General features: G+C 61.7%; 68 protein-coding genes and 5 pseudogenes (1 of these 73 cut by a window edge). 30 read left to right on the plus strand and 43 right to left on the minus strand.

The window, feature by feature from the left end; all coding sequences use genetic code 11:
- The 4 genes from HGO38_RS22895 to HGO38_RS22910 form a co-directional block, all read right to left on the minus strand.
- A protein-coding gene (locus HGO38_RS22895) for an adenine deaminase (RefSeq protein ID WP_250958144.1) crosses the window boundary here: on the minus strand, window positions 1–1,158 show its 5' portion. 645 nt of this gene lie to the left of the window's left edge; 1,158 of the gene's 1,803 nt are visible here — the first part of the coding sequence; the start codon lies at window positions 1,156–1,158; its stop codon lies beyond the left edge, outside the window.
- Between the two features lie 224 nt (window positions 1,159–1,382).
- A complete protein-coding gene (locus HGO38_RS22900) occupies window positions 1,383–2,015 on the minus strand; it encodes a glutathione S-transferase family protein (RefSeq protein ID WP_250958145.1) in 633 nt (210 codons plus the stop codon).
- Complete coding sequence (locus HGO38_RS22905; protein WP_250958146.1) at window positions 2,015–2,704, minus strand: Rieske 2Fe-2S domain-containing protein; 690 nt, start codon at window positions 2,702–2,704, stop codon at window positions 2,015–2,017. The genes HGO38_RS22900 and HGO38_RS22905 overlap by 1 nt, the downstream gene beginning before the upstream one ends.
- 22 nt (window positions 2,705–2,726) lie before the next feature.
- Window positions 2,727–2,987, minus strand: a complete 261-nt coding sequence (locus HGO38_RS22910) for a hypothetical protein (RefSeq protein WP_250958147.1) — start codon at window positions 2,985–2,987, stop codon at window positions 2,727–2,729.
- A 494-nt stretch (window positions 2,988–3,481) separates the two neighbouring features.
- On the opposite strand from HGO38_RS22910, the gene HGO38_RS22915 reads away from it, so the two are divergent.
- From HGO38_RS22915 to guaD, 6 genes are all read left to right on the plus strand, one after another.
- Window positions 3,482–4,597: a BMP family ABC transporter substrate-binding protein gene (locus HGO38_RS22915; RefSeq protein WP_250958148.1), complete on the plus strand. Its 1,116-nt coding sequence runs from the start codon at window positions 3,482–3,484 to the stop codon at window positions 4,595–4,597.
- A 226-nt stretch (window positions 4,598–4,823) separates the two neighbouring features.
- The gene (locus HGO38_RS22920) at window positions 4,824–6,398 is read left to right on the plus strand and encodes an ABC transporter ATP-binding protein (protein WP_250958149.1); all 1,575 of its coding nucleotides are present in this window, start codon (window positions 4,824–4,826) and stop codon (window positions 6,396–6,398) included.
- Window position 6,399: 1 nt separating this feature from the next.
- Window positions 6,400–7,449, plus strand: a complete 1,050-nt coding sequence (locus tag HGO38_RS22925) for an ABC transporter permease (RefSeq protein ID WP_250958150.1) — start codon at window positions 6,400–6,402, stop codon at window positions 7,447–7,449.
- Between the two features lie 16 nt (window positions 7,450–7,465).
- Window positions 7,466–8,401, plus strand: a complete 936-nt coding sequence (locus HGO38_RS22930) for an ABC transporter permease (RefSeq protein WP_168476179.1) — start codon at window positions 7,466–7,468, stop codon at window positions 8,399–8,401.
- Window positions 8,402–8,443: 42 nt separating this feature from the next.
- The gene (locus HGO38_RS22935) at window positions 8,444–9,298 is read left to right on the plus strand and encodes an aromatic ring-hydroxylating oxygenase subunit alpha (protein WP_250958151.1); all 855 of its coding nucleotides are present in this window, start codon (window positions 8,444–8,446) and stop codon (window positions 9,296–9,298) included.
- A gap of 11 nt (window positions 9,299–9,309) precedes the next feature.
- The gene (gene guaD, locus HGO38_RS22940) at window positions 9,310–10,671 is read left to right on the plus strand and encodes a guanine deaminase (protein WP_250958152.1); all 1,362 of its coding nucleotides are present in this window, start codon (window positions 9,310–9,312) and stop codon (window positions 10,669–10,671) included.
- A gap of 18 nt (window positions 10,672–10,689) precedes the next feature.
- On the opposite strand, the gene HGO38_RS22945 is transcribed toward guaD, so the two are convergent.
- From HGO38_RS22945 to dctP, 4 genes are all read right to left on the minus strand, one after another.
- On the minus strand, window positions 10,690–11,130 hold the full coding sequence (locus tag HGO38_RS22945; protein WP_250958153.1) for a type II 3-dehydroquinate dehydratase: 441 nt from the start codon (window positions 11,128–11,130) through the stop codon (window positions 10,690–10,692).
- Between the two features lie 7 nt (window positions 11,131–11,137).
- Window positions 11,138–12,439 (minus strand): TRAP transporter large permease, encoded by a 1,302-nt coding sequence (locus HGO38_RS22950; RefSeq protein WP_250958154.1) that lies wholly within the window; start codon window positions 12,437–12,439, stop codon window positions 11,138–11,140.
- Entirely contained in the window at window positions 12,436–12,954 is a 519-nt protein-coding gene (locus HGO38_RS22955) for a TRAP transporter small permease (RefSeq protein ID WP_250958155.1), read from the minus strand. The genes HGO38_RS22950 and HGO38_RS22955 overlap by 4 nt, the downstream gene beginning before the upstream one ends.
- Before the next feature lie 124 nt (window positions 12,955–13,078).
- Complete coding sequence (dctP, locus tag HGO38_RS22960) at window positions 13,079–14,062, minus strand: TRAP transporter substrate-binding protein DctP (protein ID WP_250958156.1); 984 nt, start codon at window positions 14,060–14,062, stop codon at window positions 13,079–13,081.
- Between the two features lie 303 nt (window positions 14,063–14,365).
- Here dctP and HGO38_RS22965 point away from each other — a divergent pair, with 303 nt between their 5' ends.
- Window positions 14,366–15,460, plus strand: a complete 1,095-nt coding sequence (locus HGO38_RS22965) for a nucleotidyltransferase family protein (protein WP_250958157.1) — start codon at window positions 14,366–14,368, stop codon at window positions 15,458–15,460.
- A 30-nt stretch (window positions 15,461–15,490) separates the two neighbouring features.
- Here HGO38_RS22965 and HGO38_RS22970 read toward each other — a convergent pair whose 3' ends face one another.
- Together HGO38_RS22970 and HGO38_RS22975 are read right to left on the minus strand one after the other, a co-directional pair.
- Window positions 15,491–17,380: a bifunctional sugar phosphate isomerase/epimerase/4-hydroxyphenylpyruvate dioxygenase family protein gene (locus HGO38_RS22970; protein WP_250958158.1), complete on the minus strand. Its 1,890-nt coding sequence runs from the start codon at window positions 17,378–17,380 to the stop codon at window positions 15,491–15,493.
- A 40-nt stretch (window positions 17,381–17,420) separates the two neighbouring features.
- Complete coding sequence (locus HGO38_RS22975) at window positions 17,421–18,281, minus strand: shikimate dehydrogenase (protein WP_250958159.1); 861 nt, start codon at window positions 18,279–18,281, stop codon at window positions 17,421–17,423.
- Window positions 18,282–18,524: 243 nt separating this feature from the next.
- Between HGO38_RS22975 and HGO38_RS22980 the strand changes: the two genes are divergently transcribed.
- Window positions 18,525–19,163, plus strand: coding sequence for a TetR/AcrR family transcriptional regulator (locus HGO38_RS22980; RefSeq protein WP_250958160.1), 639 nt, complete (start codon window positions 18,525–18,527; stop codon window positions 19,161–19,163).
- Window positions 19,164–19,576: 413 nt separating this feature from the next.
- Here HGO38_RS22980 and HGO38_RS22985 read toward each other — a convergent pair.
- The 7 genes and pseudogenes from HGO38_RS22985 to HGO38_RS23015 all read right to left on the minus strand — a co-directional run.
- Window positions 19,577–20,317 (minus strand): annotated as a pseudogene (locus HGO38_RS22985) (YoaK family protein); the annotation flags it as partial.
- A 97-nt stretch (window positions 20,318–20,414) separates the two neighbouring features.
- Window positions 20,415–21,524 carry an integrase gene (locus tag HGO38_RS22990; RefSeq protein WP_250958162.1) on the minus strand — a complete coding sequence of 370 codons (1,110 nt, stop codon included), beginning with the start codon at window positions 21,522–21,524 and terminating at the stop codon, window positions 20,415–20,417.
- 136 nt (window positions 21,525–21,660) lie between these two features.
- Entirely contained in the window at window positions 21,661–22,590 is a 930-nt protein-coding gene (locus tag HGO38_RS22995) for a dihydrodipicolinate synthase family protein (RefSeq protein ID WP_250958163.1), read from the minus strand.
- Between the two features lie 27 nt (window positions 22,591–22,617).
- Entirely contained in the window at window positions 22,618–23,391 is a 774-nt protein-coding gene (locus HGO38_RS23000) for a LamB/YcsF family protein (RefSeq protein ID WP_250958164.1), read from the minus strand.
- A gap of 298 nt (window positions 23,392–23,689) precedes the next feature.
- Complete coding sequence (locus tag HGO38_RS23005) at window positions 23,690–25,138, minus strand: aldehyde dehydrogenase family protein (RefSeq protein WP_250958165.1); 1,449 nt, start codon at window positions 25,136–25,138, stop codon at window positions 23,690–23,692.
- Window positions 25,139–25,331: 193 nt separating this feature from the next.
- Window positions 25,332–26,252 (minus strand): DMT family transporter, encoded by a 921-nt coding sequence (locus HGO38_RS23010; protein WP_250958166.1) that lies wholly within the window; start codon window positions 26,250–26,252, stop codon window positions 25,332–25,334.
- 217 nt (window positions 26,253–26,469) lie between these two features.
- Window positions 26,470–27,252: an AraC family transcriptional regulator gene (locus HGO38_RS23015; RefSeq protein WP_250958167.1), complete on the minus strand. Its 783-nt coding sequence runs from the start codon at window positions 27,250–27,252 to the stop codon at window positions 26,470–26,472.
- A 346-nt stretch (window positions 27,253–27,598) separates the two neighbouring features.
- Here HGO38_RS23015 and HGO38_RS23020 point away from each other — a divergent pair.
- Window positions 27,599–27,775: pseudogene (locus HGO38_RS23020) on the plus strand (DDE-type integrase/transposase/recombinase); the annotation flags it as partial.
- Window positions 27,776–27,970: 195 nt separating this feature from the next.
- Here HGO38_RS23020 and HGO38_RS23025 read toward each other — a convergent pair.
- The 3 genes from HGO38_RS23025 to HGO38_RS23035 all read right to left on the minus strand — a co-directional run bounded on the left by HGO38_RS23025 (window position 27,971) and on the right by HGO38_RS23035 (window position 37,996).
- Entirely contained in the window at window positions 27,971–30,022 is a 2,052-nt protein-coding gene (locus HGO38_RS23025) for an O-linked N-acetylglucosamine transferase, SPINDLY family protein (protein ID WP_250958168.1), read from the minus strand.
- 119 nt (window positions 30,023–30,141) lie between these two features.
- Entirely contained in the window at window positions 30,142–36,627 is a 6,486-nt protein-coding gene (locus tag HGO38_RS23030; RefSeq protein WP_284739523.1) for a beta strand repeat-containing protein, read from the minus strand.
- 226 nt (window positions 36,628–36,853) lie between these two features.
- Window positions 36,854–37,996 (minus strand): UDP-galactopyranose mutase, encoded by a 1,143-nt coding sequence (locus HGO38_RS23035; protein WP_250958170.1) that lies wholly within the window; start codon window positions 37,994–37,996, stop codon window positions 36,854–36,856.
- A gap of 622 nt (window positions 37,997–38,618) precedes the next feature.
- Here HGO38_RS23035 and proV point away from each other — a divergent pair.
- From proV to HGO38_RS23050, 3 genes are read left to right on the plus strand one after another with little or no spacing between them, the layout of a single operon-like run.
- A complete protein-coding gene (gene proV / locus HGO38_RS23040) occupies window positions 38,619–39,851 on the plus strand; it encodes a glycine betaine/L-proline ABC transporter ATP-binding protein ProV (protein WP_250958171.1) in 1,233 nt (410 codons plus the stop codon).
- A gap of 41 nt (window positions 39,852–39,892) precedes the next feature.
- Window positions 39,893–40,792 (plus strand): ABC transporter permease, encoded by a 900-nt coding sequence (locus tag HGO38_RS23045; protein WP_502941619.1) that lies wholly within the window; start codon window positions 39,893–39,895, stop codon window positions 40,790–40,792.
- Between the two features lie 52 nt (window positions 40,793–40,844).
- Window positions 40,845–41,720 carry a glycine betaine ABC transporter substrate-binding protein gene (locus HGO38_RS23050; RefSeq protein WP_250958173.1) on the plus strand — a complete coding sequence of 292 codons (876 nt, stop codon included), beginning with the start codon at window positions 40,845–40,847 and terminating at the stop codon, window positions 41,718–41,720.
- A gap of 281 nt (window positions 41,721–42,001) precedes the next feature.
- On the opposite strand, the gene HGO38_RS23055 is transcribed toward HGO38_RS23050, so the two are convergent.
- From HGO38_RS23055 to HGO38_RS23100, 10 genes are all read right to left on the minus strand, one after another.
- The gene (locus HGO38_RS23055) at window positions 42,002–42,970 is read right to left on the minus strand and encodes an aminotransferase class IV (protein WP_250958174.1); all 969 of its coding nucleotides are present in this window, start codon (window positions 42,968–42,970) and stop codon (window positions 42,002–42,004) included.
- A 44-nt stretch (window positions 42,971–43,014) separates the two neighbouring features.
- Window positions 43,015–43,899: a DMT family transporter gene (locus HGO38_RS23060; protein WP_250958175.1), complete on the minus strand. Its 885-nt coding sequence runs from the start codon at window positions 43,897–43,899 to the stop codon at window positions 43,015–43,017.
- Window positions 43,899–44,918: an ABC transporter ATP-binding protein gene (locus HGO38_RS23065; protein WP_250958176.1), complete on the minus strand. Its 1,020-nt coding sequence runs from the start codon at window positions 44,916–44,918 to the stop codon at window positions 43,899–43,901. The genes HGO38_RS23060 and HGO38_RS23065 overlap by 1 nt, the downstream gene beginning before the upstream one ends.
- Entirely contained in the window at window positions 44,915–45,910 is a 996-nt protein-coding gene (locus HGO38_RS23070; protein WP_250958177.1) for an ABC transporter ATP-binding protein, read from the minus strand. The genes HGO38_RS23065 and HGO38_RS23070 overlap by 4 nt, the downstream gene beginning before the upstream one ends.
- An 11-nt stretch (window positions 45,911–45,921) precedes the next feature.
- The gene (locus HGO38_RS23075) at window positions 45,922–46,776 is read right to left on the minus strand and encodes an ABC transporter permease (protein WP_250958178.1); all 855 of its coding nucleotides are present in this window, start codon (window positions 46,774–46,776) and stop codon (window positions 45,922–45,924) included.
- Between the two features lie 49 nt (window positions 46,777–46,825).
- Window positions 46,826–47,839, minus strand: a complete 1,014-nt coding sequence (locus tag HGO38_RS23080) for an ABC transporter permease (RefSeq protein WP_250958179.1) — start codon at window positions 47,837–47,839, stop codon at window positions 46,826–46,828.
- A gap of 1 nt (window position 47,840) precedes the next feature.
- Window positions 47,841–49,445, minus strand: coding sequence for an ABC transporter substrate-binding protein (locus tag HGO38_RS23085; protein WP_502941620.1), 1,605 nt, complete (start codon window positions 49,443–49,445; stop codon window positions 47,841–47,843).
- Between the two features lie 47 nt (window positions 49,446–49,492).
- Window positions 49,493–50,779, minus strand: a complete 1,287-nt coding sequence (locus HGO38_RS23090; RefSeq protein ID WP_250958181.1) for an aminotransferase class III-fold pyridoxal phosphate-dependent enzyme — start codon at window positions 50,777–50,779, stop codon at window positions 49,493–49,495.
- A 283-nt stretch (window positions 50,780–51,062) separates the two neighbouring features.
- Window positions 51,063–51,782: a TetR/AcrR family transcriptional regulator gene (locus tag HGO38_RS23095; RefSeq protein WP_250958182.1), complete on the minus strand. Its 720-nt coding sequence runs from the start codon at window positions 51,780–51,782 to the stop codon at window positions 51,063–51,065.
- Between the two features lie 559 nt (window positions 51,783–52,341).
- Window positions 52,342–53,208, minus strand: a complete 867-nt coding sequence (locus HGO38_RS23100) for a LysR family transcriptional regulator (protein WP_250958212.1) — start codon at window positions 53,206–53,208, stop codon at window positions 52,342–52,344.
- Between the two features lie 70 nt (window positions 53,209–53,278).
- Between HGO38_RS23100 and HGO38_RS23105 the strand changes: the two are divergent.
- The 5 genes and pseudogenes from HGO38_RS23105 to queE all read left to right on the plus strand — a co-directional run bounded on the left by HGO38_RS23105 (window position 53,279) and on the right by queE (window position 56,688).
- Window positions 53,279–54,255: pseudogene (locus HGO38_RS23105) on the plus strand (quinone oxidoreductase family protein).
- Between the two features lie 31 nt (window positions 54,256–54,286).
- Window positions 54,287–54,679: a GFA family protein gene (locus tag HGO38_RS31160; protein WP_352230506.1), complete on the plus strand. Its 393-nt coding sequence runs from the start codon at window positions 54,287–54,289 to the stop codon at window positions 54,677–54,679.
- Window positions 54,680–54,890: 211 nt separating this feature from the next.
- Window positions 54,891–55,601 carry a 7-cyano-7-deazaguanine synthase QueC gene (gene queC / locus HGO38_RS23110; RefSeq protein WP_250958183.1) on the plus strand — a complete coding sequence of 237 codons (711 nt, stop codon included), beginning with the start codon at window positions 54,891–54,893 and terminating at the stop codon, window positions 55,599–55,601.
- A complete protein-coding gene (gene queD, locus HGO38_RS23115) occupies window positions 55,601–55,957 on the plus strand; it encodes a 6-carboxytetrahydropterin synthase QueD (RefSeq protein WP_250958184.1) in 357 nt (118 codons plus the stop codon). Before queC ends, queD begins: the two co-directional genes overlap by 1 nt.
- Complete coding sequence (gene queE, locus HGO38_RS23120) at window positions 55,954–56,688, plus strand: 7-carboxy-7-deazaguanine synthase QueE (RefSeq protein WP_250958185.1); 735 nt, start codon at window positions 55,954–55,956, stop codon at window positions 56,686–56,688. Before queD ends, queE begins: the two co-directional genes overlap by 4 nt.
- Before the next feature lie 55 nt (window positions 56,689–56,743).
- Here the strand turns inward: queE and HGO38_RS23125 are convergent, their stop codons facing one another.
- From HGO38_RS23125 to HGO38_RS31165, 7 genes are all read right to left on the minus strand, one after another.
- Window positions 56,744–58,279, minus strand: a complete 1,536-nt coding sequence (locus HGO38_RS23125; RefSeq protein WP_250958186.1) for a L,D-transpeptidase family protein — start codon at window positions 58,277–58,279, stop codon at window positions 56,744–56,746.
- Between the two features lies 1 nt (window position 58,280).
- Window positions 58,281–59,285 carry an ABC transporter ATP-binding protein gene (locus HGO38_RS23130; RefSeq protein WP_250958187.1) on the minus strand — a complete coding sequence of 335 codons (1,005 nt, stop codon included), beginning with the start codon at window positions 59,283–59,285 and terminating at the stop codon, window positions 58,281–58,283.
- Entirely contained in the window at window positions 59,278–60,258 is a 981-nt protein-coding gene (locus HGO38_RS23135) for an ABC transporter ATP-binding protein (RefSeq protein ID WP_250958188.1), read from the minus strand. The genes HGO38_RS23130 and HGO38_RS23135 overlap by 8 nt, the downstream gene beginning before the upstream one ends.
- Window positions 60,255–61,088: an ABC transporter permease gene (locus HGO38_RS23140; RefSeq protein ID WP_250958189.1), complete on the minus strand. Its 834-nt coding sequence runs from the start codon at window positions 61,086–61,088 to the stop codon at window positions 60,255–60,257. The genes HGO38_RS23135 and HGO38_RS23140 overlap by 4 nt, the downstream gene beginning before the upstream one ends.
- A complete protein-coding gene (locus HGO38_RS23145) occupies window positions 61,085–62,017 on the minus strand; it encodes an ABC transporter permease (protein ID WP_250958190.1) in 933 nt (310 codons plus the stop codon). The genes HGO38_RS23140 and HGO38_RS23145 overlap by 4 nt, the downstream gene beginning before the upstream one ends.
- A gap of 92 nt (window positions 62,018–62,109) precedes the next feature.
- Window positions 62,110–63,735, minus strand: coding sequence for an ABC transporter substrate-binding protein (locus HGO38_RS23150; protein WP_250958191.1), 1,626 nt, complete (start codon window positions 63,733–63,735; stop codon window positions 62,110–62,112).
- A gap of 99 nt (window positions 63,736–63,834) precedes the next feature.
- Window positions 63,835–64,752 carry a serine hydrolase gene (locus HGO38_RS31165; RefSeq protein WP_250958192.1) on the minus strand — a complete coding sequence of 306 codons (918 nt, stop codon included), beginning with the start codon at window positions 64,750–64,752 and terminating at the stop codon, window positions 63,835–63,837.
- 187 nt (window positions 64,753–64,939) lie between these two features.
- Here HGO38_RS31165 and HGO38_RS23160 point away from each other — a divergent pair, with 187 nt between their 5' ends.
- Window positions 64,940–65,860, plus strand: a complete 921-nt coding sequence (locus HGO38_RS23160; protein ID WP_250958193.1) for a LysR family transcriptional regulator — start codon at window positions 64,940–64,942, stop codon at window positions 65,858–65,860.
- A 309-nt stretch (window positions 65,861–66,169) separates the two neighbouring features.
- On the opposite strand, the gene HGO38_RS23165 is transcribed toward HGO38_RS23160, so the two are convergent.
- From HGO38_RS23165 to HGO38_RS23180, 4 genes are all read right to left on the minus strand, one after another.
- A complete protein-coding gene (locus HGO38_RS23165) occupies window positions 66,170–67,081 on the minus strand; it encodes an aminotransferase class IV (protein WP_250958194.1) in 912 nt (303 codons plus the stop codon).
- 90 nt (window positions 67,082–67,171) lie between these two features.
- The gene (locus tag HGO38_RS23170; RefSeq protein WP_250958195.1) at window positions 67,172–68,968 is read right to left on the minus strand and encodes a hydantoinase B/oxoprolinase family protein; all 1,797 of its coding nucleotides are present in this window, start codon (window positions 68,966–68,968) and stop codon (window positions 67,172–67,174) included.
- A 12-nt stretch (window positions 68,969–68,980) separates the two neighbouring features.
- The gene (locus HGO38_RS23175; RefSeq protein WP_250958196.1) at window positions 68,981–70,786 is read right to left on the minus strand and encodes a hydantoinase B/oxoprolinase family protein; all 1,806 of its coding nucleotides are present in this window, start codon (window positions 70,784–70,786) and stop codon (window positions 68,981–68,983) included.
- 11 nt (window positions 70,787–70,797) lie between these two features.
- Window positions 70,798–72,855 (minus strand): hydantoinase/oxoprolinase family protein, encoded by a 2,058-nt coding sequence (locus tag HGO38_RS23180; RefSeq protein ID WP_250958197.1) that lies wholly within the window; start codon window positions 72,853–72,855, stop codon window positions 70,798–70,800.
- A 171-nt stretch (window positions 72,856–73,026) separates the two neighbouring features.
- Here HGO38_RS23180 and groEL point away from each other — a divergent pair, with 171 nt between their 5' ends.
- From groEL to HGO38_RS23240, 12 genes are all read left to right on the plus strand, one after another.
- Complete coding sequence (groEL, locus tag HGO38_RS23185) at window positions 73,027–74,580, plus strand: chaperonin GroEL (protein WP_284739527.1); 1,554 nt, start codon at window positions 73,027–73,029, stop codon at window positions 74,578–74,580.
- Window positions 74,581–74,837: 257 nt separating this feature from the next.
- Window positions 74,838–75,959 (plus strand): ABC transporter ATP-binding protein, encoded by a 1,122-nt coding sequence (locus tag HGO38_RS23190; protein ID WP_250958198.1) that lies wholly within the window; start codon window positions 74,838–74,840, stop codon window positions 75,957–75,959.
- A gap of 62 nt (window positions 75,960–76,021) precedes the next feature.
- The gene (locus HGO38_RS23195; protein WP_250958199.1) at window positions 76,022–77,227 is read left to right on the plus strand and encodes a twin-arginine translocation signal domain-containing protein; all 1,206 of its coding nucleotides are present in this window, start codon (window positions 76,022–76,024) and stop codon (window positions 77,225–77,227) included.
- A gap of 91 nt (window positions 77,228–77,318) precedes the next feature.
- Window positions 77,319–78,251 carry an ABC transporter permease gene (locus tag HGO38_RS23200; RefSeq protein ID WP_250958200.1) on the plus strand — a complete coding sequence of 311 codons (933 nt, stop codon included), beginning with the start codon at window positions 77,319–77,321 and terminating at the stop codon, window positions 78,249–78,251.
- A 16-nt stretch (window positions 78,252–78,267) separates the two neighbouring features.
- The gene (locus HGO38_RS23205; RefSeq protein ID WP_250958201.1) at window positions 78,268–79,125 is read left to right on the plus strand and encodes an ABC transporter permease; all 858 of its coding nucleotides are present in this window, start codon (window positions 78,268–78,270) and stop codon (window positions 79,123–79,125) included.
- Between the two features lie 87 nt (window positions 79,126–79,212).
- Entirely contained in the window at window positions 79,213–80,637 is a 1,425-nt protein-coding gene (locus tag HGO38_RS23210) for an aminotransferase (RefSeq protein ID WP_250958202.1), read from the plus strand.
- Between the two features lie 61 nt (window positions 80,638–80,698).
- Complete coding sequence (locus HGO38_RS23215; protein ID WP_250958203.1) at window positions 80,699–81,388, plus strand: GntR family transcriptional regulator; 690 nt, start codon at window positions 80,699–80,701, stop codon at window positions 81,386–81,388.
- Between the two features lie 45 nt (window positions 81,389–81,433).
- Complete coding sequence (locus tag HGO38_RS23220) at window positions 81,434–81,622, plus strand: hypothetical protein (protein WP_250958204.1); 189 nt, start codon at window positions 81,434–81,436, stop codon at window positions 81,620–81,622.
- Between the two features lie 78 nt (window positions 81,623–81,700).
- Window positions 81,701–83,722 (plus strand): hydantoinase/oxoprolinase family protein, encoded by a 2,022-nt coding sequence (locus HGO38_RS23225; RefSeq protein ID WP_250958205.1) that lies wholly within the window; start codon window positions 81,701–81,703, stop codon window positions 83,720–83,722.
- 12 nt (window positions 83,723–83,734) lie between these two features.
- Entirely contained in the window at window positions 83,735–85,447 is a 1,713-nt protein-coding gene (locus tag HGO38_RS23230; RefSeq protein WP_250958206.1) for a hydantoinase B/oxoprolinase family protein, read from the plus strand.
- Window positions 85,448–85,508: 61 nt separating this feature from the next.
- Window positions 85,509–86,393: an NAD(P)-dependent oxidoreductase gene (locus HGO38_RS23235; RefSeq protein WP_250958207.1), complete on the plus strand. Its 885-nt coding sequence runs from the start codon at window positions 85,509–85,511 to the stop codon at window positions 86,391–86,393.
- A 183-nt stretch (window positions 86,394–86,576) separates the two neighbouring features.
- Window positions 86,577–87,461: a DMT family transporter gene (locus HGO38_RS23240; RefSeq protein WP_250958208.1), complete on the plus strand. Its 885-nt coding sequence runs from the start codon at window positions 86,577–86,579 to the stop codon at window positions 87,459–87,461.
- Window positions 87,462–87,628: 167 nt separating this feature from the next.
- Here HGO38_RS23240 and HGO38_RS23245 read toward each other — a convergent pair.
- Window positions 87,629–87,766, minus strand: a pseudogene (locus HGO38_RS23245) (IS5/IS1182 family transposase); the annotation flags it as partial.
- Between the two features lie 303 nt (window positions 87,767–88,069).
- Window positions 88,070–88,416 (minus strand): annotated as a pseudogene (locus HGO38_RS23250) (transposase); the annotation flags it as partial.

Genomic DNA, 88,416 nt, shown 5'->3' on the forward strand with positions numbered 1-88,416 from the left:
TGGCTTGGACAGGGTCTCTTCCAGCAGCGGGGTCACCGTCTTCTGGTCGACCACCAGTTCGCCGCCATACCAGGTGCTGATTGGCGTAAGGTCGTCACTGAGCAGGACCAGGTCGGCGCGCCGGCCACCGCCCAATCCGCCGATCTCGCCCTCCATGCCGAAGCGGGTCGCGCCGTGCAGCGAGCCCATGGCCCAGGCCTGTTCGGGCGTCATGCCGGCAGCGCGCGCCTCGCGCACCACCCAGTCCAGGCCGAAATGCAGCAGATCGTCGGCGTCGCGGTCGTCGGTGCAGACCGCAATGCGTTTGTGGGAGGCGCCGAGTTCGGTCACGGTCTTGATGGCCAGCGGCAGAGAATGCCAGGGGGTCGTCGGCGGGCCGCCGCGCAGGAACAGCCAGATGCCGGCCTCGAGAAGATCGTCGGCAATCTCGCGGTCGATCGCCTCATGGGTGTCGGTGACGCCGGACGCCGCGTAAGCCGCGACGAATTCGCGTCCATAGACATGGCCGGAGACCGGCCGGCCGCGCGACAGCGCCGCGGCGATGATGGCGTGGCTGCGCTCGTCGCCCATGGCGACCGGCACGAAGTCCATCTTCTCGCCCAGCGCCACGGCTTCCGGCCACTTGTCGAACAGGGCGGCGATCTTGTCGGGCGTCAGGTCGCCACCGGCGGTTTCCAGATCAGGGGTGGTGGCGGGCACGGTCGAGGGCACGGTCAGGAAGATCGACAGCGGCGCATGGCGGGCATCCTCCAGCATCGCCTCGACGCCGGCGACATCCATGACATTGCCGATCTCGTGGCTGTCGCAGAAGATCGTCGTGGTGCCGTTCAGAAGGGCTGCTTCCGCATAGGCGCAGGCCGTGACCATCGAGCTTTCGATATGGATATGCGGATCGACCAGCCCCGGCGCGATGATGCCGCCCCTGGCATCATAGAGCTTGGCGGAACCGGTCTTGTAGCTGCCGGCCGGTTTCACGGCGGCGATCCGGCCGCCGGAGATCCACACCTCGCGGTCCGGCAGGATGCGCTCCGAATAGGTCGACAGCACGCGAGCGCCCTGGATCACCAAATCGGGCGAGGCGCGGCCGGACGCCACATCGGCCAGAAGGCGGGTCATGGTGGAGAGCGGAGCGACGGAAAAACGGGTGATGGGTGGCATTGGTTTCTCCTGGTTTTGGTCTGTAGCAAGAATAGATGCGCACTCTACCCTCCCCTTGAGGGGGAGGGTCGGGCCGCAGGCCCGGGGTGGGGAACCCGCCACTCCCGGCGAACGGTGGTCACCCCCACCCGCCACTTCGTGGCGACCTCCCCCCTCAAGGGGGAGGTGGAGACTGCCGTTCCGCCGGAGATCAAGTCGGAGGCGGCGACAGGCCCACTTCAATCCTAGTGATAATCCGGAATCCCCGGCATGGTCTTGAACCCCTTGATGGTGCGAAACCGTCGGACCCAGCGGCGCAGGGCCGGGAATTCGTCGTGGTCGATGCCGAAATCGCGGCTGAGCGCGAAGATCGGGAAGAGCGTCAGGTCGGCCAGCGTCGGACCGTTGCCGACGAACCATTCGGTCCCTTGCATTTGTTGCAGCACCATATGGTCGTCCATGATGCGGAAGGCCTGGCGGCTGGTTGCCCGCAAGGCATCCTCATCGCCCGCCAATCCAAACAGCGACACTTTCCTGGCCATGCTCGCAGCTGGAAGGATCGTGGCTGAAAATGTCAGCCATTGTGAGACCCGGCCAAACGCCAAGGGATCGCCGGGCAACCATGTGCCGGCCGGATCATGGGCCTTGGCGAGATAGGCAAGGATTGCTTCGGTGCCGTAGAGCACCAGGTCGCCGTCTTTGAGGATAGGCAGGCTGCCGAGCGGATTGAGCGCCCGCATGGCCGGGCTTTCCTGCTCGTTGCCGGGCACCATGTCCACGGCATAGGTCTCGTAAGGCTGGCCTAGCATGGAAAGCAGCAGCCGGACGCGGTAGCAGCTGTCGTCGAGGTCGTAATTGTAAAGCGTCAGGGCAGACATCAGGCGACCTCGGCGATTGCGGTTTGCGTCTCCAGCCGCAGCCGCAACCCTTCCGCCCAGCGGGCGATCGTTGGGGCAAGGCCGGGTTTGGCATTAATGAGGACCATGTGCAGAGCTATCCGGCGGGCGGCGATCGACTGGCCGGCGATCAGCACATGCGTGCTGCCGGACGACAGAAGGAAAGCGTTGCGGGCGATCATGTCGAATTGCGCCGGCGTGTCGCTGCCCGGCAGCACGACATCGGCCAGGCCGCCCAAGGCGTCGTCCATCGAACAGTCGACATAGAGGCTGCGCACCGGTGTTGCGGTTCCTGCAACATCCGGCAGGGCGTCGCTGTCGGCGCCTTCGGACAGGCAGGTCCAGATGATGCCGTTGCGCTCCTCGGCCGCATAGGTCGGGATCTTGATGGTCTTGGGCACCTCGAGATCGGGATGGGCCGGGATATACTGGCACTGGCCGGCTGTGTCATATTGCCAGCCGTGATAGAGGCAAGCGATGTGATCGCCGCGCACGAAGCCGAAGCTCATGCGCATGCCGCGATGCGGACAGCGGTCTTCCCAGACATGGGCCGCCCCCTTGTTGTCGCGCCACACGACGATTTCGGCGCCGTCTACCACAGCGCCCGCCGATGTGCCAGGCTCGATGGCGCTGGACAAGGCCACGGGCATCCAGCCCTGTTCGATTGTCATGTCAGGCTCCTTCCATCCAAATTCAAACCGCTGGCGGCCGGGCCGCAATGCCCTCTTTGCGCAGCACATCCAGCACCATGCAGTCATAAGGCCCCAGGCTGCAGGCCATCTCGAACATGTCGACCAGCGCCTCCGCGCCTTCGACCGACACCTCGACAGCGGTCTCGCTGCAGGAACCGATATCGAGTTTCAGATCCAGCCGCCCAGCCCGGTGCCTGGCAAAGCTCAAGAAGCTGTCGCAGGCGATCCGTCCCTTGAAGGTGAAATCGACGGCCAGGCTCATGGCCGACAGTCCGGGTATGGGGTCAATGGCAAGGGTTCGTCCTATCCTCTGCGCATTCTCGCGGCATATGATTAATAATTGGGCATGCACTATCTTTAATCACTTTATCTGCTGCGACGGCCGGAGTTCAAGCGATATTTTCAGACCAGATGTTGCGCTGGGCGCATCGGTTCGATCCGAATTCAGCCTCTATTGCGAACATCGACAATTTGAAACAGTCCCGGTCTGCCAAGGGTTTGCACGGCTAAATGCCGGTGTCCGATGGCGACAGTGGCGACTTTCCATCGTCGGTTTTGCCATCGTCGGTGCCCCATTTTCCGGGGTTTAGCCACCAAGGTCGCTTGGCGGCTTGAGACGCGATGTCGCCGGGCGACGGCGTTAAAGCACCGATGCAGGACTGGCATGGGAGTTGCGTAGCTTATTCGACGGCCTGATCGCGCCGGTGGGCATGCTTGTGCCGCCCGACGCCCGATAGATACACAAAAGGGGACATCATGATTGACTTGCGTAACCTCTCCCGCCGCGGCTTGCTGAACATGGCGGCTGCCGGTTCGGCTGCCGCTCTGCTGCCGGGCGGCCTGATCCGTGCGGCCAGCGCTGCCACGCCGCTTGCCGCCATCAAGGAAGAAGATGCCGTGATCGGCTTTGGCCATGTCGGCCCGATCACCGACGAAGGCTGGACCTGGAGCCATCACCAGGGCCTGCTCGCCGTCAAGGAGGCCTTCCCGAAACTGAAGACCGTTCTGGAAGTCGAGAACGTGCCCTACTCCGCGGACGCGACGCGCACCTATCGCCAGTTCGTCTCCGAAGGCGCCAACATGATCTTCGACACGTCGTCGACCGGCGACTTCCTGCATGAAGTGGTCAAGCGCGCCCCCGAAGTGGCCTTCATGGAGTGCAACGGCCACCAGACCATGGACAATCTCGGCTGGTACTACCTGGCCCACTGGTATCCGACCTATGTTCTCGGCGTTGCCGCCGGCCATCTGTCGAAGACCGGCAAGCTCGGCTATGTCGCCTCGTTCCCGGTCGCCTCGGTCTATACCTCGACCAACGCCTTCCTGATGGGCGCACGCACCGTCAATCCGAATGCGACGCTACAGACCATCGTCATCAACTCCTGGTTCGACCCGCAGGCCGCAACCCAGGCCGGCACGGCGCTGATCGACAATGGCTGCGACTTCCTGTTCGGCATCATGGACGAGGCCGGCTATCTGCAGGTCGCCGAGAAGCGTGGCGTCTGGGCCGCCATGTGGAACACCGACATCCGCCGCTACGGTCCGAATTCCTACGTGTCCTCCGTCATTATCGACTTCAAGGACTACTATGTCGACCAGGTCAAGAAGCGCCTGGCCGGCGAATGGACGCCGTCGGAAACCCTGCTCTCCATGGGCAAGGGTGTCGACCGCGACGTCTGGGGCGAGAAGGTTCCGGCCGAAGTCGGCAAGGCGGCCGACGCCGTGCGCGACAAGATCCTCGGCGGCTGGTCGCCGTTCGTCGGCGAGCTGAAGGACAGCAAGGGCGCGGTTCGCCTGGCTGCCGGCCAGCAGATGACCGAACTTGAGCTCTACAACTGGGATTGGTCCGTCGAGGGCGTGACCGGCCTCTGATGCGGCGATGGGAGGAGCCTGAAGGCTCCTCCTCCACCGTCATCCTCGGGCTTGACCCGAGGATCCATCGGCATTCGATGGGCTTGGCTGTGGATCCTCGGCTCAAGGCCGAGGATGACGTCCAGGGTGAATGACGATCCGGGGGTAGTCGCCCTCCATAATGGAAAGGGACCTTGCGGCCCCTTTCCGCCCCGCAGTCTTCCACCTTCGTTCCCGATAGGGCCTGATGTCAGAACCATTTGCCAAATACGCCGTCCCTTCCGGTTCTGCGCCGCTCGTGCAGCTGAAGGGCATTGCCAAATATTTCCCCGGTGTCATCGCCAACCAGGATGTCGATATCGAGGTCATGCCGGGCGAGATTCATGCGCTGCTGGGGGAGAATGGCGCCGGCAAGTCGACGCTGATGAACATCCTGACCGGGATCTATCAGGCGGATGCCGGCGAGATCATCATCGATGGCTATGCCAAGGAATTCGCCTCGCCGATCCAGGCGATTGCCGCCGGCATCGGCATGGTGCATCAGCATTTCAAGCTGGTGCAGGCCTTCACGGTGGCGGAAAACATTCATCTCGGCTGGAGCGAGACGCCGCGCCGCGCCTCCGCCAAGGTGCTGGAAGCCCGCACGGCGGCGCTTGCCGAAAAATACAATTTCCAGGTTCGCCCCAGTGCCCGAATTTCGGAACTGTCGACCGGCGAGCAGCAGCGCGTCGAAATTCTCAAAGTACTGGCGCGCCAGGCCCGTGTGCTGATCCTCGACGAGCCGACCGCGGTGCTGACGCCGGCCGAGGCGCGCGAGCTGTTCAAGGCACTGCGCGAATTCGTGTCACACGGCAATGCCGTCATCTTCATCTCGCACAAGCTCGATGAGGTGCTGGAGATCTCCGACCGCATTTCCATCCTGCGCTCCGGTCGCAAGATCGCCACCGAATTTGCCAGGGACTGTACGCCCGCCAAGCTGGCGCGGCTGATGGTTGGCCGCGATATCGTGCTGGCCGACATGCGGGGCCGGCCGGTCGGTGCTGCGCCGATTTCCCAAAACCCGGTGCTGAGCCTTGAAAATGTGGTTGTCCTGAACGATGCCGGAGACCTGGCCCTGCATGGCATCGATCTGGCGATCCATGCCGGCGAGATCGTCGGTATTGCCGGTGTCGCCGGCAATGGCCAGCGCGAGCTGTCGCAGGTGCTGACCGGCACGCGGGCGGTTCATTCCGGCCGCATCGTCATCGATGGCGAGACGGTCACCCGCGCCAATGCCGCCGAATTCGTCGAGCGCGGTATCGGACATATCCCGGAAGACCGGCTGCACAGCGGTCTGGCGCCGGGCCTGTCGATCACCGTCAATGCCGTGATGCGCGAATATGGCAAGCCGCCGGTGACCAGCCGCGGGCTCTACAGGCCGGGTGCGGCAACCGCTCTGGCCAAGGAGATCGCCTCGGTTGCCGAGGTTGCGATTCCCGATTTCGGCATGCCGATCCGCAACCTGTCGGGCGGCAACCAGCAGCGGCTGGTGGCCAGGCGCGAAATGCGCGTGGCGAGCAAGATCCTGGTGGCCGCCTATCCGAGCCGCGGCCTCGATGTCGGCGCCATCAACACCATGCTGCGTTACATCGTCGAACTGCGCAACGCCGGCGCCGGCATCGTTCTGATTTCCGAGGAGCTTGAAGAATTGCTGAACCTCTCCGACCGCATCGCCGTTCTCTACGAAGGCCGGATCATGGGGATCGTCGACAACCACGCCGTCGATATCGAAGAGATCGGCCTCATGATGGGCGGGCGCACCAAGACCGGCGAGGTGGCGTGAGATGGCCGGCCGTATCCGCGTTCAGAGACTGCCCTCCGCCCATCCCAGCATTTCGCTCGCCGCCCGTATCGGTGCCATCGCGCTTGCCCTTCTGACGACAGGTGTGATCCTCGCCTTTGCCGGCAGCAATCCGCTGGCGCTTGGCGCGCAGGTGATCAAGGCCTCCTTCGGCTCGACCTATGGCATGGAGGATCTGGGGTTGCTGATCATCCCGCTGATCATGACCGGCCTTGCCGTGACCGTCGCCCAGCAGATCGGCGCCTGGAATATCGGCGCCGAAGGCCAGTTCTATGCCGGCGCCTTTGCAGCGACCGCCGTTGGTCTGTTCGTGCCGGTCTCCGATCCGGTCAGCCTCGTGCTGATGTTCTTTGCCGGTGCTTTCGGTGGCCTGGTCTGGATCCTGATCCCGACGCTTGCCCGTGCCTATGCCAATGTCAACGAGTTGATCACAACGCTGCTGCTGAATTTCGTGGCGGCGCTGATGGTCTATTATGTTTCGACCGATGCCTGGCGCGATCGCTCCGGCATGGCCAATTCCTCGACGCCGCGTATTCCCGCCGAAATCCCGGAATTCTGGGGCCTGGTGCATTGGGGCCTGCCGATTGCGGTGGTTCTGGCGATCACCATGGCCTTGCTGCTGAGCTTCTCCAAATGGGGCTATGAAGTGCGCCTCGTCGGCTCCAATCCGTCGGCGGCGAAATATGCCGGCATCGCGGCGCGCCGCCACCTGATCACCGTCATGCTGCTGTCGGGCGCCATTGCCGGGCTGGCCGGCATGCTGGAAATCGCTGGAACCGTGCATCGCCTGCAGGGCGGCATTTCCAACAATTTCGGCTATCTCGGCATCATGGTGGCGGTTCTGGCCCGCGGTTCCTCGATCGGCGTGATCTTTTCCGGTGCGCTGATGGGCTTCATCCTGAATTCCGGTATCATCCTGCAGACTCAGGGACTGACGACCTCGGCGGTGCTGGCGATGACCGGGCTCATTCTCTTTCTGACGGCCATTGGCGACGAACTCGCCCATTACCGCATCCTGCGCGACAAGACTTAAAAAGGGGCACGGACCAATGGATCTCCTGACCGGGCTTTTTACCACCGCATTCCTGGCCGGCGGCGTGCTGGCCTTGGCAGCGCTCGGCGAAGTGCTGGCCGAGCGGGTCGGCGTCGTCAATCTCGGCGCCGAGGGCCTGATGGCCATGGGGGCTGTCACCGCGATCGCCACCGTCACGGCCGTCCCCTCCCCGCTTCTCGGCTTTGCGGCAGCACTCTGTGTCGGCGCCCTGTTCGGCGCGGTGTTTGCCAGCGCCACGGTGCTGTTGCGCGCCAATCAGGTGCTGTGCGGTCTGGCGCTGACGCTGATGGGAACCGGCATCGCCTCGACCATCGGCAAGGCCTATTCCGGCATGCCGGCACCTGCCACCTTCGATGGCGTCGCCATTCCGCTGCTGTCGAGTATCCCGATCTTCGGCAAGGCGTTCTTCTCACAGAATATCCTCGTCTATCTCATCTACATCATCCTGCCGGTCGGCCTGTCCTATCTGATGTTCTACACGCGGCATGGCCTCAACCTGCGGGCCGTCGGCGAGAATCCGGCGGCGGCAGACGCCGCCGGCATTCCGGTCAATCTGATCCGCTTTACCTATGTCTGCGCCGGTTCGGCGCTAGCCGCCGGTGCCGGTGCCTATCTGACGCTCGCCTTCGTCAATTCCTGGTCGGATGGCGTGGTGGCGGGGCGCGGCTGGATCGCCGTGGCGCTGGTGATCTTTGCCGGTTACCGGCCGATCCCGGCCGCCCTATCCGGCCTGCTGTTCGGCTTCATCACGGCCCTTGGTTTTGTCGGCCAGGCACGCGGCTGGCCGATTGCACCGGCCTTCCTGTCGATGCTGCCCTATCTCGGCACCATCGCCTTCATCATCGTGCCGGTCATCGCCTGGCAGCGCATGCGCCGCCTGATGGCCGCACCGGCGGCGCTGGGCGAGCCTTATTTCAGAAGCGTGCGCTGATGGCGACGCTGCGGGTCACGGATTTCAAGAAGGGACGTTCAGATGAAAGCAACAGACAGGGCCTCTCTCGACCAATGGTATGTCATTGAGACCGAAGCGGCGATCCCGGTCGGCACGATGGAGAACCGCCTGCTCGGCGTCGATCTCACCGTGACCCGTGCGCCGGATGGCTCTATCACCGTGGTGGCCGAGGATCGCGGCGCACCGCTGCCGACAGAAATCCGTTTCGGCTTTCTCTGGACGACGCTCGGCACACCCGAGCGTGATATTTTCCCCGTGCCGGAAGCAGACGAGCCGGATCGGCGTTATGTGCCCTGCGGCGCGGTTTCGGTGCGCGCCTCGGGCTTGCGCATCATCGAGAATTTTCTCGACATGGCGCATTTCCCCTTCGTGCACACCGATATCCTCGGCGCCGAGCCCAATACCGAAGTGATGCACTACAATGTCGAGATCCGCAGGGATGTCGATGAGGTCTGGGCGACCAATTGCCAGTTTTTTCAGCCGCAGGCGGCGCTGTCGGCCAAGGACGGCATCATGACCCAGTATATCTACCGGGTGATGACGCCGTTCACGACGCTGCTCTACAAAACCTGCCCGAATTCCGCCAACCGCTGGGACGTGATTTGTCTCTTCGTACAGCCGCTCGATCCCGACCGCTGCCGGGCCCATCCGGTGATGTACCTGATCGACGATGTCTCGACGACCACCGAACTCATCCAGTTCCAGCAGCTGATCTTCCTGCAGGATCGCATCATCCTCGAAAACCAGCGACCGGTTCTGCTGCCGATGGAGCCGCGCAAGGAGATCCCGACCCGCGCCGATGCCTCCTCCATCGCCTATCGCCGCTGGCTGAAGGAAAAGGGCGTGACCTATGGCACATCGGCCATGGCGGCCTGAGGACTGGAATCATGAAACTGCGCGGCAAGATGCTTCTGGCGTCTGGATTTCACGCGCCCGTGCTGGGCGAAGTCGAGGTGCTGACCGATGTGCTGATCTCTGTCGGCGAGCGCGGCGGGATCGTTTCTGTCTTGCGTCCGGCCGATGCGGGTTATGCCGAGGCCAGGGCGGATGCCGCTGCAAACGGTCGGCTCGAAACCCTGGCTGAGGGCAGCTATCTGCTGCCCGGTTTCGTCGATTGCCACGTCCATGCGCCGCAATATCCGCAGCTCGGCTCGGCGCTGGACGTGCCGCTCGAGGTCTGGCTGCAGAAATACACCTTTCCGCTCGAGGCGCGCTATCAGGACACGGCCTTTGCCCGCCGCGCCTATGGCCTGCTGGTCGAGGATCTGATTGCCAATGGCACGACCACGGCGCTCTATTTTGCCACCGTGCATCAGAATGCAACGCGGATCCTGGTCGATACCTGCCTGGAAAAGGGCCAGCGGGCGCTGGTCGGCAAGGTGGCGATGGACAATGTCGACAGCTGCCCGGACTATTACCGCGATGCCTCCGTCGATGCGGCCTTGTCTGGCACGCGCGCGCTGATCGACTATGTCCGCAGCCATCCTGACAATCGCGACGGCCGCGTGCTGCCGGTCGTCACGCCGCGCTTCATCCCGTCCTGCACGGATGCAACGCTTGAAGGGCTCGGCGCCATTGCCAAGGACTGCGGCTGCCACGTGCAGACTCATGCGTCGGAAAGCGCCTGGGAACACGGTTATGTGCTGGCCCGGCATGGCATGACCGATACCGACAGCCTCGATCGCTTCGGCCTTTTGGGGCGCCACACCATGCTGGCGCATGGCAACCTGCTGACGACTGCGGACATGGAGACGATCCGCATCCGGCAGTCCGCCGTCGCCCATTGTCCGCTGTCGAACGCTTTTTTTGCCGGTGCGGTATTTCCGCTGCGGGCGGCACTGGAGAAGGGCGTGAATGTCGGCTTGGGCACGGATATTTCCGGCGGTCCAAGCGCCTCCATGCTGGAGAATTGCCGCGCAGCAGTCACCATGTCGCGTCTGCTGGAGACCGGGGTGGACCCGGATCTCCCACCCGAAACGCGCGCATCCGGCAAGCCGGCACGCATCGATTTCCGCCAGGCTTTTCATGTCGCGACCGCCGGCGGCGCCAGGGCGCTCGACTTGCCCGTCGGGCAATTCGTGGCCGGCTATCAGTTCGATGCCATCGTCATCGACAGCCGGGCCGAGAAGGGTTCGATCCGGCTGTTCGAGGACCTGGATCACGGCGATGACATTCTTCAGAAGATCGTCTTCACCGCCTCCAAGGCCAATATCGCGCGGGTCTGGATCGACGGAACGGTCGTCGCGTGAGGGCGGCGGCGTTTGCGGTCAGGCGGACAACATATCCTTGATCGCCCTGACCGCCATCGGATAGCCTTTTGCCGTAAAGCCGGCCATCACGGCGGTGGCGGTCATCGACACATAGGAGCGATGATAGATCGGTTCGCGGCGATGCACATTGCTGATATGCAGTTCGATGATCGGCCCCTTGAACATCTTCAGGGCATCGAGCAGTGCGATCGAGGTGAAGGTGAAGGCGGCCGGGTTGATGATGATCCCCGCCCCCTCGTCGATTGCCTCATGCACCCATTCGATCAGCGTTTCCTCGCTATTGGTCTGGTGAAAGCGGATCGGGTGACCACTTGCGGCCTCAAGGCACCAGCCCTCGATTTCGGCCAATGTGGTCGTGCCGTAGATCTCCGGTTCGCGCTTGCCGAGCCGGTTCAGGTTCGGGCCGTTCAGGATGTAGATCGGTTTGGTGTCGGTCATGGTTTTTCTATCCCTGATAGCCGAACTGGCGCGGCAGCCACAGCACCGTTTCCGGCACGAAGGTGATGATGAGCAGGCAGATCACCATCCAGAACAGGAAGGGCAAGGAGTCTCGGATGATGTCGCGGACCGGTGCCCCTGATATGTTGGTCATGATGAACAGCAGCAGGCCATAGGGCGGCGTGACCAGCCCGAGCATGATGTTGACGACGACCATGACGCCGAAATGCACCAGATCGATGCCGAGCGCCTGGGCGGTCGGGATGAACACTGGCACGATGATTAGGAGGATGGCCGTGCCTTCCAGCACGCAGCCGAGTAGCAGCAGGACGACGTTGACGAGGATCAGGAAACCGATCGGCGACAGATCCCAGCTGGTGAGCAGGATCCGCAGCGTGTCGGGGATGTTCTCGATCGTCACCACATAGTTGAACACCAGGGAACCGGCGATCAGCATGCCGATCGAGGCGGTCGTCTTGGCGCTGACGAGCAGCGAATGGTAGAAGGCCTGGAAGGTGATGCTGCGATAGATGACCAGCGAGATGACCAGCGCATAGGCAGCGGCAAGGGCGGCGGCTTCGGTCGGCGTGGTGATGCCGCTATAGATGCAGCCAAGCAGCACGACGGGCATCATCAGGGCCGGAAAGGCCCGCCAGGTAATCATCGGCACGTCGCGCAACGGGATTGGCGGCTCGACCGGAAAATTCCTGCGCCTTGCGGTGATCGCCACCTGCATCATCTGCAGGCCGGCCATCATCAGCCCTGGCACCATGCCGGCCAGGAACAGGTAGCCGATCGAGGCATCGGAGACGAGCGCATAGATCACCATCGGGATGGAGGGTGGAATGATCGGACCGATGACCGAGGTGACAGCTGTCAACGCCGCAGCAAAGCTCGGCGTATAGCGGCCGTCGCGGGTCATCATGTTCTGCATCATCCGGCCGCTGCCGGCCGCATCGGCGATCGCCGATCCGGACATGCCGGCAAAGATGATGCTCTGCACCACATTGACCTGCGCCAGGCCGCCGCGAAAGCGACCGACCAGTACGTTGCAGAAGGTCAGCAGGCGCTCGGTCATCGAGCCGATGTTCATGAACTCGGCCGCCAGCACGAACAGCGGTACGGCAAGGATGACGTAGTTGGAATACATGCCGTTCAGGAACTGCTCGGCAACCGTGCCCATGTCCGCGCCGACCAGCAGCAGATAGAGGATCGAGCCGGTGATCATCGACAGGCCGATCGGCAGGCCGAGGAAGGCCAGCGCGGTGATGACGACGATGGAAATCGAAAAGGGGCTGGTGAGGTTCATACGCCGGAACTCGCCTTGGTGGGGTCGAAGGCTTCGGGCGCCTGGCCGCGAATGGCCTGTATGCCAAGCCACATGTAGCGCACGATCATCGCCACCACGAAGACGATGTAGATCGAATAGAGATAGTCGAAGCGGATTTTCAGATAGGCCGTCTTCTCGACCTTCATGAAGGAGATGTAGTCGATCACGGCGGGCAGCGAGATGGCGAACATGGCGATCAGGACTGTCGCCGAGATGATCTGCATGACGCGCCGCGACTTGTCGCTGGCACTGGCCCAGAAGAAATCGAAGCGGATTTCCTCGCTTTCGCGAATGGAGAAAGCCGAGCCGAACAGAACGATCCAGATCCACAATGCCACGCTGACTTCGTGCGTCCAGCCGATGGAGAGATTGAGAAGATAGCGGAAGACGATCTGCAGCAGGAAGGCGACGAACATGCCCAGCAGCATGATGGAGATGATATTGTCGGCGCGGTTTCGCAACCACTCGCCCATGGCGATATATTTCGGGTTCATCCGGAGTGCTCCATCAGGAAGGCAGCAAGCAGAGGGTGGAAGATCTGTCGATCGGGTCAAGCAAGCCCGCACTCCGCCATGTTTGGATAGGCAGCGGAGTGCGGCAATCTCTAAAGCCCACTGATCAGAGAGCGGCCACTTTTTCGAGCACGCCGGCCGGCCAGGATTTTGCCAGGTCGGAGGCGAGGTATTTTTCCTGGGCGAATTTGCGGAAGGCGGCGACATCGGGGTCATAGATCTGCAGGCCGCCGGCCTTGAATTCCTCGACGAGCTTGCCTTCCTGGGCCAGATGCTGCTCCTGGCTCCAGTCGATGACTTTGTCGGCGGCCGCCTGGAAGGCGGTCTGCTGTTCGGGCGTCATGGCTTTCCAGGTTTCGCTGGAAATGGTCAGCAGGTCGTAGCCGATCAGATGCGAGGTCAGGACGATCTGCGACATGACTTCGTAGAATTTCATGTTCTTGACGTTGGGCAGCGGGTTGTCCTGGCCATCGATGGCGCCGGTCTGCAGGCCGGTATAGACTTCGGCATAGGCCATCGGCGTCGGATTGGCGCCAAGCGCCGAGCCGAGGAACTGCCAGGCATCGCCACCCGGCATGCGCAGCTTGATGCCGGACATGTCGGCCGGCGTGCTGATCTTCTTGTCGGTCTTGAGACCCACCTGACGGGCGCCGAAATAGGTCGGTCCGAGAATGTGGATGCCGAGCTTTTCCGTCGCCATGGCCTTGAACTCGGCCCCGACTTCGCTGTTGAAGAAGTCGCGCAGATGTTTTGCATCGCGGAACAGATAGGCGGAGGTCAGCACGGACCATTCGGGGATCTGGTTGGAAATGTCCTGCGGGGCGATATTGCCCATTTGCAGGTTGCCGCGCTGCAAGGCGACCAGTTCCGTGCCCTGCTTGAACAGCGTGCCGCCGTAAAACGGCGTGAGGGTGAAATCGCCCTTGATCTCCTCGGCCAGCATCTTGGTCATCTGGGCACGGATGTCCTGCTCGGAGAACACGGCCGAGAATTTCAGCACCGTCTTTTCCTGGGCGAAGGCCGGCCAGGGCAGAGCGGCCGCAGCGACGCTCGCACCCAGAAAGGTGCGTCTGGTGATATCAATGGTCATGGTTTTCCTCCCGGTTGTCCCCGGTGACCTTTTGCCGGTCACTTCGGGGTTTCCTCCATCCAATCCGACGTCTGCAGCTCCTCCGCGATCGGTCGATTTTCAAATTGTACTAAATAGTTCGTATAAGTCAATTGGCTGTCACAGCAAGGCTTAGGCATCGAGGTCCAAGCGGGTCCTCTGCCATGCGATCATCAGGGGTCGGGATTGCAGTCAGGGAAATCATGACCATTTTCGCGAAACTGGTCATGATGACAGGGTTCCGGGAATGTGCTATGACCATTTTCGCAAAATTGGTCATGAATGATGAAGACGCTCGATCATACCTACCAGATGCTCTATTCGGAGCTTGCCCAGCGCAGCCTCGATGCCCAGTTCTCGTCCGAATTCTCGCTGGAGGGGCGGTTCATCAGCATGGAAAGCCGAGGACGGCGTTATTGGTATTTTGACACCGCAGCCGAGGACGGCGGCAAGCATCGTCGTTATGTCGGTCCCGTGGACGACTTGGAGATTACCCGCCGCGTCGAGCATTTCAAGGATCTGAAGGCGGATTTTCGGGCACGGCGCAAGATCGTGTCGACCTTGATCCGCGAAGCCTATCTTCCACGCCCTGTCCAGGCTGCCGGCGACATCGTCGAGGCGCTGGCCTGGGCCGGGTTCTTCAGGCTGCGAGGGGTGCTCATCGGAACCGTGGCCTTCCAGTGCTATGGTCCCCTGCTGGGGGTGCGATTGCCCAACGCCATCCTCCAGACGGGCGATGCGGATTTCGCGCAGTTTCACTCGATTTCTGTTGCCGTCGGCGACAGTATTCCGCCCGTTCTGGACGTGTTGAAAGAGGTCGACCCGACCTTTCGGGAAATTCCCCATTCGGCCGACGGCCGGCATGTTACGCAGTTTGCAGCCCGATCCGGATACAAGGTGGAATTTCTCACCCCGAATACCGGTTCGTCCGATCATGACGGCCAGCCGGCGGCGATGCCGGCGCTTGGTGGGGCATCCGCGCAACCGTTGCGGTTCCTCGATTTCCTGATCTATCAGCCGGTCCGCGTCGTGCTCCTGCACGGTGGCGGCATTCCCATCCTCGTTCCCGCACCAGAGCGCTATGCCATTCACAAACTCATTGTCAGTGCCCGCCGGCGTGTCGATGGTGATGGCATGGCCAAGAGCGGCAAGGATCGCCTGCAGGCTGCCACGCTGATGGATATCCTGTTCGAGCTTCGCCAGGGGGAGATCTTGGCCGATGCCTATATGCAGGCCTGGGAGCGTGGTCCGGCCTGGAGGCAAGCCCTGACGGACGGTATGGCAGGTCTTGATGCTGCAACCCGCGACCGATTGAAGACGGAACTCGGGCGCAGCATTCGTCAGATCGTCAGTGATCCGGTCGACTATGGCCTCGCCTAGGACCAGGCCTCCATTGTTGCCGCCCAGCGCTCAGTCCTTCGGCACACCCTCCGGGCGTAGATAGCGTCTGAGTGCTGCGATGCGGAAGATGGCGTTGGGGGCGCCATAGCCTTTGTAGCCGCGGCGCTCGACGATCTCGAAGAAGAAGCCTTCGCCATAGGTTGGGCTATAGAGCTGGAAATATTCGCCGGCCTCATCCCTGTCGTACAGGATATTGTACAACTTCAGCTTCTCGGTGACCTCGGGCGAAAGGCCAAAACGTGCCTCGACATCGTCATAGTAGTTGGGCGAGATCGGCAGAGGCTTGAACCCGTTGGCTTTCAAGGCCTCGGCCGTGGCAAAGATATCGTCCGTGGCAAAGGCCAGGTGCTGGACGCTTGAGCCGAAGTTTTCCGCGATGAAATGGCCGGCCAATGTCTTGCGGTTTTCCGCGCCATTCAGCGTGATCCGCAGAGCGCCGGCGTCGTTCTCCACCACCTGGCTGCGCACCACGCCGGCCGGATCGATGATATCGACCATTGGCGTTTTGCGGACGTTGAGGATCGACGCGTAGAACAGCAGCCAGGTCAGCATTTCCTCGTAACGCACGGTCTGCGCGACATGGTCGATGCGAAGAAGACCGGCTGCCTGTCCCCCCTCCCCTCCCCCGACCGGGGTAAACTCGACGTCCCAGACGCGGCCGAGGTCGGGGCCATCATCAAGGAAATAGATCAATCCGCCACCGGCGCCGCGGATGGCCGGCATTTGCAGGCCTGCATGGGGGTCGGCTTGCTCGAAGGCTTCCGCGCCAAGCGCCACGGCGCGGGCCGCAGCGGCCTTCGCATCGCCAACTTTCAACCCGATCGCATAAGCCGTCGTGCCATGCAGCAGGAAGGAGGAGTTGGCAAAGCCCTCTTGCTCCATGTTGATGACCAGGTTGATATCGCCCTGCCGATAGAGATCGACATTCTTGCTGAAATGTCGCGCAACCTTTTGAAAGCCGAGGATCCGCAGCAACTCGGTCAGCTCGGTTGCCTCCTGTTCTTCCGTGGCGAATTCGACGAAGGCAACCCCACTCACGTCTGCGCGGGCCGGCATGGCGGGAACAGAGAGCGAGGTCTCGGGATTGAGGCGCTTGATCTGGTCGCCGAGGTAGACGAGCGAGCGGTGGCCATCGACCGCAATGGCGCGGGCCGAGCCACCTCGGAACTGGTCGTTGAAGATTTCGAGCGACAGGTAACCGTCATAGCCGGTTGCAGAGACTGCAGACATGAACTCTGCCACAGGGAGATCCCCCTCCCCCGGCATGTTGCGGAAATGCCGGCTCCAGTAGAGCAGATCCATGTCGATCAATGGCGCATCGGCCAGTTGGACGATGAAGATCTTCTCTCTGGGGATCGATCGGATCGAATTGACATCAATCTTGCGGGCCAGCGTGTGGAAACTATCGAGGATCAGGCCGACAGAGGGATGATCGGCGCGGCGCACGATTTCCCAGGCGTCGCGATGATCGTGGATATGCTTTCCCCAGGCCAGGGCTTCATAACCGACGCGCAAGTTCCGTTTGGCCGCCCGCTCGCCCAGTTCGCGAAAATCCGCGGCCGCCCGATCAAGGCCGCCGATCGAGACCGGCGAGACGTTCGAGCAGACCAGCACGAGATCGGTGCCGAGCTCCTGCATGACATCGAACTTGCGTTCGGCGCGATCGAAATTGCGGGTCCTTTGCGGCTCCGGCATGCCTTCGAAATCGCGGAACGGCTGAAACAGGGTGATCTCCAGGCCGTGGTCGCGCACCATCCGGCCGACTTGCCTTGGGCTTTCATCGAAGGCGAGGAAGTCGTTTTCAAAGATCTCGACGCCGTCGAATCCGGCTGCGGCTATCGCGGCCAGCTTTTCCGGAAGCTCGCCGCTCAGCGAAACCGTGGCGATGGACGTTTTCATCGAGGTGCTCCTCCGTTGCAGCTTCTTGGGATCGCCGATGTCAGCGGGTCAGCGACAGGAAATGGCGTCGCATGCGCTCTGCATCGGCCGGTTTGCCGGTGAACAGGCCGAACGCGCCGACGGCCTGGTATGTTGCCATGCCGCCGCCATCGAGCACGCGACAGCCGCGACGTCGTGCCTCGGCCAGAAGGGCGGTTTCAATCGGAAAATAAACGATTTCGGCGACCCAGAGGTCTTTGTGCAGCAATTCGGCCGGCAGGGGAAGGCCTGGATATTTGTCCATGCCAGTCGGCGTGGCATGAATGAGACCGTTGGCGTCCCGAAGCGCCTGGGCAAGATCGTGGCCGGCCGCGAGCACGGCATCCGGGAAGAGCGGCTGCAGTTTTGTGGCAAGGTCCTCTGCTCGGCTCTGGTCCATGTCGAACACGGTCAGGTTTTCGACACCGAGCCGCAGAGCGGCATAGGCGGTGGCGGCACCGGCGCCCCCTGCCCCGAGTTGGACGGCCCGGCCAAGCTCGACATCGGGAAGGCCGCGCTTGAACGATTCGGCAAAGCCCCACCAGTCGGTGTTGTGGCCTTCGCGCCTTCCGTTTCGCAGAACGACCGTGTTGACGGCGCCGAGGGCTGCTGCGTCAGGGGTGAGTGTGTCGAGATAGGGGATGACGGCCTGTTTACAGGGATGGGTGATGTTCAGGCCGGCGAAGTTCTCGTCTTCGGCAAAGGCCAGCAGGCTTTGAAGCTGGTCAGGTTTCGCTTGCATTTCAGCCAGGTCGAGAAGATCGTAGCGATAGGTGAGGCCCTGCTCTCGCCCCTCAGCCATGTGCATGGCGGGCGTCAAGGATGCCTGTATGCCTGCGCCGATCAGTCCGGCGCGGAGTTGCCGCGAAGCTGTGATTGTCATGATTGCGCTCGACTGGTCTTTGGCCAGTGCCTCCCCGTGCTGCTTGATCTGTCGCTGCCTGTCGTTTCACCGACAGGGCAACACGGATCATCTCAAGTAATGTACTAACTAGTTCGAATGTCAAGGAGCCCGGCGCTTGAAACAATCGGGTAACCTGACTAAGACTGACAGCGCGGTGTCGGGTTGGACGAAGGACGTCGCTCGGTTTGAGCCGGTAAAGCTGGAATGCAGGCAGGGTGGGGTATGGCAGTCAGGCCACGCAAGAACGATCCGGAAAAGACGCGCAATGACATTCTTGCGGTGGCCACCGAAGAGTTTTCCATGAACGGCCTGGCGGGTGGCCGCGTCGATTCCATAGCCGAGCGGACCAGCACATCCAAGCGGATGATCTACTATTATTTTGGCAGCAAGGAAGGGCTTTATCTCGCTGTGCTGGAGATGGCCTATCGCAAGATCCGCTCTCATGAGGAAGATCTGGAGCTGCTCGACCTGCCGCCGGATCAGGCGCTGCGCACTCTGATTGCTGCGACCTTCGATCATGACGAGGCCAATCCTGACTTCGTGCGCCTGGTCAGCATCGAGAATATTCACCATGCGGTGCATATGAAGAGTTCCGGCGCCATCAAGGATCTCAACATTTCGATTATTGAGACAATTGCCGTTCTGCTGGAGCGGGGTTACCGCGACGGTATATTCAAGCGTGAGGTCGACCCGATTGATCTGCACATGTTGATCAGCGCCTTTTGCTTCTTCAGGGTCTCCAATCGTCATACCTTTGGCACGATCTTCCATCGCGATCTGTCTGCGCCCGACTACTATGATCGCCATAAGAAGATGATTTCGGACTCGGTGATCAGCTATCTGATGTCTGCCGACGGTTGAGATGCTCGGTAGCGCGCGCCCGTTTTTCGCTGCGTTGACAGCTGTCAACGGAGCGGCAATCCAAGTTCCGTTGTCCTGCTCTTGAAGTGGATCCGCTACGCTTGCATCGGATCGCGTCACGACGCGGGGTCTTCTGCGGTTCGTGAATGGCAAGCGTTGACAGCTGTCAACGGTATGTATCATCCGCACCGGGTTGCGGTTTTGACCACGCGCATGGCCTCCACAGCGTATCCAAAATTCGGCTTGCCATGACCGTTGAGAATGCCCCCAATAGGGCTTTGCCGAGCTGTTGACAGCTGTCAACGCCGCCCTCTTCCGTATGAAAGACCGGCGGGCCTCGCCGGAATGACGGGCTGGGGCGCAATCCATCGGGAGAGAAGCGGACGTCTCGTCTGCGTCTAATGCCGACGTCGGCGGCGCCAGACGCGCAGGTCTTCAAGGACGGGCAGTGCGGCGAGGACGACGAGCGGCAGTGCCAGAAGCAGGGCTGCCGAGGTCCCAAGGCGACTGAAGGCGATCGCTCCGGCAATGCCTCCCACCAGGAAGAGGCCGATCAGAGACAAGAGCAAGCGCAGCTTGGGTCGATCGGCACGCACCGGCGGTACCGCGGCAGGAGACGGGGAGTTCCAGTAAAACAGCTTGCCCAGCTCTATGCCCGCGTCTGTCACAAGGCCGGTGACATGGGTCGTGCGGATGCGGGCGCCGGACAGCTTGGTGATCATGGCGTTTTGCAGGCCCATGATGAAGCAGAGAAGGGCCACGGTGAGTGGGATAAAAACCTCCTGATCCAAGGACAGAAAAGATCCCAGAGCCGCAAAGAGGATCAGCAGGCCGGCCTCGACCAGCAAGGGCAGGGCGTATTCCGATTGGAGATCCATCCGGCGTCCCCAGTTGATGAGGATCGCCGAGCAGGCAGCGCCTGCGACGAAGGAACCAAGGGCCGACAGGCCCGACAAGACCAACAGGATATTGCCCAGCACCAGATTGTCCGCGATGGCGGAGACGATGCCGGACATATGCGAGGTATATTGCTGCACGGCCATGAACCCGCCGGCATTGGCCGCACCTGCGACGAATGTCAGGTAGAGGGCGAGGTGCCGATCGCTCGCTTCGCTTCGTTGCCGTGACGCCAGAGTGCTCAGATACTTCTTCATTGCATGCCGCTGTGTGGTTTGCCCCAAGGGAGGCTTTCTGAAAGCCCTGATCCGCTTATAGCAGGACAAGGTTTACGCGCGACAAATGTCCGAAAATTCAAGTGTCGCCGAAAGCGGTCCCATCTCGCTGCTGATCAGGGGCAGGCCGTGCCCGTAGCGACTGTGCCGAAACGTCGCTGATGATCCCCGCCGCAAGCGCGGACCGCTTGACGAGCCGGTCCACCTCCTGCGCATTCAGGCGCTCAGGTCCGGCGACCCTGCCTCGGCCGATAACACGGCGAAATAAAGGGCCACGCTGGATCCTTGCAAACCGCAGCCAGGTCTGCAGGGCAGCAAGGGGGCAGGTGCCCTCCGAAACGGATCGGGCGATCTTGATGCATCGCAATCCGCTCCGCCCCTTCAGCGTGATCAGCAGCAAGCCGTCCGTGAATTCGATCCAACCTGACCCATCGCGGCTTTGGTCTTCGCCGACATCGAGCCCAACAATCTCCGACCGACGCAGGCCGCCAGCAGAGCCGAGCAACAAGATCGCCCGGTCACGGAGGCCCCGTAAGGTGCCGCGATCAAGGATCTCCAGCATGGCCGAAAGTCCGCGTTGCCCGATCGCCTCCTTGCCTATCCGAGGCTGACTTGGTTCGCTGCGCAAAGCCGCAAGGGCGGCCAAAATCGGCGATTCACTCCTGTCGAGCTGCAGGCCGCGCTGTCGATAATTCCAGGCAAGGGAAGACAGGCGCCGTTCCAGGGTGGCGCGCCCATTTGGGCTGGCCGTGGCGGCACGCGAAGCGCAAGCGGTGATGTAAAGGCCGACAACCTGTGCATCGGGCGGCAGGAGAGGAACGTCCTGCCGCCGGCACCAGGCCGAATAGTGCTTCCAGTCGCTGGCATAGGCCCGCAGTGTATGGGCAGAATTTGCGCCCCGTCCGTCAGGCCGGACGACACCGCGCTTGGTATCGGCAGGGCGGCTGGACAGGATTTCGGGTGAAGAGGCGCCGGCGTATGTCGTCGGCGAAGCCGTGTCACCCGTAAGCGCGGCGTCATCCGGCGCCATTAAAGCGCTATTTTCCTCGATAAAACGACTCATCCCTGCTATGATAAGGAAAGTCGGGCTCTGCGCAACATTATCATTCGTTATTGAGCTTAGACAAGCTGTGCGGTTTTTGCTCCTTATGATGACAAAACCGCACACGAACTTCCGATGCAGGACCATCCCGACAGTCCACGATTCGATCGCCGCGATGCCAGATTGCTATTGGTGCAGGGGCTCCACCCTGTTCAGTTCCGCCCGCTTCGACGCTGGAAAGCCTTGAGATCCGCCGCATTCCGCAGGGTGGTCCGATCCAGAGTCAGCCCAGCGCCTTGAGTTTCAGCTCCGTGCGCCGCATCAGGCGGTCCAGTTCTACCATGTCGATGGCACTCAATTTCGGGCCTGGCGCACGCGTTGCGGCGGTGGAAATCGCGCCGCGCTTCATCAGGATCGTCTTGCGCAGGGCGAGGCCGAAACCCAGTTGTTGCTCGTGACGCAGAATGGGCAGGTAGGCATCGTAGAAGTCCTCCGCCTCTTCGATGCGACCCTCAGCAAACAGATTGACGGTACCGACCAGCGCCTCCGGATAGGCAAACCCGGTCATCGCGCCGTCGGCGCCCCGCGCCAGCTCCTGCGGCAGGTAGAGGCCGCCATTGCCGCACAGGATCGACATGCGAGGGAAACCGTTCGCCTCGGCCGAGCGAACCGCCGAAATCTTGGCGAGACCCGGGCAGTCCTCATGCTTGAGCATGACAATCTGCGCCAAGTCGCGGCTCAGTTCCAAAATCGTGCGCGGTGAGACGGACACGCCGGTGACCTGGGGGAAATCCTGAAACACCACCGGAACATGATCGCCAAGGGCGGCGCATACCTGATGGAAATAGCCGATCACCCGATCTTCCCGGGCCGGGCCCCGCGACGGTGCGACCATGACGCCGGCAGCCCCATTATCCATGGCGCGGTGGGCCAGATCTGAAAGGCTGGCTATGCCCGCATCCGAGACGCCGACCACGACGGGCAGATCTCCGGCACGGGCCATGAAGCGATCAAGCACGGCGAGGCGCTCCTCCGGCGTCAGCTTGTCGGCCTCGCCCATCATGCCGAGGATTGTCATGCCGGTGACGCCGCTGCCGCGGTAGAATTCGACCAGTCTGTCGATGCTGTCGAAGTCAACGGCACCTGTCTCGGTAAACGGTGTGGCCGCGATGATATAGACGCCCGCAGTGGTGCGATCGATGGTCCGGGCCATGCCCTGTTCTCCCTTAGATGATGAAACCTAGCGCTTCGGCAAGGCAAACGGTGCGATCGAGACGCCTTCGGCAACCAGCGCCTCTTTCAGCGCCTTGGTGATTGCTGCGGCGCCGGGCGTGTCGCCATGCACGCAGAGCGTGGCAGCTTCCACCGGCAATCGTTGCCCGCCGATGGTCGGGATGAAACCGTCGCGCACCATGCTCAGCACCTGGTCGACGCTCTGGCGCGGATCGTGAATGACCGAACCCTCCATCGACCGGGATGTCAGCATGCCCTGGTCGGTATAGGTCCGGTCCGCATAGATCTCGCTTGCGGTCTTCAGGCCGATACGGTGCGCTGCCTTCATGGTTTCCGAGTAGGGCAGGGTGATGAAGACAAGATCCGGATCCACCGCACGAACGGCCCGCACGCAGACATCGGCGAGTTCCGCGTCTTCCGCCGCCATATTGCCGATCGCGCCATGGGTCTTCACATGGGTAATCGGCCAGCCGAGTGCCCTGGCCATGCCGGAAATTGCGGCGATCTGGTAGATCAGTTGCGCTTCGATGTCTTCTGGCCTTTCGCCTGAAATGCGCCGGCGCCCGAAGCCATAGAGATCCATGAGCGAGGGATGGGCGCCAATCGCGACACCGCGCTCCTTGGCCATCAGGATCGTGTTGCGCATCACGACAGGATCGCCGGCGTGAAAGCCGCAGGCAATATTGGCGGTGGTCACCAGATCGAGCATGGCCTTGTCGTCGCCGATCGAGTAGGCGCCAAAGGCTTCGCCCATGTCGCAGTTCAGGTCTATCGTCGCCATGCCGCACACTCCATCCCGTTTATTCGGACCTTATGCCTGGATACAGGCTGTATACCGAAGCGGCAAGCCGTGAGTGAGCACCGTCCCCGACAATTGATTCACGACGCTGAGCAACGCTAAAGCGGCCCAGCGCTTTCGTGTCTGCCTTCCGCCAGCAATTCGACCTGCCGTTCAAGAGTTTCCTGACCGTCAGGCGAAGAGTTTGGGTGGCCATTGCTGAGCCACCAGTCCTGCGCTGGCATGGGACGCCGACGGGAGTGCTTCTTTCGGCTATCTACCGTCGACGGATGCTGTTGCGTCAGCCGCTGATCAGTTTGACCTCGAGAAAGTCTTCCAGGCCCCACTTTCCGCCCTCGCGGCCATTGCCGGATTGTTTGTAGCCGCCGAAGGGGGTTCCGGCAGCGCGCGATGCCCCGTTGAGCTGGATCATCCCGGCCCGGATGCGGCGCGCCACCCGCTGCGCCCGCTCGGCACTTCCGGTCTGAATGTAGCCGGCCAGACCATAATCGGTGTCATTGGCGATCCGGATGGCCTCTTCCTCGGAATCGAACGGAATCATAACCAGGACAGGCCCGAAAACCTCTTCGCGGGCAATGGTCATGTCGTTGTCGACATCGGCGAAAATCGTCGGGCGAACGAAATAGCCGCGGTTGAACCCGTCCGGCCGGCCGGGACCGCCGGCCACAAGCCGCGCACCTTCGGCCATGCCCTTTTCGATCAGTGTCTGAACCTTGTCGAACTGCAGTTCGGAGACCAGTGGGCCGATATGGCCACCTTCCTTGGCGGGATCGTCGACTTTCACGCCGGCTGCAGCGGCGGCCGCAAGTTCCACGGCCTGCGAATAGACCGAGCGCTCGACCAGCATGCGGGAGGGCGCATTGCAGGACTGTCCCGTATTGTCGAAGCAATGGGCGACGCCCCGGTCGATCGCCGCCTTGAGATCGCTGTCGGCAAAAACGATGTTGGGCGATTTGCCGCCAAGCTCCAGGGAGACGCGCTTGACCGTGGCGGCCGCTGCCCGCGAGACGGCCGTGCCGGCCCGCGTCGATCCGGTAAACGACATCATGTCGATGCCGGGATGGCTGGACAGGGCCTCACCGACCACCAGGCCTTCGCCGTTGACAAGGTTGAAGACGCCGGCGGGCAGGCCCGCTTCATGGATGAATTCGGCAAACAGCATGGCCGACATCGGCGCGATTTCGGATGGCTTCAGCACCACCGTGCAGCCGACGGCCAGTGCCGGAATAACCTTCAGGGCGATCTGGTTCATCGGCCAGTTCCAGGGGGTGATCAGGCCGCAGACGCCGATCGGTTCGTGCACGATCGTCTGGTCTGGCCGGTCGTCGAGTGCGGGGTGCTCCCAGCTGTAGGTCGCGAAGGCCTTCACAAAGCCGCGAAGATGCCACAAGCCGGCGAAAGCCTGGGAGTCGCGCGCCAGCGTGATGGGCGCGCCCATCTCCAGCATGATGGCCTGCGCCATCTCTTCCAGACGCGCTTCGTAGATATCGGCGATCTTTTCGATAAAGCCGATCCGCTGCGCGCGCGGCGTTTCGCTCCAGGCCGGAAAGGCCGCACGGGCTGCCTTGACCGCTGCATCGACATCGGCCGGCGATCCGCCGGATATCACCGCATAGGCTTCCTCGTTGGCCGGATTGATGACGGCAATCGGATTGGCGGCGGACGGGCTGCGCCATGCGCCGTCGATGTAGAAATCGGTTTTCTGAAGCAGTTGCAGGTTTCCGGTCATGGTGTCTTATCCTCGATGGAGCATGGGTGCTTCAGGCTTGAGCCTGAAATCTGGCAATCAATGTGTCGGCGGTGAAAAGATCGAGATGGCCGCCGCCGGCAGTCCTGAACAAGGTTATCTCGCAGGCAGAAGTTCTGCCCGTTTTTTCTCCGCTGCACAATTCAAAGAGATCGGCGGATGTCTGCCCAACCGATCAGCCCGTGTTCGATCGGCGGGCTGGCCAACGTCCTGTCGCGACAAAGAAGCCGCAAAGGATCAGCATTGCACCGATGATGTGAAAACTGGCGATGGGTTCCCCAAGGACCAGGAATGCCAGAACCGCGGTGAACAGGGCCACGAGATGGAATGACGCGCCCGTCACGCTCGGCCCGAGCACTGTGACGCAGCGGTTCCAGAGGATGAACGCAAACAGCGAGGCGAAAACGCCGATATAGACGACCGCGCCCACCGAACTGGCATCGAGCGGGATTCGGGCGCCCGATGACAATTCCCATATCCAGAAGGGAAGCAGCACGCCAAGGCCCGCCACGATCGTGCTGGCCAAGAAGGCCAGCCCGTCAAGCTCCTGTGGCTTGCGCCTGACGAGAACGGAATAGAGAGCATAATTGGCGACGGCGATCAGGACCAGGGGCTCGCCTGCCGATAAGCCGATATGGGTCAGGCCCGCCAGATCGCCGCGCGCGACGATCAAGGCGACGCCTGCAAAGGATATCAATATGCCCAGGACCGTCAGCTTCCTCACCCGCTCCACGCCGAGGGCAAACGCTGCAAGCGGCACCACCAAGGGAAGGGACGAGTTGAGAAACGCGACACTTGCCGCCGGGACGGTTTGCAGGGCCAGGTAGCCCAGCGCGTTGTAGCCGGCGATGCCAAAAGCACCGCATAGTAGGATCAGTACCCAGTTTTGACACAGCAGGCGGCGCTGGCGCCATGCTGATACCAAGACGAATGGAGCCAGAACGACAAGAGCGACAAGCCACCGTCCCACCGCGAGCGAGACGGGCGGATAGCTATTGGCCAAGGCGCGGCCAAGCACCAGGTTGCCGGCCCAGAACAGTGGAGGAAGCGGCAATAGAAGCCATGGCCGTGACCAGAGATATGCGAATGCCTTCATGGCACAACTTCGGGTAGTGGCGCGTCGAGGCCGATGCGAACGCGACGGTTATGGCGGCCCTTGTAGTCAATCTTGAGTATGCGAATTTCCGGCGATGCGCCGGTGGACGCGAGATGGGTGCCGCCACAGTTGGCCATATTGTCCTTCCGAATTGTGTAACCCCGTCAGGGGGTCGGTCGGAAGTCAGAGTAGAGGCCGGTGCGCTCGGTTTATTGGTTTAAATTGTTCTGACATTCGGATCGGTCATGGCCGCCCTCATCCATTGCAGGGGCGTGACGCCGAAGCAGCGTTTGAAATGCTTCGTAAGCGCGCTCTGGTCATAGAAGCCAGCACTGAGCGCTACCTCTACGATGGGAACACCGGACTCGAGAGCCTTCATTGCGGCGTTGAGACGGATCTGGGTGAGAAAGGCGTGTGGAGTTAGTCCCGTGTTTCGCTTGAACATGGCGATCAATTGGAACGGAGTGAGCCCCACTTCCTGGCTCAGTTCAGCAAGGGTAAGCTCCTCATCATGCCGGTCATGCATCAGATCCCTGACGATGCGGACCTTGCTTCGATCGGCAGGGGTAATGGCCAAATCCACCTTGCCTGATCCGTGGCGCCGAAAAAGCTGGCCAAGACTGGCAATCATAAGCTCACGCTGTTCGAGCCTGTCCCTGCGCATATCCAGAGCACGGTGGAGTTCCAGGAAAGCGCCGATCAGGTCGGTATCGGTAAAGACGTTTTCCATGAAATAGGGCGTTTGCTCGAGGCCGATATCCTCCATAAGGGACGCAAGCGCAAGTGATGAGAAGTAGAAACCGCGATAGCGCCACCGCTCGCTTCGACCCATCCGCCCGGAATGCGGCTCGTCGGGATTGAATGCGAGCAAGACGGATGTCTTGGCCTCGTCGGTCCGCCCGCGGCTCTTGAACTCCGATCCACCGGTTTCGGTCACCGCGATGACGAGAGCGTCGTGACTATGCGGCGCATATTCATGCGTCGTGAAATCGGCGGCCATGCAACTCAGGCCGTCGATCTGGGGATCGCGCCAAAAGCGCGCACTATTGCGTGTGTCTATCCGCGGCAAGATCGTACGCCCTCCATGGGCTGAAGGCTGCCTTTCCTCCAGGCACATGCCTTGCGAAAATCCTCCCAGACCTTTGTGTCACCATTCCTGAATCCGTTCAAATAATTTGCTGCATTTCGCGTCCCTGAAGATCAGCCGGAAGAGCCCTTGTGACGCTGCGGCCGAAATGGGCATGCCCCGGATCAATGCAGAATCTGTGTCTCCACGTCGGAGACAACAGGGGCGCGGATCGCAAGGTGTCTTGAGCGTCTGGCCTGTGCACAGAACTGCAATCACAAAGCGACTGCGCTGGCACTGGCGCAGACCGCAGTCAACGAGCGGGCGTGCCGAGGAAGCCCAGGTGAAGGTTCGCGTCAAATGGACATGTCTGTATCGGCCGTCGACAAGGTCGGCAACACGATCGATGATGTCCCGTAATGCCAAAGCAGCCAAGCGCTTTCTCGGCAAAGCCTTGGTGCTTTTGGCATTGGACCGAGCGCACTGGGTGAGGCGACGGCATTAATCGCTCAACATCTCGAACAGAAGGCCGCTTAGATCTAACGGCCAAGACATCGGGGGCCATCCAGCCTCTGCAATTCGTTGCAACAGAGCCCGGCGTTGGGCATTTGGCGCCGGTTGGCTGAGGCTGTGCCGGCCCGTGTTTGATCAATCAGGTCCGGGAAGCGTTGGTTTCTGTCCAGAGGCGGCGATCGTGCGGGATGGGCTCAAAAGCATGCCAGTCGGCCAGCTTTTGCAGATAGCGGTTGCGATAATCATCGTCGCTGCAAAACGCGGTATTGTCTTCCACCAGCTCGGCGCCAATCTCATAATAGGTGTCGAGATTGCGGAGATCGGGGACTGGCGTTTGACCGCGCTCGCATTCTTCCTGCATTTGCCAGAACAGGGCCTCAAGCCGGCGCGCCAGCGCGGGGATATCCCGCAGTGGGCTTTCCTCGCGTTTGTCCTCCAGCGACCGCCGAATTGTTTTCAGGGTCTGGGGTTGCCTGGCAAAGTCGATGGCTTTTGCAATGTAGGTTTCAGGTCCGCTGCAAATCAGGTCCGGAACGCCTGCGGCGGACACGATGCTGTGGCAGAAACGCGCAGCGAAGCTTTTGCCGGGAAATGTCAGAACCGGCAATCCGACCGTCAGGGCATCGGCAGCCGTCGAATGCGCTCCATAGGGGAAGGTATCGAGGAAGAGGTCGGCGACCGCAATTCGGGCAAGATGATGTGCATTGGGCGCCTTGGGCGCGAAAATCAGACGTTCCGGTTCAATACCGTATTTTGACGCGGCATCCCGCAGGCGCTGGTTGACGTTTTCGTCGCCTGTCAGCAGCCACAGCACGCTATCGGGGGTCGCTGCGAGAATGGTCATCCAGTGCCCGAAACAGCTGGCGGTGATTTTCTGCATGCCGTTGAAGCAGGCATAGACAAAGACACCCTCCGGCAGCCCGACGTCGGCGCGACTGGGCCGCGTGGCGATCAGCCGTTTGCGATCGACCGGCTGATTGCAGGCGATCCTTAGAACCTTCTCAGAATAATAAATTTCGTTTTCGGGCGGAACGATATGATCGTCTGCAATCATATAGTGATGGAACGGGCTTCCCATCGAGCCCGGATAGCCGCAAAAATTGACGATGATCGGCGCCGGACGATAGGCGAATATCCTGGTTCTGGCATGTCTGGTATATCCATTGACGTCGACCAGAACATCGATGTCGTCATCGGCAATCAGTCTTGCTGCGTCGATATCGCTGAACTGGGCGATATCGCGCCAGCAATGGACGGCATTCTTGATCCGGGCCTGCGTTGCATCCGTTGTAACAGGCTGGCCACAATAATAGGCGTAGATCTCGACGCTGCCCTTGTCGTGCATTTCCAGCACGTCGCAAAGCGCAAATCCAACCGCATGGTCCCGCAGATCCGAGGAGACGTAGCCGATGCGAAGAGGCCGGCCGGATCCGCTCTTGGGCCGGACTGGTTTGCGCAGGATGCTGCCGGGATCAAGGCGTCCGACCAGAGATTTGTTGTAGCGATAGGCCTTGGCCAGCTGGAAAAGCGGATCGTCGCTATAACAGGCAAGCGCCAGCGGCGACATGGAATCCAGCAATTGCCGCGTGGTCATGTCGTCCGACGGCACAAGGGTCGGCCACTTGCACTGGCGCTGCCGCAGCGCACTCCAGTGCTGTCCGGCCTCGGTCTTGTCCGGCCGCAGTTCCATGGCCTGCCACAAGGCAGATTCCGCCTCTTCCAGGAGGCCGGCCTCTTCCATGACGCGGCCAATGTGCTGGAGCGACATGATGCGGTGTTGAAGCCGGTCTGCCGTGCAATCGGCGGTCAATTCGACGTAGACGCGCCATTGCTGAATGGCCTTTGCGGCCAGACCGCAGTCTTCCAGGGCCCGGCCCAGGTTGATATGGGCTGACCCGAACATCGGATCCTGTTTCAGGCAGGCGCGAAGCGCATGAATGGACCCGGTGATATCCCCAAGCTGGCGAAGCGTAACGGAGTAGTTGAAGGAGACGAGATGCAGCAAAGGATGGGCATCGTTGAAGGCGATCCAGGCCTTGTAGATCTCTGCCGCTTCCTGCTTGCGTCCCGCGACGCTTTGGCTCTCGGCAAACTGGAACAGGTCCGCGATACTTAGGGTCTGGGCGCGCGCCTGCTCCAGCATCGCCGCCGAAGGCGAGATGGAAGGGGAAGCGGATAGGTTCTGAGCCATGAATAGCGATCCCAATAAATTGCAGCCTGATAGACCATGTTGCAAAGGTTGGCGAAAACGGTCGCCAGATCCTCCGATGTCCCTGACTGCCGGATCGACAGTCAGGCTCTGATCAGGGTTTAAAACGACAGATAGGAGGAAATCGCGGCTGCGACCTGATCCTGCTCGGTCGCCTGAGTGGACGGCTCCTGATCTGCAGTGCTGGCAATATCTTGCCGCGCCGCCGCAGAGTCATCGGATGATGCCGAGGACACAAGACTGTCACTGGACCCTTCCGGGAACCCGCTTTGACTAAATGCCTCCAGCTGCGCCGTTGTCATGGCGGCGACCTGGGCGGGGGTAAAGGCCTCGGCCTGGGCCGGCGTCAAGGCGGATAGAAGTCTGGTGCTGAGGCCCGTGATCGCATTGGTGTTCAGGGCGACGATATGGTCGGTCGTCAAAGCAGCGAAATCGTCCGTATCCAGCGCTGCCGCCTGTGTCACGGTCATCGCGCCGACCTGAGCCGTCGATAATGCGCCGATCTGACTGGTGCTCATGGCCGATACCTGACTATAGCCCAGCGAAGCGATCTGACTTGTCGTGAGCGCCGCAACACTCTCCGTGGACAGGGCTGCGAAGACAGCCGTGGACAGTCCCCGGATGGCTGTCGGGTTGATCGCTGTCAGCTCCTCGAGTGACAGGGTTTGCAGGTCCTCCGTCGTCAGGCCGGCAAGCCCGGATGAACTCAAGGCCGAGATCTGGCTGATGGAAAGCGCCTCGACCTGATCAACACTCAGCGCTGCGACCTGGCTGCTGCTGAGGCCAGCGATGCTTGCCGTTCCAAAAGCAGCGATCCCGGCGGTCGAGAGCCCCGCGAGGAAGTCCGTGGACAGGCCTTTGACGGCATCAGAACTGATCGCATCGAGTTTGGCCGGCGAGAAGGTCTCCAGAATGTCAACCGAGAGGGCCGATACGGCAGTCGAACTCAGGGCGGCAATTTGTCCGGTCGACAGCGCTTCGATCTGGGCCATGTTCAAGGCCTCGACCTGCGAAGCGCTCAAGCCCGCCACGCCATTGGCGTTCAAAGCCGCCATCTGGGCCGTCGAGAGGGCCGCCACGTCGTCCGTGCCAAGGGCTGCGACCTGCCTGGAACTGAGCGCGCCGACCTGTCCGGTGGACAGGGCTTCGATCTGGCTGTCGTTCAACGCCGTGACCTGCTCGGTCGAAAGGCCCGCGATGCCTGCTGTTCCAAGAGCAGCGATTTGCTCGGTCGACAGAGCGGCAATGGTAACGGTCGACAGTCCCGGAATGGCGCTTGAACTGATCGCGGCGATATCCTCGATTGACAGGGTCTCCAGATCGTCAGTGCCGAGAGCGGCAATCTGCCGGGAGCTGAGCGCGCCGATCTGGGTCGGTGTCAAAGTCTCGACCTGATCGGTACTCAAGGCAAGGATCTGATCAGTCGTAAGACCCGCTATGCCGGATGCGCTCAAAGCGGCGATCTGGGCGGCCGTCAGAGAGGCTACCGTTGTGGTCGACAATCCGGAGATCGCGCCGGAACCGATCGCGGCGAGTTCGGCGGTCGTGAAGGTCTCGAGATCGTCGGTTCCCAGGGCTGCGATCTGCTGCGACGTGAGTGCGCCAACCTGCAGGGATGTCAGGGCCATCGCCTGGTTCGTGCTCATTGCGTCGATCTGGTCGGTGGAAAGGCCGGATATCCCTGCCGTATTCAGGGCGGCAATCTGGGCTGTCGAAAGCGACGCGATGTCGTCCGATGCCAGAGCGGCAACCTGTCGGGAGCCAAGCGCACCCACTTGCGCTGTGCTCAGCGCCTCGATCTGGGCGCCACTCAATGCGGTGATCTGGAGGGAGGTCAAACCGGTGATGCCAGAGGTGCTCAGAGCGGCAATCTGCGCGGTCGTCAGACCTTCGATCGTTGCGGTCGACAATCCGGAGATCGCGCTCGAACTGATTGCGGCGATGTCGGCGGTCGTGAAGGTCTCAAGGTCGTCGGCCCCCAATGCGGCGAGCTGCCGAGAACTGAAAGCGCCGACCTGCGTGGACGTCAAGGCCATGGCCTGGTCCGTGCTCAAGGCGTCGATCTGGTCGGTGGAAAGGCCGGATATGCCTGCCGTATTCAGGGCGGCAATCTGGGCTGTCGAGAGGGACGCGATCTTGTCGGCTCCCAAAGCCGCAACCTGCCTGGACGCCAGCGCGCCAACCTGGTTGGTGGTCAGCGCCTCGATCTGAGCGCCATTCAGAGCGGCGACCTGGGTGGAGGTCAGGCCTGCCATGCCCGATGTGCTGAGGGCCGCCACCTGCACCGTCGTCAGAGATTCGATCGTCGCAGGCGACAAGCCGGGAATTGCTGCCGAACTGATCGCGGCCATGTCTTTGGTCGAGAAGGTGGCGATGCCGCCTGGGCCGAGGGCTGCAAGCTGCGTCGAATTGAATGCGCCGATCTGGGCCGGGATCAGGGCATCGACCTGATCCGTGCTCAGGGTCGTGATCTGACCGGTGTTCAATCCATTGATCCCGGACGCGCTCAGGGCCGCGACCTGTGCCGTCGTCAGAGACCCGATCGCTTCGCTCGACAATCCTTGGATAGCGGACGAGGTGATCGCAGCAATGTCCCTGGTCGAGAAGGTGGCAATGTCATCCGTGCCAAGCGCTGCAAGCTGCGCCGAACTGAGCGCGCCAATCTGCGTCGGCGTCAAGGCCTCGGCCTGCGCGGTGCTGAGGGCTGCGATCTGGCTGGTGGTCAAGCCACTGATGCCGGCCGTGCTCAGAGCGGCGATTTGCGCCGTGGCAAGAGAGGCTATCGTCTCCGTCGACAATCCGACGATGACATCCGCGGCGATAGCGGCAATGTCCCGTGTTGAAAACGTGGCGATCTCGCTGGGCCCGAGAACGGCAATCTGTTTCGAACTGAATGCACCGACCTGGGCACTGGTCAGAGCTTCGGTCTGGGCGGTGGTCAGAACCGCTAGTTGGCCGGACTCCAGTCCTGAAATCCCATTGATACTCAGGGCCGCAATCTGGGCCACCGAGAGTGCAGCCACGTCTTCAGTGCCAAACGCCGCGATTTGCGCTGAGTTCAGCGCCGAAATCTGTCTGGTGGACAGGCTGGTAATCTGGTTTGTGTCCAGAGCGGCAATCTGAGTTGACGACAGGCCCGTGACACCAGCCGTGCTCAGGGCCGCAATCTTTGATGTCGGGAGCGAGGCTATATCGCTTGTCGACAGAGCCGCGACCTGGCTGGAGCCGAGCGCGCCGACCTGTGCCGTCGTCAAAGCTGCGAGCTGCTCCGATTTCAGGGCCGTAATCTGTTCGGCGGTCAGGCCCGCCATCGCTGCGTTGCTCAACGTGGCGATCTGGCCCGTCGACAAAACAGCAATATTCTCCGGGCTCAGGGCGGCGATCTGCGCCGAACCCAGCACCTTGAGCTGATCAATGGTCAAAACACCGGTTTGCTGGGTGCCCAGTGCATCGATCTGGGTGGAGGTCAGACGTGAAACGGCGGCCGTGTTCAATGCAACGATCTGATCGGTCGAAAGTGCCGCAATGACACTGGTGCTCAAGCCGGAAACGGCCCTGTTGGAAAGAGCTGCTATTTTCTCGGTTGAAAATGACGTCAGATCATCGGGGTCGAAAGCGGCAAGCTGTGCAGCGGTCAGAGCGCCGATCTGGGCCGTTGTAAGGGCGGAGACCTGGTCTGTACTAAGCGCGTCGATCTGCCCTGTCGTCAGGCTTGCAGCGGTGGAGGCGCTCAGGGCCGCAATCTGCGCGGTCGAAAACGCCGTGACAACCTCGGTTCCGACGGCGCCGATCTGGGCCGGCTTGAGAGCCGCGATCTGGGCTGTCGTCAAAGCCGTAATCTTTGCCGTTCCGATGACATCGATTTGCGACGTCGTCAGGCTCGCAACGCTCGCCGTGCTGAGAGCGGTCATCTGATCGGTGGAAAGCCCTGCGATGGCGCCCGTGGTCAGCCCGGTTACGGCTTTGCCGGCGATCGCGGCCATATCCTCGGTCGAAAAGGTCGCGAGGTCGTCAGCACCGAGTGCGGAAAGCTGGAGGGCACTCAGCGATTTCACCTGCGTGGCAGACAATGCCTCGACCTGCGCGGTGCCCATGGCATCGATCTGTGCCGTCGTCAGGCTGGCAACCGCAGCAACACCCAGCGCGCCAATCTGATCGGCCGAGAGCGCCGCAACAGCCCCGGTGGCCAGCCCCGGAATGGCCTTGTTGGTAATGGCGGCAATATCCCCGGTCGAGAATGTTGCCAGATCATCTGCCCCGAACGCGGCAAACTGCTTGGCCGTCAAAGATTTCACTTGTGTCGTGGACAGCGCCTCGACCTGCGCGGTGCTCATGGCGTCGATCTGCGCCGTCGTCAGGCTTGAAACGGCACCTGTGTTCAGCGCGGCAATCTGTTGGCTGGAGAGTGCGGCAAGAGCACTTGTCGTCAGGCCGGGAATGGCTTTGTTGCTGATGGCGGCAATCTCCTCGGTCGAGAAGGTCGCGATGTCGTCCGCCCCCAGGACTGCAAGCTGTGCGGATGTCAACGACTTCACCTGCGTGGCAGACAATGCGCCGACCTGTGCGGTGCTCATGGCGTCGATCTGCACCGTTGTCAGGCTTGCGACTGCCGTCGTGTTCAGCGCGGCAATCTGGGTCGTCGAAAGTGCGGCAAGAGCACTGGTCGTCAGCCCGGCAATGGCCCGGTTGGTGATAGCGGCCATATCGGCCGTGGAGAAAGTGGCAAGGTCATCGGCCCCTAGGATCTCAAGCTGGGCTGATGTCAGCGACTTCACCTGTGTGGTGGACAGTGCCTCGACCTGCGCGCTGTTCATCGCGTCGATCTGTGCCGTCGTCAGGCTTGCCACCGCAACGGTGTTCAGCGCCGCAATCTGCGAGGTCGACAATGCTGCAATATCATCAGCGCCGAACGCTGCAATCTGAGGTGCCTTGAGACCACTGAGCTGGGCGGTCGTCAAAGCAGCGACCTGTTCGGTTGTCAGGATATCGACCTGTGTCGTTGTCAGGCTTGCCACCGACACCGTGCTGAGCGCTGCAATCTGCGCGGTCGAGAGCGAGGCAAGAGCGTCGGTGCCGAGACCCAGCGTGGCCCTGTTGCTGATGGCGGCCATATCCTCGGTCGAGAAGGTTGCAAGGTCATCGGCCCCCAGGACGGCAAGATGGGCGGAATTGAGCGACTTTATCTGTGCGGCGGACAAGGCCCCGACCTGCGCAGTGCTCATGGCGTCGATCTGCACCGTCGTGAGGCTTGCCACCGCCGCGGTATTCAATGCGGCAATCTGGCCTGTCGAGAGTGCAGCAAGAGCGCTTGTCGTCAGGCCCGCAATGGCCCTGTTGCTGATGGCGGCCATATCGGCTGTGGAGAAGGTCGCCAGGTCATCGGCCGCCAGGATCGCAAGCTGGGCGGAACTCAGAGACTTGACCTGCGTGGCAGACAGCGCCTCGACCTGCGCGGTGCTCATTGCATCGACCTGCACCGTCGTGAGGCTTGCCACCGCTGCCGTCTGCAACGCGGCAATCTGGGCCGTCGTGAGCGCCGTAATGTCGTCCGTCCCAAGCACCAAAATGTGGGGCGCCTTGAGCGCGCCGATCTGGCTCGTCGTCAAGGCAGCGATCTGGCCGGTTCCCAGCGCGTCGATCTGTGCCGTTGTCAGGCTCGCCACGGCCGCCGTGTTGAGTGCTGCCATCTGCGCGGTCGACAGGGCGGCAAGCGCATCTGTGCTCAGTCCTGATATGGCTTTGTTGGTGATGGCAGCCATATCGGCCGTGGAGAAGGTCGCCAGGTCATCGGCGCCCAGGACCGCAAGCTGGGTGAAATTGAGCGATTTCACCTGCGTGGCAGACAATGCCTCGACCTGGGCAGTGCTCATGGCGTCGATCTGTGCCGTCGTCAGTCTCGCAACAGCGACCGTGTTCAATGCCGCGATCTGCGCGGTCGAGAGGGTTGCAATATCGTCGGCACCAAGGGCCAAGACCTGGGGCGATTTGAGAGAGCCGATCTGTGCCGGCGTCAGAGCGGCAATCTGCGCGGTGTTCAGCGCGCCAAGCTGATCGGTCGTGAGGCTCGCCACCGTCACCTTGTTCAGTGCGGCAATCTGACCGGTCGCCAGGGAAGCGATCACATCCGTACTCAGCCCGGCAATAGCCCTGTTTGTCAGGGCCGCCATATCCGCAGTCGAGAATGTGGCCAGGTCATCCGCTCCCAACGCCGCAAGTTGCGACGCATTCAGAGCGGCGACCTGAGACGGCGTGAAGGCTTCCGACTGAACGGTAGACAGAGCGCCGATCTGGGAGGTGGCCAGCGATGCAACCTGGAGCGAACTCAGGCTCTCGATGGCGAGCTTATCCAGAAACGCCAGTTGACCCGTGGTCAGCCCGACGATGGCGCTTTGAGAAATCGCACGCAACTGCTCGGTGTTCAGAACTTCGACATCTTCCGTATCCAAAGCAGTGATCTGGTCCGATGATAGTGCCTTGATCTGCTGAGTGGAGAGGGAGGCTACGTCTTCTGTGGTCCAAGCCTGCACTGCCGTGGTGGACAGAGACCTGATCTGGCTTACGCTCAAGGAAGAAACAATCGAAGTCATGCGTGGAAACCCTTGAAATTTTGCCACTCCAAGAATGGCCAATGGCCGTGACGGCCGTGAAACGCCGACATGACACAGAGAATTTGCCAGTCGCACAATTCGAATACTTTGGAATACTTGTGTAATGGCAGACTTGCCTGAACCTGAAGTCGGAGGTTCAGGCCTCCTTGCGGCGGTTTCTGAGGCAATTCGCTCGCAAATTGGGAGGATCAGGCCGGGTTCGTCGCTATTTCGCTTGCTCGTCAAGCCATTTTCGCGCACCGGCCAGGGACTGGTTGATGACCTGGTCCATGTCGAGATATTGATAGGTGCCGCAGCGGCCGATGAAGGTGAGCGCCGGCTCCTGCCGTGCCATCTGCCGGTATTGTTCATAGCGGGTCACGTAGATGCCATCCGCCGTCTTGACGGGATAATAGCGCTCCATGTGGTTGTCCCTGTAGTCACACGGCTCCTCCCGGGTCACCAGTGCTGCGGCCCCTGTCGGATTGTTGTGGCCGGGGAGAAGATGCCAGTGCGTCTCGCGGGTGATCGGCCCCGTATCGGTAAAGTTGGTGACCGCCCACGTGGTTTTTGACTTTATGGGCTGGTGAACATGGTGGAAGCGTATCGAACGATAGGGAAGCGGACCGAGAGCGTTGCCGAAATAGTCGTCGATCGCCATGCTGCTGAACGTCCAGACGACGTCCTTCTGCATGGCGCGCTCGAAGGGCGTGGAAAGATCGACGGTGATCCCTGAATGATCCAGTATTGCCTGGACGAGCGCGGTATAGCCGTGCTCGGGGAGCATCTGGAACCGGTCCTCTGGGAAATAGCGGTCGTCGTGATTGAATCGTATCGGCAGCCGCTTGACCACCGACGCGTCCATGTCTTCCAGGCCGAGCGCCCACATTTTCCGGGTATAGCGTGCAAAGAGGAGCTCCGTGAGCTCAGTCCCGATCTTCGACTGAAGATAGTCCAGCGCATTGCGCGGCGCGACATGGGGCACCGCCAGCTCTTGCAGGAACGCCTCGACCTCGGCCTGGTTGTTCAGCGCTGTCGCGAAAATCGAGTTGATCGTCTCCATATTGACGGGCAGGGGCACGTAACGGCCGTCCTCCATCAGGGCGCGCACCCGGTGCTCGTAGGGCAGCCAGGTGGTAAAGCGGGACAGCCACTGGACCACGGCTTCAAGCTTGGTGTGGAACAGATGCGGGCCGTAACGATGGAAGCGGATGCCGGTCTGCGCATCGGTCTCGTCGAAGGCATTGCCGGCGATATGGGCGCGCTGGTCGATTACCTCAACCCGATATCCGGCCTCGGCCAGCGTCCGGGCATAGACGGCGCCGGCAAAACCGGCGCCTACGACAAGAATTCTGCCCTTTTCCGTCATGCCATTCCCTCGGTTTTGGTCGACAACCCTCGGCGACCCTGGAAATCTGCATGCATGACTTCGTAACTTTCTGAATTCATTCCACGAATTACGATGATGGGGGAATGAGGTGGTTCTATCGACATGGGTCCTTTGCCGCATGGTGCCTGGCATGGCGTGATCGGCGAGTTTAACCGGCAACGCCTGTGTGAGGCTGGTCCTTTCCGATCCTAAACCCGTCAAGTCGCCATCGTGTCTGCCCCAGAATCGTACCGACAGGAGCCTGCAAAACCCACCAGAATCCTATGCAGCATTGCTCCCCCATCTCCGGGTGTCTGTTGCAGACGGGCCGGCTATCACCACTAGATTTAGATTTTTTTATAGACAAGTGAGGTTTCTTCCCATATTTAGCGGCCTCAACTCGCTCGCGAGACGATCTGCACAACGCGGATCCCTTGTCTCTGGCATCCGATATGCGATGCCAACAGAGACTGACATCAGCACGTGAACTGCGGCGCTCGCGCCGTGCGACAGAAACCGGAATAATGATTCCTCGGACCAAGCCATCAGTGCTTTTCCGGCGTGGACCTATTTCGCCAGAAAAGGAGCGTTCTCCCGCTACCGAGCGGGGGCTTGATAGAAAATGGCCTTATTTACTGAAACAGCCGTGTCGGCCGAGCCGAACCCGCCCAAGATCAGTCTGAAATCCGTCTACAAAGTGTTCGGCGAACGGCCGGAAAAGGCGCTGGAACTCTTCCGTTCCGGCAAAACCAAAGCCGAGGTGCACGCACAGAGCGGCAATTCCATCGGCGTGTCCGATGCGACCTTTAACATCTATCCCGGCGAGATCTTCGTCATCATGGGCCTTTCGGGCTCCGGTAAATCCACCCTGCTGCGCCTGCTCAACCGGCTGATCGAACCGACATCGGGATCGATCGAGATCGATGGCCAGGATATTACCGGCATGTCCCGCAGCGAGCTGATCGCGCTTCGCCGTCGCGACATCAGCATGGTCTTCCAGTCCTTTGCCCTGCTGCCCAACCGCACGGTTCTCAACAATGCCGCCTTCGGCCTCGAAGTGGCTGGCATGGCAGAGGCAGAGCGCAAGAAGCGGGCACTGGTGGCGCTTGAGGCGGTCGGTCTTGCCGGCTATGCCGAAAGCCGCCCGGACCAGCTCTCCGGCGGCATGAAGCAGCGCGTCGGCCTTGCCCGGGCGCTGGCCAGCGAGCCGACCATCCTGTTGATGGACGAGGCCTTTTCGGCGCTGGACCCGCTCATTCGCACCGAGATGCAGGACGAACTCGTTCGCCTGCAGTCGGAACACAGCCGCACCATCGTTTTTGTCAGCCACGATCTCGATGAGGCCATGCGCATCGGCGACCGGATCTGCATCATGCAGGACGGGGAGGTGATCCAGGTCGGAACACCGGACGAGATCGTCATGCAGCCGGCCAACGATTACGTGCGGTCCTTCTTCCGCAATGTCGATGTCAGCCAGGTCTTCAAGGCCGGCGACGTGGCGCGCCGGACGCAGGTGACCATCATCGAACGGCAGGGCGTCAGCGTCGCCGCAGCGCTTGAGCGGATGAAGAATTTCGACCGGGAGCACGCCATCATCCTCGGTCGCGACAAGACCTACCATGGCATGGTCAGCCAGGCCTCCCTTATCGGCAGGATCCGTGCCAAGGACCCGGATCCCTACCGCAATGCCTTCCTGCCGGATGTGGAGCCCATCCCCGCCGACGAACCGCTGTCGAACGTGCTCGGCCGCGTCGCATCGAGCCCATGGCCGGTGCCGGTCGTCGACCAGCGCAACCGCTATGTCGGCTCGATCAGCAAGTCCGCCCTGCTCGAAACGCTCGATCGCGCCAGCTGATCACCCAAGCTGATCACACAGCTGATCTCTTCTGAGAGAGGATCCCCATGACCTTCGAAATCGCTGACGTCGTCGATACCGCCGTCAATTACATTCTCGACAATTTCGAGCCGGCCCTTGACATGATCGCGGCCAGCATCGGCTTCGTCACCGGCGGCATTTTGGCCGCGCTGGCGGCCATTCCCATGCCCGTGGGGATCGCCATTTTCGTGGCGCTGTCCCTGTGGCGTGTCGGCATCGGCTTTGCCGCCTTTACCGGCCTGTCCCTCTGGCTAGTCCAGCACATGGGGCTTTGGCCTGCCACGATGGAGACGCTGTCGCTGGTGATCGCCTCCACCATTTTGGCCATGCTCGTCGGTCTGCCGCTTGGCATCGCCATGGCCCGCAAGGACACGGTGGCTGCCGGGGTGCGCCCGGTGCTGGACCTCATGCAGACCATGCCGGCCTTCGTCTATCTCATTCCGGCAGCCATGTTCTTCGGCCTCGGGGCCGTGCCGGGGACGATCGCCACGGTGATTTTCGCCATGCCGCCCGTGGTGCGCCTGACCAATCTCGGCATCCGTCAGGTGCATGCCGAGTTCATCGAAGCCGGCCACGCCTTCGGCTGCACCTCGACGCAGCTGCTGTTCAAGGTGCAATTGCCCAATGCCCTGCCGTCGATCATGGCCGGCATCAACCAGACAATCATGCTGTCGCTGTCGATGGTGGTCATCGCCTCGATGATCGGCGCGGGCGGTCTCGGCAATACGGTGCTGACCGGTATCCAGCGGCTCGATGTCGGAACCGGCTTCGAGGGCGGCCTTGCCGTCGTCATCCTGGCCGTCATTCTCGACCGCATCACCCAGAGCCTCGGGAAGGAAAATGCCGGCTTGCGCCGACTCCTTTCCTGGAAACCAGCGGAAACAAAGGCAACCGCATCGAGTGCCACGGTGTCCGCCTGAACCATGGCGGGGCGTTCCCCGCCGAATGCGAACCTTTGAAAAAGGAGCAACCATGTTGAAAAAACTCGTGTCTCTCGGCACAACCCTCGGTCTTGCGGCAATCCTCGTCAGCGGGACGGCCTCGGCCGGCTTTGCGCAGGAAAAGAAGCCCGTCAAGATCGGTTGGTCGGCCTGGTCCGACGCGGAATTCGTCACCAAGCTGGCAGCCAAGCTGATCAAGGACGAACTCGGGCAGGAGGTCGAGCTCGTTCAGACCGACGTCGCGCCTCTCTATCAGGGCGTCAGCCGCGGTGACCTCGACTTCATGATGATGGCCTGGCTGCCGCAGACCCATGCCGACTATTACAGCCGCGTCGAGGACAAGGTCGAGACGCTCGGCACGGTCTATGACGGTGCCAAGCTCGGCTGGGTTGTTCCCGCCTATATTCCGGAAAGCGAAATCGCGTCCATCGAGGACCTGAAGAAGCCCGACGTGATGGAGAAGCTGAAGAGCACAGTGCAGGGCATCGATCCCGGCGCGGGCCTTACCCGCCTGTCGCAGGAGGCATTGAAGACCTATGAACTGGACTACAAGCTGCAGATCTCCAGCGAAGCCGGCATGCTGACTACCGTCGAGCGGGCCTATCGCTCCGAGGACTGGTTCGTCGCCACCTCCTGGAGCCCGCACTGGATGTTCGGCAAGTACAAGCTGCGCTACATCGACGATCCGAAGAAGGCGCTCGGTGAAGCCGAGCATGTCGACATTCTCGCGCGCAAGGGCTTCAAGCAGGAGAACCCGGATGTTGCAGCCTTCATGTCGCGCATGAAACTGCCGCTCGCCGATCTGGAAGCGGCGATGTTTACCGCGCAGGAAACCTCCTACGAGGACGCCGTCGCCAAATACATCTCCGACCATCCTGACCAGATCAAGACCTGGGCCGGGAAATAACTTTGCCAAAGCTGCATCCGGCCTTGTGGTCGGGTGCAACTGGCGGGCAGAGGACCGGAACTGCGTCGCCATAATCCTGTCCGCAGGACAGCGATCCGCTATCATGTCTTTGAGACGCCTGGGCGGCGGCGCTGCGCTAAATCTCCTGCAACAGAGCCCTTAACCGGAGGGCCGAGACAACGACCTCGATCAGCAGGTTCTTGCCCAGTTCCGCAACGCCAATCGTGGCACGGGTCGGTAGGTTCGCCACCTAACATGTGATCGCAAAAGAGTATTCGATTTCAGCTATCGGGATAAGGGACAGCGAAGCTGTAGGCGGGATCGTCGTGCAACGACCAGTATTCCTCCCAGATCCTGCGGGTCATCGGACCGACTTGGCCACCGCCGACAGGCTGATCATCCAAGCGGGTGATGGGCATGATGCCGCCCGCCGTCGTGCAGAAAAACAGTTCATCGCAGCGATAGGCGAGGTCGACCGGGACATGTTCCAGTCGAACTTCGATGCCTTGCTTGCGCGCGATCTCGAAGACGGTCTTGCGCGTCACGCCCTCAAGGACGCCTCGTTCCGGGGTGTAGAGAACCCCGTCCTTGATGAGGACGACGTTGAAACCGGAGCCCTCCGTGATGTTGCCATCGCCGTCGGGCAGGATCGGATAGATGGCATCCCGGTCCTGCGCTTCAAACAAGCCCCGAACGAAATCGCCCCATTGCAGGTTCTTGACCGTCGGATCGATTGCCCCTGGTGGTACGCGTCGCACCGTTCGGGTGATGATGGCGCTGCCGCCGACGCGTTGAAGTTCCGGAGACATCACCCAGACATAGGGCATCACAAGCATATAAAGCGAGTTGACGATATCCTCGGGTTTGTGGCCGCGGACGAATTTCAGGCCGCGGGTCACGATCATCTCGACATAGGCATCACGGATACCGCTCCGTGCGACCATTTCAATCAATGTGGCGCGCATGTCCTCGCGTGAGATCGGCAGTTTGAGCCGCATCTTCTCGCAACTCGCCTCCAGCCGATCCATATGATCGTCGAGACGGAAGAACCGGCCGTTCCACACGGCGGGAACGTCGTAGGTCAGGTCCGAGTGGAGAAAACCCTGGTCGAGCAGCGGTATGCGCGCCTGCGCCAGCGGCACGAACGCCCCTTCGATCCAGGCGATGCCCTGCGCGAAGGGATTGGCGCTGGACGTCAGCTCTGCCGCGCGTTCGGCATAGGGGGCAAAAACGGCTTCCATGAATGACATCGGTGGCTCCTTGAGACAGAGGCATGGTTGGAAAGGGAGGCAGGTCAGGTTTCCGACGGAACCGGGCCGCGGCGGACAGATGGCTGAGCCTTAAGCGTGATCAGGACGCCGGAAAGCGCGATCGCTGAGCCGACGATGGTGTGCCAGCCGAGATGGCCGCCGACAAACAGGACATCCAGCAGCATGGTCATGATCGGCATCGCCAGCGTCAATGGCACGAGCATGCTGGCGTCGTAACGCTGCAGCAGGCCGAAATAGGTCGTATGGGCCATCACCGTGACGATGAGGACGGAAAACAGCGTGGCGGCAATAAAGGCATAACCGCCGTTGAGCGAGGTCGTGACCTGCCCGCTTTCCCAGATCCAGGAGGCAAGCGCCAGCGGTGCCCATGAAACCAACCCGACCCAGGCCTGCAGCCTCAGCGGTGTAATCGTCGGCAGGCGCTTGAGAAAGATGCCGCCGATGGCAAGCGCGCTGGTCGATATGACGATCGCCACCAGGCCGATCGAAGCGGTCATTTCCGCGGGGTTCCATATCACGCTGATCACGCCGGCCAGAGCCAGGGCGATCCCAAGGATCCGCAGGCTGGATATGCGTTCGCCCAGGAAGACCACCGACAGCAGTGCCGTCAGAGGGATGCCGAGTTGCAGAACGATTGCGGCGCTTGAGGGTGAGGCAGCACTGAGCCCCAGAAACAGGAAGCCGAAATGACCTGCACCCACCAGCAGGCCGACCAAAACTACCTGGCTGATGCGCTTTGGGATCGGTCGAAGCAGTGGCGCGAGCACGGCAGCAACGCCCAGAAACCGGATGGCGGCGTAGTAGAATGGCGGGATGGCATAGGTACTCAGCATGATCTTGCCGATGATCACGTTGAGGGACCAGATCAGGCAGACGCCCATCAGAAGGAGGAAATCGCGGTAGCGCATTAATGAATTCCCGCAGACTGAAGCGTCTCATCTTCAGGATAGTGACAGGCGAAAAAATGCCCGGCCTTGCTTTGACGTAACGCAGGCTCAAGGCGTGCGCAGGCTTCCGTCGCCTTCCAGCATCGGGTTCGAAAACGGCAGCCGCTGGGCGGATCCATGGGACTTGGAACGTCGCCCTGCAGGACGATCCGGCTGCGCCCCTTCTCCACGTCCGGATCAGGGACGGGAACAGCCGACAGCAGCGCCTGGGTATAGGGGTGCTGGGGCCGCGTGTAGAGATCTTCAGACGTCGCGATCTCGACAATACCGCCCAGATACATCACCGCCACACGGTGCGAGATATGTTTGACCACCGCGAGATCGTGAGCGATGAACAGATAGGAAATCCCAAACCGCTGCTGCAGTCCTTGAAGCAGGTTCAGAACGCCGGCCTGAACCGAGACGTCGAGCGCCGATACCGGTTCGTCGAGCACGATCAGTTTTGGCTGCGGTGCCAGCGCGCGGGCAATGCCGATGCGCTGGCGTTGCCCGCCGGAGAGCTCGTGCGGGAAACGCTCGGCGATCTCCAGCGACAATTGCACAAGATCGAGCAGCTCATCGACCCGTCGGCGCATGTCCGACCCGGACATGTTTTTCAGTCGTAATGGCTCCTCAAGAATGCGCCGAACCGTCATGCGCGGATGGAGGGACGCCATGGGATCCTGGAAGACGATCTGAATGTCCTGGCGAATGGCACGCAGTTCCCGGGGAGAGGCCATTGCGATGTCCCGTCCGGAAATGCGCACTTCGCCGGACGAGGGCTTAAGCAGACGCATGATGCAGCGGCCAAGCGTGGACTTGCCGCAGCCGGACTCTCCGACCAGTCCGAGCGTCTCGCCCGGAGCGACCTTGAACGAGACGCCGTTTACGGCACGCACATGTCCTGTCGGCTTGTTGAAGATCAGTCCGCGTCCGACGGCAAATTCCTTGACCAGCCCATGGACCTCCAGGAGCGGTGTGATGGCGTCCGGTTCGGTCATGCGGCATTCTCCGCCAGGGATTGCGAGACGTGACAGGCGCTTTCGACGACACCTGCCGGAAGAAGGGGCGGCACTTCAGTGGCGCAAATGCCAGCTGCAAACCGACATCGTGGGCGAAACGCACACCCTGGCGGGCGATTGCGCAGCGATGGCGGCATGCCTTCAATGGCAACCAGCGGTCCGCCGCTACCGTTCAGCTTTGGCAGCGAGCCGAGAAGGCCGCGGGTATAGGGATGGCGAGAATGGCGAAACACGTCGCGCACTGCGCCGCGCTCGACAATGCGGCCGGAATACATGACCGCGATCTGGTCCGCAGCGCCCGCAACAACCCCGAGATCATGGGTAATCAGGACCATGCCTATGTTCAGGTCTTCCCGCAATTTGTGCAGAAGATCCATGATCTGGGCCTGAACCGTCACGTCGAGGGCGGTCGTCGGCTCATCGGCAATCAGAAGATCCGGCCGGTTGGCGATCGCCATCGCGATCATCGCGCGCTGGCGCATGCCGCCTGAAAATTCATGAGGATACTGGTGAACCCGTCGATCGGGCTGCGCGATCGAGACCTCCGAGAGGAGTTCAATGGCCCGGTTCAAGGCCGCTTTCTTGGAGAGATCGCGGTCGTGGAGCCGGATGGCTTCGACGATCTGCTGTCCGATTGTCAGAACCGGATTGAAGGCCGTCAACGGATCCTGGAAGATCATGCCGATGCGCGAGCCACGCAGCCGCGTCATATCACGCGCGGGCATGCCGATCAGTTCCTTGCCCTTGAAACGCACACTTCCGGTCGTGCGGGATGAAGACGGCAGAAGCTGCATCAGGGCCATCATGGTCACGCTTTTGCCCGAACCTGATTCTCCGACAATGCCGAGCACCTCTCCAGCGTTCAGCGTCAGGTCGACACCGCAGATCGCGTCGGCCGCGTCCTTCCCGGCGCCAAAGCTGACGCGCAGGTCCCGAACTTCCAGAAGCGGCGGCTGGCCTGACATTTCCATCGGAAACTCCTTCACTTTGACCGCGGATCAAGCAGATCGCGCAGACCGTCGCCGAGAAAACTGAAGCCGAGGACCAGACTGAGAATAGCGATCCCAGGTCCAAGCGCGATCCACCAATTGTAGAAGCGGGATGCGCCTTCCGAGATCATGGACCCCCATTCCGGCGATGGTGGAGTTGCCCCCAGACCGATGAAGCTCAGCGAGGCAGCCAGCAGCACGACCTGTCCGAAATCCATGGTGGCGTTGATCAGGATCGGGGTCCAACAGAGCGGCAAGATATGAACCCTCAGAATACGAAGGTGTCCGGCGCCGCCGGCAATCGCCGCCTCGACATGTTCACGCTCCTTCACTTCCAGCACCTGTGCCCTCATCAGGCGGGCGTAAACCGGCCACCAGACGATCACCATGGCGAGCGCCGCATTGACGATGCCGGGCCCGAGCGTGGCGGCAACCGTCATGGCAAGCAGAATGGGCGGAAAGGAAACGGTCACATCGACGAGCCGCATGATGGCGCCGTCGACGACCCCGCCGACATATCCGGCAATCGCGCCAAGGACAGCGCCGATGGCGACGCCGGCGGCAACGACGAGCAGGGCGATCGGCACGGAATAGACGGCACCGTAAAGGGTGCGGGAGAGAACGTCGCGGCCGAGGGCGTCCGTCCCGAGCCAGTTTTTGAGGTTTGGGGCCAGTAGCCGGCGACCGGCCATCTGCATGGGGTCCGGCAGGCCCCAGTGCGACACCGTCAGCGCCGTTATAATCCAGAAAAGAATGACCACACCGCCGATCTTGGCCGGCAGCGACAGCTTGGCGATCCACGTCAGAGAGGATGACAGACGCCGTTTGCTGACAGACGAAACGATCATTGTTTTCCGCTCCGCTCCAAGTGTTGGCGACAATTCCATTCGGGCGGCCTTACTGAAGTTTGACGCGAGGGTTGGCGAAGGCATAGGCGATGTCGGTCAGCAGATTGGCCAGCAGGAACGCGGCCGAGCCGACCAGCGTCACACCGATAATTCCTGGAAAATCCAGAGATCTGGCCGAGCTGACCGCGTAAGAGCCAATCCCGGGCCAGGAAAAGACCGTTTCGGTGAGGACGGCGCCGGTGATGAGATAGGCAAAGGAAAAGCCGATGATTGTCAGCGTTGGGATCAAAGCATTGCGCAGGGCATGATTGATCATGACGCGCGTCTCACCTGCACCCTTTGCCCGCGCCGTGCGGATATAATCCTGTCCCATGACTTCCAGCATGCTCGAGCGCACCAGCCGGACGATGATGCCGACCACCGACCAGGCAAGGATCAGCGACGGCAACACGAGGTGGTGAAGGCTTTCAAGAAAGAGGGGAATGTCACCTGCAAGAAGGGAATCGATGGTGTAGAAGCCGGTGATCCCGGCAGGTGCGGCTGTTCGCGCATCCAGTCGACCCGGTCCGGGGAAGAGGTCGAGTTTAACGGAAAACAGAAAGAGCAGGAGCAGGCCTGACCAGAAGACGGGTAACGATGAGCCGACCAGCGAGAACATGCGCGAGATATAGTCGGCGGGACCATCGCGATAACGGGCCGCCACGACCCCGATGGCGATGCCGGACAGCGTGGCGATCAACATTGCCGCGCTGACGAGTTCGAACGTCGCTGGCAACCGCTCGGCAATATCGTCGCTGACGGAGCGGCGCGTGGAGAAAGACACGCCGAGGTCCCCTTGCACGAGGTTGCCGATATAGATCGCGTACCGTTCGAACAGCGACTTATCCAACCCCCACTTCTCCTTCGCCGCCGCCACGATCTCCGGGTTGTTCATCTGCCGCTCGGGAACGATGGCTGAGAGCGGGTCACCCTTGGTCATCTGCGACAGGAAGAAGGCAACGGTCGCAACACCGAGCAAGAGCAGGGGTGTTGCGAGGAGGCGACGCAGGATGAAGCGAAGCATGTCATTTCTTCCGGCTGATTTCGGCAAGCGGCAGGTTGCAGCAGGCGCTATAGCGAACCCCTTCGATATCGCTGCGATAAGCGAGAACGAGATTGGGGCTGACCATCGGAATGATGATGTTGTCCTTCATCATTTCCAGACCAAGGTCATGGAAGATTGCATCCTGCTCGGCGGACGGCGCAGCCAGCGCCTTCGAGAGCAGTTCGGCTTCCTTCGGATTGATGACCGATGGATCCTTGGCAGCCCCCGCACGCTTGGACCAAGACGTCCCCGGCATCATGGCAAAGTAGTTGGCGTACTGGCCAGAGCCATAATAGTCGGGCGCATAGTAGACAGCCGTGAGCGGAATGCCGTCGCCATTGATCTGGTCGCGCCAGACCGGATAGGTCGAGGGCTTGAGCGAGACCTTGATGCCGACTTCGGCAAGATCCTGCTGGACCTTCTGCATCATTAGGTTGATATCGACGCCGTAGATATTGTCGTTGGGGTAGACCGCCTCGATCTCGAAGCCATCCGGGACGCCGGCCTTGGCCAGCAGCGCCTTGGCCTTGTCGAGATCGCGCTTGCGTTCCGGCAGTCCGGTCGTGCCGGGAAAGCCGTTCGGGATCGGAGAGGATTGCTTGGCACCCTGGCCGCCAACGGTAAACTCGATGACACCGTCGTAGTCGATGGTCGATGCAATGGCCTCGCGGATATCCGGGGTCATCGGTATCGGCGCCGATTTGGCGCCAGCGCCGATGGCAATGTAGAGGAAGTTATAGGACGGGATCACGTCGGTTTTGATGTCGTCGGACGCCAGCGATCCGGCGGTGTCAAAATCCACCTGCATGGCGATATCGGCGTCTCCGGACTGAAGCAACTGTGCTTGGGAGACGGCATCCTGCGACTGGCGGAAGACCACTTCGGAAAAGGCCGGCTTGCTGCCCCAATAGGCATCGTTTCGGACCAGCCGCAGCTCGTCATCCGGCCGATAGGCGGTCAGCTTGAACGGCCCGCTGCCGGCTGAATTCGCCAGGAACCAGTTTTCGGCCTTGTCCGACGTCGCAGCGTCCGCATCCGCTGTCGCGCCGTTGGCGGCGGCCACATCCTTGTTGACGATGCCGGTGAATCCTGCCGTCAGCTTGTTGAGAAACTCGCCATTCGACGCTTCGAGCGTAATGACGATCGTCGCGGCATCCGGGGCTTCAACCGACGTGACGCCATCCATGAAAAACGAAGGACTGCCCTTGATGCTCTTCAGGCGGTCCAGGCTCCATTTGACGTCCTGGGCCTCGACAGGTGAGCCATCCGAAAAGACCGCCTTGGTATCAAGATGGAAAGTGAAAACGGTCTGGTCTGCATTGATTTCCCAGCTTTTGGCAAGCCGCGGCTCGACCGACTTGTTGTCTTTGCCGAGTGTGACCAGCGTGTCGTAAACCGATGTCAGATAGATCTGGCAGGTGTCGCAGAAGGCGCGTGCCGGATCGAGCGCGTTGACGTCCATCGAACGGGCGATGACCAGCGTATCCTGGTCGGCTGCGAATGCCGGGCCTGCAACCGAAGAGGCGAGTGCCAGAATGTAGGCAAGCCTGCGAGCAGACGTAAGCTTGTGCGTGAAGGCAGTCATTGTCATATCATTCCCCACTGTTATCGTTGATTGGCGACGATCTTGCGTTAGGCGGCGGCACTTGCGTTCAGCCGCGCGGCGACGAACGGATTGGATTGCGGCTCGATCGATGAATACGACCGCTTGAGTTCCTCGAAGGCCGCATTGGTCACGTCGAGGGTCTTCTCGATGTCGTCTTCGGTCAGCGCCGAGGTGATGAACATGTTGTGGTAAGGGTGCAGATAGACGCCGCGCCGGACAGCGGCGGCCGTCCAGAAATAGCCGTAGCGCATGTCCGGATCGTCATCGAAAAGGATCAGGGGCATCTGCGAGGGGCCGGTCTGGCGGATGCCGATTCCATGGTGCAGCGCCTGTTCTGCGATACCGGTCCGCAGCCTGTCGGCAATGGCGACCATGCGCTCGAGATAATCCGTTTCACGGATCAATCGAAGGGTTTCCACGCCGGCTGCCATCGGGACGGCAGAAAACCAGAAGGAGCCGGTGACGAAGATCGTCTGCGCAGCCGCGCGGATCTTTTCAGCGCCCAGCAAGGCAGAGAGCGGATATCCGTTGGCCAGAACCTTGCCCCAGGAACTCAGATCCGGCTTGACGCCGAACTGTGCCCAGCTGCAATCGCGCGACAGGCGGAACCCGGTGCGGATTTCATCGACGACCAGCAACGCGCCGACCTCGTCGCAGATTTGGCGAACGCCCTTGGCGTAAACGTCCAGCGGCTTGGTCTGGTCGTGGAAGACCTCGTGACGGAACGGTGTGGCAAACACCGCCGCGACATCGCCGTCGGCGCTTTTGACCGCATCACGAAGGCTGTCGAGATCGTTATAGGCAAAATAGACGATGTGCGCACGGTCCTCGGGAAGAATCCCTTTCTGGACCGGTGTGTTCCACGGGGAGGCGCCGTGATAGGTTCCCTTGGCGACCAGGATCTTGCGGCGACCGGTATGGGCACGGGATATCACCATGGCCATTGACGTGGCATCCGAGCCGTTCTTGCAGAACATCGCCCAGTCCGCATGCTCGATCATGCCGACGAAATCTTCGGCCAACCTCACCATGAATTCCGACGGACCCGTCATCGTGTCCCCGAGGTCCGCCTGAGCGCGGGCTGCGGCCTCGACCTGCGGATGCTTGTAGCCGAGAAGGTTGGGACCGAAGGCGCACATGTAATCGACATAGGCGTTGCCATCGGCGTCCCAGAGCCGGGCGCCCTCGGCTTTTGAGAAAAACTGCGGAAAATCCGGCGGCAGAAGGGCCACGGATTCATGTCCGTACATTCCGCCCGGGATGACCTTGCGCGCCCGCTCCCGAAGTTCGCTGTTTTTCGAATTTGTTCGCATTTTTATAGCCCGGAAATTGAGATAATCGGTCAGCCGCCTCGATAACGGCCCTTTGTCAGAAAAGTTATTGATAAAAATTTCGATTATCAATCTGAATCTGAGGAGTCGGCAGACATTATTTTGCGCTGCACAAATCATGGGCGCCATGGTTAAAATATGCACGGGATTCCCGGCCTGAAGGCCATGCAACGTGCAAGCAGGCAAAGGGAGAGGTTCGTCGCATCCTTCCGAGGGGGCGGCGGATCTGAAAATGGTGATAGAAATTTCGAATAGGGGATTGTGTTCAGGACACAGTGGCGCGTTTTTGCAGGTGTTCCGGCAGATAACAGCGCAGATAGGTCAAGCTCGCCATGACCGCCTCTTCGACATATTCGTCGGTAATACGGCCGTGCATGGCGTATGAGAGCGCCCAGATGCCGTCGATCAGGGCCAGCGAAATCGCGATCCGCTTCTCCAGGTCCGGCATGGCCGGCAGGTCGAAGACCTCCCGCAGATACTCGGCGCGTCGCGCGGCAATGGCGGCATTGCCCGAGACATCGACATTGCGGATTTCGACGCTGACACCCGCGCCCATGAACAGACGCAATGCTGCGGGCTCACTATTGAGAAAGGCGGCGCTTCGACGCAGGCGATAGATGAACACATCTTGCCAGCGGTCCGGAGGGTGCGATCCTTCCGTCATGGCAAGCTGGAAGATCTGGCCATGGTATCGGCTGGCCAGGGCTTCGAGCGCTGCATTGCGATTGGGGAAAAAATGATAGACCGACGCCAGCGGCACGCCCGCGCTCTCTGCGATTTGCGCCAGACTGATATCTTCGTTCGGTCTTTGGCCGAGAACGGCCGCTGCCGCATCCAGCAGGAGTTCGAAGCGCTCAACGCCACGCTTACGCCGCGACGGGCGCGGCTGGTTTGGCGAGGTGGCTTCGGCTTTATCGGTCATCCCTACCAAATAGCCGATCTTCTGCGTGAAGGTAAACAGGATGGCGATTGTAAACACTGTCATCTGGCAGCCAGATCGAGCCCTTCGGCTTCTGAGTTGATTTTGGATTCCCCTCGGGGCAATGAGCCAAGGGCCGAAGCTGATGGCTAAAAATGGCAACAGAATCGTGAAATTCGTCTATCGAGGCCGGCAGGCGCCCAAGGCGATTTCGCGGCGTGCCGCCAGCCACAACGAGGCATTGGCAACGTACCCTTTGGGTTCCGAGTGCGGCGGCGCCTTCAGGAATGCTGAGACCGGCGCACCGGCTTCGATGAAGCCGTGGCATGGACCGCGGCGCCGACGGGACAGAGCCATTTGTCCCGTCTTCGCGCTCTGTCTTTTCTGGTGCGGCCCTCTTGCTACAAGGTCGTCTTGATCAGGAAGCGGCCGGCTATAACTATCCTCTCAAACAGCCCGTCAAACCTGGCTGTCGATGGTTACGGCTTGTTCAGCTTTTGACGTCAGCCGTTCTGCATGACGACAGCCTTGGTCTGCAAAGACTCCTCCTCCTCCAGCTGTCGATCGGCCTTCCCTTCACCGCAATCAAAGTCTTTCAGAGCATTGTGTGCTCCGGATCACAGATTTAGCGACCGAACGCTGTGCTTAGCGCCTCGACAACCACTCGGATTGCCGGGACATCCTTCACATCGGAATGGACGACCAGCCATATTTCTCGTTCGAGCAGCCGTTCCTCCCCGACACGCCGTAGTCCGATGGTTAATGAAACGGCGAAATCCGGCAGCATGACCACGCCTCCACCGGCCTGTGCTGCCGCGATCTGGAACTCCAGGATGGACGACTTGATGGCAAGCGGGCGGGTCAATGCGATTTCAAGAAGGCGAAGCTGCTGCGGTGAGGCGTTCATCGCCTCGTCATAACCGATGAACACCCACTCGGCGGAGGGCACCCGCTCGATGTAATCGGCAGACGCGTAGAGAGCGAAGGCAATGACGCCCAACCTGCTGATCTGATAATCTCCTTCTTCCGGCCGGGAGAGCCGTATGGCGATGTCGGCCTCGCGCCTGTCGAGGGAGGCAAAGCGCTTTTCACCAACAAGGGTGATTTGGATACCTGGAAATTTTTCTCTGAGTGCGACCACAGGTTCGGCCAGCAAGGCGGCCGATAGTGCTGGTGGAGCACTGATCTTCACGTGGCCCCGTGCTTCCGTCGAACTGCTACGGCCAAGCTGTTCGATAGCCGAAATCTGGCTCGCCATGGGCGCTGCGAGGCTTGCAACTTGCTCCCCATCCGCGGTCAGGATGATGCGACGGCCGCGACGATCGATGAGCTTGCGGCCGAGCTTTGCTTCGAGCGAGGCGACACGCCGGCTGATGGTGGCATGTTCGACTCCAAGCTGTTTGGCAGCGCCGAGCAGTGTGCCTGATCGCGAGAGCGCCAAAAAGTGTCTCAGATCGTCCCAGTCAAGTTGTGTGAATTGCTTCCCAATCATTGGGCGACAATAGGGAATTTTCAGCGTCCATGCCATGGGGCAATATCAGGCGATATCAGGAGAGAACACGATGATCGACCAGGTCGTATTGCTTACCGCCCCCGGTGACGTTGCCCAATTCCAGATCGATCGGCAGACGGTGGTTGCGCCCAAAGCTGGGGAGATCACCATTCGCCATGAGATGATTGGTACCAACTTCGTGGATATCTACCACCGAAGAGGATTGTATCCGCTACCGTCCTATCCGGCCATGATCGGAGTGGAGGCTGCAGGCATTGTCGAACTTGTCGGTGAGGGTGTCGAGGGCTTCAGGGTTGGCGACCGCGTGGCCCATGCAGGACCACCTGTCGGTTCATATTGTTCGCTTCGAACTCTGCCTGCAAACCGCGTCATTCACCTTCCTGATGCCGTTTCCACACGAACAGCTGCAGCTTCACTCCTCAAGGGAATGACTGCGTTCATGCTCCTGCAAAAGTCCTACCGGGTTTCGGCTGGAGACATCGTGCTTGTTCAGGCAGCAGCCGGCGGGCTTGGAAGTGTTCTTGTTCGTAGCGCCAAGGCCTTAGGGGCGACTGTCATCGGCACTGTCAGTTCCGCCGAAAAAGCCGAGCTTGCGAAATCCTACGGTGCGGATCACGTCATCATTGGCAGGGGAGCGGACGTCGTCAGCGCAGTCAGACAACTGACCGATGGCCAAGGGGTGCATGTCGCTACGATGGCATCGGTGGTGATATGCTTCTAAAGAGCATTCGCGCGGTTCGACCCTTCGGCCTGGCAATCACGATCGGCCAGGCAGGCGGTCCGATCCCACCCGTTGCCGTGGAGGAGCTTCGGCCAGGCAAGTCGCTCTCGCATCCCAGCATCATGGCCTGGAGCGCCGATGTGGACAGATACCGGGAGGCAGCATACGCTGCGGTCAAATGGATGGAAGCTGGGATCTGCTCGCACATTGCCGGGGAATACAAACTCGCTGATGTTGCCGCGGCCCATGAAGAGATGGAGTCCGGCCGATCTGCGGGGAGCATCCTGCTCGTACCGTCGCGGTAGCGGCGAGGGCCAGAAAAGGGAGTGCTATCGCATGCTGGACGATACGATACTTCGCGGACGCTGCCTGTGTGGTGCGTGTACCTTCGAACTCATCGGGAACCAGAATTGGATCGGCCATTGCCACTGCGACAGCTGCCGCCGGGCGACAGCTTCGCCGATCACCACATGGATAGGCCAGGAAAACGGCAGGTGGCGTTTTACCGGAGTTGAGCCGTCCAGGTTCGAAAGCAGCCCCGGAAACACGAGAGGGTTCTGCCCGACATGTGGATCGCCGTTTTACTATCAGTCGGGCCGGTTTCCAGACGAGACCCATTTCTATGCGGCTCTTCTCGAAAATCCCGAGGAGGTCAGGCCCGATCGGCAGTTCCATGCCGATGAAATGCTCTCCTGGATGAAATTGGCTCAACATTTGCCGTCGCAATAGCCAGAGCAGCTGTCAATGCCTTGCGGTCAACGATGGCAGAAAGCATGCCGCCGAAGCAGTCAACATTGGCAAATGCATGTCGACAGTTGGCCTTGGTTGAAGAGCTGCAAACTGACGCGCCACGTCATGTCTTCACAACGGGGCATCTTTGTCTTACAAGCACCCGTAATCCGGTCGCAGCCCACCCGGTCAAAACAAGGGATCCTACATCGTGAACACCATCGTCATCTGCTCCGGCGGATTGGACTCTGTTTCGCTCGCCCATAAGGTGGCAGCGCAACATCAACTCGTCGGCCTTCTTTCCTTCGATTACGGACAGCGGCATCGAAAGGAACTGGACTTCGCCGCCGCCTGCGCCAGGCGGCTGGGCGTCGCCCATCGGATCATCGACATCAGCAATATCGGCGCCCATCTCACCGGCTCGGCCTTAACCGACGATATCGCCATTCCGGACGGGCACTATGCCGAGGAGACGATGAGAGTGACCGTTGTCCCGAACCGCAACGCGATCATGCTGGCCATCGCCTTCGGACTTGCGGCGGCGCAGAAAGCCGACGCCGTCGGGGTCGCCGTGCATGGCGGCGATCATTTCATCTACCCCGACTGTCGCCCCGGCTTCATAGACGCATTTGGAGCGATGCAGGATCAGGCTCTCGACGGCTATGCCAGCGTTTCGCTCTACGCGCCCTATGTTCATATATCGAAGGCCGATATTGTGACCGACGGCGTGAACAACGGTACGCCATTTGCCGAGACCTGGTCGTGCTACAAGGGTGGCGCGCGCCATTGCGGCCGCTGCGGAACCTGCGTCGAACGGCGGGAGGCGTTTCATCTTGCCGGGGTCGCCGACCCGACCGACTACGAGGACCCGGACTTCTGGGTGGCGGTCACCGCTCGCTTCTCCGTCAAGGAGGGGAAGTAGTGTTCCGCATCACCAAGGAATTTCACTTCTCCGCCTCGCATCAACTGACGCGTTTGCCGGCCGAACACCAATGCGCGCGCCTGCACGGCCACAACTACATCGTCGAGGTGGAGCTTTCGGCAGTTGCCCTCAACGGCGACGGTTTCGTTCGCGACTACCATGAGCTTGCACCGCTCAAGCGCTACATCGATGACAACTTCGATCACCGACACTTGAACGAAGTTCTCGGCCATGACCAGGTCACGGCGGAATGTCTGGCACAGCATTTCTACGACTGGTGCAAGGCGAGACTACCGGAAACATCAGCCGTGCGCGTCAGCGAAACGCCGAAGACCTGGGCGGAATACAGGCCATGACCGCCGGCGAGACGCAGATACGCATCAGCGAGATCTTCGGACCGACGATCCAGGGGGAGGGCGTGCTGATGGGTCTTCCGACTGTCTTCGTCCGGACCGGTGGCTGCGATTATCGATGTTCGTGGTGCGACACGCTGCATGCGGTTGCGAGCGAATATCGCGATCACTGGCTGCCGATGTCGATCGACGCGATCTGGCGGGAGGTGACAAGGCTTTCCGGTTCAAGACCGCTTACGGTCTCGCTCTCCGGCGGCAATCCGGCAATCCAGTCGCTCGGCGGGCTCATTGAGCGCGGGCATCGCGACGGTTATCGCTTTGCCCTGGAGACCCAGGGCAGCCTTGCCAAGGACTGGTTTGCCGATCTTGACGTCCTGGTGTTGAGCCCGAAGCCGCCGTCGAGCGGGATGCAAACGGACTGGGATGCCTTTGATGCCTGTCTGCGTCTGGCGGGAAATGGTCCGCGGATCACGTTGAAAATCGTTGTCTTCGATGACGATGATTACGCCTATGCCCGCACCGCCGCGGCCCGCTACACAGACCTTCCGGTTTACCTGCAGCCCGGCAATCACACACCGCCGCCACCCGATTGCGACACGGCGAAGGTGGATGTCGAGGGCATCATGGACCGGATGCTCTGGCTCATCGACAGGGTTACGGCCGACGGCTGGTTCGAGGTCCATGTGCTGCCGCAGCTGCATGTTTTGCTCTGGGGCAACAGACGCGGAGTCTGAGGCTGCGCGCGGCTCGCCAGCGTCAGGTGAGCAATGCCTTTTCGCATCCCTGCGATCAGGATGCCAGACGGTCGCTGGGTCGGCAAAGGAAGCAGAGTTCGGTTCCAGGTTCCGCAGTCAGGCCGGCAAAGATGACCGCGCCGTCATAGGGCGCGCGGATGGGTTCTCCGCTTGCCCGACGGCCGATCACTTCGCCAGTGCTCACCGGTTCGCCGGCGGCGAACTGGCGAAGCAGCCTGTCGTCTGCCGAATCCGCCATCACCGCCTCGCAGACCTCCCAGACGCCCGGCGGCACGTTCGGCAGGATCGGGTCGGCCACGACCAGGCCGAGATGAGAAAGGCCATTGAGGATCGTGCGATAGCCAACTGACGCGGCCTGCGGATCGGTGTGGGTGCCGCACTCCACGGTCACGGCATAGCCGCCGGCAAAGCGCATGTATTCCGCCGTGCCCACCGCGTGGGCCGGCGGGATCGGCGCAAAGCCGCGCTCCACGCGATTAAGCGATGCCTGTGCATGCGCCTCCATCCAGCCGTGCACAACGATCGGCAGGCCGAGGGCCTTGACCAGGCTTTCCTCCTCCGCCGCGTTGCGGAAAGGTTCCGGGACATCGCCGTTGTCGCGTGGACCGATCAGCGCGAACGGTTGGCCGGGCGAACTGAAGGAGTGCAGGTCGATCAGCACGTCATGATCCCGCAGCAGCGGGCAGAGCACATTGGCGATACGATCCTCATTGTCCATCGGCACCGGCTTTTCACTCAGGTCGCGGTTGAGGTTGCGGTCGCCTTCGCGGCGGTTCCAGCGATAGGCCAGCGCATTGACAACAGGAATGAAGGTCACGCTGCCGCAGGCCAGCTGCAGCCGACCGGAACGGAATTCGGCAATGGCGCGGGAAATGGCATGGGGGCCACAGCTTTCGTTGCCATGCACGGAGCCGGTGACGATCAGCCGTGGTCCCGGTCGCAGCGCATGGAACGATACGCATTCGATCCCCTCCGGTTCGACGCGCTCCGCCGCCCTCCCTTCGGCAGCTGCGGGAGCGATGTCGATGACCATGCCCGGCTTCAGCCGGCTGGCGAATTCGAGCAGTTGCTCATGGGCGATCGCGATGCAGCCCTGCGTTCCGCTGAAGTCGGGCCGGGCGGCGTGCATGAAGATGGCGCTGCCGCCGGCTGCGCGCGGCGTCGAGTCGTTCCATCCCACCGGAATGAAGAGGTCAAACAGGCGCTCGCCTCGCCGCGACGGCAGGTCAGGCGACATATCCAGAACGAACTGGTTGTAGAACGGGCTTTCCGGATCCTCCACCCAGGAATAGTTCGCGGGCTTCTCCACAAAAGGGAAGGCGAAGGAGCGCGGTGCATCTCCCAACGCTTGCGGATCATAGAAGCCGTAGCGCAGCGGGAAGGTGCCGATCGGCGTCGCCCCGTCGCCCTCGCGCTTCAGTCGCGGATCGCGCAGACCGGAACGGCCGACCGCACAGGGAATGGTCCAGTTACCGATGCTGAGCGTGCCGCGATGCGGCATGTCAGGATGTTGTCCGGCGCGCACTTTGATAATCGGCTGCACGAGGAGGGAAGTGGAAGCGTCGTTCATGTCAGAGACCTTGCAGGAGATGGCATCGTGCGGCATGCGTTGCCGACAAAGTGGAAAAATCCGGGATGGAACCCTCGCGGCAGGCCGGCATTGCCCGGTCGCAGCGCGGGTTGAAAGCGCAACCCGGCGGCTGATCCAGCGCCGAAGGTGTTTCGCCGCGCAGCCGGATGGTACCTGCCGCCGGGTTCATCGGATCGGGGATCGCCGATATCAGTGACTGGGTATAGGGATGGGCCGGGGCGGTGAAGATCTCGTTCCAATGCCCCTGCTCGACGATGCGCCCGAGATACATCACGGCAATCCGGTCGCACATGTGCTCCACAACACCGAGATCGTGGGAAATCATCAGCAGCGCAACGCCCAGTTCGTTCTTCAGCTCCAGCAGCAGATTGATGATCTGCGCCCGGATCGAGACGTCGAGCGCGGAAACCGGCTCGTCGCAGACAACCAGCTTCGGTTCCACGATCAGCGCCCGGGCAATGCAGATACGCTGGCGCTGGCCGCCTGAGAATTCGTGCGGATAGCGCCGCACCGCATCGGGCCGCAGGCCCACCTTGCGCATCATCTCCTCGACGCGATGGTGGCGCTCGGCGGGGTCCGCCATGCCGTGCAGCTTCAGCGGTCCGCCAAGGCTTTGACCGACGGTATGCCGGGGATTGAGCGATGCAAACGGATCCTGGAAAACCATCTGGGCGACGCGGGCGCGTTCCAGCCGGCCGGCGCGGCCGGCAGCGACGACCTCCCGTCCGTCCAGAATGATGCGCCCGCCGCTCGTCGGCACAAGGCCGAGGATCGACTGCGCCAATGTCGACTTTCCACAGCCGGACTCTCCGACGAGGCCGAGGCATTCCCCTGCCTTCAGGTTGAGGGTGACGCCGTCGACCGCCTTGAGAAAGCCACGCCGGAAGCTGTAGCCCTGCCGCACGGGATAATGGACCCGAAGATCCTCGATCCGCAGGATGTCGGGGCGCTCGACTTCGGCAATTTTGATCATGCTCTCAGCCATTCAGGTAACACCTTTTTTTGCCACCCGAGGCCAGCAGCGTCGTGCCGGGCGCTGTCGTGCTGCAGCGGTCCATCGCCTGCGCGCAGCGCGGGGCAAACCGGCAGCCCTTGCCATAATCGAGGATCTGCGGCACCACGCCTGGTATGTCGGCGAGCTTTGCCTGGCCAACGACAAGACGCCGTCCGAGCCGCGGCAAAGAGGCGACCAGCCCTTGCGTGTAGGGATGCTGCGGGCTTGAAAAAATCCTGTCTGCCGGCTGCTCTTCGACCAGATGGCCGGCATACATCACCGCCACGCGATTGCAGACGCGCGCGACCAGTCCCAGATCGTGGGAGATCATCAACACCGCCGTGCCGCGGGCGCGGCACAAATCCAGGATCAGTTCGACGATTTCCGCCTGTATCGTCACGTCGAGCGCTGTCGTCGCCTCGTCCGCGATCAGCAGATCGGGATCACAAGCGAGCGCAATAGCAATCATGACACGCTGACGCATGCCGCCGGACAACTGGTGGGGATAGTCATCGACGCGCCGGCTTGCGGCCGGCACCTGTACCTGCTCCAGCGCTTCGATTGCCTGCCTGCGCGCCGCGCGCCGGCTCATGCCGCGATGCAGCACGAACATTTCGCCGATCTGGTCGCCGATCGTCATCAGCGGGTTCAGCGCCGTCATAGGCTCCTGGAAGATCATCGCGATGCGGCTGCCGCGCAGCATCCGCATGCTGCGGTTGGGCAGACGGGCGATATCTCCGCCATCGAATAGGATGCGCCCGCCCGAGACCCGCAGCGGCCCGTCCAGCAGGCCGGCGACCGACAGCGCGCAAAGGCTTTTGCCGCAACCGGATTCGCCGACGAGGCCGACCACTTCGCCGCGGCCGATCTGCAGGTTGACCCCGTCGATGGCGGGATACTCCTCGCCGTTGGCGTGCAACGCGATCTGCAGATCCTCAAGGTGAAGGATAGGATCCTCGTTCATGTCCGGCGCGCCTTTCCCTGTGGATCGATCAGATCGCGCAGACCATCGCCGAGCAGGTTAAAGCCCAGGACAGTCAGGAACAGCGCCACGCCCGGGAAGATCGCGACCCATGGCGCGGTCATCAGCTGCTCGCGGGCATGCGACAGCATTGAGCCCCAGCTCGGTGCCGGCGGGACAACGCCCAGTCCCAGAAAGGAGAGGGACGCCTCCGCCATGATGGCCGAACCGATACCCATGGTGGCGATCACGATCAGCGGACCTGCAATGTTGGGCAGGAGCTCCCGAAACATGATATGAAAACGGCCATAGCCCATCGTCTGGGCGGCCTGAACATAGCTGCGCGATTTCTGCGACAGAGCCTGCGCACGGCTGATGCGACAGCTATAGGCCCAGTCTGTCATGCCAAGCGCGATCAGCAGGCTGGGGATTCCCGGGCCGAGGACCGCCATCAGCGCCAATGCGAACACGACAGTCGGAATGGCCAGCATCAGGTTCGTCAATCCCTGGACGAATTCGTCCCACCACCCGCCGAAATAGCCGGCCGAAAGGCCAAGCGTGACGCCGACGCAGGTATTCATCAGTTGCACGATCAACCCGATCGCCAGCGAAATGCGGGCGCCATAGACGACGCGGCTGAAAATGTCGCGCCCCTGTTCATCGGTTCCCATCAGGAAGGAAAGACCTGGAGGCTCCTCCGCATAAAGCAGATTGGCGTCGAGAATGGGGTCGTGGGTGGCAATCAGCGGTGCGAAAAGCGCCACCAGGACCATGAAAACAAGGGTCGTTCCCCCCACGAGCAGGTTCGGGCGCAGCAGATGGACAAGTTTCATCGGTAGCGGATCCTCGGGTCGATCAGCACGTAAGCGATGTCGACCAGCGTGTTGATGAACAGGAAGAACAGCACGATGACGAGGATACAGCCCTGCACCGCGGGAATGTCCCGAAGGGAGACCGACTGGATCAGCAGGGAGCCAACGCCGGGCCAGGCAAACAGGCTTTCGATCACCACCGATCCGCCCAGCATCGACCCGAACTGCAGCCCGATCGTTGTCAACACCAGCACGAAGGCGTTGCGTGCAAGATGACGGGTGACGATGCGGGTCTCGCTCATGCCTTTTGAGCGCGCCGTTCGAATGAAGTCGGCACTGCGCACCTCAAGCACTGCCGCCCGCGTCGTTCTTGCCAGAAGCGCCATCGGCCCGATACCGAGCGTCAGCGCCGGCAGGATCAGATGCCGCAATCCGCCCTGCCCGTAACCGAAGGTCGGCAGCCAGCCGAGCTGCAGCGAAAAGAAATACATCATCAGCAGGCCGAACCAGAAGGCGGGTACCGAGAGGCCGGACACCGCCGCCATCATCGCCAGCATGTCGATCCATCCGCCGGGTCGGGCCGCGGCGAGGAAACCGAGCGGCAGACCGATGACGACGGCAAAGACAATCGCCGCGCAAGCCAGTTTGAAGGAAGCGACAATACGTCCCGACAGCATGTCCACAATGGGTCTGCGGGTGGAGAAGGAGCTACCGAGATCGCCACGCACCAGGTCAACCACATAGCGGCCGAACCGTTCGGGCAAGGGGTCGTTCAGATGCAGCTGTTCCTCGATCCTGGCCATCACAGCCGGATCGATATCGCGTTTCTCTCCAGCCAAGGACGCGATGAAGCTACCGGGAATGACGCTGAACAGCAGGAAGACCAGCGTCACCACGACGGCAACAGTTAGAAGCGCCTGCATCAGCCGCCGCGCAATCACCATCAGCATGAATTATTCCTCTTTCCCGGCTTGAGAGCGCCGCACAAAGAGACGTGCGGCGCTTGAATCGGGCAGGTTTGCGTCAGTGTGGACGGGACGGCTCAGTTGCGGCCCGGAGCGTTTTCATCGAGCCAGATCTGGTCGACCTCAACGATCGCCGCCTCGGTCACATTGGCATCGACGCCGTGCACCCAGGGCTGCGTTGCCACAACCGCCTTGTTGTAGTTGTGGAACCAGACGGGTGCCTGCTCGAAGATATAGCCATCCGCCTGTTTCGCCAACTCGATGCGGCGCTGCGGATCGGCCTCGGTCGATGCAGCGTCGATCATGGCGTCGAACTTTGGATCGGCAAAACCGCTACGGTTGCAGCCGGAACGCGAAACGCGGCTGTCGAAACAACGCAACGCACCGACCGCATCGGGACCGGTACCGCTGGAGCGGAACCATACCATCGCCTCGCCGGCATTGATGGCGTCAAGCAGGACTCCCGATTCCACGACCCTCGGCTTCGCCGTGATCCCAACCGCCGACAGGAAGGGCGTCATCGCCTGCAGGACGCCAAGGCTGCTTTCTCCGTCAGTGACCATGGCCTCAAACTCGAAACCGTCCCCAAGACCTGCGTCCTTCAGCAATTGCTTGGCCTTTTCCGGATCATAGGCATAAGGCTTGCGGTCCTTGTCGAAGGCGACCGAGGTCATCGGCAGCCAGCCGGTGGCCTTGAAGGCCTTGTCCTTCAGGAGCTTGCGAATGATGATGTCGCGATCCACCGCATAGTTGATTGCCTGACGCACGCGCACATCGTTGAAGGGCGGCTTCTGCACGTTGAAACCCATGTGGCGCGTGAAGAGTTCGGCGACTTCGATCAGTCCTTTCGACAGTTCCGGATCAGCCTTGTAGGCTGCATAGGCGCTGCCGGAAAGCACGGTCGCATCCAGTTCACCGGCACGGAAGGCCACATCGAGCGTGCTGTATTCGTCCGTGATCGTGAACTCCACCCGATCCGCATAGGGTTTCCCGGGCTTGTAATATTTGTCGAACTTCTCTCCGACGACGCGTGAGCCTTCGACATGTTCGACAAACCGGAACGGTCCCAAACCGATGGGATGTGAGAGGAATTCCGGCTTGTCCGCCTCCTCCTTGGGCAGGATGGCCGTGACGGATTCGAACAGCATCGTTCCGGGGTCACGGAAGCCCTTGAAGGTGATCTGCACGGTGAAATCGTCAATCTTCTTCAGACCGGAGATCGATGTCGCCTTGCCGGCCGCATAGTCCTCCGCGCCTTCGATCTCGGAAATGATCGGCGCTCCCGGATAACCCTTGGTCGGATCCATGATGCGCGTATACGACCAGATCACGTCATCGGCCGTCATCAGGCGACCATTGTGGAAATAGGCGTTGTCATGCAGCTTGTAGGTGTAGGTCTTGCCGTCCGGCGACATTTCGACCGAGGTTGCGAGATCAAGCGCTGGCTGGTTGGTCGCCGAGTCCCAGGTGTAAAGCTCGCGATGGAAAGCCTTGGAAACCGCCATGTCCTGCGATTCATAGGTCATGTGCGGATCGAGAGACTTCAGTGCGGAACTGTAGGGTGCCGGGAGGTGCAGCGTACCGCCGGGAATGGGATCCTGGGCCAGAACCGGTGAAAACTGGGCAAGGACGCTGATTGCCGTGGCCGCGAGAAGAAAACGTGCCGAGCGCAGATGGCGGGTGGATATAACTTTTGATATCATGACATTGTCCCTCTGTTGGATTTCTTTTCTTCAGTTTTTTCCGAGCATTCTAAGCGATGCTCTTGTTACTGCGCGGGCGACCGCGCAGAAAATCTATCGTCAGGTCGGGCGGTTGCCCCCTTCGCCCAGGGCCTCGTGGATCAGTCGCCCGACTTGCGGGAAGAACGTCGTGTCGGCCGCCGACCAGCGGCTATCCGTCATCACGCAGGCGATGAAGCTTCGGTCGCAAGCCGTCTCGGCATAGACGAGGTCGTGACGTGTCCAGCTCGTGTGTCCCGCCTTAGACCATAGACGTGTGGAGGCCGGCATGGCCTCGCCCAGAAATCCTAGCACCTGGTCCCCCTCGACGGGATGGCCGGTGTCGGCAAGAGCGCGTCGCTGAGCGGTCCGGTCCATCAATTCCATCATCCAGCCGGAGGACGGCACGGTGCCATGGACGATGTCGCGCATCAGAGCGGCGCAGGCACGCGCCGTGAGCCGGTTTGCCTGCGAGCGGGCCCTTGCCTGGTAGGCGCGGCCATAGGGGCTGTCCTCGTAGGTCGCATGCAGGACGTTGATGTCGTGAAAATCGGTTATCCCCAGGCTCGAAAGCCAGTCCTGCACCGCATGGCGGTCGCGCAACCAATCGACAAGGTCGGCCTCGTCGAGGCAGGCCCCGTCGAAGGCGCCCGTCAGGCGCCCCATCAGATAGGCGGTGGCCTCGTTGGAGGACAGTTCGATCATGGCGCGGGCGGCCCGGCGGTCTTCCTCGTCGGGCCTGAACCGCTCTATCGCTTCGAAGGCTGCGAAGGCGTAGAGACAGAACAGCTTCACGATACTGGCCGGATAGACCGGGATGTCATCCCGGTAGCCGAAACGACCGGCCGGCACCGGCGCGTCTGCAATACGCCCACGCAGCGGTCGATCATAAGCGATGAGTGCGAGGCTGATGGCTTCAGGGCCGAGCGCACCGCCGCTTCGCTCTGCGGCGAGTTCGAGAATGCGGTTGCGAAGTGCGTCGAAGCCTGTGGCGTTCACGTTCAATCCCGAGATAACAGAGCAAGTGTCCGGAAACGGCACCAACCGATCCGGTCACGTTTCGATGTCACGATCTTCATGGAGGAAGCTATTCCCGATGCGCGACCCTTGATACGAAAAATGCGCTGCAAGTTCATTCAATTTTGATATGAATCGACCATGAGGCGACACGGCGGCTGGGATATGAATGGCTGAACTCAATCTGCGGCAGATCGAAGTTTTTCGAGCGACGATGAAATTCGGAACGGTGACGGCAGCAGCGGCGGCGCTGGCCTCGTCGCAGCCGACGATTACCCGCGAACTCAGGCGACTGGAGGACACGGTAGGTTTTCCGTTGTTCGAGAGGCGCCGGCAGCGGCTGCATCCGACGGCCCGGGCGCTGAAACTCTATCACGAGGTGCAGGCGTCCTTCATCGGCCTTGACCGGATCAATGCCTGCGTCGACGGGCTGCGCGGCTCCTATGACGAGATTCTGTATATTGCAACATTGCCGGCTTTTGCGCAGAATCTGCTGCCGGAGGCTCTGCGACGGCTGCTCGCCAGCCATCCGCACGTGTCAGTCCGAATCGATACAGCCGATCCGCGCAATCAGTCGCCAATCTCCGGCTTCAATTTCGATATCGGCCTGGTCGAGGGAAGCTATACAGCGGCCAATGCCGATGTCGTCACCGTCGGCAGCTTCGACCAGATCTGTGTTCTGCCCGCAGGTCATCCGTTGTGCGCCCGAAAGGTGCTGGCGCCGGAGGATTTTCGGGACATGGACTTCATTTCGCTGGGGGAGAACGATCCCTTTCGCATGCAGATAGACCGGATGTTCGACGAAGCCGGCGTCACGCGCAAGATGTCGATCAGCACGCAGTCGGCCAACGCAGTGTGCGAAATGGTGGCATGCGGCCTCGGGTTGGCGATCATCAATCCGCTGACCGCCCTCTCATATCGCGACAGGCCGATCATCCTTCGGCGGCTGTCACAGTCGGTGCGTTTCCTCGTCTCAGCCTTGCGACCCGCCAACCGCCCGGTTGTTAACAGCGGTGAAAACCTTATTCAACATCTGATGGCCGTTTGCAGTGAGCGGGCTCGCCTGCTCGATCGCCTTTTGGAAGAGTAAGAGGGCTCTGGTCGACCTCTTTGCCTCAATAGGCAGCGCTGCCATAATATTGGGGGCTGTATTTAGCGGCTCCCGCTGAGCTGCATCATATTGAGGATTTGCTGCCGAGCGCGCATAGAACGCGTGGCCGGTACGGACCCCTTCAAGACCTTGGACGGCAAATATCGGCGGGAAACTGCTGCTCGCTGCGGCCTGGATGAATGACGTAATGGCGCCGTTTCCAGACAGTCCACTTTAAAGGGGCGAGGATCGGTAAGCTATCGTACACCAACCGATCCCATTGCGGCCGGACATCTGGCTCGCCGCCCCTCACACGTCGTCGTAATTCACCGGCGTTGCATGCCAGCCCTCGGCGCGCCTTGCCCAGAAGCGATCTTTCAATGTGGTCGAGATCGGCCCCGGCCGGTCGTTTCCCATGATGCGGCCGTCAATGCGCGACACCGGCATGATGCCGCCGGCCGTGGTACAGGTGAAGATCTCGTCGGCCTCGCGTAGTTCCTTCGCCGGCACGTCGCGGATCTCGCATCGGATGCCGAGTTCCTTGCAAAGCTCGAAGACGGATTGCCGCGTTATGCCGTCGAGGCCGCCGCGTGCGGGGGTGGCGACCACGCCATCGATGATCGAGAAAACGTTGAAGCCCGGTCCCTCGGTGACATTGCCGTCCCCATCGAGCAGGACGCTATAGTCGGCGCCCCTGTCATAGGCCTCGAACAGGCCGGCGGTGAGGTCACCCCAGTGAAAATTCTTCACGCGCGGATCGAAGGATTCCGGCGGGATGCGCAGCGTTTTTGCGATGACCAGATGGAGGCCCCGGACGAAATGTTCCTCGGTCGCGATCGACACCCATGGCACGGCATAGGCGATCAGGTAATTGCGGGCGTTCAACGGATGGCGCGGCAGGCCGGGAAGTGGAAGGCCGCGCAGACAGTCCATCGCCACATAGGCCGAGGTGAGGCCGGTCATGGCGACCAGCCGGTTGAGGATCGCCCGGATCGCGTCGTCGCTCTCCGGCGGCTTCAGCCGGAGCGCGTCCATCGAGGCGCGGAAGCGGCGGAGATGGTCGTCAAGGCGGAAGAAATTGCCGTCGGTGACGCCGACAACGTCATAGGTAACGTCGGAGCGGCGATAGCCGAAATCGGTAACGTGGACGTTCGCCTCGGCGATCGGCACATAGCGGCCGTCGACATAAGCGGCGCCGGCGGCAAAACGGTTTGTCTCCATTGTCTCCCTCCTTATGGTTTTCGCGCGAGGCCGATCCGCGGCGCAAACAGCGCCGCGGGCCTCGTCCATCGCATGAACGTTGGTCTGGCGTCAGGCCAGGGCGCGCAAAGCCTCCGTCGCGGCTATGTCGATCGCCAGCGTCCCGTCCTCGGCCGAGCCGGTGATGGCAAGGCCGTAGACCTCGCGGGCGCGCTCGACGCTGATCCAGCCCTCGGAGAGGTCGGCGAACACCGCCTCTGGGCTGCGCGTTTTCGGATCGCCGTAGCCGCCACCGCCGGCCGAGACCGAGATCACAGATTCCCCCGGTGCAAGGGCGAGGCCGTAGCAGCCGGGAAGCCGGGTGAGGCTGCCGTCACGCTCCCGCTTGAAGGCGTCGGAAAGCCCGCCCGGACCGCCGCCGGCCGCCCCGAGCGCCGGGTTGATCGTGCCGTCGGCGGTGTAGATCACCGTCATGTTGCAGCCGTCCACCGGGCCGAACTCCGAGCGGATCGACGGCGCGCCGCGATGGCGGCCCGCGCCTTCTGTGTCGGTGACCAGTTCGCGGGAGGCGACGAAGAGAGGATGGTGGAGCTCGTCGACCTCGACGCTGTCCTGCCGGCAAAGGCCGGCATTGCCGGTGTGGATCATGGTCAGATACCCGTCGCTGATCGGCGTTCCCGCGCCGCCGGAGACGCCGAGGAAGATCTGGTTGACGAAGGCCTCGCCGCTCTTCGGATCCTTGCCCGAGATGACACCCATGGCCGGCGGCATGATCGAGCCGACCTCGGCCATGCCGTAGCCGCTGGCGATCTCGGCCATGGCGCGCTGCACCGGCGAGGAGACGCGGTCGGCAAGGTTGGTCGTCGCCACGGAGCAGGAAGCCGGATGGCGCGGGATACCGACGACGCAGTTTTCCCGGAGTTTTACCTCGACGCGACGAAAACTGCCGGCATTCGGCGGCACCGAATGGTCGAGCAGACCATTATAGATGCCGATCATAGCCGAGGTGCGGGCGCAGCCTTCCGACAGATTGAGGCCGGAGGGCTGGCAGTCGATATTGTCGGTGAGGTCGACCGTAATCCGCCCCGCCGTCGCGTCGATTTCGAGCGTCACGTTGACCGGAATCCCGTTCGGCACGCCGGGAAACGGGTCGTGGGCGGAATGGACCGTAACTTTGCCGGACGGCAGGCGGGAAATTGCCTGCGCCATCTTGTCTTCCGAATAGGCGAACCAGCTCTCGGCATAGTCTTTCAGCGTGTCCCAGCCGATCTCCTTTCCGAGCGCCAGAAGCTCGCGCTCGCCGATGCGCACGGCACCGAGCGTCGCCAGGTAATCGCCCCACCACTGTTCCGAGACGCGGATGCGCGCACGGCACATGCGGATGAGATCCTGATTGTCCTCGTAGCCGGACTGGATCTTGGCTGCGGAAAAAATCAGTGCACCTTCGTTATAGACGTCGGAGGCATCGCCCATATAGGTGGTCGGCTTGGAATTGCCGCAGTCGGCCTGATGCGCCTTGGCGAGCACGAAGAAGCGGGTGATGCCTTCCTCGTCGACCACAGGGACGATCAGGCAATGGTCGGCGGCGTGCGAATCCCCCTCGTAGGGGCTATTGTGCAGGAAGCAGTCGCCGGCCTTCAGCACTGGATGATACTTCTTCACATACTGGCACATGATGTCCGGACCGATCAGCGTATGGATCGGGAGGCTCTCGGCGGAGGCGAGAAGCTCGCAGTCGGCCGTGAGGATGACGCAGGAAAAGTCGTGCGCAGTGTTCAGGACGCCGGACCTCGCCGTGCGGAACAGCGTGTTCTGCATCTTGCGAGCGATCCCCTCCATTCGGTTGGAGATGATCGCCATGCGCACGCCCTTGGCGGGCGCCTCGACGGTCTTCGAGATGATCGACATGGAAACTCTCCTCTACAGGTTGGCGGCGAGCGCTGCCCGTTGCACCTTTGTCGCGTCAAGATCGACGGCGAGCGAATCATCGTCGGGGCTGCCGGTGGTGATGAGGCCATAGACCTCGCGCGCACGGTCAGGCGTGATCCAGCCTTCGCGCAGATCGTGCAGCACACGCTCGGGCGCGCGCTGCAGTGGAGAGCCGTAGCCCCCGCCGCCCGACGAATAGGAGACGACCGTCTCGCCGGGAATAAGCTCGGCGCCGTAGCAGGCCGGCAGGCTTATAAGTGAACCGTCAAGGCCGCGCTTCAGCGCCTGCGTCCGCGCGCCTTCGGTGCCGCCGCGAGTGCCCAGGGCCGGCGTGATCGTGCCATCGGCGGTGTAGAGCACCTTCATCTCGCAGCCGGCAACCGGACCGAACTCCGCCAGCATCGAGGGCGCGCCTCGGAAAGTCCCGGCCCCTTCCGTATCGGGAACAAGACGCCGGCCAGCGACGAAGATGGGGTGATGCAACTCGTCGACCTCGATGCAGTCGAGATGACACATGCCGGCATTGCCGACATGAATGATCGAGAGGAATCCGTCGGTGACCGGCGTGCCGGCGCCGCCGGTGACGCCGATATGGATCTGGTTGACGAAGGGCTCGTTCTCGTGGCGTGGATCTTTGCCGGAAATGACGCCCATGCCCGGCGGCATGATCGGCCCGGTCTCGGCCATGCCGAAACCGGGCGCGATTTCGGCCAATGCCCGCTGCACCGGATTGGCGACGCGATCGGCGAGATTGGTCGTCGCCACCGAGCAGGAGGCCGGATGGCGGGGGATGCCGACGCAGCAGTTTTCCCGAATCCTGATGTCAAGCCGGCGGAAGCTGCCGGCATTGACCGGCACCGTATGGTCGATCAGGCTGTTGAAGATCGCCACCATCGCCGCGCTCATCGACGTGCCCTCTGTGAGGTTGAGGCCGCAGGGCTGGCAATCGGGATTGTCGGTGAGGTCGACGCGGATCATCGCGGCGGTCGCGTCCACTTCGACAACGGCCTTGACGGGAATGCCATCCGGCACGCCGGGGAAGGGATCGTGCGCCGTCGTGACGACGCGCTTGCCGGAGGGCAGTCTTGCGATGGCATCGGCCATCTTGCGCTCGGAATAGTCGAACCAGCTCTCGGCATAGTTGTCCAGCTCCGCCCAGCCGAAGGTCTTGCCCAGTTCGAGGATCTCGCGCTCGCCGATGCGCACTGCGCCGAGTGTGGCGAGATAGTCGCCCCACCACTGGTCGGAGACGCGGATACGCGCCCGGCACATGCGGATCAGATCCTGGTTGTCCTCGTAGTCCGACTGGATTTTTGCTGCCGAGAAGATCAGTGCGCCCTCTTCGTAGACGTCTGCGACGTCGCCGAGATAGGTGGAGGGGCGCGAATTGCCGCAATCGGCTTGGTGCGCCTTGGCGAGAACGAAGAAGCGCAGCACGCCACCATCGTCCACCACAGGCACAATGAGGCAATGATCGGCGGCATGGGAGTTGCCTTCGTAGGGGCTGTTGTGCAGGAAGCAGTCTCCCTTCTTCAGGTCCGGATGATATTTCATTACATACCGGCACATGATGTCCGGCCCGGTCAGCGTGTGGCTGGGCAGGCTTTCGGCGGCGGCGAGAAGCCGGCAATCGGCCGTTAGGATGACGCAGGAGAAATCATGCGCCGTGTTGAGGATGCCGGAGCGGGCGGTGCGGAACAGCGTATTCTGCATCTTGCGGGCGATGCTCTCGAAGCGGCTCGCGAGGATCGCCGTCTTGACGCCATCGGTCCTTCGGACCGGGATGTTCAGGTTCATGACGCAACCTTTCAGAACGTGACTTTGAGACCGCCGCCATCGGTGCGCTGGGCGAGCGTGCCCGGATCGACGACAACGGTGGTGAACGAGGATTCGATGATCGCCGGCCCGTTGACCGGCGCATTGGCAGGCATAGTCTCGAAGCGGATGACCTCGGCGTTGGTCCAGCCTGTCTCGGTGAAATAGACCGGCCGCCGGGCGACCCGGGCAGCGACGTCCTCCATCGGCAGGCGACCTGTGCCGCCTTCGCGGATCTTGCAGCTCACCTTGGCGCGCCAGGTGACGAACTCGATGTCGGAATCTGGATCGGTGATCTCGAAGATAGTCCTGTGGGTCTCGTGGAAGGCCTGCTTCAGCGCAGCAAGATCGGCCTCGTCGCGGATGCGGCTTGTCGTCATCGGCACCTCAATCTCCCAGATCTGGTGCATGTAACGCGCCTCGACCGAAAACTCCGTGGTCACGCTCAGCGCCCCGGCCCCGGGCCCTTCGGCAAAGGCCTTGCAGCGCGCGTCGAGGCTGTCGAGCACGGCGTTCACCTGGTCATAGGCGAAACGGCGGCTGGTCGTGTACTGCATCTGGGCATAGTCGGAGGTGACGTCCGACATCAGCGCGCCGGCGGCCGACAGCACCGAGCCCGCCTCGGGGATGAGAACGCCTGCGCAGCCGAGACGGCGGCCGACCGCAACGGCATTGAGGCCGGCAGCACCGCCGCCGCCGATCAGCACGGCGTTCGACGGGTCGATGCCCTGGTTGATGGTGATCTCGTCGATGGCGCCCACCATCTTCTCGGTCGCTAGCGTCAGCACGGAAGCTGCCGCCTCCTCGACGCTGAGGCCCAGCGGCTCGGCGATCTTCACCTGAAGCACCTTTCGCGCGGCCTCCCGGTCAAGCACCATCGTGCCGCCAAGGAAGAAGTCGGGGTCGATATAGCCGAGGATGATCGAGCAGTCGGTCACGGTCGGCTCGGTGCCGCCCTTGCCATAGGCGACGGGGCCGGGGGTTGAGCCGGCCGATTGCGGGCCGACGCGCAGAAGCCCGCCATCGTCCACCCAGGCGATCGAGCCGCCGCCGGCGCCGATGCTCTTCACGTCGACCGAGGGGAAGCCGGTCATGTGACCGCGGAACCGCTGGCCGATCCAGGTCTCGCGTGTCCAGGGAATGCGTCCGTCGCGCACCAGGCTGATGTCATAGGTGGTGCCGCCGGTATCGGCGACGATCGCTTCCGCTTGGTTGAAATCCCGGTCGGTGTAGAAGCGGCCGGCGATCGGCGCCATGGCCGGGCCAGAATTGATCGAATGGATCGGCGCGCGGGCGACTGCCTCCGCGTCCATGATGCCGCCGCCGGAGGTGACCATCAGCGTGCGGCCGGTAAAGCCCGCTTCGCGCAGCCGCCGCGTCAGACTGTCGAGATAATCGAACATCAGCGGCTTGAGCGAGGCATCAATGACGGTGGCAGAGGCGCGGCGATATTCGCGCAAGGTCGGGTTCAGCGCGTGGGAGAGCGTGACCGGCACGCCGGGCAGGTGCTCGGCCAGCAACTCGCCCATCCTGATCTCATGGGCCGGATTGACGATCGACCAGAGGAAGCAGACGCCGACCGCCTCGACCTTCATCGCCTTCAGCCGCTCGATGGCCGCGATCGTGGCCACCTCGTCGAGCGCTTTGTGAACAGTGCCATCGGCCTCAATCCGCTCGGGGATCTCGAAGGTCAGCCGGCGCGGCACATAGGGCTCGGGATAGGCAACGGTGAAATTGAACGGCTCGATGCGGCCGCCCTCGCGGATGACCAGCACGTCGGGATGTCCTTCAGTTGTCAGGAAGGCGGTGCGGGCCGTGTTGCCGGTGAGGATCGCGTTGATGGCGCGCGTCGTGCCGTGAATGAACATGTCGGCCTTCGACAGAAAGGCCTGGCGCTCCATGCCGAAGTGTTCGGCGGCAAGTGTCAGTGCATTCAGCACGCCGCGGACCGGATCGTCCGGTGTGGTCGATGCTTTGAAGAGACGGATTTCCTCGCCGTCCTCGACAACGAGGTCCGTGAAAGTCCCACCTGTGTCACACGCTAGACGCATCAGCTCAGTCCTTGTTCATCGCTTCGGAAACAGGCAAAACATTGCACAAAAAATGTGATCACAGTTTTGCCTCTTGAAACTCGATGCAATCCACGTGCCATATGGTAGGCGGGCCCGGAAAACGGCTCTGGAAGACCGAATTGAACAGGAAAGGTGCAGCTTGTGAGCAAAATGATTGTGCAGTGCGGCGAAAATGCCCGGCTATCCTTGATGCATGGCATTGATCTGGTTGCGGATCTCGTGGCAACGACGATCGGACCCGCCGGGAGGGCCGTCCTGTCGGCGCGCAATCACACGGCGCCCGTTCTTCTGCGGGGCGGCAATGCAATAGCGAACGAGGTGGTGGTCGAGGGGCCGGGATTGCGTGCCGGCAGCATTGCCATGCGGCAGCTGGCGTCCGATGTTCAGGCTACGGCGGGGGACGGAACCTCGACCGCGCTCCTCCTCGCCCGCGCACTCTTTCACGGAGCAAGCTACGGAATACATTGTGGTTTTTCTCCGGTCGCCGTGAGGCAAGGCATCATTTCACATGGTGAGCATGTCCTCGCGGAGCTTGCTATGGCCACTCGTCCGGTCACTGACGGAGATGCGCTTGGCATTGCCGTCCGTGCGGCCGGCGGTGATAGCGATATCGGGCGTATTGTCCAGGCCGCCTTCGTCGAAGCCGGGCCTGAAGGGGTGGTGCAGGTCGAGGCAGGGCATGGCCGCGAGGACGACCTCGACCTGCGGCGTGGCATGACCTTTACGCAGGGCTTGTTGTCGGCCAACTTCGCCACGGATCCGGCCGGCCAAGTGGTCGAGCTCAACAAGCCATTGATATTGCTCCATCAAGGACCGATTGACGGCTTCACCGATATTGCCCGGATCCTCGAAATGATCGCGCAATCCGGCAAGGAGCTGCTGATTGTCGCCGACAGATTCGCGCCCGAGGCGATGGCAACGCTCGTCGCCAACCGCCAGACTCAGGGGTTTCGTGTGACGCCGATGCTGGCGCCGGGCGTCGGGCCTTGGCGGGCACTACTCCTGGAGGATATGGCCGTCGCGACCGGCGCGACGCTGGTTGGCGCCACGGTCGGAACGGCGTTGCGGCAGTTACGGCCCGACATGCTCGGGCGTGCCGACCTCGTGACCATGACCCGGCAATCGACGGCAGTTATTGGCGGAAAAGGCGAGAAAAGTGGGATTCTGGCCCATTGCGACGGCATCCGGCTGGCGATCAAACGCGAGCGTTATCTCGCTCATGATCGGGAGCAGCACCAGCAGCGCCTTGCCCGTTTTCAGGCCGGCGTCGCCCGGCTTCGGATCGGCGGGGATACGCCAACGGTGCTCGCATCTCGACAGGCACGCGCCACCTCTGCCGCCGCCGCTCTGCGTGCCACGTCCGGCGGTGTGATCCCCGGCGGCGCAGCGGCGCTGATCCATGCCGGCAGACGCTCCGTTCGGTTCTTGCCGAAGGATGATCTCGGCCGGGTGACGGGTGTCATCTTCGCCCGTGCCTTGGCCGCGCCGATGGCGGCGCTGGTTGAAAATTGCGGCGAGGATGGACGCGCCGTTTGCCATAGATTGGAAATGGGTGCGGAAAATCAATCCTATGACGTAGAAAGCCGGTGCGCTGCCGATGCCGATCACCTCGCCATTCCGGCATCGATCCTAACCGGTGCGCTGCGCGCCGCATGCGCCTTCGCCGCCAATATGATCGGTGTCGAGGCGTCCGTGACAAAATAAGGGCCAAAGTGGTGGCGCTGTGCCAGTGCCACACGTCCGACCGTCAGGTGGAGTGCACATTTTGTCATCCGAATCGTCCGGTATGTCGGGCAAAAGATGATTTTTTGCGCATACACACCGTCGTCCGCAAAACTGTTCCCCCTCGCATGCGCGCGCGTACAATGCTGCGCTGCAAACATACTGATTTTTCCAGTTTGGCACGCGTATTGCATTGTGATCACAGAAATCGATGTTTTTGTTTTCTGGAGATTCCGCCCATGTCCAGTTCAGCGATGTTTGCAGAGGTTCCGTCCCCCGTTAAGACCTCATCTCCGATCCTCGAGATCGTCGACGCCATCCACGCTTATGACGGCATTGTGGCGCTGGACAATGTCACCGTGTCCGCCGCCCCCGGTGAGTTTCTCACCATTCTCGGCGAGAGCGGTTCGGGCAAGACGACATTGCTCCGGCTGATCTCGGGGCTTGAAAAGCCCTACAAGGTCGGCACGCTGAAGTTGGAGGGTATTGACGTGCGCGAGGTGCCGGCCTTCCAGCGTAACTGCACCACCGTCTTCCAGAACTATGCGCTATTCCCCCACATGACGGTCGGCGCCAATGTCGAGTACGGGCTGAAGGTAAGCGGTATCCCGGCAAAGGAGCGGCAGACGCGGGCGCGCGAGGCGCTGCGCCTCGTCCAGCTGCAGGACATGTACGACCGCAAGGTCCACCAGCTCTCCGGTGGCCAGCGTCAGCGCGTGGCGCTCGCTCGCGCCCTTGTGCCGCGCCCGGCGATCCTTCTCCTGGACGAACCGCTCGGCGCGCTCGACGAGAAGCTGCGCGTCGACATGCAGGTCGAGCTCATGCACCTCCACAAGCAGCTCGGCATGACCTTCATCTATATCACCCACAGCCAGGAAGAGGCGCTCACCATGAGCGACCGGATCATCCTGATGCGCAAGGGCAGGATCGAGCAGTCAGGGCCACCGTCCGAGATCTTTGACAGCCCCGTCTCCAGCTTCGCCGCGAAGTTCATGGGTGTCGACAATTGCCTGGAGGGGACGCTCGTCTCCCTGTCGGGCGGGCATGCCTCCGTTTCCGTCGCGGGCCATGTGGTCGAGGGGCGCTGGACTGGCAGGAGCGTGCCGAAGGAAGGGTCTGCCGTCGCCGTCGGCATGCGCGCCGAATGGCTGCACCTCAGTGACGCCGCCCCCGCATCGCCCGACATCAACGTGCTGGCCTGCTCGCCAGAGGATTCGATCTACAAGGGCAAATATCTCGACCGAACGGTCAAAACCGAGCTTGGCACGCTGAAGGCCCGCATCTGGGATACGACCTCGGCTGCCCGGAACCCGTCCTTCGTCCAGTGGAAGAAGGACGACTGCATCGTAATGAAAGTCTGAAGCGAAACGCTTCGCGCCACCGGCATTCCTGTTCAGCATCCCTTGAGGGGAAGGAGACTCCAATGACTTCTGGAAAGACCGATACGCCTAACGTCAACATGTCGCGCCGAGATTTCATGAGCACGCTGCTCTCGGTTACAGCCGTGGGAGCCGCGGCATCGATGATGCCGGGACTGACGCAGCAAGCCTGGGCGGCCGGCCAGGCGGTCAAGGGCTATGGCGTGACAACCGCCCAGCTGAAGGACTGGTCAATCATGTCCAAGTCTCTGGGCATCGATGTCGACTACACGCCGACAAACGCCGATATCGGCGTCTTCATGCGCGACGTGATGAGCAACAATCTCGGCGCCACCCATGACATCTTCATCTTCGACGGCGGTTCGGAAGACCTGCTCGGCCCGGAGGGTTACTATGCCGAGATCGTCGAGGATCATCCCGAACTCAAGCTCTGGGAGCGCACGGACGACAGCTGGAAGCGCGCCGCCTACCTGCGCGCCAATGACAAGCAGTATGGCGTTCCGGTTATCGGCAACGGCGATGCCTTCGGTTATTTCCCGGCCGCAATCGACGCCAACCCCAACGGTCTGGACGAAATCCCCTGGACGACCTTTTTCGAGGGCGAGAAGGTCAAAGGCAAAGTCGCCATCGACCGCAGCTGGCTGCAGTCGATGTCGGAAACGGCGAACTTCCTCAAACATCACGGGCGCCTCGAGGTCGAGGACCCGGCCGACCTGCCGCCGGAAGCGGCCCGCGCCGTCGCCGACTACCTGGTCGAGCGCAAGAAGGCCGGGCAATTCCGGACGATCTTCACCGCGTTTGAGGAACAGGTCCAGCTTCTGTCGAATAAGGAAGTCGACATGATCAATTGCTGGGAGCCGGCTACGAAGGAAGCCAATAACTCGCTCGGTGCCGGCTCCGTCATCTACGCCTTCACCGTCGAGGGCTACTATCTCTGGGGCCATGGCGCCAATGTGGCGGCGGCGGCCATGGACCGTGACAACGTCGATAACATCTACAAGCTGCTGAACTACTTCCTCAGCGGCGAGTACCGCGCCTACCAAGCCAAGGAGCGCGGCTATGCCGGCCCCAACATGGATCTCGGTGTCCAGTACGCGATCGACAATGGCTGGTCGCAGCAAGACATCGACAACCTGAAATGGACCGAAGAGAAGGTGAAGCGCAAGTTCCAGAAGCCCTTCTATTGCAAGGTCGTGCCGGACAACGCGTCCGTCATGGAGGAGGAGTGGCAGCGCTTTCTCAATGCCTGAGTAACGATGGCGGTCGCGAGCCCCGCGTCGCGACCGCCTCTCCGTCCGCGATATTCCAGTCCTGTTTCACGATCGTGAGGAGCATCACGCGATGACAGTCTTGACTGAACTCTCCGGCCGACCGCCGCGCAAGCCGCTGTTGCGCCATATCCTCGACCGGCTGACCCCCTCGCGGATCGCCGTTCCTGCCTTCCTGCTCGCCTGGTCGCTCATCGTGATCCTGCCGCTGGTCGTCATCGTGCTGTTCAGCTTCCTGCAGGTACGCCAGTTCCGTGTCCTCTACGATCCGACCCTGGCCACCTGGATCTCGATCATCGATTCCGGCCGCTGGCTCGCCGCCGTCCGCACGCTGCGCATTGCGCTGACAATGACGGTGATCGAGCTTTTGCTGGCATTTCCCTTCGCGCTCTGGCTTGCCAAGGGCTGCCGCTCGAAGAGCCTCAAGGCCGCCATCATCACCCTGCTGACGATCCCCTTTTTCCTCGATGCTGCCTCGCGCATCATCGTATGGCGGTCCATCCTCGGCTCCAATGGAGCGATCAATACGGCGCTGATGGCGACCGGCCTGCTCGACCAGCCGCTTGAGTGGTTGCTCTATTCGGAATTCGCGGTGCATTTCGGCCTGCTCGGCACCCATTTCCCGACCATGGTTTTCCCGATCTTCATGTCGATCGCGCTGATCGACGACGACTATCTGCAGGCCAGCAGCGATCTCGGCGCCAGCCCTGCGCAGACGCTGCTGGGCATCATCTTGCCCCTTGCCCTACCCGGAATTATCGCCGGCATCGTCTTTACCCTGGTGCCGCTGATGGCGGCGTTCGTCGAACCGCAGCTTCTCGGGGGCGGCTTCGTCGATCTTCTGGGCAATTCGGTCGATTCGGCCCTGCAACAGCTCAAATATCCGACCGCTGCGGCCCTCTCAACCCTTGTCGTCGCGCTGCTCGGCATCTGCCTCGCCGTGCTCATCATCGTCACGAAGCGCCGGACAGACCTGGCGTCCATGTTCGTCGCGATGCGGCGCTGAATAGGAGGACCACGTCATGTCGACCGCTGCCATGGAAAGCTACGGTGAACAGGCTAGCAAACGCACCTCAAGCCTGCGCGCGCTTGGCCAGTCCCCGCGCTGGGCATCGCTTGCCAAGGGACTGGGCATCCTCGCCATCGTGATGATCTACATCCCGCTGGTTTGGCTAGCCGTCATGTCCTTCACGGCCAATCCCCTGTCGGGCATTCCCTATCCGCTCACCTTCTCGAACTACGCGTTGCTGATCGGCGATGTGCGTTGGCGCGCACCGCTCTGGACAAGCATCTTCATGAGCCTCGGTGTGGCGCTGGTCTGCATGATCCTTTCCACCTTAGTCGGGCGGGCACTGACGCGCATGGCGCGGCCGGGTGGGCCGCTGCTTCTGACATTGCTGCCTCTCTTCGTGCCGGGCCTGACGATGGGGGCGGCGCTGTTCATCTTCCTGCGCACAATGCTCAACTTGACGCTCGGTCACTGGTCGATTTTTCTTGCGCAGCTCATCTGGGCGCTGCCCTTCTGCATTCTGCTCGTCCTCGTTGTCGCTAGCCGCTTTGACCTCCGGCTGCTCGACGCTGCCGAGGATCTCGGCGCATCGCCGTGGCAGCGCTTCTGGGACATCGAGATGCCGATCCTCAGGCCGGGTATTTTCGGCGCCGGCATCTTCGGCTTCCTGCTGTCCTTCAACGAGTTGCCCCGCTCGCTTTTTGTGCGCGGTGTCCAGACGACCATGCCGATCTACAACTGGGCGATGGCGGCCTCGCAGCAATCGCAGGTGCCGATCATCTTCTCGCTCACCACCATTTTGCTCGCGGTGACGCTGCCGGTGATGGGCGCATTCTTCTGGCTGCTCTTCGTCAAGCTCGACAGGAGCTGATGCCGCACCGCTGCGGCCAAAACACCCCCTGACCGGCAGTTGCGGGACCGGTCGACTCACTGCCGATCATCAAGGAAACACATCCCAATGCTTGACCTGGAAACCACAACCGATGCCAACTACTCGCTGGAGGACATGGATCGGAACACTATCTTCCATCCCCTGACCTCGATTTCCCAGCACATGGCGAAAGGCCCGACGATCATGGGACGGGCGTCTGGCGTCCGGCTTTCCGACCGGAACGGGCGCGCCATGCTCGACTGCTCGGGCGGCCTGTGGTGCGTCAACGTCGGCTACGGCCGGCCGGAAATCGCCGAGGCGGCCAAAAAGGCGATCCTCGACCTGAACTACTGGCACCTGTTCGGCTCTGCCTCGAACGAGGCCACGATCCGCCTCTCCGACCGCGTGCTCGGCCTCCTGCATGAAAATGCCGATGCGCGCCATCTGTCGCGTATTTTCTACGGAACCTCGGGGTCGGACGCCAACGATACCAATTTCAAGCTGGTTCGCTACTATGCCAACCTGCGCGGCAAGCCGGAAAAGAAAAAGGTCATCTCGCGGCTGGGAGGCTATCACGGCTTGACGGTTGCCGCGGCGCAGCTGACCGGTATCCCCTCCTATCACAAGGCCTGGAGCTTGCCGACCGACAGCGTCTTCTACACGGAATGCCCGCATTACTACCGCTTCGCTGAAGCAGGCGAGACGGAGGCCGCTTTCTGCGACCGGATGATCGCTGACCTGGAAGCAATCATCGCACGCGAGGGGGCGGACACGATCGGCGCCTTCATCGCCGAGCCGATCATGGGCACCGGCGGCGTCCTGATCCCGCCTGCGGGCTATTTCGAGCGCGTGCAGGCGATCCTGTCGAGACATGACATTCTGCTAATCGCCGACGAGGTCATTACGGGTTTCGGCCGGACCGGCGAATGGTTCGGCACGGGCATGTTCAAACTGAAGCCGGATCTGGTGACCCTCGCCAAGGGCATCACCAGCGCGTATTTCCCGATGTCGGCCTCGGTCATCTCTCAGCGCATGTGGGAGGTCTTTGAAGCGGCGTCGCCGGAATATGGTCCGGTCATGCACGGTTTCACCTATTCCGGCCACCCGGTCGGAGCCGCCATCGCCATGGCGAATCTCGACATTCTCGAAGGCGAGGGCCTGGTCGGCAATGCCGGCGAAGTCGGCGCCTACCTGCTGGCGGGGCTCGATGAGCGACTTAAAGACCATCCTTATGTCGGCGAGGTGCGCGGGCGCGGTCTGATGATCGGCGTCGAGTTCTCGGCCGATCGTGCCACGCGCCGTCCGTTCAAGGCGGCCGATGGCGTGCACCGGCTGGTCGCCGCCAAGGCGCAGGAAAACGGGCTGATGATCCGCGCGCTCCCCTTCATCGAAGTCGTTTCCTTCTCGCCGGCCCTCTGCATCACCAAGGCTGACTGTGATGAGGCGATCGACATTTTCGCCCGTACGATGGAGGAGATGACGACGGTCTTGTCGCAAAAGGCGGCCGCATAGCGCGTCGGTTCTGTGATATTGCCGGCAGGATAACCGGCGCTATCGCGGAGAGGAGGACAGGATGGAAGACAGCATCGTCGATCGGCCAGGGTTTTCGGGGTCAACACTTGCTGACCATGTGTACCGGGAACTGGAGACCTGGATCGTGGAGGGCGTATGGCTGGCGGAGACGCGCATCAGCCTGCGCAAGATCGCGACCCAGCTCAACACCAGCATGCAGCCGGTGCGCGAGGCGGTAAGCAAGCTCGTCGCCGATTCAGCACTGGAGGTGATCCCTGGCCGGTCGGTGCGCGTGCCGCAGCTGTCGCGCGAGGAGGCCGACGAACTCTGGGCAATCCGGATGCTGCTCGAGGGGGAGGCGGCGGCGCAGTTCGCCGCGCGCAAGTGCCCAGAGGAGGCAAGGCGTCTCTACGAGCACACCAACATCATGAGGGTGCATTATCCCAAGCGGGATACGACCGCGACGATGCGGGCGATCCGCGCCTGGAACATCGCTTTGATCCACGGATCGAAATCGCCGGTCCTCATCGACATGGTGATGCGGCTTCGGCTTCGCTACGCGCCTTTCATTGCTTCAAGCCTGGCTGTCGATCTGCCGCACGAACCGGACTTTCTCAGCTTCACCCTGCATATCCAGGATGAACTGGTGATGGCAATCGAGGCGGGCGACAGCGCCGCCGCGCGGCACCTGCGCTGTTCGGACTTGCGGTCGTTCCAGCGCTATCTCTACAGCCGGAGGGGCTGGATCTGAACGGGCAGGCAGACACGACGTGACGCACGAAGAGGTGGAACAGACATGAAGTTCGGGACGAACAAGCTTTACATCGAGAGCTACACCAAATGCAGGAACTGCGGCGCGCTGATCTACGAGGCGAAGATGGCCGATGCGATCAAGCGCGGCGGAGAGATTTTTTGCGAGGCCTGGTGCGCCGACTGGGCGCAGGCGCGCGCCGAACGCAAGGCCGACGCCGGCACGGCAGCCTGATGCAGCGCGGTTGGCGACGGCTCTGTCAAGAACGATGGGACATGCCCGAAGGCGGGCGCTATTCGAAAGGTCATCCTGATGCATTATCGCCTGGGAATCGATATTGGCGGCACCTTCACCGATTTCGTCGCCTATGACGAATCGGGCGCCGCGCTCAAAGCCTGGAAGAACCTCTCGACGCCGGCCGATCCGGTCGAGGGCGTCATCACGGGGCTTCGCGCCTTTGGCGCCATTGAGGCCATCGACAGCATTCGCCTTGGCACGACGGTTGCGACTAATGCCCTGCTCGAAGGGAAAGGCGCCCGCGTCGCCTATGTGACGACGAAGGGGTTTCGCGACATTCCCTTCATCGCCCGCGGCAACCGCAAGCACCATTTCGACCTTGCCTGGGTGAAGCCGAAGCCGTTCTTGCGCCGTCGCGACGCCTTTGAGGTCTGCGAGCGCGTTAACGCCCTGGGCGAGATCCTCGTTCCCCTCGACGAGGAGGAGGTCCGCGATATCGCCGACGAGATTGCGGCGAGCGGCGACATCGAAGCTGTCGCGGTGATGCTGATGCATTCCTACCTGACGCCCGACCACGAGCAGCAGATCAAGGCGATTTTCGCCGAGGTTCTACCGGATATGCCGGTCTCGATCTCCTATGAAGTGCTGCCAAAATGGAAAGAGCATTATCGCTCCTCCACCACCATCTGCGATGCCTATATCAAGCCGGTCGTGCGCACCCGGATCGGCTCGATGCAGAGGCGGCTGGAAGAGGAGGGGATTGCGGCCCGCCTCGTCATCATGCGTTCCAACGGCGGCGAGATGAGCGCCGACGCCGTCGCCGACGCGCCGATCCAGATCGCCATGTCCGGCCCGACCGGCGGTGTTATCGCCGCGCGGCAGATGGCGCATCGTCTCGGCCTTGACAACCTTGTCACCCTCGACATGGGCGGCACCTCGACGGACGTGTCGACGGTGGTTGACGGCCGCGAGAAGTTTACCACCGATTTCGAGATCGAGTGGGGTCGGCCGATACAGGTGCCGATGATCGACATCCGCACCATCGGCGCCGGCGGCGGCTCGATCGCGCGGATCGACAATGGCGGCATGTTGGTCGTCGGACCGGAAAGCGCCGGCGCCCGGCCCGGCCCGGCCTGCTATGGGCGCGGCGGCACGCTGCCGACGGTCACTGACGCCAATGTCGTGCTGGGGCGTATCAGTGCGCGGAACTTCCTCGGCGGAGAGATGAGCCTCGACGCTGGCGCCGCGCGTGCAGCGGTGGCCCCGATCGCCGACGTCCTGTCGATATCCATCGAAGAGGCGGCGCTGTCGATGGTGCGCATCGCCAACAACACCATGGTCGGCGCGCTGCACACCGTTCTGACAGAACAGGGCCTTGACCCGCGCGATTTCGTTCTCGTCGCTTTCGGCGGCGCCGGGCCTCTTCACGTCAGCGACCTGATGGACGACGCATCTATCCCGCGCGGACTTGTGCCGAATTTCCCCGGCCAGTTCTCCGCCTTCGGATTCACCATGGCCGACAGCCGCGTCGATCGCTACCGCACCGTGCAGCTGAACTCCCGCGCCTTCGACCGCGCCCGCGCCCGCGTCGCCATGGACACATTGACGGCGGAATGCCTCGCGGATCTGTCGAAGCAGGGCCATGACCAGGCGGAAATCTTCCGCAGCGTCGAGATGCGCTATCTCGGCCAGAACTACGAGTTGGAGATCCCGATTCCCGCCGGAGACTTCGACGCCGACCATGTCGCGTCCGTCTTCGAGTCCTTCCATACACAGCACGAAGCCCGGTTCGGATTCCGCCTTGAGGACCATGTGGAGCTCATCAACTTCCTCGTCACGGGGGTTGCCCGTACCGGCGAGGTGGTGCTGCCGGAGATCGATGCGTCGGCGGAACCTCCGGTGCCGGTTTCGGTACGCCCGGTCTATTTCAGCGGTGGCTGGCGCGATACGCCGGTCTATGACCGTCCGGCGCTGAAGGCGGAGCAGACGATCTCGGGACCCGCGCTCATTGAGGAAAATGCCTCGGTCACCGTGCTCGATCCCGGCAAGACGCTATCTGTCGACCGCTACGGCAACCTTCTCGTCACAGCCTTCTGAAGGAGACACGCTATGGACATGGTTTCGCTCAATATCGTCAGCGGCATCCTGGTGTCGATTTGCCGCGACATGGGCGTGACGCTGATGCGCACGTCCTACTCCACCATCTTTTCCGAATCACTCGACTTCACCTGCGGCTTGGCGCTTCCGAACGGTGACCTGATCGCCACGGGCGACTACTGCCCGACGATGATCGGTGGCCTGCCGCTGATCATCTCCAACTGCGTCAAGGAAATCGACATTTCCGATCTCCACGACGGCGACATCATCCTGCACAACGACCCCTATCGCGGGGGGCTGCACACGCCGGAACATACTTTCTTCAAGCCAGTCTTTGTCGGGCGCGAGCTGATCGGCTTCTCCGTCGCCATCGGCCATATCTGCGAGGTGGGCGGCATGGTGCCTGCAGGCTTTGCCGGCGAGGCGACCGAGGTCTTCCACGAGGGTCTGCGCGTGCCGCCCGTCAAGATCAAGCGCGCCGGCAAAGATGTTGACGACGTCTGGCGGCTGCTGCTCGCAAACGTGCGTACGCCGCGCTACAACTACGGCGACTTCCGCGCCATGATCGCTGCCGTCGATCTCGGCGAACGCCGCATGGCCGATCTTGTGCGAAAGCACGGGGTGGACAGTTTTTGCGCACATATGGACGGACTGATGGACTATTCGGAGCGCCGCATGCGCGCCGAGATCGCCGCGATTCCGGACGGGCGCTACACCTTCCACGACTACATGGAAGACGACGGCATCGAGGACAAGCCCTACAGGATTGCCGTCGAGGTAACTGTTGATGGCGATGGCCTCGTCGTCGACTATCATGGCTCGTCGCCGCAGGCCAAAGGGCCGATCAACGCTACGCTCGGCGTCGCCTGGGGTGCGGCTTACAATGCCATCCTGCAACTGACCAGCGCCGACATCCCGAAGAATTCCGGCTGCTTCCGGCCGATCAAGGTGCTGGCGCCACCCGGCTCCGTCGTCAATGTCGACTATCCCGGTCCCTCCGTCGGCGGCAACACGGAAAGCCATTGCCGCATCGCCAATGCGGTGATGGGTGCGCTTTCGGCGCCGCTGAAGGAGCGTTCGGCCGCGACCGACGGCGCCACCCATTCCAACTTCCTGTTCGGCGGCGTCGACAAGCAGACCGGCGAGTTCTTCTGCTGCTACGACCTGACGCCTGTCGGCTGGGGCGGGCGAAGCTTCGCCGACGGCAACGACGCGGTCGGCGGCATCAACGGCAATTGCCCGCATATCCAGGTCGAGGTGTTCGAGTTCCGCTTCCCCTGGCATGTCGAGGAGTTTCGTCTGGTCGACGGGTCCGGCGGACCAGGCACGTTTCGCGGCGGGCTGTCGCTGACGAAAACGCTGCTGTGCACCGATACCGAGATGACCTTCAGCTATATGAGCGACCGGCAGAAGCTCGCTCCCTGGGGCATTCATGGCGGGGGCGATGGCGGCAAGGCAGAACTGTTCATGAAGCCGGCGGGCACGGAGGAATGGCGGACGGTGACGGACCTGTTCGGCAAGGCGTCGCCGAGCAAGTTCGGTAACGTGCCGATCCGGCCGGGCGACCGCATCCGCATCACCTCGCCTGCCGGTGGCGGCTGGGGCGAGCCTTCCGAACGCGACCCCGCGCGCGTCATCGAGGACGCCAAGGACCGGTGGATCACCCGGGAACAGGCTTGCGCTGTCTATGGCCTCGACGAGGCCGTGTTGATGGCGGCGGAATGACGGGCCCTTTTCGTGGCGCGGCTGGACGGGACCTCGCCCATTGTCACACAAGGAATACATCATGACCAAGGAACATATTGGCTTCATCGGCGTCGGCCTGATGGGGCACGGAATGGCGAAGAACCTTCTCGCCAAGGGCTGGCCGCTGACCGTGATGGGGCACCGCAACCGCGCGCCCGTCGACAACCTCGTCTCCCTTGGTGCAGGCGAGGCAAAGACGCCGCGGGAGATGGCGGAGGTGGTCGACGTCGTCATTCTCTGCGTCACCGGCTCGGCCCAGGTGCAGGCCGTAATCGATGGGCCGGACGGACTGCGCGCGGCCGGTCGGCCATTGCTCGTGATCGACTGCTCGACGTCCGATCCGTCGATTACCATGGCCCTTGCCGAAAGACTGGCGCTTGACGGCATCACTCTGATGGACGCGCCGCTTGGACGCACTCCGACGGAAGCAGAAGCAGGGACCCTCGACGTCATGGCCGGCGGTGATAATGCGACTTTTGCCCGCGCCGCGCCGATTCTTGCTGCATTCTCGGACCGGATCATCCACACCGGCCCGACCGGGTCCGGCCATACGACGAAATTGCTCAACAATTTCCTAGCGCTCGGCTATGCGGCACTGTATGCCGAGGCCCTGATGATCGGCGCCAAGACCGGCATCAGTGCCAAAACCTTTGACGGCGTCATCCGTGGCGGCCGGATGGATTGCGGCTTCTATCAGACCTTTGCGAAATGGTTCGTCGAGGGCGACCCGGATGCGCACAAGTTCACGATCAGCAATGCATTGAAGGATGTCACCTATCTGGCAAGCCTCGGCAATGCGCTCGGCGTCGCCAATCCGGTCGGGACGGCGGTCCGCAACAGCTACAGCCTCGCCTGTGGCCTCGGCCATGGCGCCGCCTATGTGCCGCGCCTCGTCGATATCATCAGCGCGTCAAACCGCGGCTAGCCGATGGTTCTGCCACAACCGCGCCGGGCTGCCGGAGAACGGCTCGACGCGGTCTCTCCATCCATCGCGACAGTTGCGGGCGAGGCAGAGCGCCTTCCCCGCGACAGAAACGGGAGCGCCGGGGGCAACGCTTCCGCACTCCGACCTCGAACGGGCCGCCTGGGCGCGACCTCCGGAACTGCCATGAGATCCCAGACCACCGGCTACGTCTTCGCCGTCCTGACCTTCGCCATCTTCGCCTGCCAGGACGCCATCTCCAAGCACCTCGGCGCCCTCTATCCGCCGGTCTTCGTCGCCATGGTCCGATACTGGGTTTTTGCGGTGTTCAGCATTATGATGGCGGTGCGATTTGGCGGCGGCATCCGCGCCGTTGTGCGTGCCCGCCGACCGTGGCTTCAGGTTTTGCGGGGAGGTGTGCTGGCGCTGCAGGTCGTCTGCGCAATCACCGCCTTCTCCACCGCCGGCCTCGTTCAGACGCAGGCGATCATGGCGGTCACGCCGCTGCTGGTCGCGGTTCTGTCCGTGCCCGTGCTCGGAGAGCATGTCGGCTGGCGCCGCTGGTTGGCGATCGGCGCGGGGTTTGTCGGGGTGATGGTCATCCTGAAACCGGGCCTGAACTTTCTTGAAAGCAATCTCGTCGTTCCGGTCATCGCGGCACTCCTGCTCGGCCTCTACGCCATCCTGACGCGCCTTGCCGGCCGCGACGACGCGCCGATGACGAGTTTTCTCTATATCGGCGTCATCGGAGCGCTCAGCCTTTCGGTCGTTGGTCCCTTCTACTGGACACCGATGGATGCCGAGGGGCTGTTCTGGCTTGCAATCGTCTGCCTCACCAGCATCTCCAGCCACTATTGCTTCATCCGCGCCTATGAATGCCTCGATGCGGTTCTCGTGCAACCGATCAGCTACATGCAGCTTGTGCTCGCGACCACGATCGGCATCGTCGTCTTCGACGAGACCCTGCATCTCAACGTTGCGATCGGGTCGGTCATCGTCGTTGCCGCTGGTCTGTTCACGATCTGGCGGGAGGCCATCGCACGGCGAAGGGCAGTGTCGGCGTCAGAATGACGTTTGCAGGCAACGGGGCCTTCAAACATTTTTTGGGAGGATTGGCGCTCTGCGCCCTGATATTAGGGTCAGGCTATTGAAAAGGGGAATAGCAATGCTCAAGAAAGTTGTAGCGTCGGCTTGGCGATACTCATCGTCGGTGGAATAGGCCGCCTGACTGGGGTGGTACAGGAACTGTCGGTCATGACGATTTCTCCATCGAAAGCTTTGGAGATCTCGCCCAGGACGTGATCCCAGACGCCCGTCTTGTGCGATCGCACGAACCGGTTGTAGCAGGTTGTACAGGGACCATATCGATCAGGAAGGGTCAGTCTTATCTCGCCTATCCCTCAGTGCGCTTCATGAGGCCAGTCGTAAGATCCTTCACGGATTTCGCACTTCCGGCGCTTCGGGCAATTGAGGGAATTGACGCGGCATAGCCTTGCGGATCGTAGATTTCAGGCAGACTGTCCGAAAACTCTTTGGATTGAATGATGGCATGCGCTGTTGAGTGTCCGGAACTCTGCAGGCATCGAGATTTTTCTGATTTCGATGTCCAAAGGCCCGATAAGGCACTGTTGAGCACTTTAGCACCCGTATTTTGCAAAAAATGCACAAAATGGCGCCTGTTATGCCCTAACGGCGGCGATCAGATCCGCAACACCGACAAGAGTGATGGCTCTTTTGATATTGTAGGCGAGCGCCGTCAGGCTGAACTCCCCCGCGGACGTTTTCCAGCCTGCGCATCAGGAACGCGCCCTGATACATCCATTGTTTTATGGTACCGAACGGATGTTCGACGCTTTCGCGCCTTTGGTCCAGAATGTCGGGCCGGGCGGCAAGACGCGACGCCATGCGGTCGAGCACCGCCTCGTTCTCAAGTCGCGAGACGCGGCGGAAGGCCTTGGTACAGCGTTCGCGCAGATGGCACGCTTTGCAGGCGTCACGGTTGACGTAGTCGATCTTCACATTGTCG

This window comes from Rhizobium sp. CG5 (assembly GCF_023701945.1).
Lineage (GTDB): Bacteria > Pseudomonadota > Alphaproteobacteria > Rhizobiales > Rhizobiaceae > Allorhizobium.

Bases quoted from the DNA above. Each gene is read 5' to 3' on its own strand.
- HGO38_RS22930 (WP_168476179.1), top strand. From the start codon at position 7,466: ATGGATCTCCTGACCGGGCTTTTTACCACCGCATTCCTGGCCGGCGGC.
- HGO38_RS23000 (WP_250958164.1), bottom strand. From the start codon at position 23,391: ATGGCGACGATAGACCTGAACTGCGACATGGGCGAAGCCTTTGGCGCC.
- HGO38_RS22920 (WP_250958149.1), top strand. From the start codon at position 4,824: ATGTCAGAACCATTTGCCAAATACGCCGTCCCTTCCGGTTCTGCGCCG.
- HGO38_RS22980 (WP_250958160.1), top strand. From the start codon at position 18,525: ATGGCAGTCAGGCCACGCAAGAACGATCCGGAAAAGACGCGCAATGAC.
- HGO38_RS23030 (WP_284739523.1), bottom strand. From the start codon at position 36,627: ATGACTTCGATTGTTTCTTCCTTGAGCGTAAGCCAGATCAGGTCTCTG.
- HGO38_RS22925 (WP_250958150.1), top strand. From the start codon at position 6,400: ATGGCCGGCCGTATCCGCGTTCAGAGACTGCCCTCCGCCCATCCCAGC.
- HGO38_RS31160 (WP_352230506.1), top strand. From the start codon at position 54,287: ATGCTGGACGATACGATACTTCGCGGACGCTGCCTGTGTGGTGCGTGT.
- HGO38_RS23080 (WP_250958179.1), bottom strand. From the start codon at position 47,839: ATGCTTCGCTTCATCCTGCGTCGCCTCCTCGCAACACCCCTGCTCTTG.
- HGO38_RS23230 (WP_250958206.1), top strand. From the start codon at position 83,735: ATGGACATGGTTTCGCTCAATATCGTCAGCGGCATCCTGGTGTCGATT.
- HGO38_RS23190 (WP_250958198.1), top strand. From the start codon at position 74,838: ATGTCCAGTTCAGCGATGTTTGCAGAGGTTCCGTCCCCCGTTAAGACC.
- HGO38_RS23130 (WP_250958187.1), bottom strand. From the start codon at position 59,285: ATGGCTGAGAGCATGATCAAAATTGCCGAAGTCGAGCGCCCCGACATC.
- HGO38_RS23015 (WP_250958167.1), bottom strand. From the start codon at position 27,252: ATGGCCGCCGATTTCACGACGCATGAATATGCGCCGCATAGTCACGAC.
- HGO38_RS22955 (WP_250958155.1), bottom strand. From the start codon at position 12,954: ATGAACCCGAAATATATCGCCATGGGCGAGTGGTTGCGAAACCGCGCC.
- HGO38_RS23125 (WP_250958186.1), bottom strand. From the start codon at position 58,279: ATGAACGACGCTTCCACTTCCCTCCTCGTGCAGCCGATTATCAAAGTG.
- HGO38_RS23025 (WP_250958168.1), bottom strand. From the start codon at position 30,022: ATGGCTCAGAACCTATCCGCTTCCCCTTCCATCTCGCCTTCGGCGGCG.
- HGO38_RS23145 (WP_250958190.1), bottom strand. From the start codon at position 62,017: ATGCTGATGGTGATTGCGCGGCGGCTGATGCAGGCGCTTCTAACTGTT.
- HGO38_RS22935 (WP_250958151.1), top strand. From the start codon at position 8,444: ATGAAAGCAACAGACAGGGCCTCTCTCGACCAATGGTATGTCATTGAG.
- HGO38_RS23085 (WP_502941620.1), bottom strand. From the start codon at position 49,445: ATGACTGCCTTCACGCACAAGCTTACGTCTGCTCGCAGGCTTGCCTAC.
- HGO38_RS23150 (WP_250958191.1), bottom strand. From the start codon at position 63,735: ATGATATCAAAAGTTATATCCACCCGCCATCTGCGCTCGGCACGTTTT.
- HGO38_RS23065 (WP_250958176.1), bottom strand. From the start codon at position 44,918: ATGACCGAACCGGACGCCATCACACCGCTCCTGGAGGTCCATGGGCTG.
- HGO38_RS23210 (WP_250958202.1), top strand. From the start codon at position 79,213: ATGCTTGACCTGGAAACCACAACCGATGCCAACTACTCGCTGGAGGAC.
- HGO38_RS23035 (WP_250958170.1), bottom strand. From the start codon at position 37,996: ATGACGGAAAAGGGCAGAATTCTTGTCGTAGGCGCCGGTTTTGCCGGC.
- HGO38_RS22900 (WP_250958145.1), bottom strand. From the start codon at position 2,015: ATGTCTGCCCTGACGCTTTACAATTACGACCTCGACGACAGCTGCTAC.
- HGO38_RS23100 (WP_250958212.1), bottom strand. From the start codon at position 53,208: ATGATTGGGAAGCAATTCACACAACTTGACTGGGACGATCTGAGACAC.
- dctP (WP_250958156.1), bottom strand. From the start codon at position 14,062: ATGACCATTGATATCACCAGACGCACCTTTCTGGGTGCGAGCGTCGCT.
- HGO38_RS23165 (WP_250958194.1), bottom strand. From the start codon at position 67,081: ATGGAGACAAACCGTTTTGCCGCCGGCGCCGCTTATGTCGACGGCCGC.
- HGO38_RS23220 (WP_250958204.1), top strand. From the start codon at position 81,434: ATGAAGTTCGGGACGAACAAGCTTTACATCGAGAGCTACACCAAATGC.
- HGO38_RS23200 (WP_250958200.1), top strand. From the start codon at position 77,319: ATGACAGTCTTGACTGAACTCTCCGGCCGACCGCCGCGCAAGCCGCTG.
- HGO38_RS22950 (WP_250958154.1), bottom strand. From the start codon at position 12,439: ATGAACCTCACCAGCCCCTTTTCGATTTCCATCGTCGTCATCACCGCG.
- groEL (WP_284739527.1), top strand. From the start codon at position 73,027: ATGATTGTGCAGTGCGGCGAAAATGCCCGGCTATCCTTGATGCATGGC.
- HGO38_RS23010 (WP_250958166.1), bottom strand. From the start codon at position 26,252: ATGAAGGCATTCGCATATCTCTGGTCACGGCCATGGCTTCTATTGCCG.
- HGO38_RS23205 (WP_250958201.1), top strand. From the start codon at position 78,268: ATGTCGACCGCTGCCATGGAAAGCTACGGTGAACAGGCTAGCAAACGC.
- HGO38_RS23095 (WP_250958182.1), bottom strand. From the start codon at position 51,782: ATGACAGTGTTTACAATCGCCATCCTGTTTACCTTCACGCAGAAGATC.
- HGO38_RS22965 (WP_250958157.1), top strand. From the start codon at position 14,366: ATGAAGACGCTCGATCATACCTACCAGATGCTCTATTCGGAGCTTGCC.
- HGO38_RS23225 (WP_250958205.1), top strand. From the start codon at position 81,701: ATGCATTATCGCCTGGGAATCGATATTGGCGGCACCTTCACCGATTTC.
- HGO38_RS23180 (WP_250958197.1), bottom strand. From the start codon at position 72,855: ATGCGTCTAGCGTGTGACACAGGTGGGACTTTCACGGACCTCGTTGTC.
- HGO38_RS23005 (WP_250958165.1), bottom strand. From the start codon at position 25,138: ATGACCGGAAACCTGCAACTGCTTCAGAAAACCGATTTCTACATCGAC.
- HGO38_RS23055 (WP_250958174.1), bottom strand. From the start codon at position 42,970: ATGTCATTCATGGAAGCCGTTTTTGCCCCCTATGCCGAACGCGCGGCA.
- HGO38_RS23235 (WP_250958207.1), top strand. From the start codon at position 85,509: ATGACCAAGGAACATATTGGCTTCATCGGCGTCGGCCTGATGGGGCAC.
- HGO38_RS23240 (WP_250958208.1), top strand. From the start codon at position 86,577: ATGAGATCCCAGACCACCGGCTACGTCTTCGCCGTCCTGACCTTCGCC.
- HGO38_RS22915 (WP_250958148.1), top strand. From the start codon at position 3,482: ATGATTGACTTGCGTAACCTCTCCCGCCGCGGCTTGCTGAACATGGCG.
- HGO38_RS22975 (WP_250958159.1), bottom strand. From the start codon at position 18,281: ATGACAATCACAGCTTCGCGGCAACTCCGCGCCGGACTGATCGGCGCA.
- HGO38_RS23075 (WP_250958178.1), bottom strand. From the start codon at position 46,776: ATGATCGTTTCGTCTGTCAGCAAACGGCGTCTGTCATCCTCTCTGACG.
- queE (WP_250958185.1), top strand. From the start codon at position 55,954: ATGACCGCCGGCGAGACGCAGATACGCATCAGCGAGATCTTCGGACCG.
- HGO38_RS23090 (WP_250958181.1), bottom strand. From the start codon at position 50,779: ATGCGAACAAATTCGAAAAACAGCGAACTTCGGGAGCGGGCGCGCAAG.
- HGO38_RS22910 (WP_250958147.1), bottom strand. From the start codon at position 2,987: ATGAGCCTGGCCGTCGATTTCACCTTCAAGGGACGGATCGCCTGCGAC.
- HGO38_RS23050 (WP_250958173.1), top strand. From the start codon at position 40,845: ATGTTGAAAAAACTCGTGTCTCTCGGCACAACCCTCGGTCTTGCGGCA.
- HGO38_RS23070 (WP_250958177.1), bottom strand. From the start codon at position 45,910: ATGGAAATGTCAGGCCAGCCGCCGCTTCTGGAAGTTCGGGACCTGCGC.
- HGO38_RS23170 (WP_250958195.1), bottom strand. From the start codon at position 68,968: ATGTCGATCATCTCGAAGACCGTCGAGGCGCCCGCCAAGGGCGTGCGC.
- HGO38_RS22990 (WP_250958162.1), bottom strand. From the start codon at position 21,524: ATGGTCCTGCATCGGAAGTTCGTGTGCGGTTTTGTCATCATAAGGAGC.
- HGO38_RS23135 (WP_250958188.1), bottom strand. From the start codon at position 60,258: ATGAACGAGGATCCTATCCTTCACCTTGAGGATCTGCAGATCGCGTTG.
- HGO38_RS22945 (WP_250958153.1), bottom strand. From the start codon at position 11,130: ATGACCGACACCAAACCGATCTACATCCTGAACGGCCCGAACCTGAAC.
- HGO38_RS23195 (WP_250958199.1), top strand. From the start codon at position 76,022: ATGACTTCTGGAAAGACCGATACGCCTAACGTCAACATGTCGCGCCGA.
- HGO38_RS23175 (WP_250958196.1), bottom strand. From the start codon at position 70,786: ATGAACCTGAACATCCCGGTCCGAAGGACCGATGGCGTCAAGACGGCG.
- HGO38_RS23160 (WP_250958193.1), top strand. From the start codon at position 64,940: ATGGCTGAACTCAATCTGCGGCAGATCGAAGTTTTTCGAGCGACGATG.
- HGO38_RS23215 (WP_250958203.1), top strand. From the start codon at position 80,699: ATGGAAGACAGCATCGTCGATCGGCCAGGGTTTTCGGGGTCAACACTT.
- HGO38_RS22970 (WP_250958158.1), bottom strand. From the start codon at position 17,380: ATGAAAACGTCCATCGCCACGGTTTCGCTGAGCGGCGAGCTTCCGGAA.
- HGO38_RS23140 (WP_250958189.1), bottom strand. From the start codon at position 61,088: ATGAAACTTGTCCATCTGCTGCGCCCGAACCTGCTCGTGGGGGGAACG.
- HGO38_RS22995 (WP_250958163.1), bottom strand. From the start codon at position 22,590: ATGGCCCGGACCATCGATCGCACCACTGCGGGCGTCTATATCATCGCG.
- HGO38_RS23060 (WP_250958175.1), bottom strand. From the start codon at position 43,899: ATGCGCTACCGCGATTTCCTCCTTCTGATGGGCGTCTGCCTGATCTGG.
- proV (WP_250958171.1), top strand. From the start codon at position 38,619: ATGGCCTTATTTACTGAAACAGCCGTGTCGGCCGAGCCGAACCCGCCC.
- HGO38_RS22905 (WP_250958146.1), bottom strand. From the start codon at position 2,704: ATGACAATCGAACAGGGCTGGATGCCCGTGGCCTTGTCCAGCGCCATC.
- guaD (WP_250958152.1), top strand. From the start codon at position 9,310: ATGAAACTGCGCGGCAAGATGCTTCTGGCGTCTGGATTTCACGCGCCC.